General features: G+C 71.0%; 90 protein-coding genes and 3 pseudogenes (1 of these 93 cut by a window edge). 54 read left to right on the top strand and 39 right to left on the bottom strand.

Features of this window, described 5'->3' with window-relative positions; translation table 11 throughout:
* Positions 1-2,464, bottom strand: the 5' portion of a protein-coding gene (locus ACFQ7C_RS01685; RefSeq protein WP_378897067.1) for a PQQ-binding-like beta-propeller repeat protein. It extends 230 nt beyond the left edge of the window; 2,464 of the gene's 2,694 nt are visible here — the first part of the coding sequence; the start codon lies at positions 2,462-2,464; its stop codon lies beyond the left edge, outside the window.
* A gap of 308 nt (positions 2,465-2,772) precedes the next feature.
* Between ACFQ7C_RS01685 and ACFQ7C_RS01680 the strand changes: the two genes are divergently transcribed.
* The 5 genes from ACFQ7C_RS01680 to ACFQ7C_RS01660 all read left to right on the top strand — a co-directional run bounded on the left by ACFQ7C_RS01680 (position 2,773) and on the right by ACFQ7C_RS01660 (position 10,018).
* On the top strand, positions 2,773-4,215 hold the full coding sequence (locus ACFQ7C_RS01680) for an aldehyde dehydrogenase family protein (protein ID WP_378897065.1): 1,443 nt from the start codon (positions 2,773-2,775) through the stop codon (positions 4,213-4,215).
* Positions 4,212-5,108 (top strand): citryl-CoA lyase, encoded by an 897-nt coding sequence (locus ACFQ7C_RS01675; RefSeq protein ID WP_378897062.1) that lies wholly within the window; start codon positions 4,212-4,214, stop codon positions 5,106-5,108. Before ACFQ7C_RS01680 ends, ACFQ7C_RS01675 begins: the two co-directional genes overlap by 4 nt.
* A complete protein-coding gene (locus ACFQ7C_RS01670; protein WP_378897059.1) occupies positions 5,105-6,868 on the top strand; it encodes a thiamine pyrophosphate-binding protein in 1,764 nt (587 codons plus the stop codon). Before ACFQ7C_RS01675 ends, ACFQ7C_RS01670 begins: the two co-directional genes overlap by 4 nt.
* 13 nt (positions 6,869-6,881) lie before the next feature.
* Complete coding sequence (locus tag ACFQ7C_RS01665) at positions 6,882-9,635, top strand: TIM barrel protein (protein ID WP_378897057.1); 2,754 nt, start codon at positions 6,882-6,884, stop codon at positions 9,633-9,635.
* A gap of 80 nt (positions 9,636-9,715) precedes the next feature.
* The gene (locus ACFQ7C_RS01660) at positions 9,716-10,018 is read left to right on the top strand and encodes a hypothetical protein (RefSeq protein ID WP_378897055.1); all 303 of its coding nucleotides are present in this window, start codon (positions 9,716-9,718) and stop codon (positions 10,016-10,018) included.
* A gap of 14 nt (positions 10,019-10,032) precedes the next feature.
* Here ACFQ7C_RS01660 and ACFQ7C_RS01655 read toward each other — a convergent pair whose 3' ends face one another.
* Positions 10,033-10,890 (bottom strand): aldo/keto reductase, encoded by an 858-nt coding sequence (locus ACFQ7C_RS01655; RefSeq protein WP_378897052.1) that lies wholly within the window; start codon positions 10,888-10,890, stop codon positions 10,033-10,035.
* 158 nt (positions 10,891-11,048) lie between these two features.
* Here ACFQ7C_RS01655 and ACFQ7C_RS01650 point away from each other — a divergent pair, with 158 nt between their 5' ends.
* Positions 11,049-11,450 (top strand): PPOX class F420-dependent oxidoreductase, encoded by a 402-nt coding sequence (locus ACFQ7C_RS01650; RefSeq protein WP_378897050.1) that lies wholly within the window; start codon positions 11,049-11,051, stop codon positions 11,448-11,450.
* 10 nt (positions 11,451-11,460) lie between these two features.
* On the top strand, positions 11,461-11,946 hold the full coding sequence (locus ACFQ7C_RS01645; RefSeq protein ID WP_378897047.1) for a GyrI-like domain-containing protein: 486 nt from the start codon (positions 11,461-11,463) through the stop codon (positions 11,944-11,946).
* 21 nt (positions 11,947-11,967) lie between these two features.
* Here the strand turns inward: ACFQ7C_RS01645 and ACFQ7C_RS01640 are convergent, their stop codons facing one another.
* Positions 11,968-12,429 carry a methyltransferase family protein gene (locus ACFQ7C_RS01640; protein ID WP_378897045.1) on the bottom strand — a complete coding sequence of 154 codons (462 nt, stop codon included), beginning with the start codon at positions 12,427-12,429 and terminating at the stop codon, positions 11,968-11,970.
* 50 nt (positions 12,430-12,479) lie between these two features.
* Between ACFQ7C_RS01640 and ACFQ7C_RS01635 the strand changes: the two genes are divergently transcribed.
* Positions 12,480-12,848, top strand: a complete 369-nt coding sequence (locus tag ACFQ7C_RS01635) for a hypothetical protein (RefSeq protein WP_378897043.1) — start codon at positions 12,480-12,482, stop codon at positions 12,846-12,848.
* Between the two features lie 59 nt (positions 12,849-12,907).
* On the top strand, positions 12,908-13,348 hold the full coding sequence (locus tag ACFQ7C_RS01630; protein WP_378897040.1) for a VOC family protein: 441 nt from the start codon (positions 12,908-12,910) through the stop codon (positions 13,346-13,348).
* 15 nt (positions 13,349-13,363) lie between these two features.
* Here ACFQ7C_RS01630 and ACFQ7C_RS01625 read toward each other — a convergent pair whose 3' ends face one another.
* The 3 genes from ACFQ7C_RS01625 to ACFQ7C_RS01615 form a co-directional block, all read right to left on the bottom strand.
* A complete protein-coding gene (locus ACFQ7C_RS01625) occupies positions 13,364-15,052 on the bottom strand; it encodes an MDR family MFS transporter (RefSeq protein ID WP_378897038.1) in 1,689 nt (562 codons plus the stop codon).
* The gene (locus ACFQ7C_RS01620) at positions 15,049-15,690 is read right to left on the bottom strand and encodes a TetR/AcrR family transcriptional regulator (protein WP_378897035.1); all 642 of its coding nucleotides are present in this window, start codon (positions 15,688-15,690) and stop codon (positions 15,049-15,051) included. The genes ACFQ7C_RS01625 and ACFQ7C_RS01620 overlap by 4 nt, the downstream gene beginning before the upstream one ends.
* Positions 15,691-15,845: 155 nt before the next feature.
* Positions 15,846-16,949, bottom strand: a complete 1,104-nt coding sequence (locus ACFQ7C_RS01615; RefSeq protein WP_378897032.1) for a substrate-binding domain-containing protein — start codon at positions 16,947-16,949, stop codon at positions 15,846-15,848.
* A gap of 240 nt (positions 16,950-17,189) precedes the next feature.
* Here ACFQ7C_RS01615 and ACFQ7C_RS01610 point away from each other — a divergent pair, with 240 nt between their 5' ends.
* On the top strand, positions 17,190-22,589 hold the full coding sequence (locus ACFQ7C_RS01610) for a fibronectin type III domain-containing protein (protein WP_378897029.1): 5,400 nt from the start codon (positions 17,190-17,192) through the stop codon (positions 22,587-22,589).
* Between the two features lie 83 nt (positions 22,590-22,672).
* Here ACFQ7C_RS01610 and ACFQ7C_RS01605 read toward each other — a convergent pair whose 3' ends face one another.
* Together ACFQ7C_RS01605 and ACFQ7C_RS01600 are read right to left on the bottom strand one after the other, a co-directional pair.
* Positions 22,673-23,977, bottom strand: coding sequence for a hemolysin family protein (locus tag ACFQ7C_RS01605; RefSeq protein WP_378897027.1), 1,305 nt, complete (start codon positions 23,975-23,977; stop codon positions 22,673-22,675).
* Positions 23,978-24,077: 100 nt separating this feature from the next.
* A complete protein-coding gene (locus ACFQ7C_RS01600) occupies positions 24,078-25,115 on the bottom strand; it encodes a TerC family protein (RefSeq protein WP_378897025.1) in 1,038 nt (345 codons plus the stop codon).
* A gap of 265 nt (positions 25,116-25,380) precedes the next feature.
* On the opposite strand from ACFQ7C_RS01600, the gene ACFQ7C_RS01595 reads away from it, so the two are divergent.
* Both ACFQ7C_RS01595 and ACFQ7C_RS01590 read left to right on the top strand, forming a co-directional pair.
* Positions 25,381-27,093 carry an IlvD/Edd family dehydratase gene (locus tag ACFQ7C_RS01595; protein ID WP_378897023.1) on the top strand — a complete coding sequence of 571 codons (1,713 nt, stop codon included), beginning with the start codon at positions 25,381-25,383 and terminating at the stop codon, positions 27,091-27,093.
* Positions 27,094-27,123: 30 nt separating this feature from the next.
* On the top strand, positions 27,124-28,131 hold the full coding sequence (locus ACFQ7C_RS01590) for a zinc-binding dehydrogenase (RefSeq protein ID WP_378897020.1): 1,008 nt from the start codon (positions 27,124-27,126) through the stop codon (positions 28,129-28,131).
* A 61-nt stretch (positions 28,132-28,192) separates the two neighbouring features.
* On the opposite strand, the gene ACFQ7C_RS01585 is transcribed toward ACFQ7C_RS01590, so the two are convergent.
* From ACFQ7C_RS01585 to ACFQ7C_RS01575, 3 genes are all read right to left on the bottom strand, one after another.
* The gene (locus ACFQ7C_RS01585) at positions 28,193-29,035 is read right to left on the bottom strand and encodes a CPBP family intramembrane glutamic endopeptidase (protein WP_378897018.1); all 843 of its coding nucleotides are present in this window, start codon (positions 29,033-29,035) and stop codon (positions 28,193-28,195) included.
* Positions 29,036-29,121: 86 nt separating this feature from the next.
* Positions 29,122-29,292, bottom strand: a complete 171-nt coding sequence (locus tag ACFQ7C_RS01580; RefSeq protein WP_378897016.1) for a hypothetical protein — start codon at positions 29,290-29,292, stop codon at positions 29,122-29,124.
* Between the two features lie 153 nt (positions 29,293-29,445).
* Positions 29,446-30,858 (bottom strand): PLP-dependent aminotransferase family protein, encoded by a 1,413-nt coding sequence (locus tag ACFQ7C_RS01575; protein ID WP_378897013.1) that lies wholly within the window; start codon positions 30,856-30,858, stop codon positions 29,446-29,448.
* Between ACFQ7C_RS01575 and ACFQ7C_RS01570 the strand changes: the two genes are divergently transcribed.
* Both ACFQ7C_RS01570 and ACFQ7C_RS01565 read left to right on the top strand, forming a co-directional pair.
* Positions 30,857-31,798, top strand: coding sequence for a DMT family transporter (locus ACFQ7C_RS01570; protein WP_378897010.1), 942 nt, complete (start codon positions 30,857-30,859; stop codon positions 31,796-31,798). The two genes, ACFQ7C_RS01575 and ACFQ7C_RS01570, sit on opposite strands and share 2 nt — an antisense overlap.
* Positions 31,798-32,403: an FMN-binding negative transcriptional regulator gene (locus tag ACFQ7C_RS01565; RefSeq protein ID WP_378897006.1), complete on the top strand. Its 606-nt coding sequence runs from the start codon at positions 31,798-31,800 to the stop codon at positions 32,401-32,403. Before ACFQ7C_RS01570 ends, ACFQ7C_RS01565 begins: the two co-directional genes overlap by 1 nt.
* Here ACFQ7C_RS01565 and ACFQ7C_RS01560 read toward each other — a convergent pair.
* From ACFQ7C_RS01560 to ACFQ7C_RS01540, 5 genes and pseudogenes are all read right to left on the bottom strand, one after another.
* Positions 32,393-32,731, bottom strand: a pseudogene (locus ACFQ7C_RS01560) (aldehyde dehydrogenase family protein); the annotation flags it as partial. The gene ACFQ7C_RS01565 and the pseudogene ACFQ7C_RS01560 overlap by 11 nt on opposite strands.
* 325 nt (positions 32,732-33,056) lie before the next feature.
* The gene (locus tag ACFQ7C_RS01555; RefSeq protein WP_378897003.1) at positions 33,057-33,587 is read right to left on the bottom strand and encodes an NADPH-dependent FMN reductase; all 531 of its coding nucleotides are present in this window, start codon (positions 33,585-33,587) and stop codon (positions 33,057-33,059) included.
* Between the two features lie 26 nt (positions 33,588-33,613).
* Positions 33,614-34,966 (bottom strand): LLM class flavin-dependent oxidoreductase, encoded by a 1,353-nt coding sequence (locus tag ACFQ7C_RS01550; protein ID WP_378897001.1) that lies wholly within the window; start codon positions 34,964-34,966, stop codon positions 33,614-33,616.
* Positions 34,963-36,405, bottom strand: coding sequence for an O-acetylhomoserine aminocarboxypropyltransferase/cysteine synthase family protein (locus ACFQ7C_RS01545; RefSeq protein ID WP_378896999.1), 1,443 nt, complete (start codon positions 36,403-36,405; stop codon positions 34,963-34,965). The genes ACFQ7C_RS01550 and ACFQ7C_RS01545 overlap by 4 nt, the downstream gene beginning before the upstream one ends.
* 112 nt (positions 36,406-36,517) lie before the next feature.
* The gene (locus ACFQ7C_RS01540; protein ID WP_378896995.1) at positions 36,518-37,396 is read right to left on the bottom strand and encodes an aminoglycoside phosphotransferase family protein; all 879 of its coding nucleotides are present in this window, start codon (positions 37,394-37,396) and stop codon (positions 36,518-36,520) included.
* 157 nt (positions 37,397-37,553) lie between these two features.
* Here ACFQ7C_RS01540 and ACFQ7C_RS01535 point away from each other — a divergent pair, with 157 nt between their 5' ends.
* From ACFQ7C_RS01535 to ACFQ7C_RS01525, 3 genes are read left to right on the top strand one after another with little or no spacing between them, the layout of a single operon-like run.
* The gene (locus ACFQ7C_RS01535) at positions 37,554-38,576 is read left to right on the top strand and encodes a carbohydrate ABC transporter permease (RefSeq protein WP_378896992.1); all 1,023 of its coding nucleotides are present in this window, start codon (positions 37,554-37,556) and stop codon (positions 38,574-38,576) included.
* Positions 38,576-39,526, top strand: a complete 951-nt coding sequence (locus tag ACFQ7C_RS01530; RefSeq protein WP_378896990.1) for a carbohydrate ABC transporter permease — start codon at positions 38,576-38,578, stop codon at positions 39,524-39,526. The genes ACFQ7C_RS01535 and ACFQ7C_RS01530 overlap by 1 nt, the downstream gene beginning before the upstream one ends.
* Before the next feature lie 4 nt (positions 39,527-39,530).
* Positions 39,531-40,919 carry an extracellular solute-binding protein gene (locus ACFQ7C_RS01525; protein WP_378896988.1) on the top strand — a complete coding sequence of 463 codons (1,389 nt, stop codon included), beginning with the start codon at positions 39,531-39,533 and terminating at the stop codon, positions 40,917-40,919.
* Between the two features lie 108 nt (positions 40,920-41,027).
* Here the strand turns inward: ACFQ7C_RS01525 and ACFQ7C_RS01520 are convergent, their stop codons facing one another.
* Complete coding sequence (locus ACFQ7C_RS01520; RefSeq protein ID WP_378896985.1) at positions 41,028-41,741, bottom strand: PASTA domain-containing protein; 714 nt, start codon at positions 41,739-41,741, stop codon at positions 41,028-41,030.
* Positions 41,738-43,633: a transglycosylase domain-containing protein gene (locus tag ACFQ7C_RS01515; RefSeq protein WP_378896982.1), complete on the bottom strand. Its 1,896-nt coding sequence runs from the start codon at positions 43,631-43,633 to the stop codon at positions 41,738-41,740. Before ACFQ7C_RS01515 ends, ACFQ7C_RS01520 begins: the two co-directional genes overlap by 4 nt.
* 154 nt (positions 43,634-43,787) lie before the next feature.
* On the opposite strand from ACFQ7C_RS01515, the gene ACFQ7C_RS01510 reads away from it, so the two are divergent.
* From ACFQ7C_RS01510 to ACFQ7C_RS01500, 3 genes are all read left to right on the top strand, one after another.
* A complete protein-coding gene (locus ACFQ7C_RS01510; protein ID WP_378896979.1) occupies positions 43,788-44,756 on the top strand; it encodes a squalene cyclase in 969 nt (322 codons plus the stop codon).
* A 63-nt stretch (positions 44,757-44,819) separates the two neighbouring features.
* Positions 44,820-45,743: a S1C family serine protease gene (locus tag ACFQ7C_RS01505; RefSeq protein WP_378896974.1), complete on the top strand. Its 924-nt coding sequence runs from the start codon at positions 44,820-44,822 to the stop codon at positions 45,741-45,743.
* A gap of 47 nt (positions 45,744-45,790) precedes the next feature.
* Entirely contained in the window at positions 45,791-46,285 is a 495-nt protein-coding gene (locus ACFQ7C_RS01500; RefSeq protein WP_378896972.1) for a hypothetical protein, read from the top strand.
* Positions 46,286-46,713: 428 nt separating this feature from the next.
* Here ACFQ7C_RS01500 and helR read toward each other — a convergent pair.
* Positions 46,714-48,871: pseudogene (helR, locus tag ACFQ7C_RS01495) on the bottom strand (RNA polymerase recycling motor ATPase HelR).
* A 458-nt stretch (positions 48,872-49,329) separates the two neighbouring features.
* On the opposite strand from helR, the gene ACFQ7C_RS01490 reads away from it, so the two are divergent.
* The 4 genes from ACFQ7C_RS01490 to panB all read left to right on the top strand — a co-directional run bounded on the left by ACFQ7C_RS01490 (position 49,330) and on the right by panB (position 54,237).
* Positions 49,330-51,684, top strand: a complete 2,355-nt coding sequence (locus tag ACFQ7C_RS01490; protein WP_378896969.1) for an arylsulfatase — start codon at positions 49,330-49,332, stop codon at positions 51,682-51,684.
* Positions 51,685-51,806: 122 nt separating this feature from the next.
* Entirely contained in the window at positions 51,807-52,544 is a 738-nt protein-coding gene (locus ACFQ7C_RS01485) for a DUF2520 domain-containing protein (protein WP_378896967.1), read from the top strand.
* On the top strand, positions 52,541-53,383 hold the full coding sequence (panC, locus tag ACFQ7C_RS01480; protein ID WP_378896965.1) for a pantoate--beta-alanine ligase: 843 nt from the start codon (positions 52,541-52,543) through the stop codon (positions 53,381-53,383). Before ACFQ7C_RS01485 ends, panC begins: the two co-directional genes overlap by 4 nt.
* Positions 53,383-54,237, top strand: a complete 855-nt coding sequence (gene panB, locus ACFQ7C_RS01475) for a 3-methyl-2-oxobutanoate hydroxymethyltransferase (protein ID WP_378896962.1) — start codon at positions 53,383-53,385, stop codon at positions 54,235-54,237. The genes panC and panB overlap by 1 nt, the downstream gene beginning before the upstream one ends.
* A 33-nt stretch (positions 54,238-54,270) precedes the next feature.
* On the opposite strand, the gene ACFQ7C_RS01470 is transcribed toward panB, so the two are convergent.
* Positions 54,271-55,278 (bottom strand): LacI family DNA-binding transcriptional regulator, encoded by a 1,008-nt coding sequence (locus tag ACFQ7C_RS01470; protein WP_378896960.1) that lies wholly within the window; start codon positions 55,276-55,278, stop codon positions 54,271-54,273.
* Between the two features lie 137 nt (positions 55,279-55,415).
* Between ACFQ7C_RS01470 and ACFQ7C_RS01465 the strand changes: the two genes are divergently transcribed.
* The 6 genes from ACFQ7C_RS01465 (at position 55,416) to ACFQ7C_RS01440 (ending at position 62,120) form a co-directional block, all read left to right on the top strand.
* A complete protein-coding gene (locus ACFQ7C_RS01465) occupies positions 55,416-56,729 on the top strand; it encodes an ABC transporter substrate-binding protein (protein WP_378896957.1) in 1,314 nt (437 codons plus the stop codon).
* A gap of 82 nt (positions 56,730-56,811) precedes the next feature.
* Positions 56,812-57,927: a Gfo/Idh/MocA family protein gene (locus ACFQ7C_RS01460; RefSeq protein WP_378896954.1), complete on the top strand. Its 1,116-nt coding sequence runs from the start codon at positions 56,812-56,814 to the stop codon at positions 57,925-57,927.
* The gene (locus ACFQ7C_RS01455; protein WP_378896952.1) at positions 57,924-58,838 is read left to right on the top strand and encodes a PmoA family protein; all 915 of its coding nucleotides are present in this window, start codon (positions 57,924-57,926) and stop codon (positions 58,836-58,838) included. Before ACFQ7C_RS01460 ends, ACFQ7C_RS01455 begins: the two co-directional genes overlap by 4 nt.
* A gap of 22 nt (positions 58,839-58,860) precedes the next feature.
* A complete protein-coding gene (locus ACFQ7C_RS01450; RefSeq protein ID WP_378896949.1) occupies positions 58,861-59,601 on the top strand; it encodes a cupin domain-containing protein in 741 nt (246 codons plus the stop codon).
* A gap of 146 nt (positions 59,602-59,747) precedes the next feature.
* On the top strand, positions 59,748-61,025 hold the full coding sequence (locus tag ACFQ7C_RS01445) for an ATP-binding protein (protein WP_378896947.1): 1,278 nt from the start codon (positions 59,748-59,750) through the stop codon (positions 61,023-61,025).
* 219 nt (positions 61,026-61,244) lie between these two features.
* Positions 61,245-62,120 (top strand): cation-transporting ATPase, encoded by an 876-nt coding sequence (locus ACFQ7C_RS01440; protein ID WP_378896944.1) that lies wholly within the window; start codon positions 61,245-61,247, stop codon positions 62,118-62,120.
* Between the two features lie 211 nt (positions 62,121-62,331).
* Here ACFQ7C_RS01440 and ACFQ7C_RS01435 read toward each other — a convergent pair whose 3' ends face one another.
* Entirely contained in the window at positions 62,332-63,471 is a 1,140-nt protein-coding gene (locus ACFQ7C_RS01435; protein WP_378896941.1) for a Gfo/Idh/MocA family protein, read from the bottom strand.
* Positions 63,471-64,289, bottom strand: a complete 819-nt coding sequence (locus ACFQ7C_RS01430) for a sugar phosphate isomerase/epimerase family protein (RefSeq protein ID WP_378896939.1) — start codon at positions 64,287-64,289, stop codon at positions 63,471-63,473. The genes ACFQ7C_RS01435 and ACFQ7C_RS01430 overlap by 1 nt, the downstream gene beginning before the upstream one ends.
* 131 nt (positions 64,290-64,420) lie before the next feature.
* On the opposite strand from ACFQ7C_RS01430, the gene ACFQ7C_RS01425 reads away from it, so the two are divergent.
* Together ACFQ7C_RS01425 and ACFQ7C_RS01420 are read left to right on the top strand one after the other, a co-directional pair.
* The gene (locus ACFQ7C_RS01425) at positions 64,421-65,047 is read left to right on the top strand and encodes a TetR/AcrR family transcriptional regulator (protein WP_378896936.1); all 627 of its coding nucleotides are present in this window, start codon (positions 64,421-64,423) and stop codon (positions 65,045-65,047) included.
* Between the two features lie 13 nt (positions 65,048-65,060).
* Complete coding sequence (locus ACFQ7C_RS01420; protein ID WP_378896933.1) at positions 65,061-66,161, top strand: FUSC family protein; 1,101 nt, start codon at positions 65,061-65,063, stop codon at positions 66,159-66,161.
* Here the strand turns inward: ACFQ7C_RS01420 and ACFQ7C_RS01415 are convergent.
* Together ACFQ7C_RS01415 and ACFQ7C_RS01410 are read right to left on the bottom strand one after the other, a co-directional pair.
* Positions 66,140-66,892: a YidC/Oxa1 family membrane protein insertase gene (locus ACFQ7C_RS01415; protein WP_378896931.1), complete on the bottom strand. Its 753-nt coding sequence runs from the start codon at positions 66,890-66,892 to the stop codon at positions 66,140-66,142. The genes ACFQ7C_RS01420 and ACFQ7C_RS01415 overlap by 22 nt on opposite strands.
* A gap of 85 nt (positions 66,893-66,977) precedes the next feature.
* Entirely contained in the window at positions 66,978-67,322 is a 345-nt protein-coding gene (locus tag ACFQ7C_RS01410) for a DUF6412 domain-containing protein (protein WP_378896928.1), read from the bottom strand.
* A gap of 569 nt (positions 67,323-67,891) precedes the next feature.
* Here ACFQ7C_RS01410 and ACFQ7C_RS01405 point away from each other — a divergent pair.
* On the top strand, positions 67,892-70,015 hold the full coding sequence (locus ACFQ7C_RS01405; protein ID WP_378896924.1) for a DEAD/DEAH box helicase: 2,124 nt from the start codon (positions 67,892-67,894) through the stop codon (positions 70,013-70,015).
* Positions 70,016-70,028: 13 nt separating this feature from the next.
* Here ACFQ7C_RS01405 and ACFQ7C_RS01400 read toward each other — a convergent pair whose 3' ends face one another.
* Positions 70,029-70,631: a hypothetical protein gene (locus ACFQ7C_RS01400; RefSeq protein WP_378896921.1), complete on the bottom strand. Its 603-nt coding sequence runs from the start codon at positions 70,629-70,631 to the stop codon at positions 70,029-70,031.
* A gap of 192 nt (positions 70,632-70,823) precedes the next feature.
* Between ACFQ7C_RS01400 and ACFQ7C_RS01395 the strand changes: the two genes are divergently transcribed.
* From ACFQ7C_RS01395 to ACFQ7C_RS01370, 6 genes are all read left to right on the top strand, one after another.
* The gene (locus tag ACFQ7C_RS01395) at positions 70,824-71,684 is read left to right on the top strand and encodes a sulfurtransferase (protein WP_378896919.1); all 861 of its coding nucleotides are present in this window, start codon (positions 70,824-70,826) and stop codon (positions 71,682-71,684) included.
* Complete coding sequence (gene msuE, locus ACFQ7C_RS01390) at positions 71,681-72,298, top strand: FMN reductase (RefSeq protein WP_378896916.1); 618 nt, start codon at positions 71,681-71,683, stop codon at positions 72,296-72,298. Before ACFQ7C_RS01395 ends, msuE begins: the two co-directional genes overlap by 4 nt.
* 160 nt (positions 72,299-72,458) lie before the next feature.
* Positions 72,459-73,538, top strand: coding sequence for a pyridoxal-phosphate dependent enzyme (locus ACFQ7C_RS01385; protein WP_378896913.1), 1,080 nt, complete (start codon positions 72,459-72,461; stop codon positions 73,536-73,538).
* Entirely contained in the window at positions 73,535-74,695 is a 1,161-nt protein-coding gene (locus ACFQ7C_RS01380) for a cystathionine gamma-synthase (RefSeq protein ID WP_378896910.1), read from the top strand. The genes ACFQ7C_RS01385 and ACFQ7C_RS01380 overlap by 4 nt, the downstream gene beginning before the upstream one ends.
* Before the next feature lie 100 nt (positions 74,696-74,795).
* Positions 74,796-76,847 (top strand): NAD(P)-binding protein, encoded by a 2,052-nt coding sequence (locus tag ACFQ7C_RS01375; protein WP_378896908.1) that lies wholly within the window; start codon positions 74,796-74,798, stop codon positions 76,845-76,847.
* A 201-nt stretch (positions 76,848-77,048) separates the two neighbouring features.
* Positions 77,049-78,608 carry an SLC13 family permease gene (locus ACFQ7C_RS01370; RefSeq protein WP_378896906.1) on the top strand — a complete coding sequence of 520 codons (1,560 nt, stop codon included), beginning with the start codon at positions 77,049-77,051 and terminating at the stop codon, positions 78,606-78,608.
* A gap of 71 nt (positions 78,609-78,679) precedes the next feature.
* Here ACFQ7C_RS01370 and ACFQ7C_RS01365 read toward each other — a convergent pair whose 3' ends face one another.
* Complete coding sequence (locus tag ACFQ7C_RS01365; protein WP_378896903.1) at positions 78,680-79,711, bottom strand: SDR family NAD(P)-dependent oxidoreductase; 1,032 nt, start codon at positions 79,709-79,711, stop codon at positions 78,680-78,682.
* A gap of 105 nt (positions 79,712-79,816) precedes the next feature.
* On the opposite strand from ACFQ7C_RS01365, the gene ACFQ7C_RS01360 reads away from it, so the two are divergent.
* Together ACFQ7C_RS01360 and ACFQ7C_RS01355 are read left to right on the top strand one after the other, a co-directional pair.
* The gene (locus tag ACFQ7C_RS01360) at positions 79,817-80,392 is read left to right on the top strand and encodes a TetR family transcriptional regulator (protein WP_378896901.1); all 576 of its coding nucleotides are present in this window, start codon (positions 79,817-79,819) and stop codon (positions 80,390-80,392) included.
* A 20-nt stretch (positions 80,393-80,412) separates the two neighbouring features.
* Positions 80,413-80,733: an ATP-dependent DNA ligase gene (locus tag ACFQ7C_RS01355; RefSeq protein WP_378896898.1), complete on the top strand. Its 321-nt coding sequence runs from the start codon at positions 80,413-80,415 to the stop codon at positions 80,731-80,733.
* A gap of 145 nt (positions 80,734-80,878) precedes the next feature.
* Here ACFQ7C_RS01355 and ACFQ7C_RS01350 read toward each other — a convergent pair.
* From ACFQ7C_RS01350 to ACFQ7C_RS01340, 3 genes and pseudogenes are all read right to left on the bottom strand, one after another.
* A pseudogene (locus tag ACFQ7C_RS01350) lies at positions 80,879-81,178 on the bottom strand (hypothetical protein); the annotation flags it as partial.
* A gap of 102 nt (positions 81,179-81,280) precedes the next feature.
* A complete protein-coding gene (locus ACFQ7C_RS01345) occupies positions 81,281-82,684 on the bottom strand; it encodes an aspartate aminotransferase family protein (RefSeq protein WP_378896895.1) in 1,404 nt (467 codons plus the stop codon).
* 209 nt (positions 82,685-82,893) lie between these two features.
* A complete protein-coding gene (locus tag ACFQ7C_RS01340) occupies positions 82,894-83,889 on the bottom strand; it encodes a LacI family DNA-binding transcriptional regulator (protein WP_378896892.1) in 996 nt (331 codons plus the stop codon).
* 80 nt (positions 83,890-83,969) lie between these two features.
* Here ACFQ7C_RS01340 and ACFQ7C_RS01335 point away from each other — a divergent pair, with 80 nt between their 5' ends.
* Positions 83,970-84,662 carry a ThuA domain-containing protein gene (locus ACFQ7C_RS01335; RefSeq protein ID WP_378896889.1) on the top strand — a complete coding sequence of 231 codons (693 nt, stop codon included), beginning with the start codon at positions 83,970-83,972 and terminating at the stop codon, positions 84,660-84,662.
* The gene (locus tag ACFQ7C_RS01330) at positions 84,659-85,741 is read left to right on the top strand and encodes a Gfo/Idh/MocA family protein (RefSeq protein WP_378896886.1); all 1,083 of its coding nucleotides are present in this window, start codon (positions 84,659-84,661) and stop codon (positions 85,739-85,741) included. The genes ACFQ7C_RS01335 and ACFQ7C_RS01330 overlap by 4 nt, the downstream gene beginning before the upstream one ends.
* 177 nt (positions 85,742-85,918) lie before the next feature.
* On the opposite strand, the gene ACFQ7C_RS01325 is transcribed toward ACFQ7C_RS01330, so the two are convergent.
* A complete protein-coding gene (locus tag ACFQ7C_RS01325; RefSeq protein WP_378896883.1) occupies positions 85,919-87,076 on the bottom strand; it encodes an ROK family protein in 1,158 nt (385 codons plus the stop codon).
* A gap of 133 nt (positions 87,077-87,209) precedes the next feature.
* On the opposite strand from ACFQ7C_RS01325, the gene ACFQ7C_RS01320 reads away from it, so the two are divergent.
* The 5 genes from ACFQ7C_RS01320 (at position 87,210) to ACFQ7C_RS01300 (ending at position 96,247) form a co-directional block, all read left to right on the top strand.
* Positions 87,210-88,505 (top strand): ABC transporter substrate-binding protein, encoded by a 1,296-nt coding sequence (locus ACFQ7C_RS01320; protein WP_378896880.1) that lies wholly within the window; start codon positions 87,210-87,212, stop codon positions 88,503-88,505.
* 3 nt (positions 88,506-88,508) lie between these two features.
* Positions 88,509-89,501, top strand: coding sequence for a carbohydrate ABC transporter permease (locus tag ACFQ7C_RS01315; RefSeq protein WP_378896877.1), 993 nt, complete (start codon positions 88,509-88,511; stop codon positions 89,499-89,501).
* A 1-nt stretch (position 89,502) separates the two neighbouring features.
* Positions 89,503-90,393, top strand: coding sequence for a carbohydrate ABC transporter permease (locus tag ACFQ7C_RS01310; protein ID WP_378896874.1), 891 nt, complete (start codon positions 89,503-89,505; stop codon positions 90,391-90,393).
* A gap of 2 nt (positions 90,394-90,395) precedes the next feature.
* Positions 90,396-92,777: a glycoside hydrolase family 3 N-terminal domain-containing protein gene (locus ACFQ7C_RS01305; RefSeq protein WP_378896871.1), complete on the top strand. Its 2,382-nt coding sequence runs from the start codon at positions 90,396-90,398 to the stop codon at positions 92,775-92,777.
* Positions 92,778-92,866: 89 nt separating this feature from the next.
* Positions 92,867-96,247 (top strand): endo-1,4-beta-xylanase, encoded by a 3,381-nt coding sequence (locus ACFQ7C_RS01300; RefSeq protein ID WP_378896868.1) that lies wholly within the window; start codon positions 92,867-92,869, stop codon positions 96,245-96,247.
* Positions 96,248-96,336: 89 nt separating this feature from the next.
* Here ACFQ7C_RS01300 and ACFQ7C_RS01295 read toward each other — a convergent pair whose 3' ends face one another.
* The 5 genes from ACFQ7C_RS01295 to ACFQ7C_RS01275 all read right to left on the bottom strand — a co-directional run bounded on the left by ACFQ7C_RS01295 (position 96,337) and on the right by ACFQ7C_RS01275 (position 101,538).
* Positions 96,337-96,654, bottom strand: a complete 318-nt coding sequence (locus ACFQ7C_RS01295; RefSeq protein WP_378896866.1) for a hypothetical protein — start codon at positions 96,652-96,654, stop codon at positions 96,337-96,339.
* Between the two features lie 238 nt (positions 96,655-96,892).
* Entirely contained in the window at positions 96,893-97,900 is a 1,008-nt protein-coding gene (locus tag ACFQ7C_RS01290) for a LacI family DNA-binding transcriptional regulator (protein WP_378896863.1), read from the bottom strand.
* A gap of 43 nt (positions 97,901-97,943) precedes the next feature.
* Positions 97,944-99,182 (bottom strand): D-mannonate dehydratase ManD, encoded by a 1,239-nt coding sequence (gene manD / locus ACFQ7C_RS01285; protein ID WP_378896860.1) that lies wholly within the window; start codon positions 99,180-99,182, stop codon positions 97,944-97,946.
* Positions 99,179-100,528, bottom strand: a complete 1,350-nt coding sequence (locus tag ACFQ7C_RS01280; protein ID WP_378896857.1) for a mannitol dehydrogenase family protein — start codon at positions 100,526-100,528, stop codon at positions 99,179-99,181. Before ACFQ7C_RS01280 ends, manD (ACFQ7C_RS01285) begins: the two co-directional genes overlap by 4 nt.
* Positions 100,525-101,538 carry an acetylxylan esterase gene (locus tag ACFQ7C_RS01275; RefSeq protein ID WP_378896854.1) on the bottom strand — a complete coding sequence of 338 codons (1,014 nt, stop codon included), beginning with the start codon at positions 101,536-101,538 and terminating at the stop codon, positions 100,525-100,527. The genes ACFQ7C_RS01280 and ACFQ7C_RS01275 overlap by 4 nt, the downstream gene beginning before the upstream one ends.
* 185 nt (positions 101,539-101,723) lie before the next feature.
* Here ACFQ7C_RS01275 and ACFQ7C_RS01270 point away from each other — a divergent pair, with 185 nt between their 5' ends.
* From ACFQ7C_RS01270 to ACFQ7C_RS01250, 5 genes are all read left to right on the top strand, one after another.
* A complete protein-coding gene (locus ACFQ7C_RS01270; protein WP_378896851.1) occupies positions 101,724-102,752 on the top strand; it encodes an ABC transporter permease in 1,029 nt (342 codons plus the stop codon).
* 29 nt (positions 102,753-102,781) lie between these two features.
* Entirely contained in the window at positions 102,782-103,696 is a 915-nt protein-coding gene (locus ACFQ7C_RS01265) for a carbohydrate ABC transporter permease (RefSeq protein ID WP_378896849.1), read from the top strand.
* A 32-nt stretch (positions 103,697-103,728) separates the two neighbouring features.
* Positions 103,729-105,408 (top strand): extracellular solute-binding protein, encoded by a 1,680-nt coding sequence (locus ACFQ7C_RS01260; RefSeq protein WP_378896846.1) that lies wholly within the window; start codon positions 103,729-103,731, stop codon positions 105,406-105,408.
* Between the two features lie 99 nt (positions 105,409-105,507).
* Positions 105,508-107,550 carry a beta-galactosidase gene (locus ACFQ7C_RS01255; RefSeq protein ID WP_378896844.1) on the top strand — a complete coding sequence of 681 codons (2,043 nt, stop codon included), beginning with the start codon at positions 105,508-105,510 and terminating at the stop codon, positions 107,548-107,550.
* 29 nt (positions 107,551-107,579) lie between these two features.
* Positions 107,580-108,266, top strand: a complete 687-nt coding sequence (locus tag ACFQ7C_RS01250; protein ID WP_378896842.1) for a glycosyltransferase — start codon at positions 107,580-107,582, stop codon at positions 108,264-108,266.
* Positions 108,267-108,324: 58 nt separating this feature from the next.
* Here the strand turns inward: ACFQ7C_RS01250 and ACFQ7C_RS01245 are convergent, their stop codons facing one another.
* From ACFQ7C_RS01245 to uxaC, 3 genes are read right to left on the bottom strand one after another with little or no spacing between them, the layout of a single operon-like run.
* A complete protein-coding gene (locus ACFQ7C_RS01245) occupies positions 108,325-110,289 on the bottom strand; it encodes an alpha-glucuronidase (protein ID WP_378896840.1) in 1,965 nt (654 codons plus the stop codon).
* 13 nt (positions 110,290-110,302) lie between these two features.
* On the bottom strand, positions 110,303-111,529 hold the full coding sequence (gene manD, locus ACFQ7C_RS01240) for a D-mannonate dehydratase ManD (protein WP_378897389.1): 1,227 nt from the start codon (positions 111,527-111,529) through the stop codon (positions 110,303-110,305).
* 5 nt (positions 111,530-111,534) lie between these two features.
* Entirely contained in the window at positions 111,535-113,010 is a 1,476-nt protein-coding gene (gene uxaC, locus ACFQ7C_RS01235; protein ID WP_378896838.1) for a glucuronate isomerase, read from the bottom strand.
* 89 nt (positions 113,011-113,099) lie between these two features.
* On the opposite strand from uxaC, the gene ACFQ7C_RS01230 reads away from it, so the two are divergent.
* Positions 113,100-114,116 (top strand): LacI family DNA-binding transcriptional regulator, encoded by a 1,017-nt coding sequence (locus tag ACFQ7C_RS01230; RefSeq protein WP_378896835.1) that lies wholly within the window; start codon positions 113,100-113,102, stop codon positions 114,114-114,116.
* On the opposite strand, the gene ACFQ7C_RS01225 is transcribed toward ACFQ7C_RS01230, so the two are convergent.
* Positions 114,068-115,204, bottom strand: coding sequence for a hypothetical protein (locus ACFQ7C_RS01225; protein WP_378896833.1), 1,137 nt, complete (start codon positions 115,202-115,204; stop codon positions 114,068-114,070). The two genes, ACFQ7C_RS01230 and ACFQ7C_RS01225, sit on opposite strands and share 49 nt — an antisense overlap.
* Positions 115,205-115,343: the final 139 nt, after the last annotated feature.

Genomic DNA, 115,343 nt, shown 5'->3' with positions numbered 1-115,343 from the left:
AGCCGGCCGGCAGTTCGAAGTGCGCCGACACCTTGCCGTTGACACCGGTGAACAGCCCGGTGCCCGAACCGAGGTTCAGGGTGCCCGGTGTGAACTTCAGCGCGCCCGGCTGGTCCTGCGGCGTGAGGTAGACCTCGATCTTGCCCGTCGGCCGCGGGTCGGTGCAGTCGTTGAAGTAGTACTCACCGGCACGCGTGAAGGTGTGCTGGTAGGTCTCTCCCGGCTGCAGCTTGGCGTTGAACTCACCCTCGAAGAACTGCGTCGCGCAGTGCGGCTTCAGGTTGGGGAAGTTCGGGAACGTCTCGGCCCCTGGGTTGCGGAACGTCACCGTCGTGCCGACCGGCACCCGCAGGTTGGTCGGCTGCATACCGGCCTGCGCGACGCTGTCGCGGGCGGCGGCGGTGTCGGCGGTACGGCTGGAACGGGCGAGGAGCACGGTGTTGTTCACCGTCGAGCCCTCGACCGCCGCGCCGCTCACCGGACGACGGATCGTCAGCGGTGCGGTCATCGGACCTTCCTGACTGCCCGATTCGGTCCGGTACTGGCCGCCGAGCTTGAACGACCAGAGCGAGTCGCCCTGCGTCACCGAACCGCCGTACGGGTTCGTCGACCCGGCCGCGAAGAACGCGACGTATTGCTCGCCGTCGACCTCGTAGGTGACGGGAGCCGCCGCGATGCCCGAGCCGGTCTGGAACTCCCACAGCACGTCGCCCGTCCGGGCGTCCATGGCCAGCGCGCGTCCGTCGATCTGGCCCACGAAGAGCAGATCGGATGCTGTGGTCATGGGTCCCTGGCCGTGCGACATGTCCGTGCCCAGGTGGTTCTGCCACGCGACCGCGCCGGTCGACGCGTCGTAGGCGGCGATGCCGCCGGTCTGGTACTGCCCGATCGCACGCTGGCCGTTGGCGGCCGCCCCGTTCCAGTGCGCCACCGGGTTGGTGCCGTACGGGAAGTAGACGAGGTTCGTGCTGTGGCTGTACGAGTTGTTCGACCAGTCGCCGCCGCCGTTCTGGCTCGTCGTCGACAGGATCGGCGCGTCCCACTGCGGGTCGTACATGCATCCCTCGCGGTTGCCGGCGTGACCCTCCGGGTACGAGAGGTAGGGCTCGTCGACCGCGACGTAGCTGTCGGGGTTGAAGACGAGGTTGCCCTCGGCGTCCGGCTGGTAGCCGTTGTAGTTCGGCACCGCACGCCACGGGTCGCCCGGGATGTTGGCGGGGTCGAGCTTCTCCCACACGAGGCACTCCGGCAGGATGCGGTGCTCGGGGAACGGCTGCGTCTCGGAGTGCTGCTGCCGCGAGTCGGTGATCATCTCCTTCTCGACCACCGGGAGGGCCGGCTCACCGGTCGTGCGGTCGAGCACGAACTGGTGACCCGACTTGCTGCCGTAGAACACCACCTTGCGCTCCTGGCCGTCGATCTCGATGTCGGCGAGGGTCGGCGGATGGACGTTGTCCATGTCCCACACGTCGTGGTGGATGGACTGGTAGTGCCACTTGTACGCACCGGTCGAGGCATCCACCGCCACCATCGTCGTCGAGAACAGGTTGTCTCCGGGGCGGAGCGAGCCGTTCTGGGACGACGTGCAGCTGCGTGCGTTGCCGAACGTCATGATGTAGAAGTTCTGCTCGGGGTCGACCGCGCCGTTGATCCACGACGTCGCTCCGCCTTCCTCGGCGCAGTCGGTGCCGTCCGCGAGGACGGGACCCCAGGTCGCCGACGCGTCGAAGGTCACCCCGTCGACACCGGTGAACAGCTCGCCCCGCTTGGGTCCGCCGAAGAAGTGCCACAGGTACGAGCCGTCGCTCGCATCGAGAGCGACGACCGCGCCGCGATCGCCGTCGGCCGCGTGGGCGTAGACGATCCCGTCGTAGTACACGGTCGCGACCTTTCCGACGCGTCCGAGGTCCTCGCCGTTGGCCCCGGTCGGCTGCACCGCCCATACTTCGGCGCCCGTGGCCTGGTCGAGGGCGACCACGCGATTGCCGCCGGCCAGCGTGTAGATCTTGCCGTCGCCGGCCGACACACCACGCCGTGTGCCCGACAGCCCGTAGACGGTGTTCTCCCACTTCCAGACGGGGTCACCGGTCACGCCGTCGACGGCGATCACGCCGCCGCTCGGGGTGTCGAGGTAGAGCACGCCGTCGACGACGATGGGAGTCGTCTGCTGCCCGGCGTCGTCGGACGCGGGGGCGACCGCCGACACGTGCGTGCGCCACGCCGGCGCCAGATCCTTGAGGTTCTGCTTCGTGATCTGCGTCAGGCCCGAGTAGTGCTGGTTGCCGAGATTGCCGCCGACGGTCGGCATGTCGGCTCCGGTCGGCTCGAGGCCGGTCAGCCCCGCAGGCGGGACCGGCTCGGCCGGCCGCATCTGTCCGTACGCGGGTGAGGCCGCGACGGCGAGCACTATCGCCAGCGCGCCGATTCCCGCAGCTCCCAACCTCTTGGTCAGTCGTTTGCGCATCCCTTGCTCCTTGATCGTCTTCGATCTGACGACGCGCGGTACTTCGCCCGCTCCTCGTCACTCTGGGGAATGCCGTCCGGCCCGCTCGATCTGGGGGTCGGCCGCACCGGCCGGCGCTCGGGACGCTAACCGCGGGCGCGACGACCGGCAACCGCGCGACCCATCGAGTGGTACAAGTCCCGCGCGGTCGCCGGCGGGACGAGGCGGAGAGCGGCGCCCTTTCTGCCCAGTGGGACACCCTTTGTCGCGCCGGTCGGCGTCTGAATAGCATTCGGCGGTCGGCATCAATGCCCATGGACGGAGTTGTCATGGCTGCTTCAACAAGCAAGTCGCTCTCGCTCGAGCAGCAGCAGGAGCTCGACGAGGTGTTCGCCCGCGCACGGGCAGCGCTCGCGATCATCGAGACGTACGAACAGGCGCGCGTCGACCGCCTCATCCAGGCGGTGGCGTGGGCCGTGGCGAACCGGTCCTCCTTCCACCGCCTGGTGGAGATGGGGATCGAGGAGTCGGGCCTCGGAGACTTCGGCAGTCGCATGAACAAACGGATGAAGATCCGCGGGGTGCTCCGCGACGCGCTGCGCAGCCCCTCGGTCGGCGTCATCGAGGAGGATGCCGAGAAGGGCCTCGTCAAGTACGGCAAGCCGGTGGGCGTCATCGGCTGCGTGGTTCCGACGACCAACCCCGACCTGACCCCCGCGGGCAACGCGATCTACGCGATCAAGGCGCGTGACGTCGTGGTGTTCTCGCCACATCCCCGTTCGAAGCACACGACGTTCGAGACGGTCCGCCTCATGCGCGAGGCGCTCGAGGCCGAAGGCGCTCCGGCCGACATCCTGCAGTGCATCACGCTGCCCAGCCTCGCAGCATCCCAGGAGATCATGCGTCGCTCCGACCTCGTCATCGCGACCGGCGGGCAGGGCCTGGTGCGCGCGGCCTACAGCTCGGGCACTCCGGCCTACGGCGTGGGCGCGGGCAACGCGACGGAGTTCGTCGACGAGACCGCGGACCTCCAGGAGACCGCGCGCAACTGCATGCTGTCGAAGACCTCGGACTTCGGATCGGGCTGCTCGGCGGACGGGAACGTGCTCGTGCCGGCGTCGCGGTACCGCGACATGCTCGACGCGCTGCAGGCCGAGGGCGGCTACCTCGCGACGGCGCAGCAGCGCGCCGCGCTCCGGTCGGTCATGTGGGACGACGAAGGGCACCGCCTGCCCGACACGGTCGCGATCTCGCCGCAGGTGCTCGCTCGCGCCGCGGGATTCGAGATCCCGGAGGACCGTCGGTTCATCCTCGTGGAGGGCGACGGCATCGCCGAGGACAAGCAGTTCTGCAAGGAGAAGCTGACCACCCTCATGGCCGTCCACGCCTACGAGGGGAGTTTCGAGGACGGCGTCGAGCTCGCCAAGCAGCTGTACGACATCGGCGGCAAGGGCCACTCCTGCGGCATCGCCTCCACGGATGACGCGCACATCGACTACTTCGCCCGTCACATGCCCGTCTCGCGGATCATGGTGCGTCAGCCGAACTCGAAGGCGAACGCCGGCGCCTTCACGAACGGGATGCCGATGACCTCGTCGATGGGCTGCGGCACATGGGGAGGCAACATCACCTCGGAGAACGTGTCGCTGCGTCACTACCTGAACACCACGTGGGTCTCGCGCACCATCGCGGAAGACCGGCCGTCCGACGAGGAGCTGTTCGGCGAGTTCTACGACGCGGCGCTCGAGTCGGCCGAAGCGGTGCCGTCATGAGCGCCCCGGGTGACCGCGACCGTGAGGAGCCGGTCGCGGCCGCTGCGGCGGAAGCCGCACTAGACGAAGCCCGGCGGTGGTGGCACACCGACATCATCGACATCCATCCGGGAGAGATCGCGCTGCGCGGCTACCCGATCCAGGAGCTCATCGGCAACGTCGGCTTCGTCGACACGATCTGGCTGATGCTTCGCGGCGAGCTGCCCACGCCGGCCCAGACGGCCCTGTTCGAGTCCGCGCTCGTGGCGTCGGTCGACCACGGGCCGCAGGCGCCCTCCATCGCGATCGCCCGCATGGCGACGACGTGCGGCGTTCCCGTCAACGGCGCGATGGCCTCTGCGATCAACGTGCTCGACGACATCCACGGCGGACCCGGACAGCAGTGCATGGAGCTCTATCTCGAGATCGAGGCCGAGGTCGAACAAGCCGGCGGCGTCGGCGAGGCGACGCGCGTCGTGCTGCAGCGCCATCGTCACGCAGGGCTGAGGTACGTGCCGGGCTTCGGCCACCGATTCCACCCGCTGGACCCCCGCACGCCGCGCCTGCTGTCGCTCGTCGACGCCGCGGCCGCGGACGGGGTCGTCGACGGCCGTTTCGCCGCCATCGGGCGCGCCGTCGAGGGAGCCATCAGCGAGGGAAAGCCCCACCGCGTCCCGATGAACGTGGACGGCGTCACCGCGGTCATCTACTGCGAGCTCGGATTCACCCCCGCGCTCGGACGCGGCGTCTTCATCCTCGCCCGATCGGTCGGCATCCTCGCCCACGCCGTCGAGCAGATGACCCAGGGCGGGCGGATCAAGGGCCCGATGCCCAAATCCATCGGATACACGTACACGGGGCCGGCGCGTCGATCGGTCCCCGTCGAAGACGACGAAAGAAGGAGAACGTCATGAAGGACCTGGTCTCGAACCAGATCGTCCGGTATCTGGAGGCCCGCGACGTCGAGCACGTCTTCGGGCTGTGCGGTCACACGAACATCGCCCTGCTGGCCGCCCTCGAGAAGAGCGAGCAGATCTCCTTCGTGAACGTGCGGCACGAGCAGATCGCCGCGCACGCGGCTGACGGGTACGCGCGGGTGACCAAGCGCGCGGGGGTCGTGCTCACCCACCTCGGCCCCGGCCTGACGAACGCCACGACGGGGGTCGCCAACGCCGCCCTCGATTCCATCCCGATGGTCGTCATCGCGGGCGACGTGCCCACCCACTACTTCGGGAAGCATCCGCACCAGGAGATCAACCTGCACGCGGATGCCGCTCAGTACGAGATCTACCGCCCGTTCGTCAAGCGCGCCTGGCGGGTCGACCAGCCCCACCTCGTCGCCGAGGTGCTCGACAAGGCCTTCACCCTGGCCGAGAGCGGTCGTCCCGGGCCCGTGCTCGTCGACGTCCCGATGGACGTCTTCTCGGCGGAGGTCGAGGTCGCGTCGTTCGACAAGGTCGTCGGCAACACCCGCGCGCTCGCGAAGCCCAGTCTCGACGAGGCGGTCGCGGAGCAGATGGTGCAGAACCTGCTGGATGCCGAGCGCCCGGTGCTGTACGTCGGCGGCGGGATCATCGCCGCGGATGCCTCGGCCGAGCTCGCCGAGTTCGCCGGACTGCTCTCCCTCCCGATCGCACACAGCCTGATGGGCAAGGGGGCTGTGCCGGACGACAATCCCCTGGTGCTCGGGATGACCGGATTCTGGGGCACCGGGTTCACCAACGAGACGACACGGACCGCGGACTGGATCCTCGCGCTCGGGACGCGGTTCGCCGAGGCCGACTCGAGCTCGTGGTACGCGGAGTACACGTTCGACATTCCGGCCACCCGGCTCATGCAGATCGACATCGATCCGGCCGAGCTCGGACGCAACTACCCGCTCGCGCTCGGCGCTCTCGCCGACCTCAAGTCCGCGCTCGGGGTGCTGATCCGGGTGGCGCGTCGCGTCGCGCCGTCGGGAGTGCGTCGGGACGCGCTGCTCGCGCGGATCGCCGAGAGCCGCGCGGCGGTGAAGCGCGAGAATGCGGCGGCACAGGCGTCGGACGCCTGGCCGATGCGTCCGGAGCGCATCCTCTCCGAGACGCGCGCGGTGCTGCCGGCCGACGCCATCATCACCACGGACGTGGGCTGGAACAAGAACGGCGTCGGCCAGCAGTTCGACATCCTCACTCCGGGCACGTTCCTCACCCCGGGAGGCTTCGCGACGATGGGGTTCGGCGCTCCGGCCGCCGTGGGGGCGAAGATCGCCCACCCCGGCCGTGTCGTCGTCTCGCTGGTGGGCGACGGGGGCTTCGGCCAGAATCCCGCGGTGCTTGCGACCGCGCGCGAAGAGAACGTGGCGGCGATCTGGGTGGTCATGAACAACAACGCCTTCGGCACGATCGCGGGGCTCGAGAAGGCCGCCTTCGACACGACCTACGGGACCGTGTTCGGAAACGGCGACGACCCGATGTACACCGACTACGCGGCGATCGCGCGGGCATACGGGATCGCCGGCATCAAGGTCGACTCCGCGGCCGAATTCCGGCCCGCGCTCGAGCAGGCCATCGCCCTGGGCGCTCCGGTCGTGATCGATGTGTCGATGGTCAACGTCCCGACGCCGACCACGGGCCATTGGAACATCCTGGACATTTACACGCCCGGCGAGACGGTCGAGCACGTCGCGACGCACTGAGATCCGTGCAGCCATGAACCGCGCATTCGATCCGCGCCGGGTCGCCATCTCGACGGTGTGCCTCTCGGGCACGCTGGAAGACAAGCTGCGCGCAGCGGCGGAGGCCGGGTTCGCCGGCGTGGAGATGCTCGAGTACGACCTCGTCATGTCGGCGTGGTCGCCCGGGCGTGTGGCCGAGGAGGCCGCGCGCCTCGGGATCTCGGTGGACGTCTATCAGCCGTTCCACGTCGAGGCCGTGGCGCCCGAGCGCTTCGACCTGACGCTTCGCCGCGCCGAGCGGAAGCTCGACCTGCTGTCCGAGCTCGGGGCGCGCGTGCTGGTGTGCTGTTCGTCCAGGTCGGCGGAGGGGATCGAGGACGACGAGCTCGCCGCCGAGCAGCTTCGCAGACTCGCCGATCTCGCACACCACCGCGGGATGCGGCTCGCCTACGAAGCCGTGCCCTGGGGGCGCGTGCGCACCACAGAAAGAGCCTGGCGTCTGGTGCAGCGCACCGACCACGCCGCGTTCGGGCTGTGCCTCGACAGCTTCCATCTGCTGTCGCAGGGGAACGATCCGGCTGTGGTCGCCGAGGTCGACATCGACAAGGTGTTCCATGTGCAGCTGGCGGATGCGCCTCGGCTGAACATGGACGTCCGCGAATGGAGTCTTCACTACCGGATGTTCCCCGGTCAGGGTTCGCTCGACGTCGCAGGGCTGCTCGGCCGGCTGATGGCGAGGGGATACGACGGGCCGCTCGCCCTCGAGGTGTTCAACGACGTCTACCAGCAGGAGGATCCGCGCCACACCGCGACCGACGCCATGCGGTCGATCCGCGCGCTCGCAGAGTCCGTGGGCGCGGCCGAACCGGCGGACGCCGCGCGGTCGCCCCGGGAGGACCTGCCACCTGCGCCCCCGCTCGACGGCTTCGCATTCGTGGAGCTCGCGGCCGACGACGTCTCAGGGCCCCTTGTCGCCCGCGCCCTCACCGCGCTCGGGTTCGCCCATGCCGGGCAGCACCGGTCCAAGCGCGTGCAGCTGTGGGAGCAGGGCGACGCGCGCGTCGTGCTCAATCTCTCACCCGAGCGGTCGATCGATCCCGCGACGGCCTCCATCTGCGCGCTCGCCGTCGAGAGCGCGGACGCGACCGCGTCGATGCGTCGCGCGGAGAGGCTCGGCGCGCCGAAGCTCGCGCGGCCGCGAGGACCGCGCGAGGCCGATCTGGGATCCGTGGCCACCCCGGGCGGCACCGCCTTGTTCTTCTGCGATCCCCGTCGCGGCCGGCACTGGCGCCGGGATTTCGAGGCGACCGGGGCGACGGCGTCGCCGACGCCGCTGCTGCGTGACATCGACCACGTGGCGATCACCGAATCGATCGACGACTTCGACCAGTCCGCGCTCTTCTTCCGCGCCGTGCTCGGACTGGTGCCCGGCCAGCCGACCGAGATCACCGCCCCGTTCGGTCTCATCCGGACGTGGTCGGCGAGCGACCCGGGCGGTCGCGTCCGCGTCGCGCTGAGCACGACGCCGCTGCGGCGCGGCGACTGGGCGCCCGGCGTGTCGAATCCCCAGCTCGTCGCGTTCGCGACCGATGACGCCATCGCCACCGCGAAGCGCCTGCAGGAACGCGGGGCGCCGATCCTCGAGATCCCCGGCAACTACTACGACGACCTCGACGCGCGGATGTCGCTCCCCGATGGACTCGTCGCCACGCTGCGCGAGAACTCGATCCTCTACGACCGCGACGAGACGGGGGAGTTCCTCCACTTCTTCACCGAGATGGTGGGTTCACGCGTCTTCTTCGAGGTGGTGCAGCGCATCGGCGGCTACGACGCCCTCGGCGACCCGCACACGGTGCCCCTGCGGATGGCAGCCCATCGGCGGCAGCGCATGCGCATGCTCGCGAGCGCACCCGCCTTCGACTCGTCCGAGCCGCGGCACGACTACTCGCTCGCGCACCTCACGGCGCTGAGCCTGTCGCCACCGGAGCTCGTGGACGCCGCGGCCGCGGCCGGCTACCGATACGTGGGGGTGCGGATGACCAAGGTCACCCCGCAGGAACCGCACTACCCGCTCGCGTACGACCCCGCACTGATGCGGGCGACGAAGACGCACCTGGCCGCGACCGGTGTCGAAGTGCTCGACATCGAGCTCGCACGCATCACCTCAGGGGACAGCCCTCGCGACTACCTGCGATTCCTCGAGGCGGGCGCGGAGCTCGGAGCCCGCCACGTCATCGCGCAGCTGCCCGACGCGGACTTCGCACGCAAGACCGATCGGTTCGCCGAGCTGTGTCAGCTCGCGCTGCCCCTCGGCCTGACCATCGATCTGGAGTTCCCCTCCTGGACCGAGACCCCGGACCTCGCGGAGGCGACCCGCGTGCTCCGTGCGGCGGCGGCGCCGAACGCCGGACTGCTGATCGACGTGCTGCACTTCGCGAGGTCGCGGTCCAGCCTCGAGGACCTTCGCGATCTTCCGCGGGAGTGGTTCCATTACGCACACGTGTGCGATGCGCCGGGGAAGATCCCGACCACGACGTCGGGGCTGATCCACACCGCACGCTTCGAGCGGCTGTTCCCCGGTGAGGGCGAGATCGACATGATCGCCATCCTCGAGGCGCTCCCGGCGGACATCCCCTTCGCCCTGGAGATCCCCCGCGCGACTCTGGTGGCGCAGGTCGGAGCGAAGGAGCACGCAAGGCTCGCGATCAGCGCCGCCCGCCGTCACCTCGACGCACGCCATCCCGCGCCGGAGCCGAATCCGATCCGGCTCCCTTCCGATCCCGTCTGAGGGTGCGGGAACGCCCTCTGCACGAGCAGAATGGCCTCGGCGGCAGACAGCCGTCGAGGCTGGGGCGGAAGGCGGGCGGCGTGGCGGCTATCGATGGGAAATGGGCGCTGGAGGTCGCGTCGTTGGCGGGTTCCCACCACTTCGACGTCACGCTGATCACCGTCGGCACTTCGCTCAGCGGCACCGCGATCGGACCCACCGGTCCGATCGCGATCAGCGGCGGCACCGTCTCGGGCGACATCGCCGAGTTCACGCTCGACCTCGTGGCGCCCCTGCCGATGTCGCTCGCCGTCAAGCTGCACGTCGTCGGGAACCGGCTGACGGGCACGGCGCAGGCGGGCCCCTTCCCGCCGTCGACCATCGTCGGCACCCGCACCGGCTGACCCGATCCCCTCGTCTACGAGAGCGGTCGCGGGCGGGCCAGTGGCACCGTGGCCGCCATCATCCAGCGCGGCAGACGGAACATCGGACGATCCTTGCCGAGCGCGTCGACGCCCGCCATCTCGGCCGGGCTGAGCTCGAAGTCGAAGACGTCGATGTTCGCCGCGATGTGCGCCGGATTCGTCGACTTCGGGATCGCCACGAACCCGCGCTGCACATGCCAGCGCAGGATCACCTGCACCGCCGACTTGCCGTGCGCGGCCGCCGCGCCGACGACCGCGGGCTCCGACAGCAGCGTGGTCGAGCCGTGGCCGAGGGGGTACCAGGCCTCAGGCACGATCGCGTGCTGCGCCAGGTAGGGGAGCAGAGTCGGCTGCTGCCAGTGCGGGTGCAGCTCCACCTGGTCCACGACCGGTTTGATGCGCGCTGTCGTCAGCAGGCGCTCGAGATCCGCCACGGCGAAGTTGCTCACCCCGATCGCGCGGACGACGCCCTGATCGACGGCCTCCTCCATCGCCCGCCACGCGCCCTTCACGTCGCCGACGGGCTGATGCAGCAGCAGCAGATCGAGAGCACCGCAGTCGAGCCGTTCGAGCGCTCCGCCGATCGCGGCGCGCGCCTTGGCATGGCCGTAGTCGGAGGGCCACAGCTTCGTCGTGACGAAGATCTCGTCGCGCGCGACTCCGGACGAACGGATGCCGCGCCCCACCGCCCGTTCGTTGCGGTAGATCGCCGCGGTGTCGATGAGCCGGTAACCCGACTCGAGGGCGGTCCTCACGCTCGCCTCACACACCGCGGTGTCGGTCACGAGATAGACGCCCAGGCCGAGCTGCGGCATCCGTGTTCCGCTCGAAAGCGGGATGCTGCCCACCATTGCCGCCCCTTCCGCCAGGCACGTCGACATCGGGCTCGCCGGTACGGCCGCGTGGGGTGGCCGACGCTTCGGGGCCCTGTTCGAACTGTAGATTCTGCGCGCGCTCACCGGCAGTCCCCTTGCGTCATGGCGATCGCGCGGGCCGGTAGCGTGGGAGAGTGCGGGAACTGTCGGAAGCGGGCGTCGAGTTCGTGCGCGAACGGCACATCGGCACGCTCTCGACGCTGGCGCCGTGGGGCGGCATCCATGCGATCGCGGTCGGGTTCACGCTGCACGACGGCGTGCTGCGGGTCATCACCTCGCGCGACTCCCAGAAGGTGCGCAACGTCCGCCGCGACGGCACCGCCACGATCAGCCAGGTCGACGGCGCCCGGTGGCTCGCCTTCCAGGCGACCGCGACGGTGCACGACGATCCCGACGAGGTCGCCCTCGCCGTCGCCCTCTACGCCGAGCGTTACCGTCAGCCCCGCGTGAATCCTCTCCGCGTCGCGATCCTCCTCGAACCCGTTCGGCTGCTGGGCAGCAGCGGGCTTCTTCAGGAAGCCCCCGCCACCCCCTAGAGTCGTGCCGATGGAGATCGTCGACGGTCCGCGGGTGGAGTCGCGCGCGCAACGTGCGACGCTCGGCATCCGCCGGCGGACCCCCTTCCGGGGAATGCTCGCCGAACGCGACCGGCTCCTCGCGGAGCTCATCCGCTGGGTGGGCGAGCACCGGGTCGAGCCGGAAGGCCCGTTCTTCCTGCGTCTGCACACCGTCGACATGGCGGGCGAGATGGACCTCGAGGTCGGCGTGCCGGCGACGGCGCCCGACGGAGGCGCCGTGACCGCCGGCGTGATCCCCGCCGGCGACTACGCGGTGCTCGCGTACCGGAATCACTCGTTGCAGGCCAACCGTCTGCTGCAGTCCTGGGCGGCGGAGAGCGGCCTCGCCTTCGACGTCGCCGATTCTCCGGATGGAGACCGCTGGGCGGCGCGATTCGAGAACTACCTCACGGATCCGCGGACCGAGCCGCGCAAGACCCGGTGGACGGTGGAGCTCGCCTTCCGCCTGCGGTGACAGCATCCGTCTCCCGCATGTCTAGAGCCAGCGACGCACCCGCGCACGATAGTCGTCATACTCGGCCCCGAACTTCTCGCTGAGGTAGCGCTCCTCGGGCACGACGGCACCCCACCAGAGCGCGGCGATTCCGAGAGGCGTGAGGATGAGCGCCCAGAACGACGGCCAGAGCAGCGCCAGGCCGACGTCGAGCGCGATGAGGCCGACGTACAGCGGGTTGCGGCTGACCCGGAACGGGCCCCGGTCGAGGATCGTGCGCGTCGCTCCGCCCGGCAGCAGCGCCGTGCGGTGCCGGGCCATGAGCCACAGCGCCCATCCGTTCCAGATCGCGAACGCGACGATGAGCACTGCGGCGATCGCGCGCGAGGGCCCCGCCGGCAACGCGACCGGGTCGCCCAGCACGGCGGTGAGGATCCATCCGGCCACGAGCGGAACCCCGAGCGCCACCGGCGGCCAGATGCGATACGCGGGCGCGTCCGCCATGCCCGCAGTGTAGCCCTGAGTCTGAGGCGGCCGGCTCTAGTGTGGGCGGCATGAACGGATGGGTCCTGACCCTCGCCCTGACCAGCGCCGCGGTGAACGCATTCGGGGTCTTCGGCGGCTGGGACGCCGTCAAGGGTGCCCGCGCGGAGGACCACGTCGCGCGCACAGCGGGCTGGTACCTCGCCATCCGGTGCGCCGCGCTCGCCGTCGCCGCGCTCGTCGGCGCACTCGGCGTCTGGCTCGCGTGGCGGTGGGAGATCACCGGCTGGGTCTTCGCCGTCGCCGCCATCACGGTGCTGGTGCAGCTGCTGGACGTGCCCGTCTGGCTGTCGCGCCCGGACAGGTGGAAAGCGGCCGCCGCGTTCTTCTTCGCGGTCGTCGTCGGGGCGGTGGGAGCGGTCGCGCTGCTCTCGCTCTGACCGGGCGCTCGGCGGCGCCGGGGTACCGCTGACGCCGTCGGACGCCTAAGGTCGCGAGGGTGGGCGTCCGCAGCTTCGAGCACATCGGCGTCATCGTCCAGGACCTCCAGGCGGTGGCGGACTTCTTCGAGATGCTCGGATTCCGCCGGAGCGAGAAGGCGCGCGTCGGCGGCCCGTGGGCCGATCGGGTCAATGGCCTGACCGGGACCGACGTCGAGATGGTGTTCCTCACCGCGCCCGACGGCTCGGGCACGATCGAGCTCTCGCGGTTCCTGCAACCGGAGAGCCCGGCATCCGTCGGCGATCTCCCGTCGAACACGCTCGGCCTCCGTCATCTCGCGTACCGCGTCGACGACGTCGAGGGCATGCTCGTGGAAGTCCGTGCCGCCGGCTACGACACGATGGCGGAGCTCGTGAACTACGAGGACCAGTGGCTCGTCTGCTACGTGCGCGGCCCCGAGGGACTCATCATCGAACTCGGGCAGCGGCTCGACGACTGAGTCCCGCGGGCCCGATCACCGCGCGGCGCGGTCCCTCTCACGCGCACGCCGACGTCCGCGTTCCGCGGGTGCCGGGCTGTGCTGCTCGGCCGCCAGCCGCTCCGCTTCGAGGCGCTCGGCCTCCTCGCCGCCGATGGCCTCACCGCGCGCGACGAGCCCGGCGACGTCCGACAGCGGGATCTGCTTCAGGAACAGGGCCAGCACGAAGGCGATGGCGATGAACGGCACGAGGTACCAGAACACCGGCGCGAGCGCGTCGGCGTACGCGTCGACGACGCCCGTCCGCACCGTGTCGGGCAGCGCGTTCAGCACCGACGGGTCGATACTCGACGTCGCCTCGCCGGCCTGTTCGGCGCTGGCACCGGCGTCGGTGAAGACCTTCGTGAGGTTCTCGGTGAGCCGCGTCGTGAACAGCGTGCCGAACACGGCGATGCCGAGCGCCGCGCCGACCTCGCGGAAGTAGTTGTTCGTCGACGTCGCGGTTCCGAGGTCTGCCGCGGGCACCGCGTTCTGCACGACGAGCACGACCACCTGCATGATGCAGCCGAGACCCACACCGAACAGGAACAGGTACACGCAGATCAGCCAGATCGGCGTGGATGCCGTGAGCGTCGTCATCAGCACCATCGCGATGCCCACGATGAGCGTGCCGACGATGGGGAACAGCCGGTACTTTCCGGTCCGGGTGATGAGCAGACCCGAAGCGATCGAGGTGCCCATGACGCCGACCATCATCGGGAGCATGAGGAGACCGGATGCTGCAGCCGACGTGCCCGACGACATCTGGAGGAACGTCGGCACGAAGCCGAGCGCGGCGAACATGCCGATGCCGATCGCCATGCCGATGGCCGTCGCGTTGAGGAAGATCGGGTTGCGGAACATCGCCAGCGGCATGATCGGGTCGGCCACGCGCGACTCGGTGAAGATGAACAGCCCTGCCGATGCCACGAGCCCGGCACCCCACGCCCACGTCGCACCGGAGTCCCAGCCGTGGTCCGCCGAGCCGCCGAAGTCGGTGAAGAAGATGAGGCATGTGGTCGCGGCCGAGAGGAACAGCACGCCGAGCCAGTCGATCGGCTTCTCGGCCTTCTTGTTCGGAAGCTTCAGCGCGAACACGGCGATGAAGAACGCCGCGATGCCGACCGGGATGTTGATGTAGAACGCCCACTGCCAGGTCAGGTGGTCGACGAAGAAGCCGCCGAGGAGGGGACCCGCGATGGCCGCCAGGCCGAACACGGCACCGAGCGGGCCGAGGTACTTGCCGCGCTGGTCGGCAGGCACGATGTCGGCGATGATCGCCTGCGACAGGATCATGAGTCCGCCGCCGCCGATCCCCTGGATGGCGCGGAACACCACGAACATCCAGAAGTCGGTGGCGAACGCGCAGCCGACCGAGGCGAGCGTGAAGATGGCGATCGCCACCATGAACAGGCGCCGCCGGCCGAGGACGTCGCCGAACTTGCCGTAGATCGGCATGACGATCGTGGTCGCGAGGATGTACGCCGTCGTGATCCACACCTGGTGCGAGACTCCGCCGAGCTCACCGACGATGGTCGGCATCGCGGTCGAGACGATGGTCTGGTCGAGGCTCGAGAGGAGCATGCCCGCGATCAGTGCGGAGAAGATGATCCAGATGCGCCGCTGCGTCAGCAGGAACGGCGCGTCTGGGCCGGGCGTGGCGGTCGGGACGGTGGCGGTGGTCATTCGGGTGTTCCCATCAATGCGGTCTGCGTGGCGAAGAGGTCGCGCGCCGCGCCGATGCGCCGCTCGAAGATCTGGATGAAGGAGTCGGGGTTGCCGGGCCCCAGGAACTCGCCTGCCGCTGAACGCACCAGCGCTCCCACGATCTGCGCGGCGACCTGCGCCCGCAGATCACCCGACGGGAGGTTCTCGCGCTGCTCGATGAGACGCGCGTCGAACTGCTCGCCCTCGAAGCCCAGCTCGAGCATGCGTGCGAGCAGCCGCGGCTCCTTCTCGACGGCGCGGAACAGGTCCTGCACCGTGTCGGGCGCGATGTCGAGGGCGCGCCAGCGCTCCTCGGCGAGGAGGGCGAGGTCGGTGAGCAGGTTCGAAGAGATGCCCGGGCCGTCCGACCCGCCGGCGAGGAAGCGGGCGATGGCCGCAGCATCCGATCGCTCCAGTGGGACGCCGAGGACGGCGTCGTCCTTCGACGCGAAGTAGTTGAAGAACGTGCGCCGCGACACCGCGGCCTCGCTGCACAGCTCCTCGACGGTGAAGCCCGCGAGGCCGCGCTCGGCGGTGAAGTGCCGCGCGGCGCGGGTCAGGGTACGCGTGGTGTCGGCGCGTCGGCGCTCGCGGAGCCCATCTGCACTATCTGTCACATCATGCAGTTTTGCACTCAAGCTATCTTCGTGCAAGTTGGCAGGCGGTGCCGCACCCCGATCACGCGTTCGACAGGTCAACCGCGCCTCCGCAGGACCGAACTGCGTTCGAGGGCCCTGCAGAGCCCCGGTTGACCTGTCGAAGGGGGGGTGGGTCAGTGCGCGGGGCCCACCGTGGAGGCGCGCGGCAGCAGCTCCGGCAGCAGGTGGACGCGCTGCACCGGGCGGCGCGCGCCCTCGCTGAGGCGGGCGACCATCGTCTCGACCGCGAGGCGCCCGACCTGCTGCTTCGGCGGGCGGAGGGCGGTGATCGCGGGCTCCGCGCTCTCGGCGACCTCGTCGTCGTACGCGACGATCGCGAGGTCGTCGGGGATGGACCAGCCGTGGTCCCGCGCGTGCTGCTGCAGCAGCACCGCCTGCGGATCGTTGTGGATCAGCAGCGCTGTGGTGCGTGTCTCGCGGCAGCGCTCGAGCACGTCGGCGATGAGGTCCTCGCGGGCGACCCCGTCGAGGGCATCGAGCGTGGCGTCGACGTCGACGAGGCACTCGAGGCCGAGTCCCTCGACGGCGCGATCCCAGCCGCGCCGCAGCTGCCACGACGTGGGGGAGCCCGCCGACGTGAGGATGCCGACGCGGCGGTGGCCGAGCGAGGCGAGGTGGTCGGCGGCGAGCGAGCCGCCGAAGACGTGGTCGGTCGTGACCCACTCGAGGCCGGTGAGCGCCAGGGTCGACGGCACGCGGCGCTCGGCGAGCACGACCGGGATCGGCAGCGCCTCGAGCCAGTGCAGGAGCGCGCGCCCGTCGGCGCCGAGCGTCTCGGGCGCCGCGATGAGCCCGTGCAGGCTCCCCGACTCGACCAGGGATGCGATCTGGCGGCGCTGGTCGTCGACCGAGTAGGTGGCGCCGCGGAGGATGAGCTGCACGCCGAGTTCCGTCGCTGCGGCCCGCGCGCCGATCATGATGTGCGGCCAGTAGTAGCTGAGCGACGGCACGACCATGCCGACCCGGAACCGGATGGCGGCGCCCGCCGACGCGGGGACGGTCGTGTCGAGCCGGCTGCGCAGCGTGGCCCCGCCGTGCACGCGCGTCACGAGGCCCCGATCGGCGAGCAGCCCGATGTCGCGCCGGATGGTGAGCTCCGAGACCCCGAGTTGCCGCGCGAGGCCGGCGACCCGCACCGAGCCGGAGCGACGCAGTTCGTCGAGGATGTGCTCGCGGCGCGAGAGACCGAAGGCCGGTGGGTCAGGCGACTGCTCCATGATCGCCTCAGCGTACAAGTGTGTTCGATTCGCTTCAAGACTGAACGAGTATGTTCGGTTTGGTACCGGCATCCGCGCCTCTCGCGAGAGGATTCCGGGGCGGGCACGCGGTCGTGCCCCTTTCGTGCGTCGACGCCGGCCCTGGTCTGCGCGTGCACGCGAGAAGCCCCAGGGGAAACGGAGACTGCGATGTCGCAGGGATGGATGCCTCGTCCGAAGGACGGACGGAGACCACGACGGGTGCGCACGACGCTGGCGGCGGTGGTGACCGCTGCCGTGGTCGCGGCGCCGCTCGCCGTGCCGACCATGGCGCAGGCGGCGGGGGCGGACCCGGTCACCGTGAACGTCACGGGCGCCGACATCGCGGCAGCCGCGCAGAACCGGAACGGGCTCACGTTCAAGGGCTTCGGCGTGCTGTCGGCGAACTCGACGAGCGCGCTGCTGCTCGACTACAAGGCGCAGCATCCGGCGAAGTACTGGGAGCTCATCGAGACGCTGTTCGGCGGGGACCACCCCATCATGAACACGGTCAAGATCGAGATGGGCAACGACCGCAACACCTCGACGGGCCCGAACGCGTCGACGATGCGCACCCGCGACGAGTATCCGAACGTGCTGCGCGAGCCCGGCTTCCAGCTCGCCGCCGACGCGCAGCTCGTGGCCCACGGCGACGTGCACGTGAGCCTTCTCCGGTGGAACCGCCCGGCATGGGTCGCGAACGACGCCGACCAGTACATCTGGTTCAAGAACACGGTGCTGGCCGCCTACCGCGAGTTCGGGGTGATGGTCGACTCGATCAACCCCGACACGAACGAGACCAGCAACCCGAACATCCAGCTCTACAAGACCTTCTCGGGGTGGCTCCGGAACGACGACAGGGGCTACGAGGGGGCGAGCGCGTCGGACCCGAGCAACGGCTTCGCGTCCGAAGAGGAGAAGAGCCTCTACCGCGCCATCCAGACCATCGCCGCCGACACAGTCGGCACGCCGCCGGTCTCGTTCGGCAACGCCATGACATCGGCCACCGATCCGTCGCTGCGGGACGCCGTCGACGTCGTCGGGTTCCACTACTCGAGCGCCGACGACAGCGCCGGCAACATGAAGAAGATCGCCGAGCAGCTCGACAAGGAGGTCTGGAACTCCGAGGGCCAGTCGACCTTCTCGAGCTCGGCCGACCGCCCGAACAACAACGCCAGCGACGAGCAGGGCGGCTTCGGCACGCAGTTCGGCGGCACCAACAGCGCCCTCGAGATGGGCAACTGGGTGACGACGGGCTTCAACGCCTCGCGGCGCACCATGAACATCTTCCAGCCGGCCATCGGCTCGTTCTACGACGGGTTCCAGTACTCCTCGAAGGAGCTGGTGAACGCGCGCGATCCGTGGTCGGGCTGGATGTACTACGACGGCGGCCTCGCCGTCATCGAGCAGTTCACGCAGTTCGCGAAGCTCGGGTGGGAGAACGCCGACAACACCGCCGGCATCTGGCGCGCGATCCCGAAGGCCTCGGGCAGCGAGCTCGGCACGGGCAATCCGCCGAGCGGCGCGCGTGCGGGCGGGGCGTCGTACACGACGCTCGCGGCGCCCGACGCCTCCGACTTCTCGACCGTCATCATCAACGACTCGAAGTTCACGAAGACCTACCGGATCGTCGCCCAGAACCTGGACCTCGGCGCCGACCAGACGGGCGAGGTCTGGGAGACCCGCGCGGCGGACGCCGGCCAGGCCTACGACGCGAACTACCTGAAGCCGGTCGCCGAGGTCACGCCCGCCGCCGACGGCACGTACACCGTCACGGTCAAGCCGTGGTCGGCGGCGACGTTCACGACGCTCGACCACGCGACGGTCGGTGCCGACGGCGGCCTCACCGCGAAGGACGGCTATGGCAGTGCGCTGCCGACGTCGAAGGAGTACACCGACGCCGACGGCGGCCGAGACGTGCTCGACACCGACGCGAGCGGCAACGTCAACGGCGTGACCGACGACGCGTTCCTCTACGCCGACGACTTCGACTACGCCGAGCAGGGCACGATCAAGGGCTACGACCCCGCGACGGGGCAGCTCGTCGACACCCAGGACACCTTCCTCGACAGCCGTGGCAACCAGGCGAAGCCCGCCGGCACGCCCGCGGTGCAGAACGAGGACAACGGCGCCACCCCGCGCTACACGAACGACACCAACGGCGCGTTCGAGTCGGTCGCGACCTCCGATGCCGCGCACGACCGCGTGCTGCGTCAGCAGGTGGGCCCGGGCATGGCCGGCGGCGCCTGGAACGGCGGCGACCCGAAGACCACGATCGGCGACGCCCGGTGGGCGAACTACACGGTCTCGGCGGACGTGCTGTTCGAGGCATCCGGATCGCAGTATGCGACCATCGGCGCGCGCGAGCAGGGCGGTACGGCGAACGGTCAGAGCGTCTCGGCCGCGGAGCTCAAGATCGACCCGACCGGTGCGTGGACGTTCATGCGCTTCGGCGCGACGCTCTCGACGGGCACCGTGGCGGGCAACGCCGCTGCGGCGTTCAAGACCGGCGCGGGCGTCTGGAACAACATCGCCGTGAAGGTGGCGGGTTCCGTCTACACGGCTTACGTCAACGGCGTGGAGATCGCGACGTACACGGATGCTGCGCCCCAGGCGACCGGTCGCATCCAGCTGGGCTCGAGCTTCAGCTTCGTGCAGTTCGACAACCTGAAGGTCGAGACGGTGCCCGGCTACACGCCGTACTACGCCGCGATGATCGACGGGATGCACCAGACCAGCTGGGCCGACCGCTCGGTGCCGGTCCTCGAGTTCGACAAGAACTGGAGCCACGTCAACGGCCAGGGCATGTTCGAGTGGCAGCGCACCGCGTCGAGGAGCACCGCCAAGGGCGCCGCGATGACGTACTCGTTCACCGGCACGGGCCTCGACCTCATCGGCACCAACGCCGGAACGACGACCCTCGACGTCATCGTCGACGGCGTGCAGGTCGCGGCGGCGGCGCCGACGTTCTCCGCCGGCAGTGAGCGCACCACGTTCATCCTCCGCGGTCTTGAGAACGGCCCGCACACCGTCGTCATCAAGACCGCGAACGACGCGTCGATCAACGTCGACGCCGTGGGCGTGGTCACCGCGACGGCCGACTCCGCCAAGGCGGACACGACAGCGCTCTCCGCGGCGTCCGACGCCGTGAAGGGCCTCGACGAGAGCGAGTACAGCGCCGAGACGTGGGCGGTGTTCGCGGCCGTGAAGGCGAACGCGACCGCAGCCCTCGACGACCCGGCGGACTACGGCCTCGACACCGAGGGCGCGGCGGCGCTCGCTGCTCGCCTGACCGCGGCGGCGGACGGCCTGACGCCGAAGGACGTCAGCCCTGACGTGCTGAACCTCGGCGTCGTGACCATCACGTCGACCGACCGGACGCTGCCGGCGAAGCTCGACCTCGCCGGCACGGAGGAGAAGGTCACGTGGAGCCTCGCGTCGACGACGAGCGCGAAGAGCGTCGCCGAGCTCGGCACGTTCGCGGCGTCCGGGCGCTCCACCGAGAAGCTGTCGTCCGGCTTCTACCAGCGGTTCAGCGCCACCGTGCTCGTCGTTCCGGCCGACCTCGACTACTTCATCGACTCGGGCGCCTCGGGTGCCCCGGCCGGATCGGTGTACGCCGGGGTTGCAGCATCCGTTCCGGGTCTGCTCAACGACACGAGCGACCAGAAGTGGGACGGCACGACCGCCGGTGAGACATGGGGCTACTCGACCACGGCCACCACGATCGCGGCGGGAACGCCGGGGGACTGGGGCTCGTCGTACGTGGGTGCCGACTACAACAAGCCGGTCACCTACCACCTGACGCTCCCCGCCGGCTCGTACAGCATCGTCGCCGTCCAGGCGCCGCGTGCGGGGCTCACGACCAACGTCTACTCCAAGGTGAAGGCCGCCGGTACCGAGACCACGAAGACCGCGACGTCGACGGGATCGGCGACGCCGGTCGCGCAGACGCTCACGCTCGACGCGGACGCCGTGGTCGACGTCGAGTTCGGAACCAACGGCACGAGCGGCTACAACGCCCGCCTCGCGCTCGTCTACGTGCAGAGCCTGCCGCGCGACCTCGGCGTGCAGGGCGCGCTGACCCTCGACGAGGATCTTCCCGAGACGGTGACGGTCGCCGGCGCCGAGAAGGCCGTGGAATGGGATGCCGCATCCGCCGCGCAGCCGCGCGCCGAGTACGGCAAGCTCACCGTGACGGGACGCCTGGCCGACACCGACCAGGCCGTCGTCGCGGGCTACGAGATCGTCCCGCCGGCGCTGGTGTACTACATCGACTCGGGCACGGGCGGGGCGGCCTCGCCGCAGTACACCGCGGTCGCCGGCACGGTGGCCCTGCGGAACGACAAGGTCGACCAGGTCTCGACGGCCGCCGATCAGTGGGGCTACGTCGCCGGCGGCATGAAGACGAAGGGCACCACCGACATCAACGACAAGTACTCGACGGGTCTCTACCAGGACACGACGAAGCTCGTCTACCGTCTGCCCCTCGACGCCGGCACGTACACCCTGACGGGCGGGTTCACCGAGTGGTGGGGCCTCAACCGCGCGATGTACCAGACAGTGTCGGTCGGCGGCACCGAGCTCGCGAAGGGCACGGTCCCCCTGTCGGGCTCGAGCGGGCCGATCGCGGCGCCGCTCACCTTCACCCTGACGGCTCCCGCCACCGTCGACTACCTCGTCACGAACGAGGGCGCCGGCGCCGAGAAGCCGGTCATCTCGTGGCTCGCCGTGGCCGATGAGACGCTCCCGGGCGCACCGCAGAACGTGACGGCGGCGCTCGCGGGCGACACCTCGATCACGGTCGCGTGGGATGCTTCGACCCCCACCGGCCCGGGATTCACGGGCTACCGCGTGTACGAGGCCGGCGGCAGCGACCTGGTGTGCGAGACGAGCAGCACCTCGTGCACGGTCCGCGCGCTCGAGCTCGGCACCACCCACTCCTACGAGGTCGCCGGTGTGAACGGGCTCGGCGAGGGCGAGCGGTCGGCGGCGACGGCAGCCGTCACCCTGCCGGAGGTCGCGTCGAACGACGGCGCGAAGACGGCTCCGGCCAAGGGCGTGCTCTCGTCGAACGACGGATGGGACACCGGCCTCAAGGACGGCACGTTCCAGCTGACGATGAACCTGTGGTGGGGCGAGAACGGCTCGCTGTTCAAGCTCTACCGCGATGGGGAGCTGGTCGCCAAGGTGCCGCTCACCATGATGACGCCCGGCGCGCAGAGCGCGGTGGTGGACATCAAGGGTCTCACCAACGGCACCTACGTCTTCACCGGCGAGCTGCTGAACTCCAAGGGCACGACCGCGACGCAGCCGCTCACCGTGAAGGTGACGGATGCCTCGCCCGGCAAGCCCGTCCTGTCGAGCGACGCCCGTAACGGCGCCGGGTCGTACACCGTGACGGCCGACCTGTGGTGGGGCACCAACGCCACCTCTTACCGGTTCCTCGAGAACGGCGCCGAGGTCGGCGCGGGCGAGCTGACGGCGGCGACCCCGGGCGCGCAGCGTGCGACCCTGCCGGTGACGGGCAAAGCCAAGGGCACCTACACCTACACGGTGGAGTTCACGAACGCCGCCGGCACGACCGTGAGTGCGCCGCTCAAGGTGACCGTGACCAAGTAGGAACGACCCGAGCGCCGCGGGCGGGGACACCCTCGGGTGTCTCCGCCCCCGGTGTTTCCGGACGGGATGGCGGAAACACCGGGTCACTCGCCGACGGGCGCAGCGGCCTCCGCGTCGGTCTCATCGCGCCGCGGCTTCACGCGCACACCGGCGATGCGGCGTCGATCCAGGGACGTGACCTGGATCGTCGCCCCGGGGACGTCGGTCGAATCACCCACCGCCGCGAGGCGGCCCAGCTGTTCGGTCACGAACCCGGCGATGGTGTCGGAGGATCCGCGGGGCAGTGACAGCCCGGTGAGCTCTTCGAAGTCCTGCAGATTGAGCCGGCCGTCGATCACGCCGCCGGCCGCGGCCGGGTCCGCGGCGGTGTCGTACTCGTCGAAGATCTCGCCGACGACCTCCTCGACCAGGTCCTCCAGGGTGACGATGCCGTCGGTGCCGCCGTACTCGTCGACCACGACGGCGATGTGATGTCCGTCCGCGCGCATGCGGGTGAGTGTCGGCAGAAGTCGAGCCGTGGAAGGGAAGTAGGAGATCGGCCGGACCAGCCCCTGCACCGGAGCATCACCGTTCTCCCGCGCAGCGTCGAACAGATCGCGCACGTGCACGAAGCCGGCGATGTCATCGATGGACTTGTCGACCACCGGGTAGCGGGAGAAAGGGAGCTCGCGCACCTGCGCCATCGCCTCCGCGACCGAGGCGGTCTCATCCAGCGCCACGACCTCGGGACGCGGCCGCATGACCTCGCTGATCTGCCGGCCCCGCAGCGACAGCACGTCGTCGAGGATCCGGCGCTCGTCGGCGGGGAGGCCCTGGTGCGTCGCGACGATGTCGCGCAGCTCCTCCTCGCTGAGCTCGTCGGCGGTCTTGTGGGGGTCGCCGCCCAACAGCCGGACCAGCGCGTTCGTCGATACCGACAGCAGCCAGATGACCGGCTTCATCACGGTCGCGAATCCATCGAGCACAGGAGCGACGGCGTACGCGAACTGGGCGTTGCGCTGGATGGCCAGGCGCTTGGGCACCAGTTCTCCGAGCACCAGCGACAGGTAGGCGATGACCAGGGTGAGCAGCACTGTCGCGATGGTGGCGGCCACCGACGCGGGAACGCCCCACGCCATCAGCAGCGGAGTGACCGACGGCGCGATCGAGGTCGCGCCGTACGCGGCCGAGGCGAAGCCCGCCACGGTCACACCGATCTGCACCGCCGACAGGAAGGTGTTCGGGTTGCGGGCGAGGCTCGCGACCTTCTGTCCGCGTCTGCCCCGCGCGGCGATGGTGTTGATCTGGCTCTCGCGGAGCGTGACCAGAGCCATCTCGGTGGCCGCGAAGACACCGCCGACCAGGACGAAGATGATGACGAGTGCGATGTTCCACAGGAGGTCGCCCATCAGCGGGCGGCTCCGTTTCGCACGGGGAGGGGCGCGCCTGGGGTCACCCAGGCGCCGGGACTGTCGGAGTCGGCGGGCGATTCAGAGCAGCGTCGGCGGTTCAAGAGAGTTCCTTCTCGGTGTGGGCCACGGACGATGTGTCCGCGGACGGGGTGGTCGGGTGCGCGGTGCGGGTGCGGTCGCCGCGGGTCTTGATGAGGCTCGCTGTGGTCGCGACGGCGATCGTCGCGGCGATGAACAGCAGCGAGAACCAGATCGGGATCTCGGGCGCCCAGAGCATCGGCTCGCCGCCATTGATGAAAGGCAGCTCGTTGACGTGCATGGCGTGGAGGACGAGCTTGACGCCGATGAACGCCAGGATGACGGCGAGTCCCTGCGCGAGATACACCAGGCGCTCGAGCAGACCGCCGATCAGGAAGTACAGCTGTCGGAGGCCCATGAGCGCGAACGCGTTGGCCGTGAAGACGATGTACGCCTCCTCGGTCAGCCCGTAGATGGCGGGGATCGAGTCGACGGCGAAGATCAGGTCCACGAAGCCGATCGCGATGATGACGAGGAGCATCGGCGTCACGAAGCGCCGACCGGCCTTCACGACGGTGAGACGGTCGCCGTTGTAGTCGTCGCTGACAGGGAGCACGCGTCGGACGAATCGCATGAAGCGGCCCTGCGAGGGATCCGGGTCGCCATGCGCGAAGGCCTGCCGGTAGGCGAGGACGAGCAGCAGCGCACCGAACAGGTAGAAGACCCACGAGAAGTTCTCGATCAGCGCGGCACCCACCGCGATGAAGGCACCACGGAGGATGAGTGCGATCACGATGCCGATCATCAGCACCTTCTGCTGATAGATCTTCGGCACCGCGAAGCCGGTCATCACGATGAGGAAGACGAACAGATTGTCGATCGACAGCGCCTTCTCCGTCAGATAGCCGGCGAAGTACTCGCCGCCGTAGGTCCAGCCGGAGACGACGCCGATCCCGGCGCCGAACAGGAGTGCGAGGCCGATGTAGAACGCCGACCAGCGCGCCGACTCGCCGATCGTCGGCTCGTGGGGCTTGCGGACGTGCGCGAAGAACTCGTAGACGAAGAACGCGATGGTGATCGCGATCGTGAGGACCCAGACGAGCGGGGTGATGTTCAAGAAGGCTCCAGACCGTGGCGTGACTGATCGACGCCAAGGTCTTCTCCATCCTCGAGATCGAGGACCGACGGCCCGGGATGCACCGTGCATCCGTAGTGACGAGCCGATCGTGGTGGAGTACTCCCCTTGGGGTTTGCGAGCCTACGGCCCCTCCCGGGACGATTCCTGGGAACGAGCCGAGTGCGCCCGGCGTCGGACGCCCCGATCTTCGGGCAGGATGGCAGAAATCCGTGCTCTTCCATGGTGCGGAGGACGAGGGTCGAGGATGACGCTGCGCAGCTCACATTGGTATTCGGGCGACGACCGGAACGCGTACATCCATCGGGCGTGGATGCGTCGGGGCGTGCCGGATTCGGCGTTCACGGGGCGTCCGCAGATCGCGATCGCGAACACCGCGTCCGACTTGACGCCGTGCAACGCGCACCTCGACGAGGTCGCGCAGTCGGTGAAGAACGGCATCTACGAGGCCGGCGGCATCCCGCTGGAGCTGCCTGTCGTATCGCTCGGCGAGACCAACGTCCGCCCGACGGCGATGCTGTGGCGCAACATGGCCGCGATGGCGACCGAGGAGATGCTCCGCGCGAACCCCATCGACGGGGTGGTGCTGCTGGGCGGCTGCGACAAGACGATCCCGTCGCTGCTGATGGCCGCGGCATCCGTGGATCTCCCCGCCGTCGTGGTGCCCGGCGGGCCGATGCTCACCGGCCACTTCCGCAACGAGGCGCTCGGCTGCGGCACCGACGTGTGGCGGCTCTCGGAAGAGGTGCGGGCGGGCACGCTGTCGGAGGCGATGTTCCTGAAGTCCGAATCGTCGATGATCCGCTCGAAGGGCCACTGCAACACGATGGGCACCGCCTCGACGATGGCGCTCGTCGCCGAGGCGCTCGGCGTCGTCGTACCCGGTGTCGCCGGCACCCCTGCACCGGACGCCAGGCTGCTCGAGGCCGCGCACCTCACCGGTGCGCTCGCGGTGGCGCTGGTGGCCGAGGACCGCCGCCCGTCGACGTTCCTCACCAAGGCGAACTTCCACAACGCCATCGTCGCGCTCGCCGCGATCGGCGGCTCGACCAACGCGGTCGTGCACCTGCTCGCGATCGCCGGGCGACTGGGCATCGAGCTCACCATCGACGACTTCGACCGGATCGGCGCGGAGGCGCCGCTGCTGGTCAACCTGCAGCCCGCCGGCCAGTACTTGATGGACGACCTGTTCCGCGCCGGCGGGTTCCTCGCCGTGATGCGGGAGGTGCGCGACCTGCTCGACCCGTCCGCGCTGACGATCACCGGTCGCCCGTTCGTGGAGTACCTCGACGACGCCCGCATCTGGGACGCCGACGTCATCTCCCCGCGAAGCAGCCCGCTGCAGCCGCACGCCGGCATCTCCGTGCTGCGCGGCTCGCTCGCCCCCGGCGGGGCGATCATCAAGCCCGCCGCCGCGTCGCCGCACCTGCTGAAGCACCGCGGCCGAGCGGTGGTGTTCGACTCGATCGAGGACTTCCACGCCCGCGTCGACGATCCCGATCTCGACATCGACGAGAACTCGATCATGGTGCTCCGCGGCTGCGGGCCGAAGGGATACCCCGGCATGCCCGAGGTGTCGAACATGCCGCTTCCGAAGAAGCTCCTGGAACGCGGCATCCGTGACATCGTCCGCATCTGCGACGGCCGCATGTCGGGCACCGCCTACGGCACCGTCGTGCTGCACGTCACCCCCGAGGCCGCCGCCGGCGGCCCGCTCGCCCTCGTGCAGACGGGCGACTGGATCAGCCTCGATGTCCGCGGTGGTCGCCTCGACCTCGACGTGCCGGCGGAGGAGCTCGCGGGACGGATGCCGAACCAGGCCACCGTCGACGGCTACGCGAATCCGCGGCGCGGGTGGGAGCGGCTCTACGTCGACCATGTGCTGCAGGCCGACCGAGGCGCCGACCTCGACTTCCTCGTCGGGGCGACGGGCTCAGAGGTGACCCGTGAATCCCACTGAACCTGCGCGCGGGCGCGGAGGGACCCGGCGGTGAGGGCGCTCGTGATCACGGCGCCGCATCGCGCCGAGATCCAGGACGTCTCCGAGCCCGCGCCCGCGGCGGGCGAGGTCGTCGTCGACGTGCACCGCGCGGGCATCTGCGGCACCGACGTCGAGTTCTTCACCGGCGAGATGGCCTACCTCCACGCCGGTCATGCGGCGTATCCGATGCGGATCGGCCACGAGTGGATGGGCACCGTCGCGGACGTCGGCGCCGGCGTCGATCCCGCCTGGATCGGGCGACGTGTGACCGGCGACACCATGCTCGGGTGCGGCGCGTGCCGGCGCTGCGAGCACGGCCGGCAGCACGTGTGCGAGAACCGGCTCGAACTCGGCATCCGCGGCGGGAAGGCCGGGGCGCTCGCCGAGAAGGTGGTCACGTTCGCCGGCTCGCTGCATCGGCTCCCCGACGGCGTCGACGATGCCATGGGCGCGATGGTCGAGCCCGGCGGAAACGCCTTCCGAGCGGTGCAGGGCGCCGCCCTGCGTCCGGGGGACCGGTGCCTCGTGCTCGGGCCGGGCACCATCGGGCTGCTGAGCGCGATGTTCGCCCGCGCCGCCGGCGCCGAGGTGCATCTGCTCGCCCGCGACGACCGCGCCCTCTCATTCGCGCATGCACTGGGCTTCGACCACATCTGGACCCAGGAACGGATGCCGCAGCTGCCGTGGGACGCCGTGATCGAGGCATCCAACGCTCCGCAGCTTCCGGCGAAGGCGCTCGAGCTCGTCGAACCCGGCGGGCGGGTCGTCTACATCGGCCTGGCCGGCACTCCGAGCCTGATCGACACCCGCGATCTGGCGCTGAAGGACGTGACGGCCGTCGGCATCCTCAGCGCCTCACCCGGACTCGCCGGCACCATCGACGCCTACGCCGCGGGAGTCGTCGATCCGCGTCCGCTCATCGCGGCCACCGTGGCGCTCGACGATCTGCCGGAGATCCTCGCGGGCGAGCGGCCGGAGGGCGCGGGGCCCGGCCCGAAGTTCCACGTGAGGCTCTGACGCGCCAGCGCCCTGGGCTGCGGCGTGAGTGAGAAACCGGGCGGCGGGGACGCCGCCGGGATCAGGCCGTCTTGGTCTCGAAGCCGCGCGCCGCCTCCGGGGCGGGAGTGTCGACCTTGCCGCGGATGAAGAAGAGCAGCACGATACCGGCGATGATGACCGCGATGTTGCCCTGAGCGGCGATCGCGGTGAGCGCGCCGTCGGCCGGGTAGGCCGTCTGAAGGAAGATCGACGGATCGGTCGTCGCGTGCAGCAGGATGGGCCAGATGAGGTTGCCCGTCGCACGCAGCGACAGGTACATGAGGATGCCGAAGGCGAACGTGTAGATGAGCTGGAACGCGGTGGCGAACGGGGACTGACCCGACAGCAGGTTGCCCGAATGCAGCAGGGCGAACAGCAGAGCCGAGACGAGCGCAACGGTGATCTCGCGGTACCCTCCCTTGCGCATCAGGTTCACCACGAATCCGCGGGTGAGCACCTCCTCTGCGAAGCCGACGAACAGGCCCGCGACGATCCACGCCACGACCACGCCGGCACCCGCGGCGCCGTAGTCGATCGTCGCGAACCGCAGCACGTTGAACAGCAGCACCACGACGACCGCGATCCACATCCAGCCGCGCCCGCCGATCGGCTGCGGGCCGAACAGCTCGCGGAGCCAGCCCACCGACCACGCGAACACGAGGAGGAGCACCCCGCCGAGCGCGACCGGCAGGGCCGTGCCGAACAGGATGAGAGCTGCCGGATCGTCGGTCGAGGTGACCAGCGGGAGGAACGCGAACGAACCGAGCTGGTACAGCGCGTAGTACACGACCACCAGCAGCAGCGAACGCCACCAGCCGCCCCGCTCCCAGAAGCGTCGCCATCCGTTGGTGCCGCGGGTGGATCGCGTGGTGTCGGCGTGCATCGGGTCCCCTATCGTGCGTCGCGGCCGGAGTCTCACCCTAGCGGCGGAGTCGAACGGCGTACCGCTCTCCACGCCGACCGTGGATTTCAGCGCCCGGTGCCCCAGAGCCGGTTCGTCTGCGCGTGCGCTGCGAGGAGGTCTTCGCGGGCCGCTTCGAGCGCGCGCTGCGCGTCGATGAAGGCGTCGCGCGCCTCGATGAGACGGACCGGAATCCCATCGTCCAGGCTGCCGATGCTGAAGCTGTGCGTCCACGACATGTCGTCCTCCTCTCGCGCGAGCCGGATCTCGGCGCGCTCACGAACGGGCCGAGGAGGTGCCTCCCCGATGCCGTGCCACGACGCTAGACAGCGGCATCCGTCTCGTCCACGGTGCGCCGAAACACCAGGACACGGGCCGTAACGCGCGCCGCGTCACCCTGCCGTCTGCGCGAGCACCTCGCCGAGGATTCGGCCGGCATCGGCGAAGCGGCGCGGGTCGTCGCTGGAGTAGTTGAGGCGGATGAACGGGCCCGACGGCTCGGCAGGGAACCACTCGTCGCCCGCCGCGATGATGAGCCCGCGCGTCTCGGCCTCGCGTACGACGAGTCCGGCGTCGGTGCCGTCGGGGAGGCGTGCCCAGAGGTTCAGGCCGCCGGCCGGCGTGGTGTCGACGTGGGCGCTCGGAGCGTGCGCGCGCACGCTGTCCAGCAGCAGGTCCCGGCGGCTGCGCAGCTGACCGCGCAGGCCCTTGAGGTGGGTGCGCCACGAGGGCTGGGTGACGACGTCCAGTGCCGCCGCCTGCAGCAGCCCGCTGACGTACATCGACTCGGCGGCGCGGTCGGTGAGGATGCGCTCGCGCGCCGGGCCGCGGGCGATGACGGCCGCGACCCGCAGCGCGGGCGAGACGCTCTTGGTGAGCGAGCGGAGGTAGATGACGTGGCCGTCGTCGTCATGCGCGGCGAGGGGGCGCGGGTCGGCGTCGATCGCCAGGTCGTGCGCCCAGTCGTCCTCGATGAGGAACGCACCGCGCCGGCGCACCACCTCGAGGATCGCCGCGGAGGTCGCCTCCGGCCACTGCCCTCCGGTCGGATTGGCGAACGTCGGCTGCGCGTAGAAGGCGCGGGCGCCGGTGCGCTCCAGCACGCGCTCGACGTCGTCAGGGTCGGTTCCGTGCGGGCCGGACGGCACGGGCACCAGCGTCACCCCGGCCTGCTCGGCCGCGAGCATCGCGCCCCAATAGGTGGGCGATTCGATCACGAGCGGCTGCCCTGCGCCGACGACCGCGCGGAAGATCGACGACAATCCGCTCTGACTGCCCGAGATGATCAGCACGTCGCGCGCGGTCGGCGGCGTGACGCCCGCCGGCGCGGCCGCGGCGAGCTCGTGCGCGAACCACTCCTGCAGCTCCGGCATCCCCGTCACCGGCGAACGGGTGGTCGCGGCACTCGAGCGCGCGGCACGGGCGATGGCCGCGCGCACCGCGCGTCCCGGGAGGAGATCGGATGCCGGGTACCCGGAGTGCAGGCCGATCGCATCGGGTGCGACCGAGCGCTGCGTCGACGACAGCATCGAGACGCGCGTCTGCGGAGAGCCCAGCGCCGCGGTCTGCCAGCCGTAGTCCGCGGGGCGCGCGGGGCGGAGCGTGCGGACGAAGGAGCCCACGCCGGGACGGCTCTCGACGAGGCCGGCCTCGATGAGCCGGCGCATCGCCTTCTGCACGGTGACCGGGCTCGCCGCGTACTCGGCGACGAGCGCGCGACTGGACGGCAGCTGCTCGCCCGGCGGCGCGGTCGCGATCCATGCGCGCAGACCCTCGATGATGCGAGCGGTGCTATCCTGGCTCATGACAGAACAGAGTAGCGCTACTCTCGCGACACCGACAGTGCTACCCCGGCTCGAGGGACTCGGCTGGGGACTCGTCGGAATCGTCGCCTTCTCGTTCACCCTGCCGTTCACGCGCGTCGCGGTCGGGGGACTGTCGCCGCTGTTCATCGGGTGCGGCAGAGCGGTCGTCGCCGCCATGCTCGCGGCGCTCGTGCTCTCGATCGCGCGACACCGGCGGCCCGCCGCGGTCCCGCTGCCGAGCGTCGCACAGTGGGCGCGCCTGGGGATCGTCGCCGCCGGGGTGGTGGTCGGCTTCCCGCTGCTCACGTCGTTCGCGCTCGTCACGGTGCCGGCGAGCCACGCGGTCGTGGTGATCGGACTGCTGCCGGCCGCAACCGCGGTGGTGGCGGTGCTCCGTGGTCACGAGCGCCCGGCCGCGTCGTTCTGGGTGTTCGCCGCGCTCGGTGCGGTCGCGGCGATGGTGTTCGCGTCGCTGCAGAACGGCGGGATCGGCGCCCTGCACGAGGCCGACCTCCTGCTGTTCCTCGCGGTACTGCTGTGCGCGCTCGGCTACGCCGAGGGCGGCCTCCTCGCCCGCGAGCTGGGCGCGTGGCAGACGGTCTCGTGGGCTCTCGTGCTGGCGTCGCCGCTCATGATCGCGGGCACGTTCGCGGGGTGGCTCCAGCAGCCGCCGCACGCCTCACCGGCGGAATGGGCGGCCTTCGCCTACCTCGCCGTGGTGAGCATGTTCCTCGGCTTCTTCGCCTGGTACCGCGGCCTAGCCATCGGCCCGATCGCCCAGGTCAGCCAGGTGCAGCTGATCCAGCCCGTGCTCGGCATCCTGTGGTCCGCTCTGCTGCTGCACGAGCCGATCGGACTGCCCACCCTGCTCGGCGGTCTCGCCGTCATCGCCTGCGCCGGACTCGCCGTGCGCACCCGCCTCACCCGGAAGGACTCCTGATGCGCCACACTCCCCGCTACCTGATGACCGACCCCGAGCAGGTGAAAGAGCTCGTCCGCCACCACCCCTGGGCGACCTTCGTATCGCCCGCCGAGGGCGGGCTGGTCGCCTCGCACTACCCTGCTCTCCTCGACGAGCAGTTCGACGACATCGTGATCCTCAGCCACTTCGGGCGCCCCGACGACGCGCTGCACGAGCTGGGCGAGCACGAGATGCTCGTGATCATCCAAGGGCCGCACGACTACGTCTCCCCGAGCTGGTACGCGCCCGGGGATCTGGTTCCGACATGGAATCACGTCACCGCGCACCTGTACGGGACGCCTGAGATCCTCTCCGACGAGGAGAACTACGAGATGCTCTCGCGGTTGACCGACCACTTCGAGGAGGGGCATCCGCACGCCCGCAGCCTTGCCGAGGACGAGGCGGGCACCCGCCGCATCGCGAAGGGCACCGTGGGCCTCAGACTCAGGGTCACGCGCTTCGACGCCCGCGCGAAGCTCAGCCAGAACAAGCCGGCCGAGGTGCGCGAGAACATCGCGACCCACATCGCCGCGCACAACCTTCCGTTGGCACAGGCGATGCGGGCCGTGGAGATCAGCGGCTGATGATTTTCGGCGCGGCGACGGCCTTGAGGCCGGCGACGCCGAACTCCTGGCCGTAGCCCGAGGCCTTGGTGCCGCCGAAGGGCACCATCGGGTTCAGGCCGCCGGGTCCGTTGATCCAGACGGTACCCGCCTGCAGGCGCTTGGCGACTTCGACGGCGGTGTCGACATCGGCCGACCACACCGAGGCGCCGAGGCCCTGCTCCGACGCGTTCGCGCGGCGAACCGCGTCGTCGACGTCGGTGTAGCGGATCACCGGGATGACGGGGCCGAACTGCTCCTCGTCGACCAGGCGCGCGCCGTCTTCGATGTCGGCCACGACCGTCGCTCGGTCGGGCTCACCGAGCGCGGCCTGCCGTCGGACTGACAGGCCTCGACCGCGCCCCTCGCGCGCAGTCGGCCCTTCGCGTCGTGTCCGGGTCCGGAAGCGGCGGCAGGGGCCGACTCGGTTCAGGCGCGTGCCGGTCGCCTCGGGCGCAGTCGGCCCTTCGCGTCGTGTCCGGGTCCGGAAGCGGCGGCAGGGGCCGACTCGGTTCAGGCGCGTGCCTGTCGCCTCGCGCGCAGTCGGCCCTTCGAGTCGTGTCCGGGTCCGGAAGCGGCAGCAGGGGCCGACGATGTGCGGGCTCGTGGGCCGACTCGCGCCGGGCAGGAGCGGATCAGTCGGCGCGCACCGGCTCGACGGGGACGCCGAGCGCCGGCGCGAGACGCGGCCACTCGGCCCCGACCCACGCCGTGACGATCTCCTCGCGGCGGTCGGTGTCGCCGGCGGGGAACGCGATGCCACGCGTCGGCGTCGATGCCCCGAGCTCGACGAGCAGCGGTCGCAGCCCGTGCTCGACGGCCAGGGCGTGGCCCGGGCCGCCGATCGTGAGCAGCGGCACGGCGGTCACGCCGGCGAGCGCGTCCGCACCGTGGCGGTCGAGGAATGCCTTCAGCAGTCCGGTGTAGGTCGCCTTGTAGGTCGGGCTCGCGACGATCAGCACGTCGGCGCTCGCGACGCGCTCGAGCAGCGCGTCGATCCCGGCGTCGGGGAAGCGGAAGAGCGAGCCGGCCACGTCGGCCAGGTCGATCGTCGGCTCGACGTCCGCGCCGCTGCGCTCCGCGAGCCGGCGGGCGACCTCCTCCGCCACCAGGCGTGTACGCGAGGCGGGCTGCGGGTTGCCGACGAGGACGACGATCGATGACATGGCGTTCCCTTTCGAGAGGTGTGGGCTCAGAAGGCGGACAGGTTGGCGCGCAGACCGCCGTCGACGTACTCGGAGCGCAGGATGCCACGGCGGCGCAGGATCGGCACGAGCTCGTCGAGGGCGCGGTGGATCGTGACGGGGTGGAGATCGCCCGAGAAGATGAACCCGTCGTTGTCGGCGTCGTCGCCGAGCGCCTCGATGACGTCGGCGATCTCGTCGGCGGTGCCGACCGTCCCGCCGATGCCGTCGGTGATGTCGGTGACCCGGCCCAGGCGCGCCTTGCCGGTGAGGATGTCGCGCAGCGGCACCCCGTCGAACGAGTCGAACGTTCCCTGCAGGCCCCGGATCGTGCCCTTCGAGACGTGCTCGCCGAAGATCGCCGGGTCGAGGGGGCGATCGAGGTCGAGCGCGGTGAGATCGGTCTCGAGGTCGCTCGACCACGCCTCGGCGACCTCGCGCAGCGTCGCGTCGTCAGGCGAGGCGGATGCCGCCACGATGCGGTCGGCCTCCTCGCGGCTCGCCGCGACGATGGGCTTGAAGACGAACAGCACCTTGATGTCGGAGGGAGCGCGGCCGTGCTCGGCGGCCGCGGCATGCACGCGGGCGCGGTAGGCGCGGATGCTGGCGGGATCGAGGTTCGACAGCGCCAGCTGGATCTGCGAGTTCGCGCCGGCGAATCCGATGCCGCGCGGTGACCCGCCCGGCGACGCGACGATGGGGTCGCCGCTCTCGCCGTCCGGCCCCGACGGCAGCGGCTCCGCGTTCAGCGGTCCGTCGAACGAGAAGTGCTCTCCGCGGTGCTGCACCGCACTGATCCGGGTGCCGTCCGCATAGACCTGCGACGCCGGGTCGGCGATGAGCGCCCCCTCACCCCAGCTGTGCCACAGCAGGCGCAGGGCGTCGAGCCACTCCTCGGCGCGGTCGTACGCGGCGTCGTGCGACAGGCGCTCGAGCCCGAAGTGGTGGGCGCTGCCCACGTCGGTGACGACGTTGAGCCCGAGCCGGCTCGAGCTCAGGTGCTGAAGCGACGCGAACTGGCGTGCCGCAAGATACGGCGGGTAGGCGCCGGCGTTCACGGTGGGGATGACGCCCAGGTGCCGCGTCGCGGCGAAGAGGTAGGGCGCGAGCGTCCACGGGTCGTGCTTCGGTCCGCCGTACGCCTTCCGCACGCGCAGGTTCAGGGTCTCGGGCGTGATGCCCACCGACAGCGCGTCCTCGATGAGCACGAAGTCGAAGCCCGCCTGCTCGAGGTCGCGCGCGGACTGCTGGTAGAGGTCGGGCTTCTGCCAGGCGTAGTTCCACTCGTAGTAGGGCCGCGCCCACCCGTGCGGGCCGAAGCCGCGCGAGAGGAACCAGCCGAAGTGCTGCGGACGGGTCATGACGCTCCCACGGGGCTCAGTAGGTCGGCGGCCGCGACCGCGGCGCCAGGGACTGCCGAGTCCGCGACTCCGGCATCGGCGACGCCCGCGGCCGCGACGGCGGCCAGGGCGCGGTCGAGATCGGCGACGAGGTCGTCAGCGTCTTCGAGACCGATCGACAGGCGCAGCAGTCCGGGGCCGATCCCGCTCGCGATGCGCTGGTCGTCGGCGCGCAGCACGTGGGTCGTCGTGGCCGGATGCAGCACGAGCGATCGCACGTCGCCGAGGTGCGTCATCCGTGTGAACAGTCGCACCGAGTCGGTGAACACGCGCGCGGCGTCGCTCCCACCGCGGAGGGTCACCGCGAAGACCGAGCCCTGGCCGAGCGGCAGGTAGCGGTGGGCGAGCGCGTGGTGCGGGCTCGATTCCAGCCCGCTGTAGTCGACCGACTCGACGCCGGGGTGCCGCTCGAGCCAGCGCGCGATGGTGAGCGCGGTTGCGGACTGCCGCTGCACCCGCAGCGACAGCGTCTCGACGCCCTGCAGGATCAGGAACGCGTTGAGCGGTGACGGGGCCGGCCCGTACCGCATCGCGACGCGGCGGGCGAACTCGAGGAACGCGGTGCGCGGTGTCCGTTCTGCGTAGGTCAGCCCGTCGAGCCCCTGCTCCCGGGCGAGCTGCGGGTAGGCATCGGCGTGCTCCGCCCACGAGAACGTGCCGCCGTCGACCACGACGCCGCCCAGCACGGTGCCGTGCCCGGCGAGGAACTTGCTGGCCGAGTGCACCACGATGTCGGCGCCGTGCTCGAGTGGTCGCAGCAGGTACGGCGTCGCGAGCGTGTTGTCGACGACGAGCGGCACGCCGTGCCGGTGCGCCACCTCGGCGAGTCCGGCGACGTCGAGCACGTCGTTCTTCGGATTGGGGATGGACTCCGCGAACACGAGTTTCGTGCGAGGACGGATGCCGCGGCCCCATGCCGTCAGGTCGTTCGGGTCGGCGACGAAGTCGACGACGACACCGAGACGCGCGAGGTCGTCGCGCAGCAGCTCGCGGGTGCCCTCGTAGATGCTGGACGACGCCAGCACGTGGTCGCCGGCCGAGACGAGCGACAGGATCGTCGTGGTCACCGCCGCCTGACCGCTGGCGACGAGCAGAGCGCCGACGCCGGACTCGAGGTCGGCGATGCGCTGCTCCGCGGCGACGTTCGTGGGGTTGCCGACCCGCGTGTAGCTGAAGCCGTCGTCGGTGCCCGCGAACCGCGCGTGGGCCTGGTCGAAGTCTTCGAACTCGAACCCCGCCGTCAGATAGATCGGCGTCGCCCGAGGGCGGTGAGGACCGGGTGGGCGGTCGCCGGCGTGCAGCTGACGCGTGGTGAAGCCGAGCCGCGCAGGCGCGAGGCCCTCCGTCGCCACGCCGCGGACCGCTGAGTGCTCGGGTGCGAGCGGTTCGTGGGAGGGCATGGAGTCACGTTAGGCGGGCCCCGCTCGGCGGGACGGCTCGGCCGTCATCCCGCGTCGATCGAAGTCATGCGGCGTCATCAAGCGCCGCACCGAGCACCGACGTGCCGGACGGTCACGCCTCGGCGAAGAGCTGGTCGAGCACGTGGCGGGCGAACTCCGCCTGGCCGGGCGGTCTGTTCGTGATCATGATGAGCCCCTTCCACAGCGCCCAGCCACGGCCACGGGCCCAGGTCGCCTCGTCCACGGCGTAGTCCCGCTGGAACTGTTCGCGGGCCGCGGCCTGGCGGGCGGTCCACCGGAAGACCGTGTCGCACGCCGGATCGCCGGCTCCGGAGCATCCGAAGTCGATGACCGCTCCGAGCGCGCCGTCGACGACCAGCAGGTTGGCGAGCGCCACGTCGCCGTGAAACCACACCGGGGCGTCAGCGAACGCCGCCGCCAGGGCGTCCCGCCAGATGCCCATGGCGAGATCGCGCTCGCGCCCCTCGACACGGGTCAGGAGGACGCCCATCTCGTCGTCCCAGTGCGCGGGCGGCCCACCGCGGTAGGCGCTGTGCAGTCCAGGGGACGGGGCATCCGTCGCGTCCACGTCCCGCAGCCGCACGAGGAATGCCGCGAGATGGGAGGCGAAGCGCGCCCAGTCCGAGACGTCGGCGACGGACGCCGGTTCCCCGGGGATCCAGCCGTACACCGACCACGGCGCGGGGAAGAGAACGCTCGGCTCGCCGATGCCCTCGACCGTGGGGATGGGCAGCGGCAGCTCGGCGGCGAGCCGCGGCAGCCAGGTCTGCTCTTTGCGCACCTGCGGGATGTACCCCGCAGCGGCCGGGAGCCGCACACTCAGGTGCTCGCCCAGGCGGAAGCTGCGATGGTCGTTGCCCCCGTGGCGCACGAGTTGCACGGGAAGGTGTCGCCAGCGGGGGAACTGCGCGGCGATCAGCTCGCGCACGAGCCGTTCGTCGATGCGGTCGCGATGGATGATCCCGGTCATTGCACGGACAGCGTAGCCGCCCCCCGGATCGCGAACGATGCACAGGAGAAGCGGCTCGCGCAACCCCCATGGCGGCACGGCAGCCGGTGCCTAGCATCGCCCGCATGATCGCGCACCGTGCCCACTTCTCGGTCGCTGCGCTGTGCCGGAGCACGCCATGAGCGTCACCTCGCAGCCCGATGCGGTCGTCGAGGCGCTGAAGGAGGCGTCCGACACCACGACCGAGGCACGCCGACCCGCACGCCGTCGGCGGAGCCGGAAGGATCGCCCGCCGAAGGTCACGCAGCACTACGACAAGCGCGAGGCGCTGGCAGGCTACCTGTTCATCTCGCCCTGGATCATCGGGTTCCTCGTCTTCACGGCGGGCGCGATGGTCTACAGCCTGTACATCTCGTTCAGCAACTACAACCTGGCCACCAACACGGCCCGTCCGGTCGGCGTGACCAACTACGCGAACCTCTTCGAAGACCCGCGCGTCGGGGTGTCGCTGGCCAACACGCTCTTCTACGTCGTGCTGGCGGTGCCGCTCGAGATCATCTTCGCTCTGGTCCTCGCGATGCTTCTCAACCGCGTCGGCCGGGGGGCAGGCGCCTTCCGCACGTTGTACTACCTGCCCAAGATGACGCCTGCGGTCGCGACGGCGGCGGTGTTCTTCCTCCTGCTGAACGGCAACACCGGCGCCATCAACCAAGGCCTCCGGCTCTTCGGCATCGCGGGTCCGCAGTGGCTGGTCGATCCCGCGTGGGTCAAGCCGAGCATCGTGATCATGACGCTCTGGACGGTCGCCGGGACGATGGTGATCTTCCTCGCCGCGCTGAAGAACGTGCCGACCGAACTCTACGAGGTGGCGTCGCTCGACGGTGCCGGGCCGGTGCGGAAGTTCTTCTCCATCACACTGCCGATGATCTCCGGCGCGATGTTCTTCAACGTCATCGTGCTGTCGATCGCGGCCTTCCAGGTATTCGACCAGGCGTACCTGCTGTTCTGGCGGGATCAGAGCAACGCCTCGCCCGAGGCATCCCTCTTCTACGCGATCTACCTGTTCCAGCAGGCGTTCCGCCAGTTCAACTTCGGGTTCGCCGCCGCCATGGCCTGGCTGCTGTTCGTGATCATCATGGTGATCACCGTCATCCAGGTGAAGTTCGGCAATCGATTCGTCTACTACGAGGGGGACCGCTGATGTCGGCGTCGCTGCAGACTCCCGGCGTGAGCAGGCCGGTTCCCGAGGCTGCGACCGCAGCGGTGGTGCAGCCGAGGAAGTCGCGCTGGCGCCGCGGGCTCTCACAGCCGAAGAGCCTGGCCGGGCGGATCGTCCTGACGATCCTGCTCGTCGGCTTCGCGATGCTGTTCCTCTACCCGTTCGTCTGGCTGCTCGCGGCGAGCTTCAAGCCGAAGGGCGAGGTGTTCGACAACTCGCTCATTCCGAAGACCTTCGTGCCCGAGAACTACGTCGAGGTGTGGAACCAGCTGCCGCTGGTGAGCTGGATGTTCAACAGCGTCGCGATCGCCGTGCTCGCCGCCGGCACCGTCGCGATCTCGAGCTCGATCGTCGCGTTCGGTTTCGCCTACTTCCGGTTCCCCGGCCGCGGCCTGCTGTTCGGTCTCGTGCTCGCCACGATGATGCTGCCGGGCGCGGTCACGATGATCCCGATCTATCTGATCTGGAAGGAGACGGGACTGCTCGGCACGTGGGTTCCGCTGTGGGGCATGAATCTCTTCGGCTCGGCCTTCTACATCTTCCTGCAGCGGCAGTTCTACCTCGGGCTGCCCAAGGAGCTCTTCGAGGCGGCGCGCCTCGACGGAGCGAGCTACTGGGGCCTGTTCTGGCGGATCGCGATGCCGCTGTCGATCCCCTCGTTCGTCATCGTCTTCCTGTTCGAGTTCCAGGCCAGCTGGAACAACCTCCAGGCTGCGCTCATCTACCTCAACGCGGGGTCCGTGGACGAGTTCACCGCTCCACTGGGTATCGCCTACGCGATGACGAAGTACAGCCCCACGGCGGGCGGGCAGGGCGACTACCAGTACGTCATGGTCGCGTCGCTGCTCGTCACCCTCCCGATGCTGATCCTCTTCGCCTTCGGTCAGCGGTACTTCATCGAGGGCGTCGCTACGCAGGGTCGCAAGGGTTGATCACATGAAAGGGAAGAAGATGCGCAAGCGCATGATCGGAATCGCCGCTGTCGCGGCATCCGCCGTCCTCCTGGCCGGCTGCGGGGGTGGCGGTGATGGCGGCGGCGGCACGGCGGGTGGCGACGTCGACTTCACGGCAGAACCCACCGGCCCTCTCTCGGCATGGGGTTTCGAGAATGCCGACGACGTCGGGCAGTCCCGCCTCGACTACGCCGAGGAGCAGCTCGCCGACGTTGAGGTCGACCTCGACGCCACGGCCTTCGACGCGCAGAAGTTCACCACGCGCATCGCCAGCGGCGACGTGCCCGACGTGGTGCAGATGGATCGCCGCTATGTCACGCAGTACGCCGCGCAGGGGCTCATCGTGCCGCTCGACGCGTGCTTCGAGGCGCAGGACATCACACCCGACGACTACTGGTATCCGTTCGTCGTCGATGACGTGCGCTACGACGATGCCATCTGGGCGGTGCCGCAGTTCTACCAGCCGCCGGCCATCATCCTGAACAAGCGCGTGATGGACCAGGCCGGGGTCACGAACGAGGAGATCGACACCTCGAACCCCGACGCGCTGCTCGGCGCCATCGCGAAGATGTACCAGGAGTCCGGCGGCGTTCCGACGCGGCTCGGCTTCGACCCGGTCTCGACGGGTCAGGCCCCGCTGTGGATCCTCGGCATGGGCGGGCAGCTCACCGACGACACGGGCGCACCGACGCTCGACGACCCGGGCAACGTCGTGGGCATCGAGATGCTCCAGCAGATCAACGACGCGCAGGGCGGCTACGCGGCCGTCAAGAGCTTCACCGACTCCTTCGACACCTTCGGCGACAACAACCAGTTCGTCGCCGACCAGGTCGGCGCGCAGGTGAACGCCCAGTGGTACCCGAACGTGCTGTCGCCGTACGTCGATGAGATCCAGATCGAAGCGATCCCGTTCAAGAACAGCGACGGCGAGCCCTTCTCGGTCGCCGGCGGCACGGCCTTCGTCATCCCCGCCGGCGCGGAGAACCCCGCGGCGGCGTGCGCGTGGATGGCCGAGCTGACGGGCGAGGACGCGTGGGCGGCGGCCGGCGCGGCACGCGCCGACACGCGCGCCGAAGACGGCGGCATCAACACCGGCCTGTTCACCGGCTCGCCGGGACCCGACCAGGCCATCCGCGACGAGTACGTCGTCGAGACCGGCAACGCCGGGTTCGATCAGACCATCTCGACGTACTACGACGTCCTGGAGTACGGGCGGTCCTTCGGCTCCTCGCCCGCGGGTCAGGACATCCAGAACGAGCTGAACAACGCGATCACGGCAGCGCTCCTCGGCGACAAGACGGCGGAAGAAGCGCTCGCCGACGCGCAGGAGGCTGCGATGCGGGCCTACGAGAACGCGACGGCGGGCGGCTGACGGTCTGGAAACGGATGCTGCGGGCCGCAGCATCCGTTTCCGCCCCTGTTTCAGAGCCAGTGGCGCTTTCGGAACACCACCAGAAGGGACCCTCCGGGCGCGGCTCGGTCAGTTGTCGTCGCCGCTGTCGCCTCCATCGCCGCCGCCGCTGCCTCCGTTCCCGGCGCCGCCTTCGTTCACGTTGCCGCCGCCCTCGCCGCTGCCGGTATCCGGGGTCGGCGTGCGCGGGCCGGAGCTCGCGCGGATCGTGACGGTCGCGCCGGCGGTGGTGCGCCCCGCGCCGGGGTCCTGAAGCGCCACGAGCCCCGCCGCGACGTCGGACTCCACGGGGTCGCCGACCTGTACGACGAATCCCGCGGCCTGGAGCCGGCTCTGGGCGTCGGCGACGCTCATCCCCGTGACGTCGGGCACCGTCGCCTGCGAGGTCTTCGTCAGCTGCGCGTCCGGGCTCGGGAAGTCGGTGCCGGGGTAGGCGGCGTTCGCGGCGGCCTGCACCGCCCTGCCGATGCGGTATCGGACGTCCGACAGCCGCGTGCCCTCGTGCCAGGTGTTGAACACGTCGCCGAAGCCCTCGACGTTGCCCGCCCACGTCGCCGTCGTCACGGCGGTGCTCGACTCGATCATCCAGGTCTGCCACGCCTCGTGGGTTCCGGTCTTGCCGAGGAGCGGTGTGCCGTCGCCGGGGTTGCCCGCGGTTCCCGTTCCGCCCGACGACATCACCGACTGCAGCGCGTAGGCGGCGGTCGCCGCGACACCGGGATCGAGCGCCTGGGTGCACGTGCTCTCGGGCTTCGCGATCTCGGTGCCCGCAGCATCCGTCACCCGATCGATGACCCGCGGCCGGCAGAACGTGCCGCCGTTCGCGACGCTGGCGTAGGCGGCGCGGCCATCGCGATCGGCGACACCGCCGCCGTGCCGATGATCGAGCCGAGGTCCTGCATCGAGATCGGCGTGCCGTCGGTCTGCGTGACCCCGAGCCGGGCCGCCACGTCCTGGATGTTGCACAGGTCGAGCTTCTCCGCCATGGCGAAGTAGCCCGTGTTCAGCGACGAGGCCGTGAACTGCAGCGGCGTGCCGACGCGTCCGGCCGCCTTGCCGAAGTTGTTCACGAGGGTGTTCGACGTGTTGTCCCAGTCGCCGTCACACGAGTTGGCGAGGTGGTCGAACACCCGCAGCCGGCCGTCGAGCGTCTCGTTCACCGAGTGGCCCTGCTCGAGCCAGTCGAGCAGGGTGAACAGCTTGAACGTCGAGCCGGCACTGAAGCCCGTCGAGCCGCCGATCGCGAGGTCTCCCGCGAAGACGAGCGACGAGTATTCCGGATCGTCGTCGACGGCGGCGTCCTCGCTGTAGGTCGTGTTCTGCGCGATCGCGAGGATCCGCCCCGTCGATGCCTCCATGCTCACGGTCGTGGAACCGAACCGTCCCGTCGAGTAGCCGCTCGACTCGGGCATGTCGGCGGAGGACGGCGCATACCGCGTCATGGCCTCCTCGGCGGCCGACTGCACGCGCGAGTCGAGGGTCGTGTAGACGTTCAGACCGCCGCGCTGGAGGGTCTGCCATCGGTCCGTCGCCGTCTCGCCGAACGCCGCGTCGTCGAGGATCACGTCCTTCACGTACTCGCAGAAGTACGCCGCGCCACCCGCGGCGGCGCAGCCGGTCACCGTGGGGGTGACCGTCGGGGTGATGGGCTCGATCGCGGCGGCGACGTACTGGTCGCGCGTGATCTTCCCGTCGTCGAGCATGCGGCTGAGGACGTAGAGCTGCCTGCCCTTGGTCGCGGTGTAGCCGTCGGCGGCTGCGAGGTGCTGCTCCTGCGTGATCGAGCCGTCGGCGAGCAGCGTGTCGAGTGCCGACAGCTGCGCGCCCTGTGCGTCGTCGACGGAGCCATCGGGTGCCTTGTTGAGCGCCGTCCCGTCGGAGGTCGTGATCGAGCCCGCGGGGCGGTCGATCCGGTAGCTGTTCGGGTTCTGCACCATGCCGGCGAGGGTCGCCGCCTGTCCGAGCGTCAGGTTCGCGGCGGTCGTGCCGAAGTAGTAGCGCGCCGCCGCCTCGACGCCGTACGTAGTGCCGCCGAAGTTGGCGATGTTGAGGTAGCCGAGCAGGATCTCGTCCTTGGAGTACGTCTGCTCGAGTGCGACGGCGTAACGCATCTCCTGCAGCTTGCGCTCGATGCCCGCCGTTCCGGCCGACGTGGTCGCCTCCGCCCAGCAGTCGTACTTCGCCTCCTGCGTCTTCGCCGTCGCCTCGCATTGCTGCACGAGGACGTTCTTGACGTACTGCTGGCTGATGGTCGATCCGCCCTGGGTCTCTCCGCCGCCCTCGAGGTTCGACAGCACGGCACGGGTCGTGCCGATGATGTCGACGCCGCCGTGGTCGTAGTAGCGCGGGTCCTCGCTCGACAGGATCGCGTCGTACATGACCGGTGAGATCTGGTCGTGGGTCACGGGCGTGCGGTCCTGCTCGAGGAACTGCGCCATCAGCACGGCCTCGCCGGTTTCGGGGTCGGTCGCGTAGAAGTTGCTCGGCACCATCAGCTGGTCGATCTCGAGCGTGGCGGGGAGGCTGTCGAACAGGGTGATCGCCTGCGACGCCGCGGCGCCGGTGAGGGCGACCGCCGGCGTGACCGTCGCGGCGACGAGGACTCCGGCAAGGGCGCTGAGGCCGAGCAGACCGGCGAGACCGCCGAGGCTCGCCCGTCGTCGGGATTCGGGCATGGGCCCGAGCGTAGGAATCGGGGCTGGGCGGTTCTGGTGACGAGGCTATGCGCCAGGTGGATGCCGCCGCGGCGCCTACGGCCTCCACCCGGCCCCGTGGCCGGAGCGGTGCGCGGGGATCGACGTTGTCGGCGGCGGTGGCTAGCCTGCCCGCATGACCATCGACCAGGATCTGCTCGACTGGCTGCTCGACTCCGACCCTGCGCTGCGCTGGCAGGTGCAGCGGGATCTCGCCTCGGCTCCGCCCGAGGTCTGGGAGGCGACGCGGGCGCGTGTGGCGACCAAGGGGTTCGGTGCCCGGCTCCTCGCGGAACAGGATGCCGACGGACAATGGGCCGGCGGCGCCTTCTTCCCGGCCGGGTTCTTCGGCAGCGCCGCGGCGGACGAGCCCGGTCAGCCCTGGGTGGCGACGACCTGGGTGCTGAAGGACCTCCGCGAGTGGGGCGTCGACGCGGCCGTGCTCGACGGGACCGCCGGCAGGATCGCCGCGAACAGCCGGTGGGAATACGACGACTTGCCCTACTGGGGCGGCGAGGTGGATGTCTGCATCAACTCGTACACGCTGGCGAGCGGCGCGTGGCTCGGCGCCGACGTCTCACGCCTCGTGGCGTGGTTCCCCGAGCATCGCCTCGCCGACGGCGGCTGGAACTGCGAGGCCGAAGAAGGCGACTCGGTGCGCTCCTCGTTCCATTCGACGCTCAACGCGGCACGCGGCATCCTCGCGTACGAGCGGATCACCGGCGACACGAGCATGCGCGACGCCCGCCGCGGCGGCGAGGAGTACCTCCTCTCGCGGCATCTCATGAACCGCGCGACGACCGGCGAGGTGGTCGGCGACTTCGTCACCCGTTTCGTCTACCCGAACCGGCATCGCTACAGCGCGCTGGCCGCGCTCGACCACTTCCGCGACGTCGCGCTGCTCGAGGGCACCCCGCCCGATCCCCGTCTCGCCGACGCGATCGAGGTCGTGCGCGCCGCCCGGCAGCCGGACGGCACCTGGCTGCAGACCACCCCGCTGCCCGGGCGCACCTGGTTCGACGTCGATGTCGGCGAGGGCGAGCCGTCGCGCTGGCTCACGCTGATCGGCACCCGGGTGCTGGATTGGTGGGATGCTGCGCCCTGACGTGCGTCTTCCGCCATCGGCGAACGCGGGCCGTGGCGGCCGGCACGGGTCGACACTGGTCTCGTGGACGACCATGAGGCGCTCGACGCCTACTCCTCGACGGTCATGCGCGTCGCGCAGATCGTGCTGCCCTCCGTCGCCGCGGTGACCGTGCGGACGAGGCAGGGCGCCGGTGCGGGGAGCGCGTCGGTCATCACCTCGGACGGGCACCTGCTCACGAGCGCACACGTCGTCGAGGGTGCGATCGGGGTGGAGGTCGCGTTTCCGGACGGCTCCGTGGCCGCAGCATCCGTCATCGGCGCTGATCCGCTGTCGGACCTGGCGGTGCTGCGCGCGGACGTCGAGACGCCGCCGCCGCTGACGATGGGCGATGCTTCGGGACTCGGGGTCGGGCAGCTCGTCGTCGCGCTGGGCAACCCGCGCGGGTTCTCGGGCAGCGTGACCGCGGGCATCGTGTCGGCGCTCGGCCGCTCGCTGCCCACGCGGTCGGGGCGGGTGATCGACGAGGTCATCCAGACGGACGCCGCGCTCAACCCGGGCAACAGCGGCGGCGTGCTCGCCGACAGCGCCGGCCGCATGATCGGGGTGAACACCGCCGTGGCCGGCATCGGCCTGGGTCTCGCGGTCCCGATCAACACGACGACGCGCGAGATCATCGACGCTCTTCGGACCCACGGCCGTGTGCGCCGGGCGTGGCTGGGCATCGCGGGCTCGACGGTGCCGCTCGGTCCCGACGTGGCGGCGAAGGCCGGGTCGAAGGTCGGGATGCAGGTGGTCTCCGTCGTGCCCAGCAGTCCGGCCGCCGTGGCCGGCGCGCGCGTCGGCGACATCGTCCTCTCGCTCGACGGCGTCACGATCGCCGACCCGACGGCGCTGCAGAGGCGCATGGTCGAAGGCGCGATCGGCCGTCGCATGGAGATGACGGTCTGGCGCAACGGCGCCCTCGTCGATGTCGTGGTGCTGCCGGAGGAACTGCGGGTGCGCTGACCGCACGTGGATCTACGCTGTGACTGTCGCCGAAGGAAGGAGTCGCCGTGTCCGCGTATGACGAGCACTTCTCTCAGGCCCACGTTCCGGGGCCGGGTGAGTCGAGCATCCCCGAGCTCGAAGTCGACGAGACGATCCCGCCGCGCCCCGAGGAGGAGGTCGCGGACGTCGCGCGGGCAGAGCCGGACGTCGCAGACCACGGCCGCCACCCCGCGCCGGGCGGCAGGAGCGGTGAGCAGAGCATCGTGCGGATGTGGCGCGGAGTGATCCGTACCGAGGACCGCGACGACTACGTCGAGTACGTCGAGCGGACCGGGATCGAGGAGTATCGCGCGATTCCCGGGAATCAGGACGCGTGGACCCTGACACGCGAACTCCCCGACGGCCTGACCGAGATCCTGACGGTCTCGCGATGGGACAGCTGGGAGAGCATCCGAGGATTCGCCGGCGAAGACATCGACAGGGCGGTGTACTACCCGGAGGACGACCGGTTCCTGGTGGAGCGAGACGACGCCGTGCGGCACTACGTTCAGCGCAGCTGACACGTCACGGCAGGTATGCCGGCCACCGGCGGCTGCGTCACGGCAGCTCCGGCCGAGCCGCCCGGAACAGTATGAGGTTCTCGCGGTTCGCACGCGCTCCCAGGATGGCGGGCAGCCTCGCGAGCTCGACGAAGCCGAAGCCGGCGTGCAGCCGCAATGAGGCCGCGTTGTCCTCGTCCGTGAAGTAGTAGACCGCGGCTGGGCCTGGAAGTGCGTCTTGCCGGCGCCGACGATCACTCCGCCGATGACGGCGACCGCCACGAAGCGGTCTGCCGAGTCCTCCAGCACCGTGCCGTCCCAGGCTGACCGCCCGCATGCGGCGTGTACGGCGTTGATCCCAGCGAGATCACCGGGCATCGCTCGCCGGATCGTCATGGCGTCGAGCGTACTTGCGCGAGCGCCACCGGCGTGAGATCGACGACCCCCACCTACCCCTCGAGCACCACCAGCCGCTCGGTCGCTCGCGTCATCGCCACGTAACGGTCGACCGCGCCCTCGATCCCCTCGCCGAACGTCGACGGCTCGACGAGCACGACGAGGTCGAACTCGAGCCCTTTCGCGAGCTCCGGGGTCAGCGACCGCACCCGCTCCTGCGGTGCGAACGAGGGATCGCCGATGACGCACGCCACGCCCTCGGCGTGCGCCTCGAGCCAGTCCGCCAGCACGGCGTCGCGCTCCGACACCGGGGCGTGCCGCACCGGCACCCCGATCGACCGGATCGACGTCGGCACGTTCGCGTCGGGGATCGCCGCGCGGATCACCGGCTCGGCCTCGGCCATCACCTCGCTGGGTGTGCGGTAATTGAGGGTCAGCGACGACACCCCCACCCCGGTCAGGCCCGCGTGCTCCAGCCGCTCCTGCCACGACTCGTGGAACCCATGCCGTGCCTGCGCTCGGTCGCCGACCACCGTGAAGCTGCGCGACGGACAGCGGGCCAGCAGCATCCGCCATTCCGCATCGGTGAGCTCCTGCGCCTCGTCGACGATCACGTGCGCGAACGGCCCCGCGAGCAGGTCGGGGTCCACCGCGTCGAGCACCGACTCGTCGACCAGGCTGTTGCGCAGGTCGTCGCCGTCCAGCCACTGCATCATCTCGTCACCGGCCTCCTTGAGCCGGTCGACCACCTGCGCCATGTACTCCCGCTCCTGCGCGAGCCTCGCCTCGCGCTCGCGCCGACGCCGCGACGCCCCAGGATCGCCCAGCCGGCGCCGGGCGGCGTCGAGCACCGGGAGGTCCGCGGTGGTCCAGGCCGAGGCATCCGTTCGCTGCAGCGCCTCGATCTCATGCGGTCGGAGCCACGGCGCGCAGCGGCGCAGATACGCGGGGACGCTCCACAGATCCGAGACGAGAACGGATGCCTCGACCAGCGGCCACGCACGGGCGAAGGTGCGCGTCAGGTCCTCGTTGCGGGCCAGCGCGCGTCGCAGCTGGTGCAGCGGCACCGCTTCGCCGTCGACCTGGTCGGTGAGGATGTCGAGCACGGTCTCCCACACCTGGTCGCGCGCCTCGTTGTGGGGCAGACCCGCCTCCGCGGAGGCGAACGCCTCGGCCCAGCCCTGCGGATCGAGCCACAGCTCCGCCCACGGTGTCTCGACGAGGAGCCCTTCGGCGGGTGGCTCTTCGTACAGCCGCACCGCGGGCTCGATCGCGTCGACCATGCGGGCGTCGGCCTTCAGACGCGCCACGACGGGATCGGTCTCGGGTCCGGCGGCCGGCCCCTCGGCCACGAGGTCGCGCAGAGTGCACGTCTGCACGCTCTCTTCGCCGAGGCTCGGGAGCACGTCCTCGACGTAGGAGAGGTAGGCGGGGCTCGGGCCGACGAACAGCACGCCGCCGCGCCCCCCCGCCGAGGTGCGGGTCGGAGTAGACGAGGTAGGCCGCGCGGTGCAGCGCCACCACCGTCTTGCCGGTGCCCGGGCCGCCGTCGACGACGAGGGCGCCGCGCGAGCCGGCGCGGATGATGGCGTCCTGGTCGGCCTGGATCGTGCCCAGCACGTCGCGCATCCGTGGTGAGCGGCTGGCGCCGAGGCTCGCGATGAACGCGGACTGGTCGTCGAGCGCCGCGTGGTGATCGAGCCCCGCGGCGGTGAAGACCTCATCCCAGTAGTCGGTGACGCGCCCGCCGGTCCAGCGATAGCGGCGGCGGCTCACGAGGCCGGAGGGGTGGGCGTGCGTCGCGGCGAAGAACGGCTCGGCGGCGGGCGTCCGCCAGTCCACGAGCAGGCGGCGGCCCGCAGCATCCGTCAGTCCGAAGCGGCCGATGTAGACGGGCTCGGAGTCGTCGGGAACCATGCGGCCGAGGCACGCGTCGATCGAGAAGCGCCGGAGCACCCGCAGCCGCGCAGAGACGCGGTGGATCTCGATGTCGCGCTCGACGCCCGCCTGGCCATGACCGCCAGGGCGGCGGCGCAGCTCGTCGAGGCGCCCCTCGAGGCCCGCGATCGAGCTGTCGAGGGTGTCGGCGATCGCGGCGAAGTGCTCTTCGTCGCCGCCGATCAGCGCAGGGTCGGATTTGGCGGCGAGGCGTTCGGGGAGGCGGAATGCGGTGACGACGGCTGGGGGAGAGGACGGGTTCGGATCACTGATCGGAAAGGTGTTCACGGCATCGGCTCCTGGCGGCTGCGCGACGCGGGCTGAGGCGGAGGAATGGGGCGGAGGAGGGCGGGGGCGCGTCGCGACCGACCAGCATGCGCCCCCGAGGGGCCCTTGCCGCAAGGCCCCCACCCCCGGATATCCTGGGAGCGGCAGGAAGTTGGCGTCTCTGCGTGCGCGGGCCCCGCCGTGATCTCCGGGTGGCGAAACACCTCGCCGCGATGTCACCCGGTGTTCGCCTCCCGATCGTTGTCAGCCGTCGAGGCTCGCCCCTAGGATGCGAACCAGGCGCATGCTCTGCAGCCGGTCCTGGGGGGATCCGAACGACGAGCCGAAGCCTGGGTCGCCGCCTGCAGTCCTGTCCTCCCTGTCGCCGATCCTGCGTGGGTGTGCCGCCCGGCCGGACCACCTCCCTCGTCCTTCCGGCCTCGGCGCGACGACAGGAGCACGACATGACCGACGGCCATCGCGAATCGATCGTGGGGGCTCCGCTTCCCCCCGCGCGGACGCTTCCCTTCCCGCCGAAGCCCTCGGGCAGCTACGCGGGGCGCACGCTCGCCGAATCGACCTATTCGCCGCTGCCGCCGGAGCGCCACCTCAACGAGGACGCGCCCAACGTGCTCGTCATCCTCATCGACGACGCCGGTCCGGCTCTCCCCGCACCCCTGGGCGGCAGGGTGAACACCCCGACGCTCGAGCGCATCCGCGAGGGCGGCATCGGCTACAACCGCTTCCACACCACGGCCATGTGCTCACCGACCCGCGCGGCGCTGCTCACCGGGCGCAACCACCACCGCGTGGGTGCCGGTCAGATCGCCGAGCTCGCGGCCGACTGGGACGGATACTCGGGGCACATCCCCAAGAGCAGCGCCACGATGGCGGAGGTGCTGCGCAACTACGGCTACTCCACGGCCGCCTGGGGCAAGTGGCACAACACTCCCGCAGAGGAGACGACCAAGGCCGGCCCGTACGACAACTGGCCGACCGGGAACGGCTTCGAGTACTTCTACGGCTTCCTCGCGGGCGAGGCGTCGCAGTACGAGCCCAACCTCGTCCGCAACACCACGTCCGTGCTGCCGCCGAAGTCGCCGGAGGAGGGCTATCACCTCAGCGAGGACATCGCCGACGACGCCATCGCGTGGTTGCGCGATCACAAGGCGCTCGCCCCCGACAAGCCCTTCTTCATGTATTGGGCCACCGGCGCGATCCACGGCCCGCACCACATCATGAAGGAGTGGGCCGACAAGTATGCCGGTGTGTTCGACGACGGCTGGGACGCCTACCGCGAGGACGCGCTGGCCGGCGCGAAGTCGGCCGGCTGGGTTCCCGAGGACGCCGTGCTCACGCCGCGGCCAGAGTCGCTGCAGGGCTGGGATGACGTCCCCGATCACCAGAAGCCGTTCCAGGCGCGCCTCATGGAGGTGTGCGCCGGATTCGGCGAGCACGCCGACGTGCAGGCCGGCCGCCTCGTCGACGAGCTCGAGCGACTCGGCTACATCGACGACACGATCGTCATCTACATCTGGGGCGACAACGGCTCCTCGGGAGAAGGGCAGAACGGCACGATCAGCGAGCTGCTCGCCCAGAACATGATCCCGACCACGGTCGATCAGCACATCGCGGCACTCGAGGAGCTCGGCGGCCTCGACGCGCTCGGCACCCCGGCGACCGACAACCAGTACCACGCGGCGTGGGCCTGGGCGGGGTCGTCGCCGTACCAGGGCATGAAGCTCATGGCCTCGCACCTCGGGGGCACGCGCAACCCGATGTTCATCCAGTGGCCGGGGCGCATCGAGCACGACCCGGTTCCTCGCACCCAGTTCCACCATGTGATCGACCTGGCGCCCACGATCTACGAGATCCTCGGCATCACGCATCCCGACACCGTCAACGGTGTGCCGCAGGATCCCATCGACGGCACGAGCTTCGCCTACTCGATCGACGACAAGTCCGCCGACGGCAGGCACCGGGTGCAGTATTTCGAGATCATGGCCAGCCGGTCGATCTACGAGGACGGCTGGCTCGCGTCGACGACGGGGCCTCGCCTCCCCTGGGTGCCCGGTGTTCCACCTGGGATCCAGACGTGGACGCCCGACCACGACACCTGGGAGCTGTACAACCTCGACGAGGACTGGAGCCAGGCACACGACGTCGCGGAGCAGCATCCCGAGAAGCTCGCGGGCCTCAAGGAGCTGTTCGCGATCGAGGCGGCGAAGAACAAGGTGCTCCCCGTCGGCGGCGGTCTCTGGATCGCGCCGTTGCACCCCGAGCTGCGCATCGCGCCGCCCTACACCGAGTGGGAGCTCTCGGGCGACACGTTCCGCGTGCCCGAGTTCTGCGCCCCGGCTCTCGGCAACAAGCCGAACGTCGTGACGATCGAGGTGAAGGTCGGGGAGAAGGCCGATGGCGTGCTCTACAAGCTCGGCGGCGCGGGGGGCGGGCTCACGGCGTTCGTCGTCGACGGTGTCCTGACGTACGAGTACAACCTGTTCCTCGTGCAGCGGACGACCGTCGCGGCGTCCGAGCCCCTCTCCCCGGGCGACCACACGATCGAGATCGAGACCTCGTACCTCGAGCTGCGACCGGGCGGACCCCTGAGCGTGGTGCTGCGCGTCGACGGAGCAGAGGTCGCATCGGGCACCGTGCCGGTCAGCGCTCCGCTGCTGTTCTCGGCGAACGACTGCCTCGACGTCGGGCGCGCGTACGGCGGCGCCGTCTCGCGGGCGTACGCCGACAAGATGCCGTTCGCGTTCGACGGCGAGATCACCCGCGTGCACATCGCGTACAAGGTGCCCGCTCAGGCCTAGCGACACCCGCACCGAGGCCGCCGGAGGTGCCCGTGGGCGCCGCCGGCGGCCTCTCGGGTATTTTTGAACCTGGTTCAGCCGTCCTGGACCGGATCCATGCGCCGTGACGGGAGACGACGACGATGCCGGACTCGCACCCCGCGCACGCGCTTGCCCGCGTCGTGATCGTCGGCGACGGCCGGATCGGACGCGCGATGGCCTCGGCACTCCGGGAAGCGGGCGTCGACGTGCACGGCCCCCTCGGCCGCGCCGCGACGGGCGACACCGCCGACGTCGTGCTCCTTGCGGTGCCGGATGCCGAGATCGCCGCCGCGGCGTCCCACGTCGCACCCGGCCGTCTGGTGGGCCACTTCTCGGGCGCGACGACGCTCGAGTCGCTCGCACCGCATGAGGCACTCGGCATCCATCCCCTCACCACCGTGACGGGCGACACCTCGTTCGCAGGCGTTCCGGCGGCTGTCGCCGGATCGACCGACCGTGCGCTCGCGACCGCGCACCTGCTCGCCGAGGCACTCGGCATGACGCCGTTCGACGTGTCCGATGCCGACCGGCCCGCGTACCACGCGGCGGCGTCGATCGCATCGAACTTCCTCGTGACGCTCGAGTCGTTCGCCGAAGAGCTGGCCGCCACGGCGGGGGTCCCGCGCGAGGCCCTCGGACCGCTGGTGCGAGCGACCGTCGCGAACTGGCAGGCGAGCGGTGCCGCGGCACTCACCGGGCCCATCGCCCGTGGCGACGAGGAGACCGTCGCCCGTCAGCGCGCCGCCGTCGCCGAGCGCCTGCCTGAGCGCACCGACCTCTTCGATGCCCTGGTCGCCGCGACGCGGGACCTCCACGCGCGCCAGGAGGTGGCACCGTGATCGTCGCCCGCACCGTCGCCGACCTCCGCGCCGTGCTGCGAGAGCGCAGCGGCAGCATAGGCCTGGTCCCCACGATGGGCGCCCTCCACGAGGGCCACGCGACGCTCCTGCGCTCCGCGCGCAAGACCGACGACACCGTCGTCATGACGATCTTCGTCAACCCGGCGCAGTTCAACGAGCCGTCCGACCTCGCCGCCTACCCCCGCACCGAGGAGGCCGACCTCGCGCTCGCCGCGTCGGAGGGGGTCGACGTCGTGTTCGCGCCGGACGCCGGCGAGGTCTACCCGGCCGGCTTCGCGACCACCGTGAGCGTCACCGGCCCCCTCGCCGAGACCCTCGAGGGCGCCGAGCGCGGCCGCGCGCACTTCGACGGCGTCGCCACCGTGGTGACGAAGCTGCTGCTCGCGGCGCTCCCCGACCACGCTTACTTCGGTGCGAAGGACGCGCAGCAGGTCGCCGTCATCCGCCGCTTCGTGGCCGATCTCGGCATCCCGGTCACGATCGTCGTGTGCCCCACCTCACGCGACACCGACGGCCTCGCCCGCTCCAGCCGCAACATCCGTCTCTCGCCCGAAGAGCGCGCGCAGGCCCTCGCCATCCCGCATGCGCTCCAGGAGGTGACGGATGCTGCGGCCTCCGGCATCGCCGACACCGAGGCGCTGCGCGCCCGAGCACTGGCGACGCTCGAGGCGTCCGGCATCCATCCCGAGTATGTGGCGTTCGTCGACCCGATCACGTTCGCGCCCGTCACCGCGGTCGCCCGACCCGTACTCGTCGCGATCGCGGCCCGCGTCGGACGCACGCGGCTCATCGACAACACCGTCCTAGGAGGTGCGTGATGCGCGCACAGGTCACCCTGCAGCGACTCGCCGAGATGAAGTCCCGCCGTGAGCCGATCGTGATGGTCACGGCCTACGACTACCCGACCGCCCGCACCGCGGAGCAGGCCGAGGTCGACATGGTGCTCGTCGGCGACTCCGGAGCCCAGGTGGTGCTCGGACACGACTCCACCGTCTCGGTCACGGTGGAGGAGATGCTCGTGCTCGCGGGCGCGGTGCGCCGCGGCGTGCGTTCGGCGTTCGTGGTCGCGGACCTGCCGTTCGGGTCGACGGAGGTGTCGGACGCACAAGCGGTCGAGACCGCGATCCGGTTCGTCAAGGAGGCGGGCGCCGACGCCGTCAAACTCGAGGGCGGGGGAGAGGCGCGGCTGAGCCGCATCCGCGCGATCGCCGAAGCCGGCATCCCCATCGTCGCCCACGTGGGCCTCACGCCGCAGACCGCGGTGGCGCTCGGCGGCCTCCGCGCCCAGGGGCGCACCGCGGAGTCGGCCGCGCGCGTCGTGCGCGAAGCCCTCGCCGTGCAGGACGCCGGGGCGAGCGTGCTCGTCATCGAAGCCGTGCCGGCCGATGTGGCGGCGGTGGTGCTGCCGGCGCTCGAGATCCCGGTGATCGGCATCGGCGCCGGCCCGGCCGACGGTCAGGTGCTCGTGATCCACGACCTGCTCGGCATCACCGAGGGCAAGACCGCCGCGTTCGTCAAGCGCTACGGCGCCATCGGCCCCGACATGGTGGCCGGCGTCGCCGCCTATGCGCGCGAGGTCCGGGGCGGGGTCTTCCCCGGCCCCGAGCACGGCTACTCGGCGACAGAGGTCGCGATCGAAGCCGCCCGCGCGGCGCTCGACGGGCGCGACTGAGGACGGATGCTGCCGCCGCGCCACGCGCACGGCTCATCGTGGGGCGGGTCCGGTGGACTCGCGCCAGATGACGCGGTGGAGCTGCTGCGGCTCGGCCGGAGCGGGCTCGCTGCGCAGTGCCGAGATGAGCCGGGTCATCGCCCGTGAGCCCAGACCCTCGAGGTCGATCTCGACGGTGGTGAGCGCCGGGCTCAGCAGCCGGCCCAGCGGCTGGTCGTCCCAGCCGCTCACGCTGAGGTCGCCCGGCACCCGCAGCCCGCGGTCGAGCGCGGCGCGGATCACGCCGGCCGCGACGAGGTCGTTGGCCGCCACCACGGCGGTGGGGCCCCCGCGGTCGGGGAGGGACCGCACGGCGGCCATGCCGGCCTCGGCCGACCAGTCGCCTTCGACGACCTCATACGACTCGAGCCCGAGCCGGTCGAGCGTGGCGAGATACGTGTCGCGGCGGGCGCGGGCCGAGGCGAACTGCAGGTCTCCGGTGACGTGGACGAAGCTGCGGTGGCCGAGGGCGGCGAGCCCTTCGATGACCTCGACGAGCGCCGAGGCATCGGCCAGTTCGCCGATGCCGCGCATCTCGTCGTCGAAGTCGGCCGACGCGACGATCAGCGTGCCGCTCGACGCCTGCAGGTCGAGCGAGGCGAGAACGGGCGCGAACGACACGATGCCGTCGACCTGTCCGGAGTCCGCAAGTTCGGCGACCCGCTCGGTGCGCTCGGCGGCACCGCCCTCGAGGGCGAGCACCTCGACCGCGTACCCGGCCCGGTGCGCCGCGGCGCTCGCGCCGGCGAGCATGCGCGCCGGGCTGTACGCGAGGGTGGGTACGACCACGGCGAGCCGGCCGGTCTGACGCGTGCGCATCGAGCGTGCGACGAGGTTCGGGCGGTAGTTCAGCTGCTCGACCGCGGCCTGCACCCGCGCCTTGGTGGCGGGCTTCAGGCCGTCGGGTGCGCGGAAGTAGCGCGACACCGTCTGGTGCGAGACCTCGGCCAGGTGGGCGACCTCCATGATCGTGGGCCGGCGGTGCGATGCGGTGTCGGTCACGGCGCCTCCTTCCGACGTCCATGTTGACACAGATTGTGAACCTTCACTATTCTCACTTCTCAACGAAGTGATCGATCACTAAGTGAAGGTTCACTTGCGTCTTCCCGACACCTCGACCGCATTCCGAAAGGACGATGATGTTCACACGCAGGAAGAAGGCCGCCGCCGGCGCGGTGGCCGCCGTGGCCGCGTTCGGCCTGGCACTGACCGGCTGCTCCGGTTCGGCGCCCGCCGGCGAGACCGCCCCCACGTACGATCCCGACGAAAAGGTGACTCTCGACTTCGCCTTCTGGGGCAACGACGTGCGTGCCGAGATGTACAACGAGGTGCTCGAGGCGTTCCACGAGGAGCACCCCAACATCACGGTGAACACATCGTTCCTCGGCTTCCCCGAGTACTGGGAGAAGCGGCAGACCGAAGCGGCGGGCGGCGGGCTCCCCGACGTGATGCAGACCGACATCAACTACCTCCGCCAGTACGCCGAGAACGGCCTGTTCCTCGACCTGACGCCGTACCTCGGCTCGCTCATCGACACCGAGCCCCTGTCCGAGAACGTGCTCCAGATCGGCGAGATCGACGGCGTCACCACCGGGATCACGATCTCGACGAACGCTTGGAGCATGTATCAGAACAGCGTGCTGCTCGAGGAGATCGGCGTCGAGCCGTTCGAAGAGGGCGACTGGCAGGACTACCACGACTGGATGGCGGAGGTCACCGACGCCGCGAAGGCCAAGGGCGTCGAGGTCTGGGGAGGCGCCGACTACACCGGGCGGATCCAGAGCTTCGAGATCCAGCAGCGCGCCAAGGGCAAGGATCTCTTCACCGAGGACGGCGAGGTGAACTTCACCGAAGACGAGCTGCGCGCGTACTGGAAGTCCGGGCAGGAGCTGCGCGACGGCGTCGTCATCCCGCAGCAGCGCCTCGAGGAGACGATGCCGATGACCGGTTTCGACACCGCGCAGCAGACGAGCGAGATGACGTGGGACAGCTTCGGCGTGAGCTACCTCGCCAACCTGGGCGAGCCGTACACCGAGCTGCAGATCACGGCCCCGCCGGTGACCGAGAAGGGCGCCAAGGACCTCTACAAGAAGGCGGGCATGCTGCTGTCGGCCTCCGCAGGAACCGACCACCCCGAGGCCGCAGCCATCCTCATCGACTTCCTCGTCAACGACCCGGTGACCGGCGAGGTGTTCGGCACCAACCGCGGGTTCCCCGCGTCCGAGACCGCGATGTCGGGCGCGAGTCTCGACGGCATCAACCAGCAGATCGCGGACTACGAGGCATCGGTCGCCGATCGCCTGGGAGACGCGCCGCCGGTGCCCGTCACGGGCTACGGCACCATCGAAGACAAGTTCCGCCAGATCGGCATCGAGCTGAACTTCGGAACGATCACCGTGGATGAGGCCGTCGACCAGTTCTTCACCGAGATGGACATCGTCCTCTCCCAGTGATCCGCACTCGACAGGCGCGGTTCGACTTGTCCCGGGCCGCGCCTGTCGTCCTCCCCTCCTCTGCACAGAAGGACGACACATCATGTCCGCACCCCGCCCGCCCTTCCGCGTCGGCATCATCGGCACCGGCGGCATCGCCCACGCCCACGCCGAAGCCCTCACCGCCCTCGCCCCCCGTGTCGCGATCGCCGGAGTGGTCGACCTGGACCCCGCGCGTGCGAACGCCTTCGCCGAGAGGTTCGGCGTCGACCGCGTCTACTCCGACGCCGCCGAGCTGTTCGCGAACGAGACGCTCGACCTCGTGCACGTCTGCACGCCGCCGCAGACGCACACACCGCTCGCCATCGAGGCGATGCGCGCCGGCGTGCCGTCGCTCGTCGAGAAGCCCACGGCGCTCACGCTCGCGGAGGTCGACGAGCTCGCAGCGGTGCAGGCCGAGACCGGAGTGCCCGTCCTCACCGTGTTCCAGCACCGGTTCGGCGCCGCCGCCCGGCACCTCCAGGCCCTGGTCGGCGGCGGTGAGCTCGGCCGACCGCTCGTGGCCACGTGCGAGACGCTCTGGTACCGCCCCGACGAGTACTTCGACATGCCGTGGCGCGGGCGATGGGACGTCGAGGGCGGCGGTCCGACCATGGGGCACGGCATCCATCAATTCGATCTGCTGTTCGCGATCTTCGGAGAATGGTCGCAGGTGAGCGCGTACGCCGCGCGGCAGCTGCGACCCACCGACACGGAAGACGTCTCGATGGCGATCGTGCGCTTCGGCAACGGAGCGCTTGCGACGGTCGTGAACTCGCTCGTCTCGCCTCACGAGACGTCGCGGCTGCGCTTCGACTTCGAGTACGCGTCCGTCGAGGTGCGCCACCTGTACGGGTACACGAGCGAGGACTGGACGTTCACTCCCGCGCCCGGCCACGAGCACCTCTCGGCCCGCTGGGCCGAGGGGCTCGACAGCGGCGCGACCAGCGGCCACCTCGACCAGGTGCGCGCCATCCTCGATGCTCTCGAGGCAGGCGAGGCTCCCGGCGTCGACCTCGCCGAGGCGCGGCGCACGCTCGAGTTCGCCGCCGCCACGTATGCGTCGGCGTTCCGGGGCGTCGCGATCGACGCGGGGGAGCTCGTCGGCGACGACCCCTTCGTCCGGTCGATGAGCGGCGGCATCGTTCCGTGGGCGGCCGTCAAGGCGGTGCTCGCATGAGGGCGCTCCGCCTCACGCACCAGCTCGGCTCGTCCGTCACCGTCCACGACGGCGATGTCGACCTCTTCACCTACGTGTACCAGCCGACGACGGTGCCGCTGGAGTCGCCGAAGCCGTACCTGCACCCCATCCGCACGCGCCACGGCGACGTCGTGAGCCTGTTCCGTCCGCACGACCACGTGTGGCACAAGGGCATCGCCTGGGCCCTGCCGGTCGTGAACGACGAGAACTTCTGGGGCGGGCCGACGTACGTCCACGGGCAGTTCTACGTGCAGCTGCCGAACAACGGCGTACAGCAGCACGAGGGTGCGCTCGAGCTCGACGGGGGTGACCGCGCCACGGTCTCGCACGCGCTGCGGTGGATCACCGAGACGGGGGACGTGCTGTTCACCGAGCGGCGCGAACTGACCGCCGAGATCGTGTCGGACGAGGCCTGGGCCCTCACCTTCGACACGCGGCTCACGAACGTGTCGGGAGCCCCTATCGCCATCGGGTCGCCCACGACCAAGGGCCGCGAGAACGCCGGCTACGGAGGGCTGTTCTGGCGCGGACCCCGCTCCTTCACGGACGGGACCCTGGTCGCGCCCGGAGCCACAGGCGCCGGCGACGACGTGCGCGGTGCGCGCTTCGAGTGGATGGGCTTCGTCGGCCGCCACGACGACGTCGACGCGACGTCGCTCGTGCTCATGCTCGACGACGCCGCGAACCCGCACCACCCGCCGCAGTGGTTCGCGCGCTCCGAGGAGTTCGCCGCGCTGAACCCCGCGCCCTTCTTCAGCGAGGAGGTCGTCGTGGCCCCGGGTGAGACGGTGCGGTTCCGCTATGCCGTGGGCATCGCGGACGGGGGAGCGGATGCTGCCGAGCCGCTCGCAGACGTGCTGCGAGGCATCCTTCAGCCGGTCGTAGTCTGAGCCCTGAGGGAGAGGAGCTTTCGTGACCGACACCGCGCCCACCTTCCCCGGCGCCACCTCCGTGACCCTGCTCGACGTCTACGACGACGCCGCGCCCGACGGGCTGCGCGGCGGCAGCCCACATCTGCACCTCGCGTCGACCGAGTGCTACGTCGTCATCGGCGGTCGCGGCGAGCTCCACACGCTGGATCCGGCCGGAGCGCGCGAGACCGCGCTGGGCAAAGGATCGGTGGTGTGGTTCACCCCCGGCACGATCCACCGCGCGGTGAACCACGGCGACCTCGAGGTGCTCGTGATCATGGGCAACGCCGGCCTGCCTGAAGCGGGTGACGCGGTGATGACGTTCCCTGCCGACATCGTCGCCGACCCCGCCCGCTACGCCGCGGCGGCCGCTCTGCCGCCCGGACCCCTCGGAGCACGGGCCGAGGCGGCGGCCCGCCGACGCGATCTCGCGGTCGAGGGATTCCTCGTCCTCCGCGACGCTGCGAGGGCAGGCGACTTCGGGCCGTTGCAGGAGTTCCACGCCGCTGCCGCACGGCTGGTGCGGGAGCGCGCGGCGGACTGGTCGGGCATCGTCGAGCGAGGTCCCGCGGTGCAGGCCGCGCACAGCCTCGACATCGTCCGGGCGCTCGCTGCCGGCGACGCCGGGCACCTCTCCGCGGCGGTGGTGTCGCAGGCTCCGTCGCTCGTGGGCGAACGCGGTTTCGGCATGTGCGGACGGCTTCGCGCGTACGACGTGAGCGACGCACCCGCCACCCGCTGACCTTTGGGGGAGACGACGGGGACGGCAGCGGCTTCGGCACGGTCGGCCCCGCCCGACGGCCGACCTGGGTCGTCACACGGCAGCCCGGCCCCTGATGCCCTCGGTACCCTGAGGCGACCCATCTCGCACCGAAGGGAGTCCGGGCCATGGCAGGCTGGCGCATCCGCGACTATCACGCCGACGACGTCGACGGCATCCTGCGTCTCTGGGAGCAGGTGACCGCCGAGGGCGTGGATCCGGTCTACAGCCTCTCCGAGGTGCTCGCGTCGTGCGCGAAGGACCATGCCGTGGTCGCGGTCGTCGGCGAGCAGGTGGTCGGTGCCGCGATCGGCCGCGCCGCGCACGCGCAGGGGTGGGTGGTGTTCCTCGCCACCGCCTCGCATGTACGCGGCATGGGCATCGGCTCGTCGCTCCTCGCCGCGCTCGAGGCGCGGATGGCGCCGCAGGGCATCTCCAAGCTGTCCGCGCTCATGCCCGCTGCCGAGACGAAGATGGGCGCGTTCCTGCACCAGGGGTTCGCGCTCAAGCAGGACCTCCACTACTTCGAGCGGCACATCCCCGTCCAGCGCGAGGAGCTCAAGCGCCTCGCCGAGCTCGGGGGACGCGTGCTGCCCCGGGGCCTGTGGGACGCCGTGGGCGGCATGAACACCGAGAAGGAGCTGCTCGAGCGACGGGTCGTGCTGCCGCTGGCGCAGTCCGAGCTCGCCGAGCGCTTCGGCGTGGTGCCGCCGCGCGCGATCGTGCTGTTCGGCCCACCCGGCACCGGCAAGACGACGTTCGCCAAGGCGATCGCGTCCCGCCTGGAGTGGTCGTTCGTCGAGGTGTTCCCGTCCCGCCTCGCGGCGCACCCCGGCGGCCTCGCCGGCGCGCTGCGCGAGACGTTCGCCACCATCGCGGAACTCGAGCACGCCGTGGTCTTCATCGACGAGGTCGAGGAGATCGCGTCGCACCGCCAGGGCGAGCCGCCGTCGCCGACGCAGGGCGTCACGAACGAGCTCCTCAAGATCATCCCCGCCTTCCGCGAGCAGCCCGGACGCCTCCTCATCTGCGCGACGAACTTCATCAGATCGCTGGATGCCGCGTTCCTCCGGCACGGTCGCTTCGACTACGTCATCCCGATCGGCCTCCCCGATCAGCAGGCGCGCGACGCGATCTGGCGCCGCTACATCCCGGAGGCCGCGGTCGGGATCGACGTGCACGAGCTGGTCGCGATGACCGACGGCTTCTCGCCGGCCGACATCGAGTTCGCCGCGCGCAAGGCGTCGCAGTCCGCTCTCGAGAACGCCGTGGACTCGGGTGCAGACGAGCCCGAGGGCCCGTTCATGGACGACTACACCGCGGCCATCGCCGGCACGCGCGCCACGGTGTCGGCGCAGGTCGCCGCCGACTTCCTCGAGGACATCGAGACCGTCGGCCGCCTGTAGGGAATCGATCAATCTGCTGAGAGTGCGGCGGCCACGGCGCCGAACGGGCGGAACGGCTGCGGCCTCGCCCTAGGCTGGTTCGCACAAGGGGAGTACTCCCGCCTGCGGCACGCTCGTCACTACGGATCCAGCGCCGGATCCCGGGCTGCCGGCCCTTCGGGGCGGAGGAGACCTTGGCGTTCTTCGTCACGCCACGTCTCCCACCCGGAAGGAAACCCCATGAGCTCGCTCAACCGTCTCTTCGGCCTCGCCGCCAAGGCCCTCGACTCGTCCGGCTCGTCGAACGGCAAGCCCGGCGGCGGCACGGACTGGCGCTCGATGGTGCGCGATGTCGCCGGTGCCGTCACCGGCGATCAGCGCCCCGCGGCTGCACCGCCCGCGAGCGCCCCGTGGCCGCCGGCGCCCGTCGCCTCCGCGGCGGCTGCGCCGGTCGGCCTCACACCGCCCCCGGCGTCGAGCGCGCCCGGCGCGACCACGGCCTCCGGCAGCGCGCCCGCGACCGCCGCCGACCGCGCGGCGATCGCCCGCTACGAGTATCTGCTGCAGACGTCCGACCCGCACCAGGTCGAGGCCATCCACCGTGAGGCGTTCGCGCGGCTCACGCCCGAGCAGCGGGCGCAGGTCCAGGCGGGCATGCGCTCCGAGCTGCGTCCCGGCGAGCAGCCGCGCTCTGCCGAAGCGCCCGACCTGGCGCGCGCGGCGGCCCGCACGGAGGCGATGCGTCCCGGCGCGATGGCCGGTCTCCTCGCGCGCGTCGGCCGCCGCGGTCGCGGCGCCTCCGCGGGCGGGGGAATGGCGCGCAACGCCGCCCTCGTGGGCGTCGGCGGCATGCTCGGTGCGGTCGCCGGCGCGGCCGTGGTCAGCACCGTCGCCGTCCCGCTCCTGGCACAAGCCGCCACCATGGGCGTCGACTTCGACGCGATCGCCGGAAGCCTCGACCTCGAGGCGATCGCGGGCGGCGTCGACCTCGGAGGCGCCGGCGACCTCGTCTCCGGCGCGTCCGAGCAGCTCGCCGGCGCCGGCGAGGCCGTCACGGGCCTGGGCGAGCAGCTCTCGAACTTCGAGCTCCCCGGCCTCGGCGACCTCTTCCGCTGACCCGGCTCTTTCCACTACTCGTCGCGAGACTTCGTGCGGGCGCCGAGACTTCACGCTCGTGATGCGCTCTCGGCGCTCCAATGAAGTCTCGCGAAACAGGGAGAGCGAAACCCTGAGGGGGACGGATGCTGCGGGGCGCAGCATCCGTCATCCCCATCGACGAGACCCCCTGCCGGGCGGCAGGGGGTCTCGCGGGTCACACGACGTGAGGTCAGAGCGTGGCGGCCAGCGGATCGAAGTCCGCGGGGAGCGAGCCGACCTCGCCGAGGGTGCTCTCGACGTCGACGTAGGTGCGCGACGCCGCGGCCTCCTCGATCGACAGCAGCGTGTCGAGCACGTGGTAGCCGAACTCGCCGGTGGCGATGTGCGGGCGGCCGTCGCGGATCGAGCGGGCCATGTCGAGCAGCCCGAGGCCGCGACCGGCGAGCACGCCCTCCTGCGGCACGTCCACGATCTCCTGGATGCGCGGCGCCGGCGGCACCACCATCTCGGTGAGCGGGCGGGTGATCGTGATGGCGCCGCCGAACGTGTTCGGGTCGGGGATCACGATCGTGCCCTCGGTGCCGCTGATCTCGACGATGCCGTGGCGCAGGAGCGGCGAGTCGGTGCTGTACAGGCTCTGCGCCTGACCGCCCTGCTCGAAGTCCATCAGCACCGAGAGCGTCGACGGGATCTCGACCGGGAACTCCTGGCCGGCGAGCTCGCCGACCTGCACCTTGCGCGTGGGCGAGCCCTGCAGCCCGAGCGCCGCGACCGACGCGACGGGGCCGAACACGTGCAGCAGCGTCGACACGTAGTACGGACCCATGTCGAGGAGCGGTCCGCCGCCCTTGGCGTAGAGGAACGCGGGATTCGGATGGAAGATCTCCGGGCCCTGCCACTGGAATGTCGTCGTCGCGAACAGGGGACGGCCGATGTCGCCGCGCGCGATCGCGCGCTTGGCCGTCTGCACGCCCGGGCCGAGCACGGTGTCGGGCGCGACGCCCACGCGCAGGCCCGCGGCATCCGCCGTCTGCAGCAGTCGCTGCGACTCCTCGCGGTCGATGCCGATCGGCTTCTCGGTCCAGACGTGCTTGCCGGCCGCGATGATGGCCTCCGAGACCTCGACGTGCACGGCCGGGATCGTGAGGTTCACCACGATGTCGATGTCGGGATCATTCAGCACGACGTCGTTGCCGCCGGCGCGCGGGACGCCGTACTTCTCGGCCTGCGCCTTGGCGCGCTCCTCGATCAGGTCGCCGATGGCGAGCACGCGCACATCGGGGAAGCTCGACAGGTGCGTGAGGTACTGATCGCTGATGTTGCCCGCGCCGATGATGCCGACGCCGACGGCTCCGCTGGAGGCCGCCATCAGACGGCCGCCTTCTCGCTGAGGGTCGCGTCGAGGTAGACGCGGCTCTGCTCGACCGCGTCGAACAGGTCGCCGTCGAAGTGGTCGAACTCGACGATCGCGACCTCGAGCGCGGGGGCGGCGGCGATCGCCTCGGCCAGCGGGACGACGCCCTTGCCGGCCGGGACCTGGTCCGCCGGCGGGTAGGCCGCGACCGCCTCGGCGTCGAGCGTGCCGTCCTTGACATGCACGGCGATCACGCGGTCGCCGAGCGTGCGCAGAAGGGTCGGCGAGTCGACGCCGGCCCGGGCGACCCAGTACAGGTCGACCTCGAGCACGACGCGCTCGTCGAGCAGCTCGGCGAAGAGCTCGAGGCCCGTCTTGCCGTCGAAGGTCGCCTCGAGCTCGTGCGCGTGGTTGTGGTATCCGACGCGGATGCCGCGCGCGGCGCCGAGCTCGGCAGCAGCGTTGAGCTGCCGTGCGATGTCGGCGATGTGCTCACGGCTCTGCCAGAGGGCGGGATCGGTGTAGGGCTCGATGACCGTCGTCATGCCGAGCGCGTCGGCGGCGTCGAAGACGGCCTCGGGCGCCGGCACCGGGCGGGTCGTCGTCGTGCCGTCGGGGTTGACGAACGACGTCGAGGCGAGGAACGCGTGGCCGGTCGGCGCGGCGATGCCGTTCGCCTTCAGCGCGGCCGCGAGCGGCTCGGCGCGGCGCACGAAGTCGTACGGCTCGGCGGCGGTGAAGCCGCGCGACGCGAGCTCGGCCAGGGTGCCTTCGAGGTCGGCCTCGAGAGCCTCGCGAACGGTGAACAGCTGGATGGATGTCTGGACCGGCATCGGTCGCGCTCCTTCGTTGTCTGCTTCGACAGGTGTGTCTGGGGTGGCGTCCGCGGGCGGATTCCCCGCGTGCTGGAAACGGTACCACGAAAACCTCCATGTGGAGGTTTTTTCTCGATAGGATGTCAGCCATGACCGAGGAGGACCACCAGCCGACCCCGCGAGGGTCGTACGCGAAGGGCGTCGCCCGTCGCCAGGAGATCCTGGATCGCGCCATCGAGGTGTTCGCCAGGCGTGGCTCGGACCGCACGAGCCTGCGCGCGATCGCCGAGGAGGTCGGCGTCACGCACGCCGCGCTCAAGCACTACTTCGGCTCGCTCGAAGAGCTTCTCGTCGCCGTGTACAGGCAGTCCGAAGCCCGCGGCGACGACTGGGAGCCGGTTCCCCCCGATGTGACGCCCACCGAGCTGCTGCGCCGCTGGAGCGACGCGAATCACGAGGTGCAGGGGCTCGTGCAGCTCTACTCCTCGCTCGTCGCGTCCGCCCTCGAGGAGGGGCATCCTGCCGCGCGCGAGTTCGCGACCGAGCGCTTCGCCCGCGTACGCGCCGAGATCGCCGATCGCGTGCGGCACAACCAGGACGCAGGACGCATCCGCAGAGACGTCGATCCCGTGGCCGTCGCCGCACTCGTGATCGCAGCATCCGACGGTCTGCAGACCCAGTGGCTGCTCGACGCCGACGCCCCGCAGGACGCCGCCCTCGCCCTGCTCGACCAGCTGCTCTCGGAGCCGTCGCGCGTCGAGCGCCCGACGGCCTGAGACGGAGGCCGGGATGCCGCAGCACAGCTCCGGTCGCAGGTTCAGGACCGACCTGAGCCATGCGGTCTCGAGCCTGTTCCGCCTCGCCCCGGCGCCGGCGCCCCGCTGGCCGATCGGCCTGCGTGCGGCGATCGCCATGGCGGTGCCGATCGCCGTGATGACGCTGCTCGGGCGGCCGGATCTCGGCTTCCAGGCGGCCACGGGCGCGTTCGTCGCGCTGTACGGCACGCACCTTCCGGTGGTCGAGCGCGCGCGCCTGGTGCCGTTCGTCGGAGGAGGGCTGGCGCTCGCCGCCGTGCTGGGTGCCCTCGCCGGACCGTCGCCCGGCGCGACGCTCGTCGGCCTCGCGATCGTGGCGATCGCCGCGGCCGTCGCGATGTTCGGCTTCGCCGTCGGGCCGCCAGGCCCCCTCTTCGTCGTGCTCGTCTATGGACTGTCGGCGCACGTCGTGGCATCGGGAGCGGATGCCGCGACCTACGTCGCGGCGGTGGCCGGCGGCATCCTGTTCGCCTCGGTCGTGTCGCTGGCTCCGCTGGTTCTGCCGAGCCGCCGGAGGGTCGCTTCTCGGCGGCTGCGCGAGGTTCTGCCCGGACCCGCCTGGCCGCCGACGGAGCGGGTGATGGTCGCCCGTGTCGCGCTCGTCACGGTGATCGGGATCGGGGTGGGGGTGTTCGTCGATCCGGACCGTGCGTACTGGATCGTCGGCGCGGCGATCGCCGTGGTGGGCGTCGCCGCCGATCGCCGCGCCGCGTTCAGTCGCGGACTGCACCGCATGGTCGGCACGGTCCTCGGCGCCGGCGTGTATCTGCTCCTCGCGCCGCTGCCGCTGGGCGCGCTCTGGCTCGCACTGCTCCTCGGCGTGCTGCAGTTCGCGATCGAGCTGTTCGTCGTGCGCAACTACGCGCTCGCCCTCGTCTTCATCACGCCGCTCGTGCTGCTGCTCACCGGCGCCGCGACCGGCGCGGTCGACACCGTCGCCGTCGCGGTCGAGCGCGTGGTCGACACCCTGGCCGGCGCGGTGCTGGGCGCGGTGAGCGGGCTGCTGCACGCGCGCGACGATCCGGCGGCCCGATCCGGACGGATGCTGCCGCCTCACGCCGCCGCGAGGGGGTAGAGCTTCCGCAGCACGAGGCGCTGCACCAGCGTCCAGGCGACCGTGGTAGCGAGGTACAGCGCGGCGGCCAGCGGCACGAACACGGCGAAGACCGCGGTCGTGAACTGCAGCACGCCGGCGAGCCGGGCCATGCCGGCGCCGGCCAGGGGCGCAGCATCCGTCGTCGCTTCGAACTGCGGGCGGAACGCGCGCCGCGTGATCTCGGCCACCGCGACGATGACGGCGAGGACGCCCGCGAACACCCCGAGCGTCGCCGCGGACGCCGTTCCCGCGGTGATCGCGCCGACGAGGCTCGTGCCCAGGGGCACTGTGAAGAGCTCGTGCGTGAGCAGCGCGTTGGCGTGCCCCGCGATCGCAGTGTGCAGGAAGAGCGCGTACACGATCGCGACCACAGGTGCCTGCGCGAGCATCGGCAGGCAGCCGGCGAACGGCGACGCCTTCTCGTCGGCGTACAGCTTCATGGTCTCGCGCTGGAGGCGCTCCGGGTCCTTCCTGTGGCGGCGCTGAAGGTCGCGCAGCCTCGGTGCGAGGCGACTGCGGGTCTGCTCGGCCTTCGCCTGCGCGACACCCGCCGGGATGAGCGCCGCACGCACCAGCAGGGTCAGGACGATGACGGATGCCGCGGCCGCCGCGGATCCGGCGAGGGGCTCGAGCAGGGCTGCGAGCCACATGAGGAGGGAGTATGCCGCGTCGAGGATCGCGGCGACAGGCGGGAAGGCGTAGAGGTCCATGGAGTGTCCGTTCGTCGGGTGCTGTTTCGTGGCGTGCGGCCACGAAGGCACCGGCGAGCGGTCCTCGAGGGAACGTGCGTCGGGGCTACGCGGCCAGAGCCGCGGAACCCGGGGCGCGCGGACGGGAGTGCCCCGGGGCGTCGGGGTGGGATGCGGTGAGCTTCGTCGCGTCGAGGATCGCGCGGCGGGGATGAGCCGCCGCGGCGATCGCGCGGGCCGGGGCGAGGAGGACGGCGATCGCGACGGCCAGGAGCGCCAGTGCGGCCATGACGGCGGCGGCGATGACCAGGGCTCCGGCCTCGGCGGGCGGCGCCGGCGCGATCTCGAACACGGCCCGCGCGGCGGCGCCGATGAGCTCGGCGCCGGGCCGGAGGGCGGATGCGACCACCTCGACGACGAGGCGCAGCACGGCGGTGATGGTCTCGGCCATGCGCACCCCCTCCGTCGCCGCCACGGTAGCACGTGGGCGCAGAGCTCCGACTGGACCAGGGGCGAGCGTCGGATGCAGGCCGCCGAAGCTGCGCGGAAACGCTCTCGATTGGTCATGTGAGTTCCGGCTCACAGAGCCGAACTGCACTGTCGACGGGCGCGGTGACTCGGCGACTCGCGGGCGTGTGAGCTGGAAGTTCATCGGGCCGTGTGAGTTGGAAGTTCATCGGGCCGTGTGAGTTGGAAGTTCATCGGGCCGTGTGAGTTGGAAGTTCATCGGGCCGTGTGAGTTGGAAGTTCGTTGGGGCCGTGTGAGCTGGAAGCTCATCGGGCCGTGTGAGCTGGAAGTTCATCGGGCCGTGTGAGCTGGAAGTTCATCGGGGCAGCGTGGGCTGGAAGTTCGTTGGAGCCGTGTGAGCTGGAAGTTCATTGACCGCTGGGGGAGGTCCGCGCCCGCTTCGGTCGTCGGCCGCGCCTCCACAGAGGCACCCGCGGCGCCGGCTGTGCAAGAATTCCGCAGCGCTCGTCTGCGCACTCGCCGGTGTCGGCCGTGTCAGGCAGGGTAGGAGGGTGACAGCGACCACGACGACCCGCACCGAAGCCCTCGACGTGCTGCGCACCCTCGTCGGGCGCGACGACGCCGACTTCCACGACGGGCAGTTCGAGGCGATCGAGGCGCTCGTCGACGATCGCCGGCGGGCGCTCGTGGTGCAGCGCACCGGGTGGGGCAAGTCGGCGGTGTACTTCGTGTCGACGCTGCTTCTTCGGCGGCGCGGGGCAGGACCAACGGTCCTCGTGTCGCCCCTGCTGGCCCTGATGCGGGATCAGATCGCCGCTGCCGCGCGCGCAGGAGTTCGGGCGGTGAAGATCGATTCGACCAACGCGCACGAGTGGGGCGACGTGCTCGCCCGGCTCGACCGCGACGAGGTCGACGTGCTGCTCGTCTCACCCGAGCGCCTCAACAATCCCTCGTTCCGCGACGAGCAGCTGCCGCAGCTCGTCGCCCGCATCGGCCTCCTCGTCGTCGACGAGGCCCACTGCATCAGCGATTGGGGCCACGACTTCCGCCCGGACTACCGGCGGCTGCGCGACCTCATCGCACGCATGCCCGCGGGCGTTCCGGTGCTCGCGACCACCGCGACCGCCAACAGCCGCGTCGTCGCCGATGTCGCCGAGCAGCTCGACACCGGGTCGGCGGAGACGGATGCTGCCTCCCCGGGCGTGCTCACGATCCGCGGTCCGCTCGCGCGGGCGTCGCTGCGGCTCGGCGTGCTGCGCCTGCCGAACTCGCCGAGCCGGCTGGCGTGGCTGATCAGCCACCTCGGCGACCTGCCGGGGTCGGGCATCATCTACACCCTGACGGTGGCGGCCGCGAACGACACCGCGCGACTGCTGCGCGAGCGCGGGTACGACGTGCGTGCCTATACAGGGCAGACCGACACCGACGAGCGCGAGGATTCCGAGGCGCTCCTCAAAGGCAACCGGGTCAAGGCGCTCGTGGCGACGAGCGCGCTCGGCATGGGGTTCGACAAGCCCGACCTCGGCTTCGTCGTGCACCTCGGCGCCCCGTCATCGCCGGTGTCGTACTACCAGCAGGTCGGCCGCGCCGGACGCGCGACCGACTCGGCGGACGTGCTGCTGCTTCCCGGCACCGAGGACCGCGAGATCTGGCACTACTTCGCGACCGCCTCGATGCCCGACCGCGACCGCGCTGACCGCGTACTCGCGGCGCTCGCCGCCGCGAGCGGCCCGATGTCGACGCCGGCGCTCGAGGCGGTCGTCGACATCCGCCGCACGCCGCTCGAACTGCTGCTGAAGGTGCTCGACGTCGACGGTGCCGTCGAGCGCGTGCGCGGCGGATGGGTCGCCACCGGCGAGCCGTGGACGTACGACGAGGAGCGCTACCGCCGCATCGCGGCCGAGCGCGTCAACGAGCAGCAGCACATGATCGAGTACGAAGAGACCTCCGGCTGCCGCATGGAGTTCCTGCAGCGTTCGCTCGACGACGACACCGCGGCGCCCTGCGGCCGCTGCGACAACTGCGCCGGCACCTGGTTCGCCACGGCGATCGCCTCCGGCGCGACGGATGCTGCGGCCGCCGCCCTCGACCGCGTGGGCGTGCCGATCGAGCCGAGGCGGCAGTGGCCGACGGGCGCCGACCGGCTGGGCGTGCCCGTGAAGGGTCGCATCGCCGCGGACGAGCAGGCCACGGAAGGACGCGCGCTCGCCCGCCTCACCGACCTCGGCTGGGGCGGTGCGCTACGAGACCTGTTCGCCGCGGGCGCGGCGGATGGGCCCGTACCTCAGAACGTGCTCGGCGCGTGCGTACGGGTGCTCGCGGACTGGGGCTGGGAGAACCGGCCGGTCGCCGTCGTCGCGCTGCCGTCGCGGGCGAAGCCGCACCTCGTCGACTCGCTCGCGCGTGGCATCGCCGAGATCGGCCGGCTGCCGTTCCTCGGCTCGCTGGCCCTCGTCGACGGCGGTCCGACCGGGCAGCCCGGCGGCAACAGCGCCTTCCGCGTCGCGGGCGTCTGGGATCGGTTCTCGGCGGCCGGCCTCGACATCCCCGCCGGACCCGTCCTCCTCGTCGACGACCGGGTCGACAGCGGCTGGACCCTCACCGTCGCCGCGCGCGAGGTCCGCCGGGCGGGTGCGACCGAGGTGCTGCCCTTCGCCCTCGCCCTCCGCGGCTGAGCGCGCGGGATTCTCAGCTCCCGGTCGGCGGCTTAGGCCGCGGGCGCCGCACGATGAGGTAGATCACGGCCGCCGCGACGAGGAGCACCACCAGCACGACCCACGGCACCCAGGTGATCGGCGCGGCGGCGTTGTCGCCGGCCTCGGCCGTGGGCGTCGGGGTCGCCGTCGGCGACGCTGTCGGGGCGGGCGTCGCGGTGGGAGCGGGGGTGGCCGTCGGCTCGGGCGTGGGTGTCGTCGTCGGCTCCGGCTCGCCGGTGGGCACCGGCGCGGGTGTGGTCGGCTCGGGGGTGGGCTCCGGCACCACGGTCGGCTCCGGGGTGGGCTCGGGTGTCGGCTCCGGGGTCGGGGCGGGCGACCGCGTCGGGAGGATCGGGGTGCGCGTCGGCTCCGGGGTCGGCTCCTCGGTGGGCTCCGGGGATGCCGTCCGCGTCGGCAGGCTCGTCGGCAGACCGGTCGGCAGACCGGTCGGCAGAGCGGTGGGGAGGGGAATCCCGCCGTTCCCGCAGCCGGCGAGGAGGACGAGTGCCGCGGCGATCGCACCTGCTGCGAGCAGCCGGGCCGCGCGCGACCGCCGCGGAGCCCGGGATTCACGTGTCGCGCGAGGGTGCGGCATCCGTTCCTCCATCGGTTCTTGCCGCATCGTACGGCCGCGCCCGCGAGCCGGCCGGGATTCGGACCGAGACACTCCGCTGCGCCGGGTCCGGGCGCGCGATCACATGACCGCGTGTGACGCCCTGTGTCGTCGTGTCGCGGCGTGTGTCGTCACAGCGTTCCACCCGGTCTGCGCCCGGGCGAGCATGGCCGCATGCCTTCCCCACTCATCTCGCCGACCGAGCTGGCCGACCTCATCCGCAGCGGCACCCCGCCGCGGATCCTCGACGTGCGGTGGCGGCTCGACCAGCCCGAGGGCCGGCCGGCGTACCTCGACGGGCATCTGCCCGGCGCGGTCTACGTCGACCTCGACCACGAACTGGCGCGGCGAGGCGACCCACGCGAGGGGCGGCACCCGCTGCCGCCGCGCGGGCAGCTCGAGGCCGCGGCGCGGCGGTGGGGCATCCGGGGCGGTGACACCGTCGTCGCGTACGACGACGTGCACTCCGTCGCCGCCGCGCGCGCCTGGTGGGTGCTGACGCGATCCGGGCTCGCCGACGTGCGCGTCCTCGACGGCGGCCTGCGCGGCTGGCTGGCGGAACGTCTCCCGCTCGAGACGGGCGACGTGCTGCCCCGCCCGCCCGGGGATGTCGTGCTCGGCGAGATCACCGAGGGCGTCGCCGACATCGACGGCGTGGAGGAGTGGCCCGACCACGGGCTGCTGCTCGACGTGCGCGCGCCCGAGCGCTACCGCGGCGATGCCGAACCGCTCGACCCGGTCGGCGGCCACATCCCGGGCGCCGTCAACCTTCCGACGACGGTGCACCTGACCGCGGGCAAGTTCCGCTCGCCGGACGAGATCCGCGCCGAGTTCGCCGCCGCGGGCGTGGTGGACGGCGTCTCGGTGGCGGCCTACTGCGGATCCGGCATCGCGGCGACCCACACGGCGCTCGCGGGAGCGCTCGCCGGGATCGACGTGGTCGTGTACCCGGGCTCGTGGAGCCAGTGGTCGCGCTCGCGCGGCCGGCTCGCCGCCGTCGGCCCGGCACCGTCGCTGGACGTGGTGCCGGTATGACCGAGGTGCTGCGGGAGGCTCCTGCGATCCCGACCATCGCCGACCGCCCGCTGCGCGTGGTGGGGGTGTCGGGGTCGCTCCACGAACCGAGCCGCACCACTGCGCTCGTGCGCACGATCCTCGCTTCGGTCGCTCAGCGCATCCCGGCCGACACCGAACTCGTCGAGATCGCCGCGCTGGGCGCGGGATTCGCGGGGGCGCTGCGGCGCGAGGACGTCGCTCCCGAGGTCGAGTCCGCGCTGCGGGCGATCGAGTCCGCCGACCTGCTCGTCGTCGCCAGCCCGGTGTACCGCGCATCGTTCACGGGGCTCTTCAAGCACCTGTTCGACTTCGTGGGCCAGTACGACCTCGTCGGCACGCCGGTGCTGCTCGCGGCGACCGGAGGAGGCGAGCGGCACGCGCTCATCATCGAGCACCAGCTGCGGCCGCTGTTCGGCTTCTTCCAGGCGCTCACGCTGCCGATCGGCGTCTACGCGTCCAACAGCGACTTCGTGGACTACGAGCTGACCTCGCCCGAGGTCGCGCGCCGCGTCGTGCAGGCCGTCGACCGATCGCTTCCGCTCATCGAGCAGGCGGCCCTCGTCCGCCGATCGGAGTACGTCGCGACCTGGTGACCGAGGGCGTCTCGACGTCGTCCCGGTGGACCACATAGACTGACGCACGTGTTGACCTGTCGGTGTTGTCGCCCCTGCTGTTGAAGCATCCGCTTCACGCAGACCTCCGCGACCCCGACAACCACCCGCGCACCCGCGCGGCAACACACCAGGACACCACGTGCGTTACGCCCACAGCGTGGCCGACCTCGTCGGCAACACCCCTCTCGTCCAGCTGACCCGTGTCACCGACGGCATCGCCGCGACGGTGCTCGCGAAGGTCGAGTACTTCAACCCCGGCGGCTCGGCCAAGGACCGCATCGCCGGCCGCATCATCGATGCCGCCGAGCGTGACGGACTCCTGAAGCCCGGTGGCACGATCGTCGAGCCGACGAGCGGCAACACCGGCGTCGGCCTCGCGCTCGTCGCCGTGCAGCGCGGCTACCGCATGATCTTCGTCGTGCCCGACAAGTTCGCCGGACCCAAGGTCGACGTCCTGCGGGCCTACGGCGCCGAGGTCGTCGTGACCGACACGAGCGTGCCGCCCGAGGACCCGCGCTCGTACTACAGCGTGTCGGACCGGCTCGTGCGCGAGATCCCCGGAGCGTTCAAGCCGAACCAGTTCGCGAACCCGAACGGGCCGCTCAGCCACTATGAGACGACCGGGCCGGAGATCTGGCGCGACACCGACGGCCGCGTGACGCACTTCGTCGCCGGCATCGGCACCGGCGGCACCATCACCGGCACCGGTCGCTACCTGCACGAGGTGTCGGGCGGGGCGGTGCGGGTCGTCGGCGCCGACCCCGAGGGATCGATCTACTCCGGCGGGCCGATCCACGGCTATCTCGTCGAGGGCGTCGGCGAGGACTTCTGGCCCGAGAGCTACGACCCGTCGGTGCCCGACGAGATCCACCGCATCTCCGACGCCGAGACGTTCGCGATGACCCGCCGTCTCGCCCGCGAAGAGGGACTCCTCGTGGGCGGCTCGAGCGGGATGGCGGTGGTCGCGGCGCTGCGCACCGCCCGGGATCTGCCGGCGGACGCCGTCGTCGTCGTGCTGCTGCCCGACCACGGCCGCGGCTACCTCAACCGCTTCTACGACGACGACTGGATGCGTGACCACGGCTTCGACGTCGCCACCGCCGATTCCCCGGTCGTTGAGCGAGCCGGCGAGTCGAAACGCAGAGACGAGACGCCCGCACCCGGCGCAGAGCCCGAGGGCGCAGCATCCGTCACCCCCACCGAAGGAGCACCCGAATGACCGAGTCCACGAACGAGCGCGGCTTCGAGACCCGAGCGGTGCACGCCGGGCAGGCCTTCGACCCGACGACGGGCGCCGTGATCCCGCCGGTGCACTTCTCGACGACCTACGCGCAGGACGGCATCGGAGGGCTCCGCCAGGGGTACGAGTACGGTCGCAGCGGCAACCCGACGCGCACCGCGCTCGAGACGCAGCTCGCCGCGCTCGAGGGCGGCGAGCACGCGCTGTCGTTCGCGTCGGGCCTCGCCGCCGAGGACGCGCTGCTGCGCGCCGCGCTCAAGCCCGGTGACGAGGTGCTGCTCGGCAGCGATGTCTACGGCGGCACTTACCGCCTCATCGCCCGGGTGCTCGGCGGGTGGGGCGTCGGCGTGCGGGTCGTCGACATGAGCGACCTCGACGCGGTGCGCGCGGCGCTCGAGGAGCGCCCGGCGCGGATCCTCTGGGTGGAGACCCCGAGCAACCCGCTGCTGCGCATCACCGACATCGCGGGGCTCGCGCGCCTCGGGCACGACGCCGGCGCGCTGGTCGTCGTCGACAACACGTTCGCGTCGCCCGCGCTGCAGCAGCCGCTGGCACTCGGCGCCGACGTCGTCGTGCACTCCACGACCAAGTACCTCGGCGGGCACTCCGACGTCGTCGGCGGGGCGCTCGTGCTCGACGACGGCGCCCTGTACGAGCAGGTGAAGTTCCTGCAGTTCGCCGTGGGCGCCGTGTCGGGCCCGCTCGATGCGTGGCTCACGACCCGCGGCATCAAGACACTCGCCCTGCGCATGCAGCGGCACAGCGAGAACGCGCAGGAGATCGCCGAGTTCCTGGCGGGCCACGGCTCGGTCGCGCGCGTGTACTACCCGGGTCTCCCCTCGCACCCCGGACACGAGCTCGCCGCGCGGCAGATGAGCCGGTTCGGCGGGATCGTCTCAGTGGCATTGACGGATGCTGCGGCCGCACGTCGCTTCGCCGAGACCACGCGTCTGTTCCAGCTGGCCGAGTCGCTCGGCGGCGTCGAGTCGCTCATGAACTACCCCGACGAGATGACGCACGCCTCGGTGCGCGGCACCGAGCTCGCCGTTCCGCCGGAGGTCGTGCGCCTGTCGGTCGGCATCGAATCGGTCGCCGACCTCCTCACGGACCTCGACCAGGCTCTTTCCGGCCTCTGATCGGACTCGCGAAAGGGTGGATCGCCGCACCGCGCGTGTGCGGAGATCCACCCTTTCACGATTCCTGGAACGCGTCCGCGATCGACGTAGGCTCGGGGGCATGACGTCGAGCCCCGGCATCCGATCGTCCGTCCTCGCAGAGCCGCTGCGGATCGGCCGCGTCACGGTGCCGAACCGCATCATGCAGACGGCGCACTCGAAGCAGTACTCCGACCGCGTCGAGTCCGACCGCGAGACGGCGTACTACGTGCGCCGCGCGCTCGGCGGGTGCGGGCTGTTCGTCGCCGGCAACCACTTCGTGCACCCGACCGGGTCGATCCGCGGCTTCGAGGACGCGTATCGCCCCGAGGGGATCGCCGCTGCGAAGAGCATGACGGATGCTGTGCACGAAGCCGGTGCGAAGATCTTCGTGCAGCTCAACCACCATGGGGCGCAGGCGCAGCCGGACGGGCCCGACGGCCCGCGCGCCGTCTATGCGCCGTCACGGCTGATCTCACCCTCGACCGGTCACGCGACGCGTGCGATGGACCGCGCCGACATCGCGTCCTTCGTCGAGGGGTGGGCGCTGTCGGCCGAGCACGCGCGCGACGGCGGGTTCGACGGGGTCGAGATCCACATGGCGCACGGCTACCTGCTGCACCAGTTCCTCTCGCCCCTCTACAACGCCCGCGAGGACGAGTACGGCGGCGACCTCGAGGGCCGCACCCGGTTCCCGCGCGAAGTCCTGCGGGCGGTGCGGGAGCGTGTGGGCGACGACTTCACGGTCGGCGTCCGCATCGTCGCGAACGAGTTCCACGAGGGCGGCATCGACGGCGCCGGCATGCGCGAGGTCATCGCGCGCCTCCGGCAGGAGGCCCGGATCGACTTCCTCGACCTCGCCTCCGGCGGCTACCACAACGTGCACTACGTCTTCCCGTCGTCGCCGATGCCATTCGCCTGGCTGCGTGACGACGTCGCCGCGGTCAAGACCGCGAACCCCGACGTGCCCGTGTTCGGCGTCGGCGCCGCCCGCTCGGTCGAGGAGGCCGAGGAGGTCGTCGCCTCCGGCGTCGCCGACATGGTCGCGCTCACCCGCGCCCAGATCGCCGACCCCGACCTCGGGCGCAAGCTGCTCGGACTCGCGCCCGTCGACACGGGGGAGCGCGGCATCCGTCACTGCATCAGGCTGAATCAGGGATGCCTCGGCCGCGGCAGCCGCGGACTCGCGATGTCGTGCACCGTCAACCCGCTCGCCGGCCGCGAACTCGAACGCGGCGAGCGGCCGCGCACGACGTCGCCGCAGCGGTGGGTCGTCGCCGGCGGGGGGCCTGCGGGAATGCGCGCCGCGGTGGAGCTCGCCGCCGACGGGCACGCCGTGACCCTGCTCGAGCGCGCGGACGAGCTCGGCGGCCAGCTGCGCCTCGCCCGCCGCGTGCCCGGGCGCGAGAGCGTCGGCCTGCTGGTCGACGACCTCGAGCGCGACCTCGCGGCGGCGGGCGTCGACGTGCGGCTCGGCGTCGAGGCGACGGCGGAGACGCTGCGCGGACTCGGAGCCGAGGGCATCGTCGTCGCGACCGGAGCCGTCGCGCCCGCGACGACCTCGCTCGCCCTCGGCGGCGCGTACACCGACGGGTTGCCGGCCCAAGGCACGATCGACGCATTCGCGGCGGTCGCATCCCATTCGGGCGCGGCGCTCGGACGCCGCATCGCGGTGGTGGATGCCGACGGCACGGCGTACGCGGCCGGCATCGTCCTGTCCCTGCTCGAGCGCGTCGACGAGCTCGAGCTGATCACGCCGTTCGAGACCCTGTTCCCGCACATCGGCGCCGGGTACGACAGGCCGCTGCTGCTCGAGCGCCTCGGGGCGCACCACGGGTTCCGCCGGAGCGTCGCGCACCGCGTCGTGCGCATCGAGCCGGGTGCCGTGACCGCCGAGGACCTGCTCACCGGCGTGGCGGACGCGATCCCCGGCGTGGACGCCGTCGTCGCGATCGAGCCGCGTGCGTCGGTCGGCGTCCCCGGACTCGAAGCGGACGCCGTGGCCGCAGCATCCGTGTCGCCCCGCGCTGTCGTGATCGGCGACGCGTTCGCCCCGCGCACGATCGACGCCGCGATCTTCGAGGCCGTCGAGCTCGCCTACGACGTCGCCGGCCTCGCCACCCTCCGCGGCTGAGATCCGCGCGGCCGCGGTCGCAGCATCCGTCGCTCCCGGTCCCTTCGCCGTCCGCCCCCGTCGGCGATCCGCGCATTCCTCCTTCGTTCGCCACATACGTACGCCGCAGCCGCGATTTCACGTACATATGTGACGAACGAACAAGGTGGCGGGGGCTGAAGAACCTCGGGTGATGCGAGGGGCGGTGGCTACGCTGGGCGGGTGGACCCCGTCACCGCAACGCTCGTCATCCTCGTGCTCGCGGTGATCGCGTTCGTGAGCAACCGCGTGCCGATCGGCGTCGTCGCGATCGGCGTCGCGCTGGCGCTCTTCTTCACCGGCGTGCTGACGCTGCCGCAGGCGCTCGCGGGGTTCGGCGACCCGACGGTGCTGTTCATCGCGGGACTCTTCGTCGTGAGCGAGGCGCTCGACGCCACCGGCGTCACCGCGTGGGCAGGGCAGAAGGTGATCGGCCGCGCCGGCACCAAGCGCACCACCCTCCTGATCGTCATCGCCCTCCTCGTGGCGGGGCTCACCGCCCTCATCAGCATCAACGGCGCGGTCGCCGCGCTCCTGCCGCTCGTGGTCGTCGTCGCGGCCCGCGCGGGCATCGCCTCGTCGAAGCTCCTCATGCCGCTCGCGTTCGCGGCATCCGCGGGTTCGCTCCTCCTGCTCACCGGCACGCCCGTCAACATCATCGTGTCGGAGTTCGCCGCGGCGGCGGGCGGGCGCGAGTTCGGGTACTTCGAGTTCGCGCTGGTCGGCATCCCGGTCCTCCTCGGCACGGTCGCGATCCTCCTCGTCGGCGGCGGTCTCGTACCGGAGCGCAAGGGCGCGCTCATGCCGCTGGACCTCGTGCGGCACGCCCGACTGCTGCGGCAGCAGTACTCGCTCACCCTCGACACCGGCGTGCTGCTCGGCCCCGACACCGGGGTCACGGAGGTGGTCGTGGCACCGCGGTCGCCGCTGATCGGCAAGCACGTGTGCGCGGGAATGACAACGCCCGACGGCGACCTGGTCGTGCTCGCGGCGCGCCGCGGCGACGAGCAGCTGAAGGGCACCGAGTTCGTCGTTCAGGCCGGCGACGCGCTGCTGCTGCAGGGCGCGTGGGACGACCTGACCCGACGCACGAACGACCCGGGCGTCCTCGTCGTGGACGACCCGGCGCAGCTTCGCCGGTCGGTCCCGCTCGGCAAGGGCGCGAAGCGTGCGATCGGCATCCTGCTCGCGATGATCCTGCTGCTGGCGACGGGCATGGTCCCGCCCGCCGTCGCCGCGCTGCTCGCCGCGTGCGCCCTCGTGCTGACCCGCACCGTCACCGTGACCCAGGCGTACCACTCGATCTCGTGGACGACGATCGTGCTCATCGCCGGCATGATCCCGCTGTCCACCGCGTTCATCAGCACCGGGACCGCCGACCTCGTGGCGAACTGGATGCTGTCGTTCCTCGGCGACGCCGGCCCACACGTCGCGCTGCTCGCCCTGTGCGGGCTCACCGTGGTGCTGGGCCAGCTCATCAGCAACACCGCGACGGTGCTCATCGTCGCGCCCATCGCGATCTCGGTCGCGCAGTCGCTCGACCTGTCGGTGCAGCCCTTCATGATGGCGCTGACCGTCGCGGGGGCGGCGGCCTTCCTCACACCGATCGCGACGCCCGCGAACCTCATGGTGATGGAGCCGGCCGGCTACCGCTTCGGCGACTACTGGAAGCTCGGCCTGCCGCTCGTGCTGTTCTTCCTCGTGGTCGCGGTCTGGTACGTCCCGATCATCTGGCCGTTCTGACCGCCCGGGAGAACAGCGCGACGCCCCGGCGGCCTGGGGGGGGCGGGTCCACCGGGGCGTCGCGGGTCGGGTCAGGCGGCCGACCAGCCGCCGTCGCTCGCGAGGTTCTGGCCGTTGACGTTCACGCCGTCGTCGCTCAGCAGGAACGTGATCGACGCGGCCAGGCGGTCGGCGGCGACCGGCGGGGTCATCACGGCCATGCCGGCGCGCACGCGGTCGGCGCCCAGCGGCGAGTTGAACTTCGCCTCGATGTTGGTGATCACCGCGCCGGGGGCCACGGCGTTCACGCGGATGCCGCTCGGGCCGTACATGAACGCGCTCGACTTCGTGAGGCCCACGACCGCGTGCTTCGACGCGGTGTAGGCGGCGCCGGCGGAGGAGCCGCGAAGGGATGCCTCGGACGAGGTGTTCACGATCGAGCCGCCGCCTTGCGCGAGCATGGCGGGGATGACGGCGCGCATGAGCTTCATCGTGCCGGTGACGTTCACGCGGAACACGCGATCCCAGACCGCGTCGGTGACGTCGCCGACCGGGGTCATGTCGTCCATGATGCCGGCGATGTTCGCGAGCCCGTCGATCCGGTCGCCGGCCGCCTCGACGATGCGCGCCACGCCCTCGTCGTCGGTGATGTCCGCCGTCAGGGCGACGATGTCGGCGCCGGAGTGCGCCGCGACGAACTCGTCGAGCCGGTCCTGGCTGACGTCGACGGCGATCACACGACCGCCCTCGCGTGCGACGCGCGACGCGGTGGCGCGGCCGATGCCGGAGCCGGCGCCCGTGACGATGATGGTCTGGCCGGTGAAGCGGCCCGCGGTGACCTTCTCGGCCCACTCGGCCTTGGGAGTCTCAGCGGCGGCATCCGCCTCGGCGGGGACGCCGTCCGGGTTGACCTGGGCGACCAGCGCGTCGAGGGCGGCCTGCGGGAAGGAGCCGCCGCTCATCGCCACGAGGTTGCTGATCGGGAGGCCCGCGATGGGCGCGAGGGCGTCCGCACTCTGTCCGCCCTGGGCGAGGAGGCCCCGCAGCGCGGCACCGCCGGCCGGATCGTCGAGCCAGGTCTGGATGGTGGATGCTCCGGTCAGGGGAGCGGTGGTGGTGCTCATTTCTGTCCCTTCTTCATGCAGTTCAGCGGGGCTGCGGGTCCGGGGGATGAGGATCCTTCGGGGCGGCTCCTACCGGACAACTTTGTCCGGTACTAGGCTACACCCGTGCCGAGCACCGCATCCCCCCGTGCGCTCCCTCGCCAGAACCGAGGCCCCGCCGCAGCAGCCGACAACCGTCGGGCGTTGATCGCCGCTGCGCGCGAGGTCTATGCCGAAGGAGGCCTTCAGGCCCCCTTCAGCGCCGTCGCCAAGCGCGCCGGTGTCGGGCAAGGAAGCCTGTACCGTCATTTCCCCGACCGCACCGCCCTCGCCGTCGCCGTCTTCGAAGACAACGTGCGCGACCTCGAGGACTACACGGCGCCGCCCGACCGGACGATCGACGACCTGCTCGACCGCGTCGTCGATCAGGCGGTCGTGTCCACCGCGTTCATCGAGCTCATCACCGCGGACCTCTCCGATCGCCGGGTCGCGTCGCTGGGCGCGCGATTCCAGGCGCTCGTGGAGCGTCTCGTCGCGCGCGATCGGACCGCCGGACGCCTGGGATCGCACATCGAGACCGAGGACGTGACCCTCGCGACCGGGATGCTGGCGACCGAGCTCGCGCGTGCCGAACCGGCCCAGCGGCCCGCGGTCGCGCGGCGGGCGCGGGCCCTGTTCGCCGCGGCGTTCGCGCCGCGCTGATCGGGCATTATGCTCCTGCCATGGGCAGGTTCATCTACGACACCAACGCGAATTCGGTCGACATCGACGACCGCACGCTGGCGCATCTCCGCATCGTCATGATGAACAAGCTGCGCCGCTCGGAGCCGTTCATGTTCGACGTCGAGATCGGCGACGGCAGCGGCCGGCGGAGCTTCTGGATCCACCCGTCGGTGCCGATCCAGTTCCACTTCTTCGGCAGCCGCCAGCCGCGCATCAACCGCACGTGGATCGAGGAGCTGATGCTCTCGGCCAGCGGTCCGTCGGGCCTCACGATCCTGCCGGAGCCCGAAGACGACGACGCGCCGCCGACCGACGGCTGAGACCCTACTCTTCGACGTCGCTCGGCGTGACTTCGGTGCCGCCGACCGTGAGGCGGTCGACGTCGAGGTGATTGACGTCGACGTTGCCGAGCGTCACGTCCGGGGCGTCGCCGTCGCCCGCCTCCAGCACGGCGACGGGGCCGGTGTCGAAGTGCTCCGCGACCAGCAGGATGCCGCCGGTCGAGCTGGCCGAGTTGGCGAGCTCCTCGATCCACGCGCGGCTGAGCTCCGCCGGCTCAGGGTCGTCGAAGACGAACCGCAGCGGAATCGACGGGTGCAGCCAGATGGTGCTGCGCCCCCTGGGCTGGTCGTCGGGATGCTGCCACGACACCGTGAAGCTCTCATCGCGCCGCAGCTTGGTCGCGATGACGACCTTCAGGTGCGCGAGTGCGCGGTCCTCGATATGGATCGGCATCGCGCCGCCGCCGTAGTAGATCGTGCCCACGCGCCAACCATATCCCCGGTCCTCGGGAACCGCGAAAGGGTGGATCTCCGCATGACGCGCGTGCGGGGATCCACCCTTTCGCGATTCCGCTGTCCGATGTCGTCAGAGGCGCGTCCACGCCTCCGTCAGCACGCCGCGCAGGATCTGCTCGATCTCGTCGAACTCCCGGGGGCCGACCGTCAGGGGCGGGGCGAGCTGGATGACGGGGTCGCCGCGGTCGTCGGCGCGGCAGTACAGGCCGGCATCGAACAGCGCCTTCGACAGGAAGCCGCGCAGCAGCCGCTCGGACTCGTCGTCGTCGAAGGTCTCCTTCGTCGTCTTGTCCTTGACCAGCTCGATGCCGAAGAAGTACCCGTCCCCGCGGACGTCGCCGACGATCGGCAGGTCGGTGAGCTTCTCGAGGGTCGAGCGGAAGACCGGCGAGTACTCGCGCACGCGCTCGTTGAGGCCCTCCTCCTCGAAGATGTCGAGGTTCTCCAGTGCGACCGCCGACGAGACCGGGTGCCCGCCGAAGGTGTAGCCGTGGTAGAACGCGGTGTCGCCGTGGGCGAAGGGCTCGTAGATGCGGTCCGAGACGACAGTGCCGCCGAGGGGCGAGTAGCCGCTGGTGACGGCCTTCGCGAACGTGATCATGTCGGGCTGGTAGCCGTACGCGTCGCATGCGAACATGTGGCCGATGCGCCCGAAGGCGCAGATGACCTCGTCCGACACGAGCAGCACGTCGTACTTGTCGCAGATCTCGCGCACGCGCTGGAAGTACCCGGGCGGCGGCGGGAAGCATCCGCCCGCGTTCTGCACCGGCTCGAGGAAGACGGCCGCGACCGTGTCGGGCCCCTCGAACTGGATCATCTCCTCGATGCGATCGGCCGCCCAGACTCCGAACTCCTCGAGGCTCGAGGTGGGGGCGCCCATGTCGGAGGCGCGGTAGAAGTTCGTGTTGGGCACCCGGAAGCCGCCGGGCGTGAGCGGCTCGAACATGGCCTTCATGGCGGGGATCCCGGTGATCGCGAGCGCGCCCTGCGGCGTGCCGTGATAGGCCACCGACCGCGAGATCACCTTGTGCTTGGTCGGCTTGCCCTGAAGCTTCCAGTAGTACTTCGCGAGCTTGAACGCCGTCTCGACGGCCTCCCCGCCGCCGGTGGAGAAGAACACCTTGTTGAGGTCGCCCGGGGCGTAGTCGGCGATGCGGTCGGCCAGCTCGATCGCGGCCGGGTGCGCGTACGACCAGATCGGGAAGAACGCGAGCTCCTCCGCCTGCTTGGCCGCCACTTCGGCGAGGCGCTTGCGGCCGTGGCCCGCGGCGACGACGAAGAGGCCGGCGAGACCGTCGATGTACTTCTTGCCCTGCGAGTCCCAGATGTGGTGACCTTCGCCCTTGACGATGATCGGAACCCCGGGGCCTTCGGTCATCACCGACTGGCGGGCGAAGTGCATCCAGAGGTGGTCTTTCGCCATCTGCTGCAGCTCGGCCTCCGTGCGGGCCTGGCGTTCGGTCGTGATCGACATGTGGAGCCTTCCGTCGGACGTGCTCCCACGCTACTCGCGTGCCCTCTGCGCCGACACGCGACGTTTCGTCCGGTTCGGATGCTGCCGCCACCGGTCCGTCCGGATGCCCCGCCCCGCAGCATCCGTCCTCGTGCTGCTCACCTGTCACGATGTGTCGGCAGCGACGGCAGTTCGTGACAGGTGAGTGGCCGGTCGAGGGTGCGACGGCGTCAGGTGGAGCCGCGGGCGATGAGCTCGGTCGGCAGGATGATCGGCGACGGCAGCGCCGCGCCGGCGGCGGCGTCGGCGAGGGCGGTCACCGCGGCGGCGGCCATCTCCCGGATCGGCTGCCGCACGGTCGTCAGGGGCGGCGTCAGCCATCGCGCACCGCGCAGATCGTCGAAGCCGACGACGAGCACGTCCTCGGGGATTCGGCGGCCGGCGGCCGCGGCCGCGGAGTACACGCCGGCCGCCATCTCGTCGGTGCACGCGAAGACCCCCAGCCGCTCGCCGGGGCGGAGCCCACGCAGCAGCGGAAGCGCCGCCTCGCGCGCGGCGGCCCCGCTCCAGTCGGCCTGCAGTGCGACGAGCTCGGCGCCGGGTGCGGCGTGGCGCAGCCCCTCCCGGAAGCCCGCGTTCCGCGCGCGGCCGTACCGGTACGGGGGCGAGCCGAGCACGATCGCGAAGCGGGTCGCTCCGCGCTCCACCAGGTGGTGCGCGGCCGCGAGCCCGCCGTCACGGTCGGTCGTGCGCACGCTCGTGAGCCCGCGGGAGGTCTCGGCCTGGGGGTCCATCAGCACGACCGGGATCGCAGCATCCGTGATCGCAGCCAGCTGCGACGCGGTCGGCGAGATGAGGCCCAGCACGACCCCGGCCGAACCGCGCCGGCGGATGCGCATCGGCCAGTCGTCGTCGGGGGCGTCGCGCTCCTCGGTGAGCACGAGGTCGTAGCCCGCGGCGGCGGCCGCGCTCCGCGCCCCCGCGGTCACCTCGTCGGAGTAGGCGTTGTGATACCAGCCGAGCACGAGGTCGACGAGGCGCGCGGTGCCGGGCGGCCGCCCGCCGGCCGAGGGATCCCGCGCGTATCCGAGCGAGCGCGCGGCCGCCAGCACTCGTCGACGCGTGGCCGGCGACAGGTCGCCGCGCCCCGACAGGGCGCGCGACGCGGTGGCGACACTCACGCCCGCTTCGGCCGCGACGGCGGCGAGGGTCACACGGATCGGCACCGCATCAGTTTTGCGCAACATCCTCGACCGGCGCGACAGCCGGTGGCATCCTCGGTGCCTGGAAAGCGAAGGAGCTCGACATGACCCGCACCGCCCTCGTCGTCCGCGGCGGATGGGACGGCCACCATCCGACCGCGGCGACCGACCTGTTCATGCCGTTCCTCCGAGACAGCGGCTTCGACGTGAGCGTCGAGGACGACCCGGAGGTGTACGCCGACGCCGATCGCATGGCGGCGACGGACCTCGTGCTGCAGTGCGTCACGATGTCGCAGGCGTCGCACGAGGCGATCCGGGGCCTGCGCGACGCCGTCGCCGCGGGCACGGGCCTCGCCGGCTGGCACGGGGGCATCGCCGACTCGTTCCGCGCGAGCTCGGACTACCTGCAGCTCGTCGGTGGCCAGTTCGCGACCCACCCGTCGAAGCACCCCGACGAGGTGCACGGCGACCAGACCGACAACTACCTCGACTACACGGTCGAGATCACCGACCTCGGCCGGACGCACGACATCACGGCGGGGATCGCCGACTTCGCGCTCACCACCGAGCAGTACTGGGTGCTCCACGACGACCTCATCGACGTGCTCGCGACCACCACCCACCCCGTGCAGCCGTATCACCCGTGGCACCGGCCGATCGTCTCGCCCGCGGTGTGGACGCGGGACTGGGGCCAGGGACGCGTGTTCGTCGCCACCCCCGGCCACACGCCCGAGGTGCTGCAGCACCCGAACGTCCGCACGATCATCGAACGGGGGATGCTGTGGGCCGCGCGGTGACCGACATCGGGATCGTCGGGCTCGGAGTCATCTCCCGTCAGTACCTCGACACCCTGCTCCCGGCGTCGAGCGTGCGCATCGCGGCCGTCGCAGACCTCGACACCGGCCGCGCCGAGGCGGCGGCGGAGGGCATCCCCGGGTGCCGCGCGCTCACGACGCTCGATCTGCTCGAGGACCGCAGCATCCGCACCGTCCTCAACCTGACGATCCCCGCCGCGCACGCCGAGGTCGCGCTCGCCGCCATCGCACACGGTAAGGACGTCTACGGCGAGAAGCCGCTCGCGGCGACCTTCGCGGACGCTGCGCGGATCACGGATGCCGCGGCCGCCGCGGGCGTCCGCGTCGGGGGTGCGCCCGATACGGTGCTCGGCACCGGCGTGCAGACCGCGCGAGCAGCGATCGACGACGGGCGGATCGGCCGGCCCGTGTCGGCGGCGGCGATGTGGATCTCGGCCGGCCACGAGTCCTGGCATCCGCAGCCCGACTTCTACTACCGCGAAGGGGGCGGGCCGCTGCTCGACATGGGGCCGTACTACGTGACCTCGCTCGTGCAGCTGCTCGGGCCGGTGACGGCGGTGTCGGGTGCGTCGTCGCGGTCGCGCGACGAGCGCACGATCGGCTCGGGTCCGCGCGAGGGGGAGGGCGTCCCGGTCGAGGTCGACACGCATCTGACCGGCATCCTCCATCACGCGTCGGGAGCGATCTCGACCGTCACGATGAGCTTCGACGGCGTCCGCTCGACGGCCGCGCCGATCGAGGTGCACGGCGTCGAGGGGTCGCTCATCGTGCCCGATCCGAACAACTTCGCCGGCGACGTGCAGATGCACGCGCGCGGCGGAGGCTCGTGGGAGACCCTCGAGCCCTCGGCCGGGTACGTCTACTCCGGGCGCGGGATCGGACTGCTGGACCTGGTTGCGGGTGAGGGGCGCGCGAGCGGCGAGATGGCCCTGCACGTGCTCGAGATCATGACGGCGCTCGCCGCATCGGCGGCGTCGGGGGTGCGCGAGCCGCTCACGACGACCGTCGAGCGCCCGTCACTCGTGCCCCTGACCCCAGCGGAGGTCTGGCGCAGCCTCTGACGCCCCGGCGCAAGCATCCCTTCTCGGGTCTTCAACAGGTCAACCGGAGTTGTGGAGGAGGCAGCTGCGGCAGATCCTCCTGTGCAAGCGCGGTTGACCTGTCGAAGGGGAAGGCTGAAAGGCCGCGGGCGACGGCGGCCTCTGCTCAGAGCCTGCGGCTGGCACGGCCCGGGGCGGTCAGGCGGTGGGGTCGCGGAGCAGCTCGGCGAAGGCGGCCTCGGCGGCGCCGATGAGGAGGCGATCCTCGGCGAGGGACGCGACGCGGATCTCGAGATCCTCGGCGTTGGCCGACATCGCCTGATCCTGCACCAGCGCGGTCAACCCCGGCACGTCGGGGGCGGCGATCGTGGCGAGGAACCCGCCCAGCACCACCACTGCAGGGTTGAGGGCGTTCACCGCGTTGGCGAGGGCGGTCGACAGGATGCGGCGCTGCCGGGCGACCTCTTCCGCGGCGCCCGTGCCCGCAGCCTCGAGCGCCGCGGCGAGGGCCGGCTCGTCGGCCGCCTGCAACCCGACGGCGGCGAGCAGCCGGGCGCGGCTGACCTCGTCCTCGAGGACGCCGTTCCCGGCGCGCCGGTCGGCCTCGGACGCGATCCCGGGACGGTTCTGCCCGAACTCGCCCGTGTAGCCGCCGGCGCCGAGAAGCGGCATCCCGTGCACGATCACTCCGCCGCCGATGCCGCTCGCGCCGCCGTTGAGGTACACGACGTCGTCGAAGCCGGCCGCCGCGCCGAACAGGTGCTCGGCGATCGCGCCGAGTGTGGCGTCGTTGCCGACGGCGGCCGGTAGGCCGGTCGCGTCCGCGACCAGGTCGCGCAGCGGCACGTCGGTCCAGCGCAGGTGCGGCGCGTTGCGCACGAGCCCGTCGGCCGCGCGCACGAGGCCCGGCACCGCGAGGCCGACGCCCACGACGCGGGCGTCGGCCAGCTCGCCGGCTCGCCACAGGCCGACACGCTCGGCGATCAGCTGCGCGCTCTCGTCAGGCGTGAGCAGGTGGTCGAGCTCGATGCGCTCGCGCAGCGGGATGCCGCGGTCCAGGCCCACGGCGGCGATCGTGAGCGCGTCGACCTCGGGGTTCACGGCGATCGCGACGACCCGGGCATCGGCGGCGACCACGGGGGAGGGGCGACCGACCCGGCGCGACGGGTCGGGGGCGCGCTCGACGACGAGTCCCTCGCGCACGAGCTCGCCGACGAGGTCGGCGATCGTCGAGCGGTTGAGGGCGGTCGTCTCGGTGAGCGTCGCGCGCGACACCGGTCCCTCGAGGTGCACGAGTCGCAGCAGCCGCGCGAGGTTGCGCTGGCGGACGCCTTCGGCCGGTGACGGATCGCTCATCCGTCTCACTGTAGGGCCCGCGCCGTCGCTCGAACGTAATTTGTTGCTCTTGACCTCAAATCCGTTTCCTCGTACTCTTGCCTCGTCCACATCACTTTCGACGTAGAAGTCGAAACTTTCGAGAGGTTCGAAGATGAACACACGCAGCAGGATGCGCGTCTTCGCCGGGGTGGCTGCCGCCGCTCTGGCGACCGGCGTGCTCGCGGGCTGTGCCGGCGGCGGCGGTGACGAAGGCGACAACGGCGACGGCGTCACCCTCACGTGGTGGCACAACGCCACGTCCGGTCCGCTTCCGGCCGTCTGGGAGGAGGTCGCCGCCGAGTTCGAGGAGGCGCACCCGGGCGTCACGGTCGAGCAGACGGGTTATCAGAACGAGGAGCTGCAGCGCACGCTGATCCCGAACGCGCTGGCCGCGGGCGATCCGCCGGACCTGTTCCAGGTGTGGCCCGGCGGCGAGCTGCGCGACCAGGTCGAGAACGGATACCTCCAGCCGCTCGACGACGCGATCGCCGACACCATCACGAGCGTCGGCGCGACCGCGAACCCGTGGCAGGTCGACGGCAAGACGTACGGCGTCCCGTTCACGTTCGGCATCGAGGGCTTCTGGTACAACACCGAGCAGTTCGCCGAGGCCGGTGTCGAGGTGCCCACGACGTTCGACGAGCTCGTCGACGCGGTCGGCGCGCTCCGAGAGGCGGGCTTCACGCCGATCGCGGTCGGAGCAGGCGACGGCTGGCCGGCAGCGCACTGGTGGTACCAGTTCGCGCTCAAGTCGTGCTCGTCCGAGGCCCTCGCCGCCGCCGAGACCGAGTTCGACCTCAGCGACCCGTGCTTCGTCGAGGCCGGCGAGCAGCTCCAGGACTTCCTGGGCGTCGAGCCGTTCCAGGACGGCTTCCTCGGCACTCCCGCACAGCAGGGCGCGGGCAGCTCGGCGGGCATGGTCGCCAACGGCCAGGCCGCCATGGAGCTCATGGGCCACTGGAACGCCGGCACGATCGGCGGGCTCACCCCCGACCAGCAGGTTCCCGCCTTCCTCGGCTGGTTCCCGGTGCCCGGCATCGACGGCGCGGACGGCGACCCGACCGCCGCGCTCGGCGGTGGCGACGGCTTCGGCTGCTCGGCGGACGCCCCGCCGGAGTGCGCGGAGCTGCTGGCGTTCATCATGAGCGAGGACGTTCAGAAGAAGTTCGCGGCCAGCGGCTCGGGCATCCCGACCGTCCCCGCGGCGCAGGCATCGCTCGAGGACGCGAACCTCAAGATGGTCGCCGACGGCCTGGCGGAGGCATCCTTCGTCCAGCTCTGGCTCGACACCGCCTTCGGCACCACGGTCGGCAACGCCATGAACGAAGGCATCGTCAACCTCTTCGCCGGCACCGGAACCCCCGAAGAGATCGTCCAGAAGATGCAGGACGCGGCGGCGACCCTGTAGATCATGGCGACACTCACCACCCCCGGGCCCGCGGTCACCGCGGGCCCGGGCCCCACACCCGTGCGCCGCCCGCGGCGCGGCTCGGCGCGCAAGCGCCTCGAGATCCTCCTGTTCGTCTCGCCCGCGCTCATCCTGTTCGTGGGCTTCGTGATCCTGCCGGTGATCCTGGCGGCGGTCTACAGCTTCTTCAACCTCCCGCCCGCGTTCCAGTGGGAGAACCTGGCCGACTCCGGCCGGTTCGTCGGCTTCGACAACTATGTGCGAGCGCTCACCAGCCCCGAGTTCCAGAAGGCGATCGGCAACACGTTCTTCATCCTCGTGATGTCGCTGCTCGTGCAGGGTCCGATCGCGATCGCGGTGGCGCTGCTGCTCAACCGTCCGCTCCGCGGACGCGGCGTCCTGCGCCTCCTCATCTTCGTGCCGTACGTGCTCGCCGAGGTCATCGCGGGTCTTGCGTTCAAGCTCATCCTCCAGCCGAACGGCGCGGTCAACGCGACACTCGAGGCGATCGGTCTGGGGACCTTCGCCCAGAACTGGCTGGCAGATCCGGCCGTCGCGCTCTGGACGATCTTCTTCGTGCTGACGTGGAAGTACATCGGCTTCGCGATCCTGCTGTTCCTCGCGGGCCTGCAGGGCATCCCCGAGGAACTCGCCGAGGCCGCGCAGATCGACGGCGCGAGCTGGTGGCAGATCCAGCGCCACATCACGATCCCGCTGCTCGGCCCCACGATCCGGATCTGGGCGTTCCTGTCGATCATCGGCTCGCTGCAGGTGTTCGACATGGTGTGGGTGACGGTCGCCCCGGCGGTGCGGCGCATCGCCACCGAGACCATGGCGACCTACATGGTGCAGCAGGGCCAGTTCGCCGGCCAGCCCGGCTACGGCAGCGCGATCGCCGTGATCCTCTTCGTCATCTCGCTCGTCATCGCCCTGATCTATCAGCGCTTCGCACTCCGGCGCGACCTCAAGGGCGCCCTCACGAACGGAGCCCGCTGACATGTCGGCCACCACCACCATCGTCACCGGCTCGCCGCGTGCCGCGGCGCCGGCCGGGCGCCGGTTCGACTGGGGCCAGCCGTTCGTCTACCTCGTCGCGCTGGTCGTCGCCGCGGTCGCCGTCGGGCCCGTGCTGTACGTGTTCCTCGGCGGGTTCCGCACCACGGCCGACCTCAACGCGAACCCCGCCGGCCTTCCCGACCCGTTCACGCTGCAGAACTGGATCGCCGTGCTCGGCTCGCCGCGATTCTGGGGCAACCTGTTCGCGAGCACGGTCCTCGCCGTCGCCACGACGGCGGGTGTCGTGATCGCCGGCATCATGGCCGCGTTCGTCCTCGCCCGCTACGACTTCAAGGGCCGCGAGGGACTCTACACGCTGTTCGCCGCAGGGCTCATGTTCCCGCTCACGGTCGCCGCGCTGCCCCTCACGCTGCTGCTGCGCACGCTCGGCCTGCACGGCACCTACCTCGGTGTGATCATCCCCGGCATCGCGTTCGCCCTTCCGACGACGATCATCATCCTGGTGCCGTTCCTCCGGGCGATCCCGGACGAGCTCGAAGAGGCGGCGATGATCGACGGCGCCACCCGCCTCGGCTTCTTCTGGCGCATCCTGCTGCCGCTCGCCAAGCCCGGGCTCATCACGGTGGGCATCCTGGCGTTCGTCGCGAGCTGGAACGGCTACCTCCTGCCGCTGCTCGTGATCTCGACGGGCACGCTGCCGCAGGAGCTGTGGCCGCTGCCGCTCGGCGTGACCCAGTTCTCCACCCAGTATTCGCAGGACACCGGCGCCGTGCTGGCGTACACCTCGCTCGCGATGATCCCCGCACTCGTGTTCTTCCTCCTCGCGGAGAAGCGCATCGTCGGCGGGCTCACCGGGGCGGTGAAGGGATGACGATGAAAGACCCGACCATGACGGATGCTGCGACCCTCACCCTCTGGAACGATCCGGCGCTGCCGATCGACGAGCGCGTCGACGCGCTCATCGCCGAGATGACGGTGGCGGAGAAAGTCGCGCAGCTGTACGGGGTGTGGGTCGGCGCATCCGCCGACGGGGAGGACGTCGCGCCGCACCAGCACGACATGTCGGACGACGTCGAACTCGACGACCTGCTGCCGTCCGGCCTGGGCCAGCTCACCCGTCCGTTCGGCACGGCTCCTGTGGACCCCGCGATCGGTGCCCTGTCGCTGCAGCGCGCGCAGCAGCGGATCGTCGACGCCAACAGGTTCGGCATCCCCGCGCTCGCGCACGAGGAGTGCCTGGCCGGTTTCGCGACGTGGGGTGCCACCGCGTACCCCGTGCCGCTCAGCTGGGGTGCGACGTTCGACCCGGCGCTCGTGCGCGAGATGGGCGAGCGCATCGGCGCCGACATGCGCGCGGTCGGCGTCCACCAGGGGCTCGCGCCCGTGCTCGACGTCGTCCGCGACGCCCGCTGGGGTCGCGTCGAGGAGACGATCGGCGAGGACCCGTACCTCGTGGGCACCGTCGCGACCGCGTACATCCAGGGCGTCGAGAGCGCGGGCGTCGTCGCGACGCTCAAGCACTTCGTGGGCTACTCGGCGTCGAAGGGCGGCCGCAACCTGGCTCCGGTGTCGGTCGGCGCGCGTGAGCTCGCCGACGTGCTGCTGCCGCCGTTCGAGATGGCGCTCCGCGAGAGCGGTGTGCGCTCGGTGATGAACTCCTACACCGACCTCGACGGCGTGCCCACGGCCGCCGACGAGAGCCTCCTCACCGGTCTGCTGCGCGACGAATGGGGCTTCGAGGGCACGGTCGTCGCGGACTACTTCTCGATCGCCTTCCTCAAGGATCTTCACGGGGTGGCCGACGGGTGGACGGATGCTGCAGCCCGAGCCCTCTCCGCCGGCATCGACGTCGAGCTGCCCACCGTGAAGACCTTCGGAGCCGATCTCGTCCGCGCCGTCGAGGACGGTGTCGTGGCAGAGGAGCTCGTCGATCGCGCCCTGCGCCGCGTGCTGCGGCAGAAGGCCGAGCTCGGACTGCTCGACGCGGACTGGTCGCCGGTGCCGCCGGCGCTCGCCGCGGCCGCCGCGGACTCGGTCGAGGACGTGCGGGGCACGGTCGACCTCGACCCGCCGCGCAACCGGGCGCTGGCCCGCCGCATCGCCGAGGAGGCGATCGTGCTGCTGCGCAATGACGGCGTCCTGCCGCTCGCCCAGGGCAACGCGCCCCGGCGCATCGCCGTGATCGGCCCGGTGGCCGACGACCCCTACGCCGTGCTCGGGTGCTACTCGTTCCCGTCGCACGTCGGGGTGCGGCATCCGGAGTTCCCCCTCGGCATCGCGCTGCCGACGCTCCGCGAGTCGCTGGAGGCGGAGTTCCCCGAGGCCGAGATCTCGCACGTTCCCGGCACCACGATCGACGGCGGCGAGACCGACGGCTTCGCCGACGCCCTCGCGACGGCGTCGGCGGCCGAGGTGGTCGTGCTCGCGCTGGGCGACCGGGCAGGACTGTTCGGTCGCGGCACGAGCGGCGAGGGCTGCGACGCCGCCGACCTCACGCTCCCGGGTGCGCAGCAGGCGCTGCTCGATGCGGTGCTCCAGACCGGCGTGCCGACCGTCGTGACGCTCCTCGCCGGGCGCCCGTACGCGCTCGGCGCGGCGCCCGAGCGGGCGGCCGCGATCGTGCAGAGCTTCTTCGCGGGCGAGGAGGGCACCGGAGCGATCGCCGGCGTCCTCAGCGGCCGCGTGAACCCCAGCGGGCGCCTGCCGGTCAGCATCCCGCGCGACCCGGGTGCGCAGCCGTCGACGTATCTCGCGTCGAGGCTTGCGCGTCGGAACGACGTGTCGAACATCGATCCGACCCCGGCGTACCCGTTCGGGCACGGCCTCGGATACGCGCCGGCCGTGTGGTCGGATGCCGAGTCCTCGGCCTCCGAGATCACCGCCGACGGTGCGGTGACCGTGTCGATCCACGTCGGCAACGCCGGCGACCGCGACGGCGTCGAGATCGTGCAGCTCTACCTCCACGATCCGGCCGCATCGGTGGTGCGGCCCGTGCAGCGGCTCATCGCCTATGCGCGCGTGCCGCTCGGGGCAGGGGAGCGGGCTCGCGTCTCGTTCGAGGTGCCCGCCGACCTCGCGTCGTTCACCGGCCGCGACGGCCGCCGGGTGATCGAGCCGGGCGAGATCGTGCTCGGCTTCGGCCGCTCCAGCGGCGAGATCGTGGCGACGAGGTCGGTCCGCATCGTCGGCGAGCCCCGCCACGTGGACCACACGCGCCGGCTGCACGCGACCGTCGTCGTGACCCCCGACGAGTGAGCCACGCGGCCGGGATCGCCCCGCGATCCCGGCCGCACCCGCAGTCCCTCCCTCGCCCCCCATCCCCATACCGCGCGAAGGAGCGCACCATGCAAAGACGCAGGACCCTGGGAACCCTCCTCGTGGCCGCGGCGACCGCCGCCGCCGCGACGATCGGGCTCGCCGCCCCCGCGAGCGCCGCGCCGATCACCGTCAGCGCGACGGACTTCGAAGACGGCAGCACCGGCCCCTGGGGGCCGCGCGGCGGAGTCACCCTGACGGTGACGGATGCCGAGGCGCACAGCGGCACGCGATCGCTCGCGGTGACGGGCCGCACGGCCGAGTGGCAGGGGCTCTCTGCGAGCTCCGCGGGCCTGCTGACGGCGGGCACGACGTACGAGATCTCGGCGTGGGTCAAGCTGCCCGCGGGCACGGAGGGCACGAGCGGGCTGCACTTCACGGCGGAGCAGATCCCGACCTCGGGCTCGAACACCTACTCGTGGATCGGCGGGTCCGTCGCCACGACGGCCGGGTCGTGGGTGCAGATCGGCGGCACGTACACCGTGCCGGCGGGACTCGCGTCGGTGAACGTGTACATCGAGGCTGCGCCGATCACCGGCCAGCACCCGTCGTTCCTCGTCGACGACATCGTGCTCACCACCGAAGACGCCGGCACGCCGCCGGAGGATCAGATCGTGCTCGACAGCGACTTCGAGACAGGGCTGGACGGATGGGCGCTCCGCTCGGGCAGCGGCTCGACGACGGCGACCGTGGACCTCTCGACCGCCGCCGCACACGGCGGCGCGCAGTCGGCGGTCGTCACCGACCGCAGCGGGCAGGGCGACGGCATCGGACACGATGTCACGGGCCTGCTCGACCCCGCCGTCACCTACGAGCTGAGCGCCTGGGTGCGCTTCGGCGAGGGGCAGCCGGTCGACGGCGTGTGGCTGAGCCGCGCGAACACCGACGGCACCACCGCGTTCGCGACCATCGCGCAGTTCGACAGTGTGACGAACACCGGATGGACCCAGGTGACCGCGCGGTTCCAGGGCTCCGATGCGGCGCAGTCGCTGCTCTACTTCGAGACGCGATGGGACAACGGCGCCACCGGCAACACGAGCGACCTCTACATCGACGACGTCGTGCTGCGGGTTCCGGCTCCGACCGTGATCGAAGACCTCACCGGAATCAAGGAGACCGTCGACTTCCCCATGGGCGTCGCCATCGACAGCCGTGAGACGGCGGGTGCGGCATCCGAGCTCCTCCTGCGTCACTTCGATCAGGTGACGCCCGAGAACTTCATGAAGCCCGAGGCCTGGTACGACGCGAACGGGGACTTCGTCGCCGAGAACGCCGAGGCGGACGCGCTCATGGACTTCGCGCAGGAGAACGACCTCGGCGTCTACGGCCACGTGCTCGTGTGGCACAGCCAGACGCCGGCCTTCTTCTTCCAGGACGACGTCGGCCAGCCTCTCGCCGCCGACGACGCGGGCCGCGCGGTGCTGCGGGAGCGGCTGCGCACGCACGTGTTCGACGTCGCGCAGTACCTGTCCGACCGCTACGGACTCTTCGGCAGCGCGACGAATCCGCTGAGGGCGTTCGACGTGGTCAACGAGGTGGTCTCCGACGGCAGCGAGTTCGCCGACGGCCTGCGCCGCAGCGAGTGGTACCGCATCCTCGGCGAGGAGTTCATCGACCTGTCGTTCCGGTACGCCGAGGAGTCGTTCAACGGGGTGTACGCCGCCGCCGGCGCGGACCGGCCCGTCACGCTCTTCATCAACGACTACAACACCGAGCAGGGCGGCAAGCAGCAGCGCTATCTCGACCTCGTCGAGCGCCTGCTGGCGCGGGGCGTGCCGGTCGACGGTGTGGGGCACCAGTTCCACGTGAGCCTGGCGATGCCGGTCTCGGCGCTCGAGGCCGCGATCGTCGCGTTCGAGCACCTGCCCGTCACGCAGGCCGTCACCGAGCTCGACGTGACGACCGGCACGCCGGTGACCGAGGCGAAGCTCGTCGACCAGGGCTACTACTACCGCGACGCGTTCCGCGTCTTCCGTGAGCACGCGGACGACCTGTTCTCGGTCACGGTCTGGGGTCTCACCGACGGTCGCAGCTGGCGTGCCGACTCGGGGGCGCCGCTCCTGTTCGACGACGACCTGCACGCGAAGCCCGCCTACTACGGCGTCGTCGACGTCGACCTGCCCGCACCGCTGCGGACGGCGAACGTCTTCGCCGGCGACGTCGCCCTCGACGCCGCCGCGACGGCATCGCAAGAGTGGGATCGGCTGCCGCTGCTCACCGTCGAGGGCGTCGCGTCGTTCCAGCTGCGCTGGACCGCGGATCACCTCACCGTGTACGCGACCGTCGATGACGCCACGACGGATGCCGCGGACGGCGTCGAGTTCGCGCTCGGCGACGCCGTGCACGGCGTGGCACGGGACGGCTCCGGCGAGGTGCCGGCGGTCGTGACCGAGCGCGAGGGCGGATACGACCTCGTGGCGCACCTTCCGCTCGATGCGGCGGCCGAGGGGGAGACGCTCGCGTTCGACCTCCGCGTCGACACCGGCGCGGCGACGGTCGGCTGGAACGCGGCCGGCGAGCTCGGCACGCTGACCCTCGTCGAGCCGCTGTCGTTCCTCGAGGTGGTGCAGGCGGATGCCGCGCCCGTCGTCGACGGCACGATCGACGCCGTGTGGGCTGACGCCGCGGCGGTCACCACCGACAAGGCCGTGTCCGGTGAGAGCGGGGCGACGGCGACCGTGCGGACGCTGTGGTCGGGCTCGACGCTGTACGTGCTGGCGGAGGTCGCCGACCCCGTCGTCGACGTCAGCGGCTCGGACCCGTGGATCCAGGACTCGGTCGAGGTGTACGTCGACCCGGGCAACGCGAAGAACGGCTCGTACCGCTACGACGACTCGCAGATCCGCGTGAGCGCGGCCAACGCCGTGTCGTTCGGCACCGGCGACGAGGCGTTCCAGCGCGGACGCGTGCAGACCGCCACGGCGCTCGTGGACGGCGGGTACGTCGTGGAGCTCGCGATCGACCTGGGTGACGCGGCCGGCCTCGGCACGTTCCACGGCCTGGACTTCCAGGTCAACGACGCGTCGGACGGGCAGCGCACCTCGATCCGCAACTGGGCCGACCCGACGGGCGCCGGCTACCAGTCGACCGCTCGGTGGGGCGTCGGCGAGTTCGTCGGCCCGGCCGCGCCCGCCGCTCCGGTGAACACGGTCGCGCCGTCGGTCGAGGGCCAGGCCGGGGTGGGCGCCAAGCTCACGGCCGACCCGGGTGAGTGGGACACCGACGACCTGACGTTCTCCTACCGCTGGCAGCGCGACGGCGTCGACATCCCGGGCGCGACGCGCGCCACCTACGTGGTGCGCGGCGCCGACCGGGGGCACGACCTCACGGTGGTGGTCACGGCCGCCGGCGGGGGCCCGCCGTCGGCCACGGCGACGTCGGAGCCGGTCGAGGTCCCGGCCAAGCGCTGATGCGAAGAGGGCGGGCGCGCCGCGCCCGCCCTCTTCCGCGCGGGAGCCGCGGCGCCCAGCCGGCCACCGGCGGGGTCAGCGAGCCGGGGTCAGCGAGCCTCTGCCGCCCCGGGACAGATCGAGTCCACGGCGGCGGCGAAATCCAGGGTCTGCAGCACTTCGACGGCACGGTCGTACCGGGGTCCTGCGAGCACGACGAAGACCGCGCCGACGACGTCGATGAAGCCGACGGTGGCGCCGCAGGCGCGCACCTCGTAGCGATCGATGTCGACGAGCTCCCAGCGGACGGCCGCGTCCTCGGGAGCGGGCGGCTCAGGGCGTCGCAGCGGCAGCTCCTTCAGCGCCGGCATGACGCGCGCACGCAGGACGTTGCGCCGTACGGGCGAGGTCGGACTCTCGAGCACCATCGCGGAGCCTCCTCTCGTCGTGCGACGATCCTGGTCCCACCGTGTTTCCCGCGCACGGGGGTTGACGTTCCGAGCGAGTCCGGGTAGAGCGGGTGAGCGTCTCCGCGGCGCGCCCGTGCGCCGAGTCCCTTTGTAGCGACCCGGGGTGGATGCGGCGCCACGGCCGCCTGAACGTCCGGTGCCCAGACGCCCGCACGGCCGGTGGGCGGGCGCGGTCTGCCCGCCCGGGAAGATGCGGTCAGCCCGCGTACGGCGCGGTGCTGCCGCGCACCACGAGGTGGGTCGCCAGATCCATCCGGAGGGTGTCGGGCTGCGCGCCGTCGGCCAGGCGGAGCGCGAGACGCGTGGCCTCCTCGCCCATCCGGCGCAGCGGCTGGTGGACGGTGGTCAGCTGCGGGCTCATCCAGCGTGAGAGGGCGATGTCGTCGTAGCCCACCACCGACAGGTCGTCGGGCACGCGGAGGCCGGCGGCCGACCCCGCCGCGATCACCCCGAGCGCCTGCAGGTCGCTTCCCGCGAAGATCGCGGAGGGCGGGTTCTCGAGCGCCAGCAGCTCGCGGGCGGCGGCCTCTCCGCCGCCCGGGTGGAAGTCGCCGAACCGGATGAGCTCCGGGTCGATCGGCAGCCCGGCCGCGTTCATCGCGGAGCGGTAGCCGTCGACGCGGGCCAGCGAGCACATCATGTCTTCGGGGCCGGTGATCGCCGCGATGCGGTGATGGCCCAGCTCGATCAGGTGGCGCGTGGCCATCAGGCCGCCGGACCAGTTCGCCGAGCCCACCGACGGGACGTCGGGGGAGGGATCGCCCGCGGGGTCCATGATGACGAAGGGGATGCCCTGGGCGCGCAGCTTGTCGCGCAGCCGCGGCGCGATGTCGGAGAACACCAGCACCACGCCCGCGGGTCGGCGGCGGAGGACGCCGTCGATCCAGTCGGCGCCCGGGGTGTGCCGGTCGCCGCTCACCGTGAGCACGACCGAGAGGCCTGCCGCGTGGGCGACGTCCTCGACGCCTTCGATGACCTCCATCGACCAGCTCGGCTCGAGCTCGTGGAACACGAGCTCGACGAACTCGCTGCGATGCCTGGCCGAACGGCGGGTGTAGCCGTGGCGCGCCAGCTCCGTCTCGAGGCGTGCGCGCGTCGCGGGCGCGACGTCGGTGCGCCCGTTGAGCACCTTCGACACGGTCGCGAGCGACACGCCGGCCTCCGCGGCGATCGCGGCGAGAGTCACGCGAGTGGTGTCGCTCATTGTGCGATGGTATTCCGAAACTTTTGGCCTCTGCGCGAAACAGTCACCAGTCGTGCACCGTTCCGTCGCCGAGCCGGTTGAACGGCAGGTAGGCCTGCACGTAGGGATATCGCCCCGCTTCGTCGACGTCGAGATCCACGCCGATGCCGGGCACGTCGCCGGGGTGCAGCATCCCGTCCTCCCACGTGAAGGACTGGCGGAAGACCGCGTCGGTGCGCGCGCCGTGCTTCATGTACTCCTGGATGCCGAAGTTGTGGATCGCGAGCCCGAGGTGCAGGGCGGCGGCCATGCCCACCGGCGAGATGTCGGTGGGACCGTGCATGCCCGACTTGATCTGGTACTGCGACGCGTAGTCGAGCACCTTCTTGAGGTGGGTGATGCCGCCGGTGTGCGTGACCGCGGAGCGCACGTAGTCGATCAGCTGCTCGCGGATGATCTGCTGGTAATCCCATACCGTGTTGAAGATCTCGCCGATCGCGAGCGGCGTGGTGGTGTGCTGCCGCACCAGCCGCAGCGCCTGCTGGTTCTCGGCGGGCGTGCAGTCCTCGAGCCAGAACAGGTCGTACGGCTCGAGCGACTTGCCCAGCTGCGCCGCCTGGACCGGGGTCATGCGGTGGTGGCCGTCGTGCAGGAGCGGCAGCTCCGCGCCGAACTCGTTCCGCACCGCCTCGAAGACGGTGGGGACGTGCCGGAGATACGAGCGGGTGTCCCAGTCCTCCTCGTTCGGCAGGGCGCCGCGCTGCGCGGGCTCGTGGTCGTACCGGACGCCCGAGTTCGCCTCATACGTCGCATTGGAGGCGATCCCGTAGATCGACTTCAGGCCGGGCACGCCGGTCTGGATCCGGATGGCGCGGTACCCCTGCTCGAGGTGGCTGCGCACGGAGTCGAAGAGCTCGGGCAGCTCCTTGCCCGACGCGTGACCGTAGGCGAGCAGGCCCGTGCGCGAAGCGCCGCCGAGCAGCTGGTACAGCGGCATCCCCGCGGCCTTCGCCTTCAGATCCCACAGCGCCACGTCGACCGCGGCGATCGCGGCCATCGTGACAGGACCTCGCCGCCAGTACGCCGAGCGGTAGAGGAACTGCCAGGTGTCCTCGATCCGGTGCGCGTCGCGGCCCAGCAGCAGGGGCACGACGTGCTCCTGCAGATAGGCGACGACGGCGAGCTCGCGCCCGTTGAGCGTCGCGTCGCCGAGCCCGACGAGCCCGTCGTCGGTGGTCAGCTTCAGGGTGACGAAGTTGCGGTCGGGGCTGGTCACGATGACCTCGGCCCGGTCGATGATCATGTGCTCTCCTCGGCGAGTGCGATGGGGTGGAGGGTGGGCTCTACGGCGGTGACGACGGTGGCCGCGAGGCCGGCCTCGAGTCCCGCGATGAGATCGGTGCGCAGCTCTTCCGGCGCGCGTCCCGGCTCGATCAGTCCGGAGCGCAGGCAGGCCGCCCAGTCGCGGAGCACGTCGAGCGCGGCATCCGGATCACGGCCGTCGGCGAGAGCGGCGCTCAGAACCGGCACGATGCGCAGCCGCAGCTTGGTGGCGGTGTCGACCGCGATCTGAGAGAGGTGGTGGGCGATCCGCGCATTCTCGAAGCGCTCCGTGAGCGCGCGACGGTAGTCGGCGGTCTCGATCTCGGCGCCGACGGCGACCGCCGCGGCCTCCCAGAACCGGTCGAGCGCGTCGCGGCACGCCGGATCGCGCATGGCGTCGGCGACGGTCGCGTGCCCGCGGAGCAGGCCGCCGAAGGCGAGCACCAGATGCCCGCCGTTGAGCACGAGCAGCTTGCGGCGCTCGTAGGGCTCGATGTCGGCCACGAAGCGGGCACCGGCGGATTCCCACCGCGGCCGCCCCGCGGGAAAGGCGCCGCTCAGCGTCCAGTCGGCGAAGGGCTCGGTCACGACGACGCCCTCGTCGTGCCATCCGGTCTCCTGTTCGACCTCCCGGGTGTCGGCGGGGGTGGTGCGGGGCGTGATGCGGTCCACGCTCGTCGCCACGAACGAGACCTGCCACGGCGCGGCGTCCCATTCGCAGGCGGCCGCGAACCGTGCGACCGCGTCCTCGACGACGCGGTCGTTGCGCGGGAGGTTGTCGCACGAGACGACCGCGACCGGCCCTGCCCCGTTGTCGTGACGGAGGCGCAGCGCCCGTGTCAGGCGCGCGATGGGCGTGCGCAGGCTCGCGCCGCCCCGGCGGATCGCGTCGACGTCGTGTGCGATGTCGGGGTCGGCCAGGTCCAGCGCGCCGGCGGCGTCGAGGTGGTAGCCCGCCTCGGTGACGGTGAGCGTGATGACAGCGGTCTGCGGCGCAGCCACGAGCTCGTCGAAACGCGGTGAGGACGCCTCGTGCACCTCCGCGATGCTGCCGATCACCTCGAAGCGGTCCGTCTCGGCGCCACGCTCGACCAGCGTGTACAGGCCGTCCTGCGGCTCGAGGCTCTCGGCCACTCCGGCGCTGCGACCCGTGAAGGCGGCGATGCCCCAGCGCTCGCCGCCGGCGGCGCGAGCGGTGAACCACGCCTGGTGGGCGCGGTGGAAGCCGCCGATCCCGAGGTGCACGATGCGCACGGGCGGAACAGGCAGGCTCGTACCCGCACGGAGCATGGCGGCACGGGTCAGGCGGGGTGCGGCATCCGTCACGACACGACCGCGCTCTCCCGCGGGACGGCGCTCCCGCGTTCGCCCGAGACACGTGCGCGCAGCCACGCGAGCTGCCGCAGCTGGTGGGCGCCCTCGCCGCCCTCGTGCCCGTTCCACGGGTAGGCGACGATCTCGGCGCCGCCGCGCCAGTGGTTGGCCGCGGCGTAGACGCCCGACGGCGGCGCGATCATGTCCATGAGCCCCGCACCGAACAGAGCAGGGGCGTCGGCCCGCTGCGCGAAGCTCACGCCGTCGAAGTACGACAGGGTGCGGAAGACGCGCTCCTGCGCGTCACGGTGCACCGACAGGTAGCGGGCGATCTCGGCGTGCGGCTCGGCGTCGGTGAAGCCGACCACCCGACGCAGGTGCGCGAGGATCGGCGCGGTGGGGAGTGCGCCGACCAGGCCCGACGACATGCCCGCCGCCGCGATCGCGATCGCGCCGCCCTGGCTGTTGCCGGTGACGGCGACCCGGTCGGGATCGACCTCGTCGAAGCCGCGCACCGCGTCCACCGCGCGGGCGGCGTCGGTGAACACGCGGCGGTAGTAGTAGGTCGAGGCATCCTCGATCCCGCGGGTGAGGAAGCCCGTCGTCGCCGGACCCGCGCCGTGGGGGTCCGGGGTGCTCCCGCCGGTGCCCCACGTCGAGCCCTGCCCGCGGGTATCGACGATCAGCTGGGCGAATCCCGCCGCCGGCCAGTGCAGCCGCTCGAGGGCGAGTCCGCGGCCGCGTCCGTACCCGACGAACTCGACCACGGCGGGAAGCTCGGCCGCCGCGCCCCGCGGGCGCACGAACCACGCGTGGACGGGGTCGCCCGCGAAGCCCGGGAACACCACGTCGTCGACGTCGACGAGCTCGAGTGGGCCGTCCCAGCGCACGCGGCTGACGGTGCCGCCGGCATCGCGCGCCTCCGCCAGCGTCGCCCGCCAGAACGCGTCGAAGTCGCCCGGCTCGTCCACCCGCGGACGGTAGTCCAGCAGTTCGCGTTCGGCCATGTCGAAGCGTGCCATCGTCTTGCAGCTCTCCCTCCGACGGCCGCGGTGGGCCGATCGATTCGGTCGTCGTCGATCCAATGAAAACGTTGACATCGGCTCACGTCAAGGCTAGCGTCACATGTATCGAAGCGGAAGACGAAACTTTCGCACCACCATCACATACTCGGTGACACCGTCTCCGGACAGCCGCAAGGGAGCGTATGTCGGTCAACAGCAACCTCGTGATCGCGGATGCGATCGAGCTGCGCGCGGAGGAAGACGAGGCGCGGGAGTCGGGCAAGTCGCCCGGTGGGTCCCGGCGCGACCGCAAGCCCCCGCGCGGGCCCCGCCGAACGTGGCGCAAGGCGCTCAAGAAGGACTGGCGGCTCTACACGCTGCTCATCCTCCCCATCGTCTTCCTGCTGATCTTCCGGTACATCCCGATGGCGGGGAACGTCATCGCGTTCCGCCGGTTCCGCCCCGGCGGCAGCATGTTCGGCGACGAGTGGGTGGGCCTGCGCTACGTCGAGCTCTTCATCAACGACCCGACGTTCTGGCGCGCGTTCTGGAACACCCTGATCCTCGGCGGTCTGACGCTTCTCATCGTCTTCCCGCTGCCGATCATCCTCGCGCTGATGTTCAATGAGCTGCGCTCGGGCGCGTTCAAGCGCGTCGCCCAGTCGATCTCGTATCTGCCCCACTTCATGTCCGTCGTCATCGTGGCCGGCATGGTGCTCCAGCTGACGGCGCTGCGCGGCTCGATCAACCAGGGCATCGAGTTCTTCGGCGGGGAGCCCATCCCCTTCATGCAGCTCCCGCAGTGGTTCCCGACCATCTACGTCGGCTCCGAGATCTGGCAGACGGTCGGGTGGGGCACGATCCTCTACCTCGCGGCCCTCACGACCATCGACCCGCAGCTCTACGAGGCCGCGCGCATCGACGGCGCCAACCGGTGGCGGCAGATCTGGCACGTGACGCTCCCGGGCATCCGCCCGACCATGATCGTGCTGCTCATCCTCAACATCGGCACGTTCATGGCGGTGGGCTTCGAGAAGATCCTGCTGCTCTACAACCCGCTGCTGTATCCGACGGCCGACGTCATCTCGACCTACCTGTACCGGGTCGGCATCATCTCGAGCAACTTCTCGTACGCGACCGCGATCGGCCTGTTCGAGGCGCTCATCGGCCTGACCCTGATCCTGACCGCCAACGCGATCTCGCGCCGAGCCGTGGGGACGAGCCTGTGGTGACCGAAAGCCTCCGGACCATGCCGCGGCGCATGTCCGACCGCATCTTCCGCCCGTCGAAGCAGGGCGGCATCAAGGACTCGCGCAGCTACACCGCGTTCCGCGTGGTGAACGCGACGCTGATCCTCGTCATCTGCTTCGTCACGCTGTATCCGTTCCTCAACGTCGTCGCCCAGGCGTTCAGCTCCGAGGCCTACATCAACTCGGGACAGGTCAACCTGATCCCGAAGGGCTTCAACGTGACGACCTTCGGCTACGTCATGGGAGACCCGCTCTTCTGGCGCAACTACGGCAACACCGTGGTGTACACCGTGGTGGCGACCGTGATCGCGATGGCGCTCACGACGACGTTCGCCTACGCCCTCTCGAAGAAGGACCTCAAGGGCCGTGCCGTCTTCATCGGTCTCGCGGTCTTCACCATGTTCTTCAACGGCGGCCTCATCCCGAACTACATCCTGATCAACACGCTCGGATTCAAGAACACCCTCTGGGCCATCGTGATCCCCAACGCGATCAGCGTGTTCAACCTCCTCGTGATGAAGTCCTTCTTCGAGAGCTTCCCCGAAGACCTCGAAGAGGCCGCCGCGATCGACGGCCTGACCACGTACGGCATCCTGTGGAAGATCGTGCTGCCGCTCAGCAAGGCCGTCATCGCGACGATGGTGCTCTTCTACGCCGTCTCGTTCTGGAACTCGTGGTTCGCGGCGTTCCTCTACATGGACAAAGCCGAGCTGTATCCGGTCACCGTCTATCTGAGGAATCTGCTCGCCGCCGCGACGGGGACGGAGAGTCTCGGCGCCGGCAGCAGCGGTGGCGAGGCGACCCAGGTCGCGTCCAACGTCAAGGCCGTCACGATGCTCCTCACGGTGCTGCCGATCGTCTGCCTCTACCCCTTCATCCAGAAGTACTTCGTGTCCGGCGTCATGCTCGGCTCCGTCAAGCAGTGACGTCGCCCCCCACCCCCAGAAAGGAAATCCCCATGACACAGCAAGTGACGCGGAGGGCGCGCCGAGGCGCCCTCATGGCGGTCGCCGTGCTCGCGGCCGGCGGCCTCGTGCTCAGCGGCTGCGGCGCCTCCGGCGACGGCGGCGGCGAGACCGAGGCGGGCGAGTTCGACTTCACCGGCAAGGACGTCGGCGCAATGGAGGACTACGGCGTCGGAGACACGTTCTCCGCGACCGAGCCCGTCGAGTTCGGCCTGTTCTATCGCGACCACCCGAACTACCCGCTCGACGAGAACTGGCTCATCCTCAGCGAGCTGGAGAAGAACCAGAACGTCACCTTCGACATCGTCAGCGCACCGCTGAGCGAATGGGACCAGCGCAAGTCGCTGGTCGTCGGCGCCGGCGACGCGCCCGACATCGTGTCGGTCACCTATCCCGGCCAGGAGGTGGCGTTCGTCGCGGGCGGCGCGATCCTTCCGGCGAGCGACTTCGTGCAGTACATGCCGAACTACATGGACAAGGTCGAGACGTGGGGCCTCGAGGCCGACCTCGACCAGCTGCGCCAGGAGGACGGCAAGTACTACCTCTTCCCGGGCTTCCGCGAGGAGCCGCGCCCCGAGTACACCTTCGCGGTCCGCTCCGACATCTGGGAGGAGCTCGGCCTCAACCTCGAGCCCGAGACCTTCGACGAGTTCCGCGACCAGCTGGAGACCGTCAAGGAGGCCTACCCCGACCTCTACCCGATGACCGACCGCTGGTCGGCGAACGGCCCCATCGAGGGCACGCTCGCGTTCGTGGCGCCGAACTTCGGCACGAGCGCCGGCTGGAACTTCGGCCAGGGCCTCACGTGGGACGGCGGGGAGTTCGTCTACACGGGCGCGACCGACGAGTACAGGGAGCTCCTCGAGTTCTACGCGTCGCTCGTCGAGGACGGGCTGCTCGATCCCGAGGCGCTGACCCAGGACGACGACCAGGCCAAGCAGAAGGTCGCGTCGGGCCAGGCGCTGTCGGTCGGCACCAACAACCAGGAGATCATCGGCTACCGCCAGACGCTCGAGGAGCTGGGCACCGACGGCGAGCTGTCGCTCATCCGCGTGCCGGCCGGTCCCGCGGGCGACAACTTCCAGGCCGGCCAGCGCCTGGTGAGCGGCTTCATGCTGTCGTCCGAGGTGCAGGAGTCCGAGAACTTCCTCGCGCTGCTGCAGTTCCTCGACTGGCTGTACTACTCCGACGAGGGGCTCGAGTTCGCCAAGTGGGGTGTCGAGGGTGACACCTACACGAAGGAGAGCGACGGCACCCGGGTGCTCGATCCGGGCATCACGGCGATGGGCATCAACCCCGGCGCGGCCGAGAACCTCCAGGCCGACTACGGCTTCTCCAACGGCGTGTGGATGCTGGTCCACGGCTCGTCGGTCGACCTCGACCGCTCGATGCTGCCGGAGGAGGCGCTCACCTTCGTCGAGGAGATGTCGACGAAGAAGATCCTCGAGCTCCCGCCGCCCGCCCCGCTGAGCGAGGTGGATCGCGAGCAGGTGTCGCTCTACCAGTCGGCCCTGAAGGACCACGTGTACCAGAACACCGCGGCCTTCATCCTGGGCCAGCGCTCGCTCGACGAGTGGGACGCGTACGTGGCCGAGCTCGAGGGCATGAACCTGACGCCCTATCTCGACATCGTCAACAGCGCGCAGGAGCGCTACGCCGAGACCAACGGCTGACGACGACGGATGCCGCGGCCCCGTGCCATCGATGGGCGCGGGGCCGCGGCATCCGTTCTGGAAACCCACTTCACCCCGACACACCCTGGAGATGCGCACGTGACACTGCCGGCCCTGGACAAGATCCCTTACGGCGGCGACTACAACCCCGAGCAGTGGGGCGACGCCGTGTGGGACGAGGACTACCGCGCCTTCGATCTCGCGCGCATCGACTTGCTGACCGTCGGCGTCTTCACGTGGTCGCTGACACAGCCCGACGAGGACACGTACGACCTGTCCACTCTCGAGCGCATCCTCGACCGTGCCCACGCCGACGGCCGGAAGGTGTGCCTGGCGACGGGGACCGCCGCCGTTCCGCCGTGGCTCGCGCACCGGTACCCCGAGGTCTGCCGCACCGACTTCGAGGGCCGGCGCCACGTCTTCGGCGTGCGCCACAACGCATGCGCGTCGTCGCCGGCCTACCGGCGGTTCTCGGCGGCCGTGGCCGCGCGCATCGCGGAGCGCTTCGCGGGGCACCCGGCCGTCGTCGCGTGGCACGTCAACAACGAGTACGGCGGTCAGTGCTACTGCGACCTGTGCGCGGCGGAGTTCCGCCTCTGGCTGCGCGACCGGCACGGGTCGCTCGACCGGCTCAACGAGGCATGGAACACCGACTTCTGGTCGCACCGCTTCACCGACTGGGAGCAGATCGTCCCGCCGAACATGCTCTCGGAGCACTGGCGCGGGCCGAACCACACTGCGTTCCAGGGCATCACGCTCGACTACCTGCGGTTCAACACCGACAACATCCTGCGGTCGTTCCGCGAGGAGAAGGACGCGATCCGCGCCTATTCCGATCTGCCGGTGACGACGAACATGATGGCGATCTACCGCCACCTCGACTACCACCGGTGGGCGCCGCACCTGGACTTCGTCTCGTGGGACAACTACCCGACGGACGGCTCGCCCGTCTCGCGCATGGCGCTGTCGCACGCGCTGATGCGCGGCCTCAAGGACGGGCAGCCGTTCTGGCTCATGGAGCAGACGCCGACCATGACCGCCACGCGCAACTACAACCCGGTGAAGCGTCCGGGGCAGATGCGGCTCTGGTCGTGGCAGGCTGTGGCGCACGGCTCGGACTCGGTGCTCTTCTTCCAGATGCGGCACAGCAGGGGAGCCTCCGAGAAGTATCACGGCGCGGTGCTCAACCACGCCGGGCGCACCGACACCCGCGCGTTCGCCGAGGTCGCCGCGCTGGGCGCCGAGCTCGAGAAGGTCGGCGACCGCCTGCTCGGCGGCCGCACGCCCGCTCGGGTGGCGCTCCTGTTCGACTGGGACTCGTGGTGGGCGCTGGAGATGTCGGACGGCTACAGCCGCGCGGTCGGCTACGAGGCGCAGCTCGTGTCGTACTACGAGGCGCTGTGGCAGGCCGGAGCACTCGTGGACGTCGTCGCCGCGACCGCCGACCTGTCGGGCTACGACGTCGTCTTCGCGCCGTTCCTCCACATGCTGAAGGGGGACGCCGCCTCCCGGCTGGAGGACGTCGCCCGTCGTGGCGGCACCGTGGTGACGACCGTCATGTCGGGCCGCGTCGACGAGAACGACAACGCCTTCCTCATGGACGTGCCCGGCCCCCTCGGCGCGCTGTGCGGCGTGCGGGTCGACGAGACCGACTCGCTCCCGCCCGATCAGCCGAACGAGGTGGCGCTGCTGCTTCCGGGTGAGCCCGAGCTGCGCGTGAGCGCGCACCACGTCTTCGATCTGGTGATCCCGCAGGGAGCGGAGCCCGTCGGCTTCTACACCACGGACTTCTACGACGGGACACCCGCCGTCACGCGTCATGAGGTGGGCGAGGGGAGCGCCTGGTACGTCGGCAGCGTCCTCGATCAGGAGGGCGTCGACTGGGTCGTGCGCCACGCGCTGGCCGAGCGCGGCTGCCTGGGCGCGTTCGCCGACGTGCGCGACCTCGAGCACACGAGCCGCGTGGTCGACGGCCGCCGGTACGAGTTCCTGCTGAACCACGGAGCCGACGCCGTCCAGGTGCGTGCGCCGTGGGACGGGGTCGATCTGCTCACCGGTCGCGCAGTCGCCGCGGGAGCGTCGCTCCCGGTGCCGGGGACCGGGGTGGTCGTCGTCGAGACCTCGAGCGGTGCGGCATCGTGAGCGACGCGCCGGCGGGCAGGATGGGTGACATGACGCGTGAGGCGGGGGCGCCCGATCCGCGCCGGGGCGTTCTCGGCCGGGCCACGGGTGCCGTGTACTGGTTCCTGCTCGTAGAGGCCTGCTTCCTGCTGGCCGCGGCGCCGGCGTTCGTCGGGATGCTGCTGCTCGAGCGCGATGCCAGCAACCTGCCGCTCTACGCCCTGTGCCTGGTGCCGGTCGGCCCGGCGTTCTCGGCCGCGATGTCGACGATCGCGTCCCGCTCGGACGACCTCACGGTGTGGCCGCGGTTCTGGAAGGCGTACGCCCGCGACCTCATCGATGTGCTGTGGGTCTGGGTGCCGGCGCTCGCGCTCGCCACCGTGCTCGGCGTCACCGTCGCGTACGGTGCAGCGGTCGGGGTGGACGGATTCTTCGTCGTCGCCGCGATCGCCTTCCTCGTGATCCTGGGGCTCTGGTCCGCGAACGCCCTCGTCATCGCGTCGTTCTTCTCGTTCCGCGCACGCGACGTCGCGCGCCTCGCGCTGTACTACCTCGCGGCGCGCCCGCTGGTCACGCTCGGCGCGTTCTCGTACCTGCTGATCGCCGCCGCGATCGTGACGTTCACGTCGGACTGGGTGCTCGCGCTCCTCGGCGTCTTCTTCGCCGCGTTCGCGGTGGTCAACGCGAAGGGGATGACCACAGACATCCGCTCGCGCTTCGTCACGCCCGAGGCCTGACGCCGGGGCCGGCGGCCGACCCGGCGTCTCGCACCGGCGCCCGCCCGCCGCCAACCGGTCAGTAGATCGTGCGGCCCTGCTCGTCGGGCACGCCCGACTTCCGCCAGAAGTACGTGTTGACCTGGTCGCGCCACTCGGTCGCCGAGCGCAGCTGCTCGGCGAACCGCTCGCGCCCGCGCTCCCATACGTCGGCCGGCACGAGGCCGTTCAGCCCGTCCCAGGCTCCCGCCATCTCAGCCGCGCGTTCGACGCCGGCGAAGTGGGTGTCGTAGATGTGCTGGATCACCGTCTTCCCGCTGCGCAGCCGATGCGTGTAGGGAACGTGGTGGAAGAACAGGATGACCTCGTCGGGGACGGTGTCGAGCGACTCGTACGTCGATCGCCACGGCTCGGGGTACTGTCCCGCGTACCCCGTGCCGGTCGCCACCGTGCGATCCACGCCGATCCCGTCGCGGTCCGCGAAGTGGTACGTGCCCCACTGCGAGTACTCGTAGCCGTCGACGTCGGGTCCGTAGTGACGGTTCAGGGGGCTCACCATGAAGCACACCCCGAGCGGCGCCGTGTACGACTCGTACGTCAGCCACGAATCGTCGAGGATCGATCGGATGCCGCTCCGCGCTGCGGCATCGGACCCGAAGGTGAGAGCGATCCACTCGTCGAGGATCGCTCCGGCGTCGAGGGTCGAGTCCCACGCGAGCCGCCCGTACGCGTAGAGGTTCGCCTGGGCGAGCGGGTGGCCGGTCCAGAAGCGGTCGTCGCCGACGTTCGCCACCGCGGCCACGCCCCCGCGCACGACCTCTGAGAGCGCCGGCCCGTCGCCGCCGCGCGGGCGCCACGACAGGATGCCGCTCCACTGCGTCCCGAGGTACACCGCGTGCTGCTGCTGGCCGGTGTACTCCTGGGTGACCTGCAGCTCGAGTGCCACGCGCGTGCGGGTCATCGCCGGGATCGTGGGCGACACGGGCTCGCGCGTCTGGAAGTCGAGCGGGCCGTACTTCACCTGGAGGATGACGTTGTCGTCGAAGCGGCCGTCCAGCGGCGTGAACGTGTCGTGGGCGGCCCGTGCCCGGTCGGTCTTGCGGTCGCGCCAGTCCTGCCGGTGGTTGTAGACGAAGGCGCGCCAGTGCACGAGTCCGCCGAAGGGCGCGAGGGCCCGTGCGAGCATGTTGGCGCCGTCGGCGTGGTCGCGGCCGTAGGCGTACGGACCCGGCTGCCCCTCCGAGTCGGCCTTCACGAGGAAGCCGCCGAAGTCGGGGATCCGGTCGTACACGCGCGCGGCCGCGATTCGCCACCACTCCTGCACCCCGGCGTCCAGCGGATCGGAGGTCTCGAGATCGCCGAGCGTGAGCGGCGACGCGAAGTTCACCGACAGGTGCGTGCGGATGCCCCACGGGCGGAAGATCGCGGCGAGCCTCTCGACCGAGCCGAGGTCGTCGGTGAGCAGCCGCGCCTCGCGGCGCCCGACGTTGACGTTGTTGACGGTGACGCGGTTGATGCCGATCGAAGCCAGCAGGCGCGCGTACCGCTCCACCCGCGTCAGGTCCTCGCGGAGTTCGCCGTCGTCGTAGAAAATCGATCCGCCGGCATACCCGCGCTCGACCTGCCCCATATGGGGGTGCACGGCGACGTTGTCCCAGTGATCGAGCATGCGCAGGCCGTGCTGCGGCACATGCCGGTCCGTGGTGTCGACGGCGCCGCTCGCGAGCGCGCGCACGAGCGCGAACCAGCCGTGCAGCGCGCCGTGCGGCCCCCCGTACGCCACGAGGGCGCGCTCACCCCGCACGGCGAGGACGAATCCCTCCTCGCCGAGGTCGTCAAGAGGCAGGGGTTCACTCCAGACAGCGGATGCCGCGACCGCCGGCACGACGATCACGTCGGCGTCGTCCGCGGGCACGGCGCCGGCCGCCTCGGCTTCGCGTCGCACGGTGTCGAGCAGCGCGCCCTCGCCGGTGATGCGGACGGTGAGGCCCTCGAGGCCGGCGAAGGCGGCAGGCGGCAGCCACATCGGGTGCTCTGCGGTCATGGTTCGTGGCTCCTCACCAGTCATGGACGGTCCCGTCGACGAGTCGCGCGGTCGGAAGGTAGGCGGGCTCGTACGGGAATCGCGCGGCCGCGTCGTCGTCGTACTCGACGCCCAGCCCCGGGGCGTCGCCGGGGTGCATCGCGCCGTCGTCCCAGCAGAAGCTCGTTCGGAACACCTCGTCGGTCAGGCGGTCGTGCGCCATGTGCTCCTGGATCCCGAAGTTGTGGATCGCGAGGTCGAGGTGCAGCGCCGCCGCCATGCCGACGGGCGAGATGTCGGTGGGGCCGTGGCTGCCGGACCTGATCTGGTACTGCCCGGCGAACTCGAAGATGCGCTTGAGGTGCGTGATGCCGCCCGAGTGCGTGACCGAGGCGCGGACGTAGTCGATCAGCTGCTCCTGGACGAGCGTGCGGAAGTCCCACACCGAGTTCAGCACCTCGCCGATCGCGAGGGGGGTCGTGCTGTGCTGCCGCACGATCCGCAGCGACTCCTGGTTCTCGACCGGCGTGACGTCCTCGAGCCAGAACAGGTCGTACGGCTCGAGGTCCTTCGCGAGCCGCGCCGCCTGGATGGGCGTCAGCCGGTGGTGGGCGTCGTGGAGCAGCATCACCTCGGGGCCGAACTCTGCCCTGGCCCACTCGAACATCGCCGGGAGGTGGCGCAGGTACCGGCTCGAGTCCCAGCCCTCCTCGACGTGCAGGCCGGCCCGCTTGGCGGGCTCGTACGTGTACCGGCCGCCGCTGGCACGCGCCGACGAGATGCCGTAGCCGCCGCCCATCCCGGGGATCGCGACCTGGAGCCGGATCGCCTTGTACCCCTCTTCGATCCGTGCGTGCACGGAGTCGGCGAGGTCGTCGAGGTCGGCGCCGGAGGCGTGCGCGTAGACGAGCGCGCCGGTGCGTGACGCGCCGCCGAGGAGCTGGTACACCGGGAGCCCGGTGAGCCTGCCCTTGATGTCCCACAGCGCCATGTCGACCGCCGCGATCGCGCTCATGGTGACCGGCCCGCGCCGCCAGTAGGCCGAGCGGTAGAGCAGCTGCCACGTGTCCTCGATGCGGTGGGCGTCGCGGCCGATGAGGAGCGGCGCCACGTGGTCGCGGAGGTACGACGCCACGGCGAGCTCCCGCCCGTTCAGCGTCGCGTCGCCGAGTCCGACGATCCCGTCGTCGGTCGTGAGCCGCAGCGTCACGAAGTTGCGGGAGGGACTTGCGACGAGCACTTCGGCGGAGCGGATGCGCACGCCCGTCATGCCGCGCTCCGGGGCGACGGGTAGCTCTCACGGGGGAGCCGGTAGGCGAGGTCGACGGCCGCCTCCACCGCCTCGTCGAGGCCCAGCCGGTGCTCGGCGACCAGGCGCGCGAGATAGCCGGCGTCGATGCGCCGTGCGAGGTCGTGCCGGGCGGGGATCGAGCAGAAGGCCCGGGTGTCATCGACGAACCCGCTCGTGTTCCGCAGGCCTGCGGTGTCGACGACCGCCTCGCGGAACCGCCGCATCGCATCGGGCGAGTCGAGGAACCACCACGGCGCTCCGAGGCGGAGCCCGGGGTAGACGCCCGCGAGCGGTGCCAGCTCGCGCGAGTACGTCGTCTCGTCGACGGTGAAGACGATGAGGTGGAAGCTCGGGTGGTGGCCGAACGCCTCGAGGAGCGGTCGCAGGGCGCGGCTGAACTCGGCCTGCACGGGGATGTCGTAGCCGAGATCGTGGCCGTGCCGGGCCGCGACGCCGCGGTCGTGGTCGCGGAGGACGCCCGGGTGCAGCTGCATCACGAGGCCGTCCTCGGCCGACATCTCGCCCATGCGGAAGAGCATGTTGGCCGTGAACGCGGTCGCTTCGGCGGCGCCGAGCTCGCCCCCGCGCGCCCGGTCGAACAACCGTCGCGCGTCGGCGAGATCGAGCGGGGTGGTGTCGGCGCTCAGGTGGCCGTGGTCGGTGGCACGGGCGCCCGCCGCGATGAACGCGCGGCGGCGGTCGCGCAGCGCGTCGAGGAAGCCGTCGTAGTCGTGGGCGTCGATTCCCGTCGTCTCGCTCAGCACGGCGAGCTGCCGGCTCCAGTCCGGCCGGGCGGGCTCGAGCAGCGGGTCGGGCCGGAACGTCGGGATCACGCGCTCGCCCCAGCCGTCGGCCGCGAGGCGCGCGTGCGAGGAGAGCGGCGAGGTCGCGGCATCCGTCGTCGCCATCACCTCGAGTCCGAAGCGCTCGAACAGCGCCCGCGGACGGTACTCCGGGCGTGCCAGGCGGTCGGCCAGGTGGTCGTACAGGTCATCGGCCGTCTCGGGCGAGGGCGGCGCGGGCGCCTCGAACACGTCGGCGAGGACGTGCTCGAGCCAGTACCTCGTAGGCGTGCCGCGGAACGCGGGCCAGCCCGCGCAGAACCGGCGCCAGATGACGCGGGCGTCGCGCTCGACGTCGCCGATGCCGGCACCGAGGTCGGCCGCCGACCGCACCCCGGCGTCGCGGACGGATCCGGGCGACGTCGACTGCGACACCAGCATGCGCACCAGGTAGTGGTCGGGGGTGATCAGCAGTGCCGACGGATCGGTGAACGGCGTGTCGTCGGCGAGCATGTCGACGTCGACATGGCCATGCATCGAGACGATCGGGAGCCGTTCCGTCGCATCGAGGATCCGGCGGGCGAGCGGGCGTACCGCAGGATCGGCGGGGAGGGCCCGATCCCGATGCAGCGACCAGCCGTCGGAGACCCCGGATACGGCGTGTGTCATCGATGCACTCCTTTGTGTGTAAACGTTATTACTCTAGTGTTCATCACGATTTTCCGGCGCCGCTCGGCGAGAATGGGTCCGGTTCCGACATGGGGGGACGCGCTATGGTGACCGTCCACGACGTCGCGGCGCGCTCCGGCGTTTCGATCGCGACCGTCTCGCGCACGCTGCGCGAACCGCACAGGGTCTCCGACGACACGCGAGACCGCGTGCTCGCCGCTGTCGACGAGCTCGGATACCGGCCCAACCGCGCCGCCAGCAGCCTGCGCCGCGGACGCACCGGCGTCGTCGCCCTGGTCGTGCCCGACATCGAGAACCCCTACTTCGCGTCGATGACCAAGGGCGCGCAGGTGGTGTGCCGCGAACGGGGCTATGGGCTCGTCGTCGTCGACACGACCGAGCGCGCCGACGTCGAGGACGAGGAGGTCCGGGCGCTGCGGTCGCAGATCGACGGCCTGATCCTCGCCTCGTCGCGCCTGACGGACGACCGGCTGGCCGAGGTGGCCGAGTCGACGACATGCGTCCTCATCAACCGCGACCTCGGCGCTCGCGCGCCCGCGACGCCCACCGTGACCATCGACGAGGACGCCGCGGCGCGCCAGGCGATCGAGCACCTCTACGGGCTGGGCCATCGCCGCGTGACGTATGTCGGCGGCCCGGCGCGGTCGTGGTCGCAGGCGCGGCGTGCGCACGGCATCGCGACAGCGGCCGCGCGCTGCGAAGGACTGGAGCTCGTGGCGCTCGCCGACGGAGTTCCCACGTCCGACGGCGGACGCGCGGTCGCGGCCGAGGTGCTGGCGACGGGGGCGACCGGCGTCATCGCCTACAACGACTTCGTCGCGCTCGGCCTGCTCGCGCAGTGGACCGAGGCCGGCGTCCGGGTGCCCGACCAGGTGAGCCTCGTCGGCTTCGACGACACCTACATCACCGGCCTCGTGACCCCGCCGCTCACCAGTGTCGGGGCCGACCTCCGCGAGCTCGGCGACGCGGCCGTCGGGCTGCTGATCGACCGCATCGACGGCGCCGAGTCGGCGCCGGAGTCGATCCATCGGTCGGTTCATCCGACGCTTGCGGTGCGGTCCTCGACCGCCGCGCCGCGCGGCTGAGCGCTGGGCGGCTCGGCCGCGCCCTCTCCGCGCGCCTGCGCGACCGCCGCGCTCTCGCGCGCCTGCGCGACGGCCTCGTCGATGCGGCGCTGCACGTCGGCGCGGGAGCGCCGACGCAGCCGGATCGCGAGCACGACGGCCGCCGCCACGAGCATCAGCAGGGCGAGCTGCGACCACGGCACCATCCACACGGTGAAGGAGGATGTCGAGGACTCGGGTGCGACGACGTCGTCTTCGCCCACGACGAGGGGGTCGACGGTGATCTCGCCGAGGGCGACGAACAGCGGCCACACCTCGAGGCGCACGGCGGACGCGGTCGTCTGCCCCGGCAGCACCTCGCGGGTCTGGGACGAGGCGTCGGCGGGCGCGAGCCCGAGGGGGCCCGTCACCGTCGTGCGGGTCTCGGCGCCGAGGCGCACGTTGCCGGAGTTCGCGAGCCGGTGCTCGATCCGCAGGATGCCCGGTGCGAAGGGATTCCACGACGGCTCGTACATCGTCGACACGGACGTCGGCCCAATGGCCGCCACGACCTCGCCGTCGACACGCAGGTGCGCGCGGACGCCGACGCGATTGGCCATCTGGACGGGGCCGTCTGCCTCCGGCACGAACTGCGCGACGACGCCGGCCGGATGGTCGCCGGGGGTGGCGTCGGTGGGCACCGCGATGGTCAGCGGGATGGTGAGGGACGAGTCGGGCTGCACCTCGACGGTGAGGACTCCGCCGTCCGTCGATCCGTTCTCCACGGCGCCGACGGTGATCCAGGAGCCGCTGTCGACGGGCGTCTCGCCAGGCGGCAGCAGGTCGAAGTCGCCGCTCGCGCTGACGAGGCCGTCGCTCGCGTAGACGTCGAACCTCGCCGGATGAGGGCTGAAGTTCGTGAGGGTCACGAAGTCGTCGACGCTCTGGCCGGCGCCGATGACGTGCCGCAGCGAGACGCGGGAGTCAGGGCCCTCGGCGGTGGCGGGAGTGAGCGACCAGGTGGTCTCGGGCGCGGTTTCGTCCGCGTGCGCGGGCGCGGCCGATGCCGCGAGCAGGGCCGCCGCGACGGTGGCGACGACGGCGCGGGAAAGCGGATGGGGGACATTCATCGCGTGTTCCTCTGTCGAAGGGGTGCGGCCGGCCGGGTGCCCCCGGCCGGCCGCGGGGGTGGGGCGCCCGCTCACTCCTCGGGGGACATGGGGATCGCGAGGGTGCCCGTGTAGGTTCCGGGTGCGGTGTGCACCCGCA

The organism is Microbacterium sp. NPDC056569, from assembly GCF_042793475.1.
GTDB lineage: Bacteria > Actinomycetota > Actinomycetes > Actinomycetales > Microbacteriaceae > Microbacterium.
This window is presented reverse-complemented; position numbering and strand designations above follow the sequence as displayed.

Coding starts and splice junctions, on each gene's coding strand:
- uxaC (WP_378896838.1), bottom strand. CDS start 113,010: ATGACACACGCCGTATCCGGGGTCTCCGACGGCTGGTCGCTGCATCGG.
- ACFQ7C_RS01565 (WP_378897006.1), top strand. CDS start 31,798: ATGCGCCACACTCCCCGCTACCTGATGACCGACCCCGAGCAGGTGAAA.
- ACFQ7C_RS01460 (WP_378896954.1), top strand. CDS start 56,812: ATGTCCGCACCCCGCCCGCCCTTCCGCGTCGGCATCATCGGCACCGGC.
- ACFQ7C_RS01670 (WP_378897059.1), top strand. CDS start 5,105: ATGAAGGACCTGGTCTCGAACCAGATCGTCCGGTATCTGGAGGCCCGC.
- ACFQ7C_RS01530 (WP_378896990.1), top strand. CDS start 38,576: ATGTCGGCGTCGCTGCAGACTCCCGGCGTGAGCAGGCCGGTTCCCGAG.
- ACFQ7C_RS01570 (WP_378897010.1), top strand. CDS start 30,857: ATGACAGAACAGAGTAGCGCTACTCTCGCGACACCGACAGTGCTACCC.
- ACFQ7C_RS01395 (WP_378896919.1), top strand. CDS start 70,824: ATGCCTTCCCCACTCATCTCGCCGACCGAGCTGGCCGACCTCATCCGC.
- ACFQ7C_RS01525 (WP_378896988.1), top strand. CDS start 39,531: ATGAAAGGGAAGAAGATGCGCAAGCGCATGATCGGAATCGCCGCTGTC.
- ACFQ7C_RS01640 (WP_378897045.1), bottom strand. CDS start 12,429: ATGGCGGACGCGCCCGCGTATCGCATCTGGCCGCCGGTGGCGCTCGGG.
- ACFQ7C_RS01305 (WP_378896871.1), top strand. CDS start 90,396: ATGAAAGACCCGACCATGACGGATGCTGCGACCCTCACCCTCTGGAAC.
- ACFQ7C_RS01250 (WP_378896842.1), top strand. CDS start 107,580: ATGACGCGTGAGGCGGGGGCGCCCGATCCGCGCCGGGGCGTTCTCGGC.
- ACFQ7C_RS01380 (WP_378896910.1), top strand. CDS start 73,535: ATGACCGAGTCCACGAACGAGCGCGGCTTCGAGACCCGAGCGGTGCAC.
- ACFQ7C_RS01435 (WP_378896941.1), bottom strand. CDS start 63,471: ATGGCGGCCTCCAGCGGAGCCGTCGGCGTCGGCATCATCGGCGCGGGC.
- ACFQ7C_RS01635 (WP_378897043.1), top strand. CDS start 12,480: ATGAACGGATGGGTCCTGACCCTCGCCCTGACCAGCGCCGCGGTGAAC.
- ACFQ7C_RS01680 (WP_378897065.1), top strand. CDS start 2,773: ATGGCTGCTTCAACAAGCAAGTCGCTCTCGCTCGAGCAGCAGCAGGAG.
- ACFQ7C_RS01245 (WP_378896840.1), bottom strand. CDS start 110,289: ATGACCGCAGAGCACCCGATGTGGCTGCCGCCTGCCGCCTTCGCCGGC.
- ACFQ7C_RS01615 (WP_378897032.1), bottom strand. CDS start 16,949: ATGGAGCAGTCGCCTGACCCACCGGCCTTCGGTCTCTCGCGCCGCGAG.
- ACFQ7C_RS01430 (WP_378896939.1), bottom strand. CDS start 64,289: ATGCCGGTCCAGACATCCATCCAGCTGTTCACCGTTCGCGAGGCTCTC.
- ACFQ7C_RS01465 (WP_378896957.1), top strand. CDS start 55,416: ATGTTCACACGCAGGAAGAAGGCCGCCGCCGGCGCGGTGGCCGCCGTG.
- ACFQ7C_RS01625 (WP_378897038.1), bottom strand. CDS start 15,052: ATGACCACCGCCACCGTCCCGACCGCCACGCCCGGCCCAGACGCGCCG.
- ACFQ7C_RS01440 (WP_378896944.1), top strand. CDS start 61,245: ATGAGCTCGCTCAACCGTCTCTTCGGCCTCGCCGCCAAGGCCCTCGAC.
- ACFQ7C_RS01485 (WP_378896967.1), top strand. CDS start 51,807: ATGCCGGACTCGCACCCCGCGCACGCGCTTGCCCGCGTCGTGATCGTC.
- ACFQ7C_RS01325 (WP_378896883.1), bottom strand. CDS start 87,076: ATGAGCGATCCGTCACCGGCCGAAGGCGTCCGCCAGCGCAACCTCGCG.
- ACFQ7C_RS01345 (WP_378896895.1), bottom strand. CDS start 82,684: ATGTCGATCACGACCGAACGCCAGGCCCGCACGGAGGCCGAGCTGCAG.
- ACFQ7C_RS01425 (WP_378896936.1), top strand. CDS start 64,421: ATGACCGAGGAGGACCACCAGCCGACCCCGCGAGGGTCGTACGCGAAG.
- ACFQ7C_RS01420 (WP_378896933.1), top strand. CDS start 65,061: ATGCCGCAGCACAGCTCCGGTCGCAGGTTCAGGACCGACCTGAGCCAT.
- ACFQ7C_RS01585 (WP_378897018.1), bottom strand. CDS start 29,035: ATGCACGCCGACACCACGCGATCCACCCGCGGCACCAACGGATGGCGA.
- ACFQ7C_RS01415 (WP_378896931.1), bottom strand. CDS start 66,892: ATGGACCTCTACGCCTTCCCGCCTGTCGCCGCGATCCTCGACGCGGCA.
- ACFQ7C_RS01225 (WP_378896833.1), bottom strand. CDS start 115,204: ATGAATGTCCCCCATCCGCTTTCCCGCGCCGTCGTCGCCACCGTCGCG.
- ACFQ7C_RS01545 (WP_378896999.1), bottom strand. CDS start 36,405: ATGCCCTCCCACGAACCGCTCGCACCCGAGCACTCAGCGGTCCGCGGC.
- ACFQ7C_RS01375 (WP_378896908.1), top strand. CDS start 74,796: ATGACGTCGAGCCCCGGCATCCGATCGTCCGTCCTCGCAGAGCCGCTG.
- ACFQ7C_RS01300 (WP_378896868.1), top strand. CDS start 92,867: ATGCAAAGACGCAGGACCCTGGGAACCCTCCTCGTGGCCGCGGCGACC.
- manD (WP_378896860.1), bottom strand. CDS start 99,182: ATGATCATCGACCGGGCCGAGGTCATCGTGACCAGCCCCGACCGCAAC.
- panB (WP_378896962.1), top strand. CDS start 53,383: ATGCGCGCACAGGTCACCCTGCAGCGACTCGCCGAGATGAAGTCCCGC.
- ACFQ7C_RS01540 (WP_378896995.1), bottom strand. CDS start 37,396: ATGACCGGGATCATCCATCGCGACCGCATCGACGAACGGCTCGTGCGC.
- ACFQ7C_RS01365 (WP_378896903.1), bottom strand. CDS start 79,711: ATGAGCACCACCACCGCTCCCCTGACCGGAGCATCCACCATCCAGACC.
- ACFQ7C_RS01665 (WP_378897057.1), top strand. CDS start 6,882: ATGAACCGCGCATTCGATCCGCGCCGGGTCGCCATCTCGACGGTGTGC.
- msuE (WP_378896916.1), top strand. CDS start 71,681: ATGACCGAGGTGCTGCGGGAGGCTCCTGCGATCCCGACCATCGCCGAC.
- ACFQ7C_RS01535 (WP_378896992.1), top strand. CDS start 37,554: ATGAGCGTCACCTCGCAGCCCGATGCGGTCGTCGAGGCGCTGAAGGAG.
- ACFQ7C_RS01335 (WP_378896889.1), top strand. CDS start 83,970: ATGACCCGCACCGCCCTCGTCGTCCGCGGCGGATGGGACGGCCACCAT.
- ACFQ7C_RS01230 (WP_378896835.1), top strand. CDS start 113,100: ATGGGGGGACGCGCTATGGTGACCGTCCACGACGTCGCGGCGCGCTCC.
- ACFQ7C_RS01575 (WP_378897013.1), bottom strand. CDS start 30,858: ATGAGCCAGGATAGCACCGCTCGCATCATCGAGGGTCTGCGCGCATGG.
- ACFQ7C_RS01400 (WP_378896921.1), bottom strand. CDS start 70,631: ATGCCGCACCCTCGCGCGACACGTGAATCCCGGGCTCCGCGGCGGTCG.
- ACFQ7C_RS01595 (WP_378897023.1), top strand. CDS start 25,381: ATGACGCTGCGCAGCTCACATTGGTATTCGGGCGACGACCGGAACGCG.
- ACFQ7C_RS01580 (WP_378897016.1), bottom strand. CDS start 29,292: ATGTCGTGGACGCACAGCTTCAGCATCGGCAGCCTGGACGATGGGATT.
- ACFQ7C_RS01260 (WP_378896846.1), top strand. CDS start 103,729: ATGACACAGCAAGTGACGCGGAGGGCGCGCCGAGGCGCCCTCATGGCG.
- ACFQ7C_RS01295 (WP_378896866.1), bottom strand. CDS start 96,654: ATGGTGCTCGAGAGTCCGACCTCGCCCGTACGGCGCAACGTCCTGCGT.
- ACFQ7C_RS01410 (WP_378896928.1), bottom strand. CDS start 67,322: ATGGCCGAGACCATCACCGCCGTGCTGCGCCTCGTCGTCGAGGTGGTC.
- ACFQ7C_RS01445 (WP_378896947.1), top strand. CDS start 59,748: ATGGCAGGCTGGCGCATCCGCGACTATCACGCCGACGACGTCGACGGC.
- ACFQ7C_RS01645 (WP_378897047.1), top strand. CDS start 11,461: ATGGAGATCGTCGACGGTCCGCGGGTGGAGTCGCGCGCGCAACGTGCG.
- ACFQ7C_RS01355 (WP_378896898.1), top strand. CDS start 80,413: ATGGGCAGGTTCATCTACGACACCAACGCGAATTCGGTCGACATCGAC.
- ACFQ7C_RS01655 (WP_378897052.1), bottom strand. CDS start 10,890: ATGGTGGGCAGCATCCCGCTTTCGAGCGGAACACGGATGCCGCAGCTC.
- ACFQ7C_RS01270 (WP_378896851.1), top strand. CDS start 101,724: ATGTCGGTCAACAGCAACCTCGTGATCGCGGATGCGATCGAGCTGCGC.
- ACFQ7C_RS01555 (WP_378897003.1), bottom strand. CDS start 33,587: ATGTCATCGATCGTCGTCCTCGTCGGCAACCCGCAGCCCGCCTCGCGT.
- ACFQ7C_RS01510 (WP_378896979.1), top strand. CDS start 43,788: ATGACCATCGACCAGGATCTGCTCGACTGGCTGCTCGACTCCGACCCT.
- ACFQ7C_RS01320 (WP_378896880.1), top strand. CDS start 87,210: ATGAACACACGCAGCAGGATGCGCGTCTTCGCCGGGGTGGCTGCCGCC.
- ACFQ7C_RS01290 (WP_378896863.1), bottom strand. CDS start 97,900: ATGAGCGACACCACTCGCGTGACTCTCGCCGCGATCGCCGCGGAGGCC.
- ACFQ7C_RS01265 (WP_378896849.1), top strand. CDS start 102,782: ATGTCCGACCGCATCTTCCGCCCGTCGAAGCAGGGCGGCATCAAGGAC.
- ACFQ7C_RS01315 (WP_378896877.1), top strand. CDS start 88,509: ATGGCGACACTCACCACCCCCGGGCCCGCGGTCACCGCGGGCCCGGGC.
- ACFQ7C_RS01490 (WP_378896969.1), top strand. CDS start 49,330: ATGACCGACGGCCATCGCGAATCGATCGTGGGGGCTCCGCTTCCCCCC.
- ACFQ7C_RS01310 (WP_378896874.1), top strand. CDS start 89,503: ATGTCGGCCACCACCACCATCGTCACCGGCTCGCCGCGTGCCGCGGCG.
- ACFQ7C_RS01550 (WP_378897001.1), bottom strand. CDS start 34,966: ATGACCCGTCCGCAGCACTTCGGCTGGTTCCTCTCGCGCGGCTTCGGC.
- ACFQ7C_RS01605 (WP_378897027.1), bottom strand. CDS start 23,977: ATGGGCGACCTCCTGTGGAACATCGCACTCGTCATCATCTTCGTCCTG.
- ACFQ7C_RS01515 (WP_378896982.1), bottom strand. CDS start 43,633: ATGCCCGAATCCCGACGACGGGCGAGCCTCGGCGGTCTCGCCGGTCTG.
- ACFQ7C_RS01675 (WP_378897062.1), top strand. CDS start 4,212: ATGAGCGCCCCGGGTGACCGCGACCGTGAGGAGCCGGTCGCGGCCGCT.
- ACFQ7C_RS01455 (WP_378896952.1), top strand. CDS start 57,924: ATGAGGGCGCTCCGCCTCACGCACCAGCTCGGCTCGTCCGTCACCGTC.
- ACFQ7C_RS01275 (WP_378896854.1), bottom strand. CDS start 101,538: ATGGCACGCTTCGACATGGCCGAACGCGAACTGCTGGACTACCGTCCG.